Here is an 84174-nt window from a genome sequence, read left to right as displayed (position 1 = left end):
GCAGCCGCAGAGGATACCGCCGGGCTCGGAGCGTGTGTGCCCGACATGGCCGGCAAGCCCGTTGGCGCCGCTTTGCAACCGGCCGTCTATCACCAGGCCGCAGCCGATGCCGGTCGATACAGTGAAAAAGGCGAAATTGCGAAAACCCGTGCCGGCGCCGAGCGTGAACTCGGCCCAGGCGGCCGCTTGCGCGTCGTTAATGACGAGCGGCGGCATGCCGAAGACGCGTTCGATTGCTGAGGCCAGCACATAGCCATCCTCGATCGGCAGCGTTTCGGGATTCAGCGCGGTGAGCGAGCCGTCGCGGACGATACCGGTGGTCGCGACGGCGACGGCGCCGAAACCTGTTTTCGGCGCGAGATCGGCGATGGCCGCGACCAAATCGTCGCCCCGGCCGGCGCGTGGCGTCGGTGCCTGCCGCCGGTTGGCGATCCTGTCGCCGCTCACCTCGGCGATGGCTATCTTGGTGCCGCCGACATCGATGGCGAGCACCGGCAAATCAGAAGCTGCGGTCACTCACGACCTCCGCCGTGCGGCTGAGCTCGACCAGCCGCTTCGGATCCTGCCTCGTCATCTCGGCGACCAATGCGTCGACGATGAGCAATTGACTGATCTTCGACGGGAAGGCGCCGCCGGTGAGCGGCGTCTCCGGCCAGGAGGCTATTAAAGCCAGGTTACAGACGGCGATCAGCGGGCTCTTCGAGCGATTGGAGATACCAATGACGAAGGCGCCTTTGGAGCGGGCAAGCTCTGCCACGCGCACGGCATCGATGGTCGAGCCGGAGCTTGAGATCACCACCTGCACGGTTCCCGGCTGCGCCGTTCCCGCCGCCATCACCGCCAGATGCGCGTCGCCCGACGCGCGGCTTAGCTTGCCGATGCGGGTCATCTTGTAGGCGAGGTACTGCGCCGTGACGGCCGAGGCGGCGATGCCGAAACACTCGACGACGGAGGCGTCAAGGAGCTTTCGCGATGCGGTGGTAACGTCGTCGCGGACGATCAGTTGCTCGGTCTCGCGCAGCGAGGTAATTGCGGTTTCGACCAGCCGCTGGATGTCATCGGATGGCGAGCCGTTGTCGCGCGCCCGCTCGTCGGTCGCCAGTTCCTTGGCCAGTGCCAGCTTGAAATCCTGGAAGCCGGAAAAGCCTTGGTCGCGGCAGAACCGCATGACGCTGGCCTCCGACGATCCGGACGTTTCGGCAAGCTCGGTGATGCTTTGGCGAAGCGTTGCGTCGGGCTGCGCCAGCACCGTCTCGGCGACGCGTGCCAGCGCCGGCGTCATGTCGCCCGCGGCCGCTCTCAGCGAAGCTATCAGCGCGTGTGTCATGCAAGACCCCTCAAAAAGATTTTCGGTGCGAGCATGTTCTTGTCCAAAACCGGTTCCCACTCTTTGGAATCATGCTCAAAAATGCTCCGCCACCCAAGGCGGCGGTCCGGCAAAGAGCTGGTCGCAAAGGCGAATGTCCGCCGAGTCGCCGGAAACGAGGCCATACTGCGCCAGTTTCGATGCGCTGCGAAAGCCCGTGAAGAGCTGGGCGAAGGCTGCCGGCTGCATCGACACCGACGCGTGCGCCGCCTCGCATATTTCGACTGCGCCGGCGCGGATGTCGATCGCGAGCGGCGATGTCTCGCCGATGCGCAACGCGAGCCGCGCGGCGTCGACATGGTAGCCGCGCTGGCGCAGCGCGGCCTCGGGGTCGAGCACGCGTAAGAGCCATTCCTCCTGATGCGCAAGCCGCCAGCCCTTGTCCGGCATGGCCGCCACCAGATCGTCCTGCGGCGCGCCGTGCCATCTCACCGCCGGATAGACCGAGCGGAAGCGGGCTAGGAAGGAGAGCAGGCCTTGTGCAGCTTCAGGTGTCGCGGCGAACCAGTCACGCACCGTCAGGCAGGCCTCGTTGCCCATGTCGAGGATCAGATAGGCGGCCTCGCCGTCAGCGAGGTAGGCCGCGAGAGCGTCAGTCGGCGTGCGTCGCAACTCGTTCCAGTGCGCGGCACCGCGTTCAAGCAGCCCGGATTCGGGAAGCGTCTTTGCGAGATAAGCTATGGCTAGGCGTGGATCGTCGAGCTCGACGCGATCGAACGCAAGCTTGCTTGCCGAAGGCAGTGCCGCCGTCGCTGCCTCATAGATAATCTCGTGGCCGGCAAGCTCGAATCCGGCCTTGCGGTAGACCGGCCGCGTCGAGGCAAAGAGCGTGGCGATCGTCGCCCCATTGCTCTTCGCCTCATCGCACAGAGCATCCACAAAAGGTACAGCGAGTCCCTGTCCGCGCCACTCCGGCGCAATCGCCACATGCACGATGTTTGCCGCGCGCACAGATCTGCGGTGGAAGACATGCGCCGTCTGAAGCAGCCCCGCGCACACCGCTGGACGGCCATCCTCGCCTCGAATGAGCCGCATCGCTTCGAGGCCGATGTTGGCGATGTATTCGTGCGAACGTGCCTTGCTGAACCCGAAAGCCCAGCTTAGCAGGCTGGCGATATCGACCACATCCTGTGTGGTCGCCCGGTCTGTTGTGAAGTTTTTTTTCATATAATTCCCATCTATGATGCTTTTTATCATAGCAAGAAAACAAGGGTGCGCAACGGGGGCTGATCAGCCCGGCAAAATTTGCGTCGGCAACGTCAAGGATGGATTGCTGGGGGAAGTCCCGCGTGATTAGGATGAACTTGGGCCCAAGTTCGCTTTTTGAGCCTTCAAGCTGCGCCGAGCCGGGGCCAGCGAATTAATATTCGGGAACCGAACCAATCCACAGAAATATTTGTTGGTATTTTTGTTGGCTAGAACGGCCAGGGGTCTATGGTCAAGTATCTGGAAACAAAACAAAATTTCCTTGACTTGGATTCCGCCTCTGGCACCATCCTCTCTTGGGGTCCGTTCCGGACACATAGGTTACGGTTTATACCGGAGACATGGGTAACACTTTTGGCCCGAAGGGGTTGTGGAGTGGTTCGAGCCTGAATGTCTCATCATCAAAGTACCCCAAATCATAGTCCATGAAGCTGGCAAGCCAGATATGGTCTTCGATTTGTTTGATGCCGACGGTCTGGCCGGCAAAGACGAGGCTAAGGTTGATCTTCTTGCGATTGTAGCAGATGCGACCGCAGGTGGTGACGGTGACGGCCTTATCGTGAAACGGATAGTCGAGCTCTGGCAAGCCAGTGTAGGGGCGCGTTGAGGGCGTGTAGCGCTCTGCCGGGCAGTCCATGCCGAGCGCCTGATGCGGGCGCTCTGAGTTGAACTCGTCGATGAAGTCATCGAACCTAGCCTGTTGCTGAAGGAAATTGGCGCCAGCCGGTTTGGTGGCTTCCTTCTTCAGGGTGAGGTGCATGCGCTCGTGGCGCCCATTCTGCTGTGGGCAGCCCGGCTGGATGCGCTCGATGTCGATGCCCAGGCGCAGCCACCAGACCGAGAGCTTGCTGAGGTTGAAGAGCGCGTTGGGGCTGGCGAAGGGAACGCCATTGTCGGTCCTGATGGCGCGGGGCAGACCCAACTCCTTGAAAACGCTCTCGAACACGGTGAAGGCATAGGCTTCCTTGGTGGTCGACAGCGCCTCGCAGGCAATGAGATAGCGGCTGGCGAAGTCAGTGATCGTCAGCGGATAGCAATAGCGCCGATCGGTGAGCATGAACTCGCCCTTGTAGTCGGCGCACCACAGATCATTGGGTCGACAGCTGCTTGAAAGTGGCGTCCCCGTCGCCTTGTTGCGCCGTCGCTTGCGGTGCTCGACCATACCGTGCCGGTCGAGCACCGCATGCACCGTCGAGATCGCAGGCCTGTGCACATCCGGATAGAGCCGGGCCAGCCGCTCGCGTATCTTAGGCGCACCCCAAGTCGGCTTGTCCTGCTTCAGGCGCACAATCAGCTTCTCGATTTGAAACGGAAGCTGATTGGCGTGGCGATAGGGTCGGCGTGACCGATCCGTCAGCCCCTCAAGGCCGCTATCATTGTAGCGCGCGAGGATCTTGTAGCCGGTCTTGCGCGAGATATCGAATTCCCGGCAAAGGACCGCCATCTTCTCTCCGTCCAGCAGACGGGCCACGAACTTAAGCCGCTCGTCCATGACGTTACACTCCTTCCAAGGCACCTTGCTCTCCTTGCAAAGGGCCAAAAGTGTAACCCATCTATCCAGAATGAACTGTCACCCATCTCTCGGGAAGGGCACTTCTCCTGATAGTCCCTTTCGCTGAAGCTTCTACGCCGCAGCCTCTGCAAACGGCTGAAATTGTTGGTCTTTTCGGGTCGGTTCGCGAATTTGAGCGCGGTTGGGCCGTTTCGAGCGCATTTGGTCCAACGGCGGGTGGAGATGGTATTCCGTTGCTAATGGACATTCTGATGGTATTGAGACAGCCAAAGGAGATCTGATAAATGGCCCTTTCCGACGTGAAATGCCGGCACGTCGCCCGCTTCCAAACTCGCGAAATTATCTGACGGTGGCGGGCTCCAGCTATGGCCATAAAGTGTATTCGGGAGATCGGCTCGCCAGGGAGACGAATATCCAACGCCCGAAAAACCCACTGACGATCGAACACCACCTGAAATCTTCCCGTTTCGTTCCGTATGGTCTCGCGCCCAGAATGATGTCAGCGATCTGAGCCGTGCCAGGAAGCGCGCCGAACCGCATGAACGTCAGCTAAGCCCGCCTCATTCTCGCCGCGGCGGATGCCGCCGCCCAGCCGGCAAATGCTCATCGCGGCGAGACGTCAAATAGTCCCGAAAAAGCTTACGAACGTGGAGTCCGCCTGCTGGCGAGATCAGAATAAATCTTGGCAGGGTCGCTATCGTCCTTTTCGATCAGAGACAGTGCTCCGATCGATTGAGCTCGCCGATTTTCATAAGAAATTCAAACTCGTGCATCGGCATACCGATTCCAAGCGAACGGTGCGGTCTCGTTTGGTTTCTTTCGTCACGCTTCGGTCGTCGTGAGTGTCCAACAGGGCGGCCAGCAGACGTAGGCGCAGTTCAGAGTGAACATGCGTTGCATGAGAGGCGGTAAGACGGTCTACGCATGACCGATGGTATCGAAGAAGGCCACCGGGGGTGCCGACTCGATCGCATTGCGTCCGCTTGACGAAAGAGTCGGGTGGGACAAGCAGGCCCTCAGGAGCGGGGTCGCTCGCGCCGGTCGGCACATGTCGCGTAAACCGCACGACGAAGCGTAGTTCCACCGCTGGTTCAGGCTCGACCAGCAGCGCGGCCGCCTCGGCCACGAGCCGCTGCCGCTCGAAACCGCCGGCATATAGTGCCTCAGCGCCTCTCTGGAAAGAACGATTACCGGTCGGTACGAATTGAGATCGAATTGCGTTCCACAAGATGGGCCGACAGAACACGGTGCTCCAGGGGTCTCGTGGCCTCCACCAGCCTCTTCAAGAGGAGTTCGGCCGCCGCCGCTCCAATCAAATGCGCTGGCTGCGCTATGGCGGTGATACCTTGGGCCACGAATTGCATCCAGTCGAGATCGTCGAAGCAAAGCAGCGAAACGTCTTCAGGGATTGCGAGCTTCAACGCGGAGGTCGCCTCCAAAACGCCCGTCGACATCACGCCGTCGGCGGTAAACAGTGCGGACGGCGGATTGCGCATTGTCAACAGATCGAGCGCTTCCTTCCGGGCTGCCTCGCTGGAGTAGACCGCCACGCGGCGTATCAACCGTATGTCAGGCTCGACGCCTGCGGCGCGATGGGCCTCCAAGTAGCCCAACAGCCTCTGCCAGCTCGGATGATGATATCGAACATCAGAGCTGGAGAGATCGGTATTTGCCACAAAGGAGCCGACATCGTCGCGCTGGCCGGGTCCGAGTTCGGCCAGTATGGCAATGCGGTTATGACCGGCCTCGATCATCGTCGCGATGCTGCTGCGCGTTGCAGAGACGTTGTCGACCACGACCGAATCGGTTTCCAGGCCGGCAGTGATGCGATCGAACTGCACGACGGGACAGTGGGCTGCGACAGCCTCCCGCAGATGGTCCGGCTCATCAACAAAGGTCGACGAGACGATTAGCCCGTCAACCTGCTTTTCCAACAGCAGCTGAACCGCCTCTCGCTCGAGTTCGGCATTTTCGTCACTGTTCGTAACGATGACGCCGAAGCCTCCGCTACGCGCGACGTCCCCTATTCCGCGCAGCACGCTCGCATAGAATGGGCTTTCGATGTCGCCGACTACAACTCCGATGGTCTGTGTCTTGCCGGTAATCAAACCTTTGGCCAGGCGGTTGGGGCGGTAGCCCAGCGCGGCTGCGGCGGCGCGCACTTTCTCCTGAACTTCGGGGCTGCTGTAGCCGTAGTCACCAAGTACGCGCCCTGCGGTGGCGGAACTCACCCCGGCCCGGCGAGCGACCTCGATGATGGTTGGGTTCTTCGATGATCTCGGAGTCACTCAGCAAGCCTTGCCGCCCGTGGGTGCATCGTGAAGAGACGAGCTAGCGGCAGCAGACCCTGTCCCGCAAGGCCGAAAACCGCATCACCGGAAGTTGCGCACACCATTGCAGTCATAGCACCTCGGACAGAAAGCGCCGAAGGCGTGGGCTCTGCGGATTGTCGAAAATATCCTGCGGCCGCCCTGCTTCGACGATCCGGCCCTCGTCCATGAACACAACCTGGTTCGCGACCTTGCGAGCGAAATTCATCTCGTGCGTAACGACGACCATGGTCATGCCTCGTTGTCCCAAGTCGGCCATCAAATTCAAGACGCCTTTCACAAGTTCTGGATCCAGAGCGCTGGTAACCTCGTCGAAGAGCATGACTTCAGGTTCGAGCGCCAGTGCCCTCGCGATTGCCACCCGCTGCTGTTGTCCACCCGAAAGATTGGCCGGCCGGTGGTCCTTGCGCTCCAGCAACCCGACCTCCTGCAATCTTGCTTTGGCCACGCTGTCGGCCTTTTCACGTGACATGCCTTTGACCTTGCGCAGTGCCAAAGTAATGTTGGCGAGCGCGCTGCGGTCGGGAAACAGGTTGAACTGCTGGAAAACCATGCCAACGCGGCGGCGAAGCTGGTCGGGGGTAGACTGGTGAATGCTTTCGCCATCGAGCAGAATGTCCCCCGCGCGACACTCGACGAGCCGGTTGAGGCATCGAAGCAACGTTGATTTGCCCGACCCGGATGGTCCGATGAGGCAGGTGACAGTCCCTGGCTCTACTTTCAGACTGACGTCATGCAGGACCTGAAGGTTGCCATAGGCCATATCGACGTTTTTGATTTCAATGCTGCCGCCCTTGAAGGGCGTGGACGTTGCAACGGATGGCTTTGCAACGTCCAGCGCGCCCGCGTCGGCAAGCTCGGCGACTTCCTTAAGCCCGCTTTGCACAGCCACGATACGCTTTCCGATGCGCATGCGCGCATCGATATAGTTGACAAGGTGAGTCAAAGGTACGGTGATCACCAGGTAGAACATGCCGGCCAGCAAAAGCGGCGAGAGGTTGCCGGTCAGAACGGCCTGATCCTGCCCAACCCGGAACAGTTCGCGCTCCGAAGCGAGAAGACCGAGAAAGTAGACAAGACTGGAATCTTTGACGTTGCCGATGAACTGGTTGACCAGCGCCGGCAGCACGCGGCGGATACCTTGGGGAATGACGACCAGCCTCATGCCTTGGCCATATGTCATGCCGAGCGTGCGCGTGGCGTCGAGTTGTCCGCGCTCGACGCTCTGAATGCCGGCGCGGAAGATTTCTCCTATGTAGGCACCAGCAATCAGGCTCAGCGCTAGAATGCCCAGCGGATAAGGCGACGGACCGAACAGCTCTCGGCCCAGCCGGGCAAAGCCTTGGCCAATGATCAGAATGGTGACGATGGCGGGAAGCCCGCGGAAAATATCGGTGTAGACGCGCGCCAGGAGTTTGAGGACAGGGTTGTCGGATATCCCCATGATGGCCAGCACGATTCCTATCAGCGTGCCGAAGAATGTCGAGGCAAGGGCCAGGATCAGGGTGTTCTTGAGGCCGACCATGACCATGTTCGGCAGAACTTCCGCCATGGCCTGGAAATCGAGGAAGCTGCGCGAGAAGGTATCGAACCAGCTCATATCAGGCCCTTCTGTAGTTCGACCGGGCTCCGCTGCTCACGGGACCCGGCCGGAATGCGACAATAAATAGGCGCCAATTTACTTCTTGGGCAAATATTGATCCGGCATCGGAGTGCCCGGAAACCATTTCTCGTGCAGCCGCTTCCAGGTGCCGTCGTCCATGGCCTCGTGCAGTGCTTTGTTCAGGGCCTCCCGAAACGCGTCATTGCCTTTCTTGACCACGAATCCGGCCGGCGCATCGAAGGATGGCACGTTCATCGTTATCTTCAGGTTTTTATAGCGCTCGACATACTGCTTGGCCGATTCATAGTCGGTGAAGTGGCCATCGATCGTTCCGTTGTTCAGTGCAGCTACCGCGGTGTTGTTGTCGGGAAATTTGACGATGTCACCCTTCAGGTTCTTCTCGGCATAGATCTCCTGCAGGGTTCCCTGGATCACGCCGATGCGCTTTTCGGCGGTGCTCTCATTGCTGGTCAGTGCCGGATCGGCCGAGATGATCGACAGGTAGCCAGCGAGATAGCCGTCACTGAAATCCACGGTCTTTTTGCGCTCCGCGGTCGTGCCGATGGCGGCAACGGCCACATCGAAACGGCCGCTGGCAACGGAGGGCAGGAGCGCCGAGAATTCCTGGCCGGTAAAAACGACCTGCTCGTCCTTGAAACCGAGCCGGTGGGCCACGTCACGGAACAATTCCGCGTCGAACCCAGTGAAATTGCCATTGGCGTCGGTGAAGACATAAGGTTTTGCATCGCCCATGGTCCCAACACTGATTACCGAAGGATCAATGAGGTTGTAGGGATTGCCGGTCGCCTTTGACTGCGTTGACGCGACCAAAGTTCCAAACCCGGTTACCAGCGCAACGGTCGCGGCCAGACCACATTTGATCAGCCGACGTCTGCTCGAATTCGTTTGCATGTCTTCTCCTCTCATTGATAGCCGTAGTCGGCTTGCAACCCCACTTGAGCTCTCATCCATGGACCGACGCTCTCAGACGGTGCCTAATTCATGATGAGAACGTTCTCACGTTAGCACCGCAAATTCTTTGGGTCAATTCTCCCGGAGAATCCGGCAACTATACCGTTTCGTCTTGTAGGCGCCGTGCTCGGAGGAGGATTTCGGACGTGATCGCGCCTAAATCGATCACCGCCGCATGACCGACCGCCCCAAAATACTGGCACGTAGCGGCCGCTGCCTCCGCGGCTTGGCCGAGGATGTCCTCAGGCGCCTCCCGGCGAAGCAAGCCGAATAGCGTTCTGGCAATGAATGTGTCGCCCGCGCCCAATGTATCGATCGGTTCGACCAGCCGAGCCGGCGTGCGGTAGGAGAAGGAATGGCTGCGAAGCAGCGCACCGGCCCGTCCGCGAGTGACCAAAACCCATTTGGAACCGCACGCAAGCAATTCGGATGCGATTGCGTCCGATTGCTCGTCATCGAGACCGTCACCCGACACTGAGGCCAGATAGCAGTGGCGTCCGATCGCATAGCGATGCTCCGGGTCTCGCCGTGTCGAAAAATCGTAAGACACCAGAGACTTAGTGGAAATCTTCGGCACCCATGCATCGAGCCCGCTAGACTGACCGATGTGGGCGGCCTGAAAGCCCGAGAGAAAATCGAGATCTTGCCGGTTAGGCGTGAACATCGACACACCGAGATCGAAGGTCAGGAAAATCCGATCGGCGTCGCGGTGACCTACGACGCAGTATGCGGTGGGCCCGTCGAGGCGGCGGAGCTGGCTGATGTCCACACGCTCCGATGACAGCGCGGCCTGGATCAGGTCCCCGGCGCGGTCTCTGCCGATCGCTCCGACATATGCCGACTGCCCCCCGAAGCGCCTGACATAGACCGACACATTGAGGCAGTTGCCGCCAGGATACATCTCGCCCCGGGCAAGATAGCAATCGACAACGTTATCACCCATCGCGGCAATCTTGACCATGGCGAAACTTTCGGTTTATGGATATGAGAACGTTCACACAAATGGCTGCTGTTTGTCAATTGTGCACCAGCCTCAAGCTTTCCAACGAGACGAGGATACCGATGATTTCCGCACTGCCCGCCGATGTAGAACGCGCTCTGGCCGCTACAGCGGGCAAGCGGTTTTCGTATCTATTTCTCGTAGCGTGCGGCGGCTCGCTCTCCATCATGATGGCAGGAAAATACTTCGTCGACCGTCACAGCGGCACGATGGCCTGCGACATCTACAATGCGGATGAGTTCGTCTGCCGTGATCCGCGGCGCTTGGGGCCCGATACGCTCGTTGTCCTTTGTTCGCAAACCGGAACCACCAAGGAGACGGTGCGCGCCGCCGATCACGCGCGCGATCGAGGCGCCACGACGATTGGCATGACACTTGACCAAACATCGCCGCTTGCTCGGGCGGTCGATCACTCGATCGCCTACCAGGCTTCCTATACGACGGGCAAAACAATCGATTCCGCCTACAGCAACTACGGAGTGCTTTACATGGTGCTCGCGGGCCTGATCGATGACCGAGAGAATGCTGGATTGACCGCCGACCTGCTGATCAGCCTCCGCCATCTCCAGCCGGCGATCGATCGCGCGCACCAAACCTATGCCGACCGCTTTCAGACCTTTGCACCCCGCTTTGCGCCGCGTGATGCAATCTACACTCTCGCCAGCGGCGCCAGCTATGGCGCGGCTTATTCATACGCCATCTGCGTTTTGATGGAGATGCAGTGGTATGACTCGCAGGCCATACATGCCAACGAGTTCTTCCATGGTCCCTTCGAGGTGGTGGACGAGGATGCCGGCTTCATCGTGATGCTGGGCCTGGACGAGACACGGCGCCTCACTGAGCGCGCGCGCGACTTCCTTTTCAGATACGGCAGCCGTGAGAACATTCTGCTCCTTGACGCAGCGGAGCTCGACCTCACGGGCATGGCAGATCGGATCAAGCCCTATCTCGTGCCCCTGGTCTTCTTCGACACTCTATGGAGGTTTGCCTACAAGCTGGCCGATCTGCGCGACCGGCCGATGCTTGAAGGCCGGCGCTACATGAAGAAGCTGAAGGACTACTAGGTCCGCCGTTCTTCGCCCATCTCGGCATTCCCCATTTCCTCTTCCGCGTAGAAGGAACTCTCCATGACTACATCCCCAAAGCCGCGCAAGGTGATCGTCGTCGGCGCAGGCATCTTTGGTGTCTCCTGCGCCGTGCATCTTGCTCGTCTTGGCCTCGACATGACGATCGTGAACGATGGTGCGCCGGCCAAAGGGGCTTCAGGCCGTTCACTCTCCTGGCTGAACTCGGCGCGGCGCGCCGACACTGCCTATCACCGATTAAGGATGGCCGGCATCGATCGCTATCGCACGCTGGCCGCCACAAAGCCGGAAACGGCATCGTGGCTCCGCTTCGACGGCGGCCTGACTTGGGATGCGGATGAGGATGAAAACCAGATCGTCTCGATCTGCCAGTTGGAGCAGAACATCGGCTATGACGCCCTGTTGCTCAGCCCGGCGGAAGTGGCCGCCGTGACGCCCGGCGTCAATGCCGGCGCGATCAGTCCACAGGGCGCCATCTTCAATCCAGGCGAAGGATGGGTCGACCTGCCCTCTCTGATCGATCTTTTGCTAAACGAATTTCGCGCTCGTGGCGGCAAGCTTGTTCAGGATGCCGGACGTGTGCGGATAGAAACTGCAGGCGGCCGCGCACGTGGCGTGGCCACTTCCGCCGGTGCGCCGATCGAGGCGGATTCGGTGCTGCTTGCCGTTGGACCGGCGACGCCTGCCATGCTCGCCGAGATCGACGTTCATGTCCCCGACGCAACGCCGATTTCATTGCTCCTGAAAACCAAACCGATCAACACGGACCTCCGTGCCGTGCTGAACACGCCGCGGGTGGCGGTGCGGCCAACGCCCGATGGTGCGCTTGTTTTGGATTCGGCATGGTCGGAGGAAGAGGTCGTCGCCAATTCGGATGGCACCTACACCGTGCACGACAAGACCATCCGGGGGCTACTCGATGAAGCCAGTGCAGTGCTCGACGGCAATCCTCGGCTCCAGCTCGCCGCCTGCGCCGTCGGCCCGAAGCCTATCCCCGGCGACGGCGAGCCGGTGCTTGGAGAGATCGAGACCGTCCCAGGTCTCCACGTTGCCTTCAGCCACAGTGGCGCCACGCTTGGACTGATTGTCGGAGAGTTGCTTGCCCGTGAGATTGTCTCAGGCAACCCGCACCCAATGCTCGCGGCCTTCCGCGCCAGCCGTTTCAGTTGAGAGGCAACGTTAATTGTCTAAATGGGCTATGGTAGCTCAACGTTAGACTCCATCTGAATCAGAAGCACGCCGATTTCACCGAATGCGACGCCCCTTCGAAATGCCAAAAGACACTTCGAGCTTCTTCAAACGAGAGGGTTCGAATCCATGAATCGACTCTCAAAAATTCAGCGAGAACAGTAGATGTAGGCATAGTGTGGTAGGCTCGGAGGGCGTGAGAACAAACAGGAAAATCAATACGTTAGCGGCTGGCCCGCCAACCCTTTTCCCTCGTACTCTCTCGTATGGTCTGACGAACCCAATGACCAAGATGGAGAGTGACTTGAAGCTGTTCCATGCGCAATTCAACCCTACGTTAAGACGATCCCTCCCCTCTTTGAACGCCCTCGACACTTCCTCAAGCTTTTCGCTGAACCAGCCGTTCTGAGCCGAATCCGACTCAAGCATTCCATGGGTAAACGGCGGCTCTGCGCCAAGAAGTGGGCTTGGCGATCGCGCGGCCACCGAGCGAGTGGTCAGTGGTAGTAGATGCCGCCGTCGACGTTGAGCGCCTGGCCGGTGACGAAGGCCGAGAGATCCGAGGCGAAGAACAGCACCGGTCCGACGATGTCTTCCGGCGCGCCGAGGCGCTTCAGCGCCGCGACCTCCTCCCAATGGCGGATCGCCGCTTCGCTGCCCAGATTGTTCTTGCCCATCTCGGTCAGGATGATGCCGGGGCAGATGGCGTTGACGGTGACGCCGTCCATGCCGACCTCCTGCGCCAGCACGCGGGTGAGCGTGATCACCACCGCCTTGGTCGCGGCGTAGTGGCCCTGCGTCGGCACGCCCTGCCGGCCGGCGATCGAGGCGATGTTGATCACCCTGCCCGACTTCCTGGCGCGCATATGCGGCAGCACCGCCTGGCACATCATCAGCACGCCCTTGGCATTGACGTCGAAATGCGCATTCCAATTGGCCTCGTCGAGATCCTGCAGTAGACTTGGCTTCAGGATACCGGCATTGTTGACCAGAACGTCGATGCTGCCCGCAGCCTTGAGCAGGGCCTGCGCGGCCGCCTCGATGTCCTTCTTCTTGCTGACGTCCATCGTGTAGACATACGCTTTGCGGCCGGCCGCCTCGATCTCGCCCTTGGTCAAGTCGAGCTCCGCCGCCTGCGACGGCAGATCGGTGATGGCGACATCGAAGCCCGCTTCGGCGAGCCCCTTGGCGAGCGCCCTGCCGATGCCGCGGCTGGCGCCGGTGACGAGAGCCGTCTTGCCCTTGGCCTCAGGAAGAATGGTCATGCTGCTTCCACCTTTGATGTCTTGACTGGGAGCGAATTCATCGCCGCGATCGTGTCGTCGAACGAAACGAGTTTGCCGTCGGAGCCCAGCCCCATCGCCACCTTGGCGGCGACAGCGCTGGCAAAGCGCGCGGACTGCTTCAGGTCCCAGCCTTTGACGATGCCGACGATGATGCCGGCCGTGAAGGAATCACCGCAACCCGTGGTGTCGAATACCTCGACCTCGAAGGCCGGCAGATGGAAATCCTCGCCATGTTCGGGCGAGACATAGACGCCGCCGGGACCGAGCGTCAGGATGCAATTCTTCACGCCCCTTGCCTTGAAGAAAGCGGCGACGCGGGCCGGGTCGCGGTCATGCGCCATCTCACCAGCCTCGTCGATGCTCGGCACGAAATAGTCGATGTAAGGAAGGCACGGCTCGACCAGCTTCCAGGTCTCCGGCGTCGCCTGGATCAGATCGAAAGTAGTGACGCGGCCGAGTTCCTTGGCGCGCTTCAAAAGCCTGACGGTCGGCTCGCCGTCGAAGCGCTTGAGCAGGCCGGTGCCGCCGACATGGACGACGGCGGCGTCGAGCGCCGCGTCGAGATCGGCCTCAACAACGTCGAACAAGGTGGCGGTACCCGGCACATGCAATGCGGGCCGCTCGCCGTTCGGCCGCACCGGCAGGATGGTGGACGAGGTCTGGACGCTGCCGTCGCGGCGGACAAGGCTCGTCTCCAGACCATATTTCTTCAGCTTGGCGAGGAACCAGTCGCCCATATCGTCGGTGCCAAGCGTGGTGACGGCCCGCGTCTTCAGACCGAGGATAGCGCAGTCCATGCCGGTCGCGCCCGCCGTGCCGGCGACGGTCATGCGGATCTCCTCGATATAGTCGGCCCGGCCGCCTTCGGGGATGCGCGAGACCGGCCGCCCGAGAATGTCGAGGACATAGAAGCCGATCGAGCTGACGTCGAATTGTGGCATGGTTGACTTAACCTTTCGAGTTCAATGAGCGGCGCGGCGCAGGCCGAAGCTCGCGGCCAGCACCAGGAAGACGAGCACGCCGATGCCGACCTGCTGCCAGTAGAAATTCCAGCCGACGAGCAGCAGCCCGTTCTTGACGATGGCGAGCAGCAGCACGCCGAGCAGCGTGCCGATGACCGAGGGCTTGCGCTCGCGGCTCAGCGTCGTACCGATGAAGGTGGCGCCGATCGCATCGAGCAGGAACGCGTTGCCGGAGAGCGGCACGTACGACTTCACCGTCGACGACAGAAGGATGCCGGTGACACCGGCGAGCAGCGCGCACAGCACATGCACCATCGACAATTCGCGCGGCACGCGGATGCCGGAATACCAGGCCACGCCCGGCTGCGCGCCCATCGCCTGCACGTAACGGCCGAAGACTGAGCGATGCAGCAGGACATGGACCGCGATGACGAGGACGATCAGAACGAGGACCGGGGTCGGTATCCCGAACAAAGCGGTGCGGGCGATGGCGTTGAACTGGTCTGCTGCATAACCACTTGTGAGATAGATCGGCTGGCCGCCGCTGGTGGCGAGCTGCTGCGTGCTCTGGCCGATGAAGAGCACGCCGAGCGTCGCCAGGAACGGCCTGATGTTGAGCCTGGTGATGAGGATCGCATTCAGCACGCCGACGATCAGCGCGGCGCCGAGCCCGCCCGCTACGCCGACCACGCCGCTGTAACCGGCGGCCAGAAGCATGACGAAGATCATGCTTGCCATGTCGACCGAGACGCCGACCGACAGATCGATGCCACCCGACGAGATGACGATGGTGAGACCCAGCGCGACGATCGCCAGCATGACGACGTTGTTGACCAGCACGTTGAAGAGGTTGGCCGGCGTCAGGAAGGTCGGGCTCGCCACGGCGAATAATATGACGATAACCGCGAAGGCGATGAGCACGCTGTATTTGGCGAGGAAGCCGCGCACACTCACCTTGGCTGAATTGTCGTTGGCTGAGACGCTCATCGCGAACCCTCCGAACCGCGGGCAAAGGATGTGATGGCCACCACCAGCAGGATCAGCGCGCCCTGCACGCCGTTGACCCAGTAGCTGGAGACGTTGAGCAGCTGGAAACCATTCGCGAGCAGGCCGATGAACAGCACACTGAGCAGCGTGCCGCCCATGGTCGGCACGAAGCGGCGCGAAAAGACGGTGCCAAGCAAGGCCGCCGCCAGCACCGACAGAAGCAGCTCACCGGAACCGGGCGTGCTGGCCGACAGGCGCGAGACGGTGAGGATCGCCGCCACCGCCGCGCAGAGGCCGCTTAGAACATAGGTGAAGGAGACATAGAAGGGCACGCTGATGCCGGCCGCGCGCGCCGCCTCGGGATGGCCGCCGACAGCGTAGAGCCTGAGACCGAAAGAAGTACCGTGAACGAGCACGATCATGATCGCGGAGAAGACGATCAGCGCCCAGGCAAGCGCGGAGACGCCGAGGAAGCTGCCCGAAACCAGCACGCCGAGCAGCGGGGAGGATGCGCCGACCACCGTGTTCTGGGTGAGCGTGAGTTCCATGCCGGCTGCGACGTTGAGCACGGCAAGCGTTGCGAGCAACGGCAGGATGCCGAGGCCGACCACGGCAAGGGCGTTCAACGCGCCGACCGCCATGCCGACGGCGATGGCCGCGAGCACGGAAAGGAAATCGCCATAGCCCATCGACAAGAGCGTCGCGTAGACGGCGGCGCAGAGCCCCATATTGGCGGCGATCGACAGATCTATGCCGCCTTCAGTGACATCGGAACCGCCGCCGATGATGACGGCCGTCATGCCATAGGCGAGCACACCCAGAATCGCCGACTGCTCGACGACGTTGATCAGGTTGAAGGTCGAGGTGAAGCCCGGCGCGAAGATGACGAAATAGGCCATGATCGCGGCGAAGGCGGCGATCGCGCCGAGCCGCACGACGAGCGCGCCAAAGCGCCGGCCGGCGCTCTTTGCGGCGGTCTGCTTCTCGTCGGAAACGCCGACTTCGGTGTGGAGAACAGTCGCGCTCATGCGGCCACCCCATCGGTGTTCGAGCGCGCGCCGGACGAAGCCGCCAGCAGCGCGTCGCTGTTCATCGCGGGACCGGAGAAGCTGCCGGCGAGCCGGCCGCGATAGACGACCAGGACACGGTCGCAGACGCCGACCAGCTCGAGCAGGTCGGAGGACAAAAGCAGGATCGCCGCGCCCTCGCCCGCCAGCCGGTTCAGCAGGTTGTAGATCTCGACCTTGGCGCCGACATCGACGGCGACCGTCGGCTCATCCAGCACATAGACGCGCGACTGGCAGCTCAGCCATTTGGCGATCGCCACCTTCTGCTGGTTGCCGCCGGAGAGCTCGCGCACCAGCGCGTCGCGATGCGGTGTCTTGATCGACAGTTCCTTGATCAGGCCGTCCACCGCCTGGTTCTCAGCGCCACGGCTGACCATGCCGCTGCGCGAATAGCGGCGCAGGCTGGCCAAGGAGATGTTCTCGCGCACGGACAGACCAAGCGCCACGCCATGCGCACGGCGATCTTCCGGCAGCATGGCGATGCCATCGCGCACGGCCTTGACCGGCGTGGACAGCGACAGCTCCCTGCCCTCGACCTTGACTTGGCCGCCATCGGCAGTCTTGAGGCCGAACAGGCACTGGACGATCTCCTTGGCGCCGGAGCCGAGCAGCCCGGTGAGGCCGACGATCTCGCCGGCGCGCACATTGAAGCCGATGTTCTCGAAACTGCCGCCTAGGCGGAGGTTGGAAACCTCCAGCACCGGCGCGCCTAAAGTGACCGAGCGCTTCGGGAACATCTCGCCGACATCACGGGCAATCATCATCGCGATGATCTCGTCGATCGGCGTCTGGCGCGGATCGACTGTGCCGACATCGGTGCCGTTGCGCATCACGGTGACGCGGTCGCAGAGTTTTTCGATCTCCTGCATGTAGTGGGAAATGAAGACCACGGCGATGCCGTCGTCGCGCAGCCGGCGCAGCACGTCGAACAGGCTGTCGACCTCGCGCTTTACGAGCGCCGCCGTCGGCTCGTCCAGCACCAGCACCGACGCCTTCTGCGCCAGCGCCCGGGTGATCTGCACCACCTTCTGCTGCGCCGTGGTGAGGTCCTTGACGAGGGTTCCGGCCGGCAGTTCCATGCCGAAGAAGCGCTTCAACAGATCAGCGGCGCGGCGCTCCATGGCACGGCGGCTGACGAATGGACCGAGGCCGATTTCGTGGCCGAGGAAGACGGCTTCGCCGACGGTCGCGGTCGGCACCAGAAGCCTGTCCTGATGGATGAAGTGCACGCCGAGCTTTTCGACCGACGCTGGTGTCAGCGAGGTAATGACCTCGCCATTGATGACGATCGTGCCGCTGTCCGGCTTGATGATGCCGGCCAGCACCTTGATAATGGTCGACTTGCCGGCGCCGTTCTGGCCGACAAGGCCGAGGATCGAGCCGCGCGCGATCTCGAGGTTCGCGTTTTCCAGCGCGCGCACCGGACCGAACCGTTTCGATATGCCCGTCATCGATACAGCAATTTCTCTTGTTGCTGTCTGCATGGCCGTCAATCCTGGTTGGCTGTGACGGGCGGCCGCATAGGCGCGGCTGCCCGTCGTTCCGTTCCGTCCTATTGAACGCCAGCCTTCTCGGCGGCGTCGAGGAACGGCTTTCCTTTTTCGGCGGCGTTTTCCTTGTTGATCAGCACCGAAGGCACGAAAGTGAACGGCGGCACCTTTTGGCCGGCCAGATATTTGGCGGCGTTGTCGACCGAGGTCTTGCCGATCTCATAGGGCTGCTGAGCCGCGACCGCGCCGGCCGACGACTTCGGGTCCATCACCATCTTGATGACTTCCGGGCTGCCGTCGATTCCGTAGGTCTTGACCTCGTTGCGGCCGGCGGCTTCGACCGCCTGCGTGGCGCCGATCTGCGGCACGTCCCAGCACGCCCAAACCGCGCCGATCGACCCCTTCTCGGGCGACTTGGTCAGCATGTCGGTGACATTGGAATAGGCGCTCTGCACCGTGTTCGGGATGACGTCGCGCAGTTCCGGCTCGATGATCTTCACATCCGGGAACGAGGTCAGCACGTATTTCAGCTGGTCGTAGCGGATCTTGCAGACTGGCACGCTGTAGAAGCCGTTGAAGACCAGCACATTGCCCTTGCCGCCCATGTCGGCGACCATCTGCAGCGCGATCTCGGCGCCGATATTGTAGTTGTTCGACGTGGTGTTGTTGATGGCGTGCGGCGTCGCGGTGTCGACCGTGAACAGCGGAATGCCGGCGTCGCGGATCTTCTGCAGCCAGGGGTTCAGCACTTCGAGGTTGCCGAGCTGCTCGACGATGGCGTCGGGCTTCTGGGCGATCAGCGTCTGCAGCTGCGCGATCTGCTGCTGGTCCTTGCGGCCGGCATCGAGCGCGATGACTTCACCGCCGAGTTCCTTGACGCGGTCCTGGATGCCGCGGAACGCCATCAGGTCCCAATAGTGGTCCGTGCCGATGGCGGAGACACCGATGCGCTTGCCCTTGAGCGACAGCTCCTCGGCACTCGCGCCGGAGACGGCGGCAACGCTGCAAGCCGCCGCTAATCCAAAAGCGAGCGCCTTGACGAGGCCTTTCATGGATCTGGTCATTTTCATTCCTCCCTTGTTGATCGCTCCGGGCCTTCCCGGAGGATATGCGAAACTGTGAAATTGCTGCCCCTCAAGCAGCGGCGTCATTGTCGCGCAGGCCGTAGCTCGCCATGCGCTTGATGACGTTTTCGATCTCCTCGTCGGACAGGATCGGCGGCTCGCCGATCTGCAGGGCGCCGTGATACTGGCGCGCCAGCGTCTCGACCTCGACCGCCAGCCACATCGCCTGGGCGAGGCTCGATCCGACGGCGATCATGCCGTGCTGGGCAAGCAGGCAGGCCTTGCGGTCGCGCAGCGCCTCCACCGCATGCGCCGAAAGCTCCGCCGTGCCGAAGGTGGCGTAGGGCGCGCAGCGTATGTCGCTGCCGCCGGCAACCGCGACCATGTAATGGATCGCCGGTATCTTCCGGCCCATGATGGCGATGGTCGTGCAGTAGGTCGGATGCGCGTGAACGACGGCGTTGACCTCGGGCCTGGCCTTCATGATGTCGAGATGGAAGCGCCATTCGCTAGACGGTGGCAGGCGTCCGTCGACCTCGCCGTCCCAGCCCATGAAGACGATGTCTTCCGGCTGCAGCGTGTCATAGGGCGTGCTGGTCGGCGAGATCAGCATGCCCTCGCCATGGCGCCGGCTGATGTTGCCTGACGTGCCCTGGTTGATCCCCAGCGCGTTCATCTCGATGCAGGCATCGATGATGGCCCGGCGCGCCTCAAGGTCCGAAAGGGTCATGCGGTATTCCAATCCTTGCGAGGCCAATTACCAGGCCGTGTAGCCGCCATCGATCGACAGGATCGCGCCCGTGACGTAGCTCGACGCGGGCGACGCCAGGAACAGGATCGCCGAGGCGATCTCCTGCGGCGTGCCCAAGCGCCCCATCGGCGTCATGTCGATCCAGGTGTTGAAGAGTTCGGGACGCTCGCGCATCTTCAGCGTCATCTCGGTGCCGACATAGCCCGGCGCCAGCGCGTTGACGCGCACGCCTGACTTTGCCCATTCGACCGCTAGCGCCTTGGTCATCATATGCACGGCGCCCTTGCTCACCATGTAGGACGGCGCCGTCTGCGGACGGTTGATGATCAGGCCCGACATCGAGCCCAGATTGACGATCGAGCCCTTCTTGCGAGCGACCATCGAGCGGCCGAACGCGCGCGAGGCCCAGTAGACGCCGTTGACGTTGACATCCATCACCAGGCGCCATTCCTCGTCCGGCGTGTCGAGCGCGGCGTTGAGTCGCGCGATGCCGGCGCTGTTGACCAGGACATCGACCTTGCCGAAGTCCGCGACGATCTGAGCGGCCATCGCCTCCACGGCTTGCGGATCCGTGACGTCGAGCACGCGGCCATCGACGCTCGCGACGCCAGCCGCCTTGAGCGCCTCGGCAGCAGCTTTCAGCCCGTCCGCATTCATGTCGAGAAGCACGATACGCGCGCCGCAAGTCCCCAGCGCCCTGGCGGCCTCGAGACCGATCCCGCTGGCGCCGCCGGTGACGACGGCGACCTCGCTCGTCAGGTCGAATTGCGACCGGTAATCCATGCACGTCCTCCATCAGGACGAACTTGAGCGCGGGCAAAACACTGCCCTCGCCGCCGAAGCAGCGCCGCAAGCCAGCCGATCCTGATAATGCCTCCGGGGTCAGGCTCCTCCCGACCCCGTGACAGGGACGTTACAGAAGCTTTTTCCACCCGTCAATCTGGTTATAACCAGAAAACAGATTCTTTTTTGGTGACTGGCAAGTCAGGTGCGATCGACGCCGTTCACCGTCGCTGACGGCTGCTCGACCGCCATATGGATGCGGGCGACGGAGGAATTATAAAAGGCCTCGTAATATTCGAGCGCGGCACCGTCCGCGTCATAGGCGATTGACTCGATCTCGATCAGCGGCGTGTTGGCGGCGACGCCCATTTCGTCGGCCTCTTCCTTGGTGGGGAGCGCGGCGCGCAGCCAGCGGTCGGCGCGCTTCACCGTCAGGCCGAACACGGCGCGGATAGTGCCGAAGATGGACTGGTTTTCCGACAGGATGTTCTCCAGACCCGGCACCCGGTGCCCCGGCAGACTGATGCGCGTCATGGTGATCGGCGTGCCGTCAGTCATATAGACGCGGCTGATGCGGACCACGCTGCCATTGGCGGGAATGCCGAAGACCTTCGACTCCTTGTCGCTCGGCGGGCAGCGGTAGATCTCCAGCGTGCGGGTCGAGACCTTGTGGCCCTTGGCGGTCAAATCGTCGAAGACACCGAGATTGGCGGTCATGAAGTCGACATGCTCGCGGGGTGCCGCGACGAACATGCCCTTGCGCGGCATCTTGATGATGCGGCCTTCGTTGGACAGCGAGCCGATCGCGGCGCGCACCACAGGGCGCGAGACGCCGAAGAAATCGCAAAGCGCCTGTTCCGAGGGAATGCGTGAATTGGCGGCAAGCAGGCCGGTGTTGATCGCTTCCTCGACCTGGTTGCGCAACTGCACCCAGAGCGGTGCGGCCTCGTCGCGGTTGAGCTGCACTTTCGAGCCGATCGAGCGGAAGGCCTCGGCCGCCTCGGCGTCTTCCTGATCGTAACGAGGACGCCCGCGCGTTCTGGTAGCTTGTTCCATCCGATCCTGCCGCAATTCATTTGCCGCGACTCAGATAAGCGGCAGCGCCTCGCTAGCGGAGGCCGCCGGCCATTTTCACGCTCTCCGGCAAGTTTCGCAACCATAGCATGGCGGCCGCCCCCAGAAGCGGTCCGGGAACCAGGAGCAGGAAGGCCCAGCGCCAACCCCCGATGAATTCGGCGAAGCGCGGCGTCAGCCAGATGGCGAGCACCGTCAGCGCGAAGCCCGCGCCCATTTGCACCGACAGAGCGGTTCCGACGAAGCGGCGGTCGGCGAGCTCGGTGACGGCGGTGGAGAACTGCGCCGAATCCCCGATGACCGAGACGCCCCAGACGAGGGCCACCAGCATGAACAGCCAGAGCGGGCCGGTGAACAGAAAGCCCATCAGCAGCGCGCAGCTTCCCGAGACGATCATCATGCCGGCGGTGGTGGCGGTGCGGCCGACGCGGTCCGACAGATAGCCTCCGAGCAAACACCCCAGAATGCCGGACGCGACGACGAGGAAGGTCGAGAGCGAGGCAGCGGCCGCCGTTCCGATCGCCTGTGCTTCGAAGGCGGCGCGCGTGTAGGCGAGCAGCCACGCCCACATGGCGTACAGCTCCCACATATGGCCGAGATAGCCGAGATTGACTAACAGCAGCGGCTTTTCGCGAAAGACCTGGCCGATGCGCGAGGGCTCGAAGATAGCCTTGCCGAAGGGATAGGGTCCTTCCTTCGCGAACAGCAGGAAGAGCAGCGCGCCCGCCGCAGTGGCCAAGCTTGCCCCGGCAACCACCGGACGCCAGTCGAGCGCGGTCGAGACAGCGCGGAAAAGATGCGGCAGCGCCGAGCCGACAGTCAGCGCGCCGATGACGGCGCCGAGCGCCAGTCCCCTGTCGCGCGCGAACCAGGTGGCGACCAGCTTCAGCGCCGGCGGATAGACGCCTGCGAGCGCAACACCGGTGGCGACGCGCGCGGCGATCATGCCGCCAGGCCCGGGATGGAAGAGCAGCGTCGCGTTGGCCAAAGCGGCGACGAGCGCCGCCGCCGCCATCAGGTGACTCAGCCGTACGAGGTCGGGAAGATTGACCAGACTCGCCGCCAGCGCGCCTAGAACGAAGCCAACCTGGACGCCATTGGTCAGCCAGGCCTCGGCGCCCGCGCCCAACGCCAGCTCCTGCCTCAGTTCGGGAAGTATCGCGGTGGCCGAGAACCAGGTGGTCAGCGACAGGACGACTGCGAGGCAAAGCAGCGACAGCACGCGCCAGCGCTCGCTGTCGGTCGCCGTGCCAACCCCGCCGGCCGTGCTCATGCGCCTTGCAGCGGTACGGTGAAGACCGTGGCTGTGCCGGTGAGGCAAAGCTCGCCCTGGCCGTTGCGCACGCTGGTCTCGATCTTGCAGATAGGCTTATCGGGCCGCACTTCCTTGACCTCCACGCGTCCGGTGATCTCCTCGTCAACGCCGACCGCCTTGACGAACTTCCAGGCCACTTCGAGGAACACGGTTCCGGGGCCAGGCAGATCCTCCGCGACCAGCGCGTTTAGGATGCCGGAGGTGACGCCGCCCTGGACAATCAGCTTGCCGAACACCGACTTCTCGGCCAGCATTCGGTCGTAATGCAGCGGGTTACGATCGCCGGTGATGTCGGTGAAGGCCTCGATGTCGCTCATCCTTGTGCGGCGCGTGCGCTCGGCGAAGGCCCCGACCTGCGGGCGACCCTTCACGACACCCACCCAACCGTCTTTCGTCTCGGTGCTCATTGCGGCTTCTCCTCTGCTCCGGGTTCGACTGGTTTGAAGGCCGGCAGGACACGGCCGCCGATGGCGGTCGGAGCAATAAGCAGCATGTCCCCGACCTGTAGCGGCCGTGTGCCGGGCAAGATGAAGCTCAGTATCGTCGGGCCTTCGGCCAGCTCGACCAGGCCGACCACGTAGGGTGCTGCCGGCAGCCAGCCGGGATGGCCGGGCTTGTGCACCTCCGAAAAGGATTTGAGCCGCCCCCTGCCCGATGCGTCTTTCCAGACCAGACGCTTGCTCCAGCAATGCGGGCAGATCGGGCGCGGATAGAAGACGGCCTTGCCGCAATCCTCGCAGTGCTGGATTTTCAGCCGGCCCTCGGCGGCGGCATCCCAGAATGGCTTGGTCAGCGCGGTGATCGTCGGGCCAGGGGTTTTCAGCGTGTCGAGATCGACGGACATCAGGCGGCTCCCAGCACGAGCGCTGTCGCTTCGCTCATCGTCGCGCCATTGCCGGTGACCAGCGCGAGCCGGGCCTTGCCGATCTGGCGTTCGCCCGCCTCGCCGCGCAATTGGCGCACCGCCTCGACGACATGGGTCATACCGCCGGCAAGGTCCGACTGGCCGAAGCCGAGCTGGCCGCCATGCGTATTGAGCGGCTTGTCGCCCTTGTGGGAAAGGTCGTGGTCGTGGAGCCAGGCGCCGAACTCGCCCGGCGCGCAAAGGCCGGCATCCTCGATCGTGGCCGCGACCATGATCGTGTAGCAATCGTAGAGCGACAGAAGGTCCATCTCATCGGCCCGCGTGCCGGACTGTTGGAAGGCCCGCGCCATGGCGCTCTTCAACGGACCGGAGGTAAGACTCGGCGCCTGGCTGACCGCGCGGTGCGTGACTTTCTCGCCGGCGCCGAGCAGATGGACAGGCGGCTTTCGCAACGACCGCGCGCGTTCGACCGAGGTGACGACGACCGCTTCGCCGCCGGCGACCGGCATGACGATTTCGAGGAGGTGCAGCGGCGAAGCGATTATCGGCGAGGCCAGCACCGCCTCCACATCGGCCGGCTTGCCGAAGAAGATGGCGTCGGGATTGAGCTGCGCATTGGCGCGCGCGGCCGCGGCGATCAGGGCGAAGTCCCGCGCGGTCGAGCCGTATGCGGCCATATGCGCCTGCATCAGCAGCGCATAGGAGATGTTGGCGCCCGAGGCGCCGAAAGGCACGTCGAACTCGCGGATCGGATTGCGGTTGGGAGAACGAGGCGGCGTCTCCTCGCGGTTGTTGGCGAGCACGCACAGCACCGTCTCGCACATGCCTGCCTCGATCGCGGCGGCCGCGCGCCAGACCATGCCGGCGCCGGATGCGCCGCCGAGGTCCACGACATTGGCCATGGTCGGCGCGAGACCCAGATATTCGGCAATCGTCGCCGGCACATGCTGCGGCGTCTCGCCGACCTGGGGACCGACCAGCAGCCCGTCAATTGCCGCCGGATCGAGCCCGGCGTCGAGCACCGCCAGGCGCGAGACCTCGGCGATCATCTCCAGCGTCGTCACGCCGCTGGTCAGGCGCTGCGGCTTCAACTCGCCGATGCCGACGATCGCTCCCTTCGGCCGGCTCATGCCGCCTTGCTCCGGTCGAGCGTGCGGTATTCCTCTAGGCATGCCGGATTGGCGAGCGAAGCCATGTTCTTGACCGGCTTGCCCTCGAGCGTGGTGCGGGCGGCGCCCTCGACGCGTTTTCCGTTCAGCGTATAGGGCACGGCCTGTACCGCATGGATCCGATGCGGCACATGGCGCGGCGAGGCCCCTTCGCGAATCGCGCCGCGGATTTGCGCGGCAAGCTCTGGGGTCAACGCATAGCCATCATTGAGCTTGACGCAGAGCACGATCTCCTCGTCGCCTTCGGCCGGCGCGCCAAAGACCAGGCAATCCTCGATCTCGGCAAAGTTTTCGCAGGCGGCATAGATTTCCGCCGTGCCGATGCGCACGCCGCCGGGCTTCAGCGTCGTGTCCGAGCGGCCGTGGATGACGCCGGAGCCGTAAGCGGTCATCTCAGCCACGTCGCCATGCGTCCAGATCTCGTGGCGCATGGCGAAATAGGTGGCGTGATAACGCTCGTCGCCGTCCTTGCCCCAGAAGGCCAGCGGCATCGACGGGAAGGGCTCGGTGCAGACGAGATCGCCCTGGCGGCCGATCACCGGCGCGTTGCGCTCGTCCATGACGGCCACGGCGAGGCCAAGGCCTTTCACCGTCAGCTCGCCGCGCCGCACAGGATGGATCGGCGATCCCAGCAGGAAGCAGCCGATGATCTCGGTGCCGCCGGAAATGGAGGCAAAGATCATGTCGCGCTTCACATGCTCGTAGACCCAGTCGAACTGCGCTGGAGAAACCGGCGCGCCGGCCGACAGCAGCGAGCGCAGCGGCGAAAGGTCGTGCAGACGCCCCGGCGCGTAATTTTCGGCGGCAAGCGTGGCCAGATATTTCGGGCTGGTGCCGAAATGCGTGACGCGGGCACGCTCGGCCATTGTCCATAGCGGACTGGGGTCGAGGCCATCGGCCGATTTCAGGATCGGCGCGCCGTCATAGAGCACCACGCTCGCGCCGCAGGCGAGGCCCGAGATCAGCCAGTGATACATCATCCAGGCGGTGTTGGTGTACCAGCTCATGACGTCGCCGGGGCGAACATCGCCGTGGAGCAGATGCTCCTTCAGGTGCTGGAGCAGCACGCCGCCGGCGCGGTGGACGATCGCCTTCGGCGCGCCTGTCGTGCCGGACGTGTAGAGCACATAGGCCGGATGGTCGAACGGCACGCGCTCGAAGGTGAGCGGGCCGTCGCCGCCGAAATCGTCGAACGAAACGCAATCCGCTGCGCAATCCAGCTTCGCGCTCGGTTCGCCGGTCAGCACCAGCGCCGTCACCGTCGGCATCGCCGCGAGGATCTCGGCCAGCCTGCCGGAGATGTCGTGATCCTTGCCCGCGTAGCGGTAGCGCGGCGCGGCGAACAGCACCTTGACGCCGATCTGGCCGAGGCGATCGACGATCGCGGCGGCGCCGAAATCCGGCGAGCAGGACGACCAGACGGCGCCGACGGAGAGCGTCGCCAGAAGCGCGACGAGGCCCTCGACGCGATTGGCCAGGATGCCGCCGACGCAATCACCCTTGCCGATACCGGCCGCGCGCAGGCCGTCGGCCGTTCGAGCTACAAGCCGGCGCAATTCAGCGAGCGTGATCGCCTGGAAATGGCCGCCCTCGTCGGCCTCGATCACCGCGACCCTCTCGCCGTCGCCACGCAACAGGTTTTCCGCAAGATTAAGCTTTGCTTCCGGCAGGAAGCGGCTCCCGGTCATCGGCGCATTGTCGTCGCGCAGGAAGGAGATCGCGCCTGGATCGCCGACGACCTCGGCGAAATCCCACACCGCCCGCCAGAAGGCCCCGGGATCGCCGATCGACCAGCGATGCAGCGTATCGTAGTCGCGCGGGTCGAAGCCGTTGGCGGTCGAAAAGCGCGCAAGGTTGGATGATTGGAACGCGGCCGGCGCCGGCGTCCAAAGCACGGATGACATGGATTTCCTCCCGCAACGCAGGCCGGGCTCGATGCCGCGACCTTGCCTGCCGATACATTTCATGATTATTGGTTATAACCAGAATGTCAAGCTGCGATCCGCCTCTATGGATCGCCCGGGGCGGAGGATCAGAAATGGATGCGGTCTATATTGTTGCCGCGAAGCGGACGCCCATCGGCAAGCTGAACGGCGCGTTCGCCGGCTTGTCCGCGGCAGAGCTAGGCGGGCAGCTTATCGAGACGATGCTGGCGGAAACGCGACTTGCGCCCGATGCCGTCAGCGAGGTGATCATGGGCCAGGTGCTGACCGGCGGCGCCGGGCAAAACCCGGCGCGGCAGGCCGCGCTCAAGGCCGGGCTGCCGGTTAGCGTGCCCGCCATGACCGTCAACAAAGTGTGCGGCGCCGGCCAGAAGTCGATCCATCTCGCCGCCCAGGCCATTCGCTGCGGCGACGCCGATTGCGTGATCGCCGGCGGACAGGACTCGATGACCTCGGCACCGCACTTCATTTCCGATATGCGCGGCGGCATCCGCATGAGCGACCGTACCCTCAAGGATTCGATGATCACCGACGGGCTGTGGGATGCCTTCCATCAGGTGCATATGGGCGTAACGGCCGAGGCGCTGGCGCAGCGTTACCAGATCACCCGCGAGGAACAGGACAGGTTCGCGCTGCGCTCACAGGAGAAGGCGGACGCCGCCATCCAGACTGGCCGGTTCGACGAAGAGATCGTCCCGATCTCGATAAGGACAAGGCAGGGCGATCTCGTCATCGACCGTGACGAACATCCCAATCCCTCCACCACCATGGAAGTCCTCGGCCGGCTGAGGCCGGTCTTCGATGCGGCTGGCACGATCACGGCCGGCAACTCATCCGGACTTAATGACGGCGCCGCAGCAGTGCTGGTGATGTCGGAGGCGCGGATGAAGAAACTCGGCCTGACGCCCCTCGCCCGCATCGCCTCCTACGCTTCAGCCGGGGTCGAGCCTATGGACATGGGCCTCGGACCGGTGGCGGCCTCGCGCCGCGCGCTCGACAAGACCGGATGGCACGCGTCCGATCTCGACGTGATGGAGGTCAACGAAGCGTTCGCCGCGCAAGCCATCGCGGTCAACCGCGAGATGGGCTGGAACGAGGACATCATCAACATGAGCGGCGGCGCCATCGCGCTTGGCCATCCGCTGGCCGGCTCCGGCTGCCGCATCGTGGTGACGCTGCTCCACGAAATGATCCGCCGCGACGCGCGGAAGGGCCTCGCCTCGCTCTGCATCGGCGGCGGCCAGGGCGTGGCGATCTGCCTGGAGCGGTGAGCCTGAAACTCTGAGCAGTTAGTTGCCTGAGGGAATTGGGCAATGGGGCTTGGCCAGCATCTGGCGAACGACAGCTTTGGGTCAACGAAAGAGCTCAAGACTACGGCCGACATTAGGCGCGAAGCAGACGTTCAAGACTTTGTCAGCAGGAGGTCACTTCGGTCAACTTGCGCCATGCGCTTGACAAAGTCGGACTGCCTTAATGGCGACCGGCAGCAGTCCAGCTGCGTCGAGTTGGGACCTGCGAGTAATATTCGGGAACCAAACCAATCCACAGAAATATTTTGTTGGTATTTTTTGTTGGTTAGCACTGCTTTTGCGCGAGTCTTAACCATTTGAAACGACAGCCAGATTTCTCTGACTTGGATTCCGCCTCTGGCACCATCCTCTCTTCTCCCGACATTCCCCTGCGCCGAAGCTTCTACGCTCAGTCGAAGAAACCCGCATCCTCTTCCCTGAGATATTTCCTGGCCGCCTCGGCATCGATATCGAGCCCCAGTCCCGGCGCTTCCAGCAGGTCCACCATGCTGTCCTTCACGATCTGCGACGGCAGGCCGATGACGATGTCTTCCCACCAGGGATCGGAGGCGCTCGGATATTCGAAGGCGATGTAGTTGGCGGGCAAGGTGGCGCAGACATTGATCAGCGCGCCAAGACCGAGCAGGCCGTTGGCGGTGCCGTGCGGCGCCATCAGGATGGAATGCATGTAGGCGTGCTCGGCCACCCATTTGAGCTCGGCGATGCCGCCTATATCGGCCGGGTCGGGGCCGATGACGCGCACCGCTTGCGTCTCGATCAGCTCCTTGAAATTGTGCCGCAGATAGATCTGCTCGCCGGTATGGATCGGCGTCGAGGTGGAGGCGGTCAGCTCGCGATAGGCCTGCGGATTGACCCACGGCACATAGTCGCCGGTCAGCATGTCCTCCAGCCACATCAAATTGTACTTCTCGACCGCGCGGGCGAATTTGATCGCGTCGGGCAACATCCAGCCCGGGCCGCAGTCGAGCGCCAGGCTCACCTTGTCGCCCAGCACTTCCTTCATCGCGATCACGCAGTCGAGCATATGGTTGAAACCGCGCTCGCTGATAACGCCCTGATCCATGGCGCCGTGATAGCCGGCCTTCTTCTGCGTCACGCCGTAATGGAAGCCCTCGATGGTGTCCTTCATATTGGAGTGGAACGAGATTCCCTGCTTGATCATGAAGAAGTTCTGCGGCTGCTCCATCATCCATTTGACGTCGGCGGCGTAGTCCTCCGGCCGGTCGCCGGTGCGCTTGCGGCGGATCGAGCCGTTGTAGACGCGCACCTTGTCGCGCACCTTGCCGCCAAGCAGCTTATAGACCGGAACGCCGGCGGCCTTGCCGGCAATGTCCCACAGCGCATGTTCGATCGCGCTCACCGCTGCGCCATAGGGCTTGAACGAGCCGCGCTGGCGGATCTTCAGCATCACTCGCTCGACATCGGTCGGGTCCTCGCCGATCAGCGCCTCGCGGAAATGCAGCACAAAGGGCTTGAGGTAGGTCTTGGTGAACTCGACTTCGCCAAGGCCGTGAAGACCTTCGTCGGTCACGATGCGCACGATCGGGTGCTGACCGATGACGGCGCAGCGCAGGTCGGTGATCTTCATGGCGCAGTCCTAGTTCACAGACGAGAAAGCTGTCGGCGTGAGCAGCTGGCTGCTGATATTGGCAATGATCTGCCCGTCGCGCTCAGAGTCGTCCCGGGCCCTGTGCCATGCCGGATCGGTGACGAAAGCCGCCCATTTCGCCTCACGCTCGGCCAGCGATTCCCAGGCGAGGAAATAGGTGAGGCGATTGCTGTTTTCGCCGATCGCCGTGGTGAAAAACCCGGCTTGGCGGATGCCATGCCTCTCCCAGATGGCCAGCGTTTGGTCGGAAAAGCGCTTTAGCAATGCCGGCAGCCTGCCCGGCAGGCAGTCATAGATACGCAGTTCGTAGATCATGGTTTCGTCCGTTTCCTTCTTCACCTCTCCCTTGGGAGAGGTCGACACGAATGGTCGGTCGTTGGCCCTGTGAACCTGGGGGAATGAGGGCGGGCGATCTGGCTAACTCCAGGTCCGGTCCCAGCTATATTCATTGTCCCAATGCTCGGTGGATTGCCATATCCCCGTGACACCGGGCTGCAGATGCTGCGCGATCACTTCGTCGACGACATCGTCGATCCCCAGGCCCGGTCTGTCCGGAACAGTGATGAAGCCGTCCTTCACCAACGGTTTGGGCAGGCCGGTGACGATATCGTCCCACCAGTCGACATCGGCGGAATGGTATTCGAGCGCCATGAAGTTTTCGGTCGCAGTCGCGACATGCGCCGCGGCCATCGCGGCGATCGGGCTTTCGGCCATGTGGATCGCCATGGCGACGCCGTGGTCCTGCGCCATGTCGCCGACCTTCTTGGTCTCGAGGATACCGCCACTGGTGAGCAGGTCCGGATGGACGACGGAGAGACCGCCGCTTCTCAGCAGAGGGTCGAAGGCCTCCTTGAGGTAGATGTCCTCGCCGGTGCAGATCGGCACCGAGGTCGCTTGCTGCAGCTGTCGGTATTGCTCGGTGTACTGCCAGGGAATGACGTCCTCGAGCCAGGCCGGGACGTACTTCTCGATGCGGCGCGACAGGCGGATGCCGTCTTGCAGAGAGATGTGGCCGACATGGTCGATGGCCAAAGGGATCTCGTAGCCGATGACCTCGCGAACCTCGTGGATGTACCGCTCGAGAAGATCGATGCCCTTCTCGGTGAAATGCAGACCGGTGAACGGGTGCCGCACGTTCTGCGCGTCATAGGCGAGATTGCGGGCCTTGCGCTCCTCGATCGTGCCGCCGCGGCCGCGCGGATTGGCGTGAAACCCTTCGAGCGCGCCGGCGGGCGATGTCACAGCACCCGGAATGTGGGCGATCTGCATCAAGCCGAGATCCATCTTGAGGAAGGTGAACCCGCGGTCCATGCGTTCCTTGAGGCGTTTACCGGTCTCGGTGCCGCTCGGTTTCTCGGCGTCGGTATCGCAATAGACGCGCACGTGATCGCGGAACTTGCCGCCCAGCATCTGGTAGATCGGCACGCCATAGGCCTTGCCGGCGAGATCCCAGAGCGCGATCTCGACCGCCGACACGCCGCCACCCTGCCGCCCGTGCCCGCCGAACTGCTTGATGCGGCGGAATAGCCGGTCGACATCGCAGGGATTCTCGCCGAGCAGCCGGCTCTTCAGCATCAGCGCATAAGTGGCGCTGGCGCCGTCGCGCACCTCGCCAAGCCCGACGATGCCCTGGTTGGTATAGATCTTGAGCAGCGCCGAGGTGAACGGCGCGCCGACGATTTCGGCCACCCGCATGTCGGTGATGCGAAGCTCGGACGGCCTGGAATTGGTGTTGATCCGATTGAGAGCTTCGTCGGCTCCACTCGTCTTTGGCATGGCTTGTCCTCGTTTTGGTCGGCGGAACTGGTCGCCCGTCGCGCGGCCGGCAGTAGCGCTAGCCCAACTCGATCTCGTGGGCCTGCAGGTAGTCGCGATTCATCTCAACACCGAGACCCGGCTTCGAGGTCAGCCTGAGGCTGCCGTTCGAAACGTCGAGCGGCCTGTCTATGAGGTGGTCGTATTTGGAGAGGTCCCACTCCGAGGTTTCGAGCTTGTAGAAGTTGGGAACCGTCATCATCACCTGCGCTCCCGCGACCACGTTGATCGGTCCGGCGGCGTCATGCGGCGAGACGGGCACGTAATAGGCTTCGCACAGGGCGGAAATCTTCTTGAGCTCGGTGACGCCGCCGGTCCAGGTGACGTCCGGCATGATGTAGTCGGCGAGCTTGCCCTCGAGCACCGGCACGAAATCCCACTTCGTGTGGCCGCGCTCGCCCCACGAGACGGCGGCGCTGACCTTGTCGCGCACCTGTTTGAGGGCATTGAGGCTCTCGGGCGGACAGGGCTCCTCGAACCAGTCGATCTGGCCCGCCTCTTCGAGGCTGCGGCAGAGGCGAATGGCGGTCGGAACATCGAAGCGGCCATGCGCATCGATGAGGATGTCCACATCGGGGCCTGCCGTTTCGCGGATCAGGGCCGTCAGTTCGGCGGCCTCGCGCTCGTCCTTGCGGGTCATGCTGCCGTCGAGATAACCGTCCCGCCTTTCGCGGGCTACGCCATCGACGCTGGGGCCCTGATGGGGAAAAGGATCGAATTTGAGGCCGGTGTGACCGGACTCGACGATGTCGCGAATTTCGCGGATCACGGCTTCCTTGCTGGTGAATTTGGCCTGGTTGGGATGGGTATAAAGCGCGATTTCGTCGCGCACCGGTCCGCCCAGCAGTTCGTAGATCGGCTTGCCGAGGACTTTGCCACGGATATCCCAGAGGGCGATGTCGATGGCGCTGACGCATTCGACGGCGGCGCCGCGGCTGCCCATATAGGTGAAGCTGCGGAAAATCTTGTGCCAGAGATACTCGATACGCGCCGGATCCTCGCCTGTCATGGCGGCGCCGATCTGCCGCAGGATCGTGCAGAGCGCGCGGTTGGCGAGCTTTGTCGTCGTGGTGATCTCCCCCCAGCCACTCACCCCCTCGTCGGTCGTCACTTCGACGAACAGGAACTCTCCCCAGTAAGAAGCATCGGACTTGATCAGCCATGGCCGAATGCTGGTGATTTTCATCTGGACTATCCTCTCTGAAACGGCCAGGCTGACGGTGTTGCGGATCGGCTACCCTGCCCGGGCGGCGCTTCGCGCGCGCATGTGTTCGAGGACATGCCGGCCGGAGCCCTCGACATGGCGGGCAATGAGTTCGGCCGCCTTCTCGGCCTCTCCCGATTTTACCAGCGCGATGAGCTCGCGGTGCTCGCGGATGATCGCGGCGCGCCTGGCAAGCGTGAAATTGAACCGCCGGCTGACCGCCCTCAGCACCTCGCGATGCTTCCACCAGAGCTCGGCCGCATGGCGGTTATAATGCCGCTGGTACATCACGGTGTGGAAGGCGGTATCGAGCTCGCTGTGCCTGAACGTGTCGGCAAAATTGTTCTCCTCGATCAGGTTCTGGAGACGTTCGAGCTCGGCGATGTCCTCGTCGGTGGCCATGTTCACGAACCATCGCGTCAGGGCGGGTTCGATCAGGACGCCGATCTCGTAGATATCCCGGACAAAGTCCTGATCTATGGGTCGCACGCGTGCCCCGCGATTGGGACTGAAGATGACAAAGCCCTCTCCGCGCAACAATTGCAGGGCCTCGCGCACCGGGTTGGTCGAGGTGCCGTGACGCCGGGCGAGATCGGCGACCACAAGCCGTTCGTTGGCGGCCAGCCGTCCTTCGATGATGTCATCCCTGATCAGTTCATAAAGCGAGGCGCCCTCGCTGGAAGCCCCGATGGGGTCAATTCCCGCAGGTGGCTCCGCTTTGAAATCGCTTGTCTCGGCCAAGGCCCATCTCCCCCAAGTGAATACACCCTCCGCCCTATATCACGCTCGGTTTCGATAAAACAATGTACGATTCTTCGCGTTGACAGATAATCTGTGATCTGAAAACGTACAAAGTCGTCGAAGGGATACATTAGAACTGGCAAATATCCCGCGATCGAACGAGCAACGACCGCTTGCCTCGACGCAGAGCGGCACGGGAGAGAAACCTGGAGGATACCTATGACGAGGATTACGCTCGGCGGTGCCGTCCTGCGCGGCACTGTCTCCACTGCGTTAATGGCATCGTTGATGGCCGCGCCGGCGCTGGGCGCGCCGCCGGTCGACCTGAGCAAGTGGTCGCCGGAATATGTGCGCTCCATTGCGGGCACGCAGGATTTTGACACTGCGGGCGATTGCGCCAAGGTCACCCCGCTCGACTACAAGGGCCGACTGACCTTCTGGTACCAGGGCGTGTTCGAGGGCGACCCGGACCTTTTGCGCCAGTACTATAAGGATTTCTTCGCAACCTTCCGCAAGACCTATCCGAACATCCAGCTCGAGGAACAAGCCCTCACCTACAACGACCTTCTCGACAAGTTCCGCACGGCGCTGCTCGGCAACGCGGCGCCAATGGCGGTCCGCCTGCAAATCCTGGGCGGCACCGAGTTCGCCTCGAAGGGCTATCTGCAGCCGCTCAAGCCCGAGGATGTGGGGTATTCGACCGAGGACTTCTGGCCCGGCGCCATGAAGGCCGTCACCTGGGACGGCGTGACCTACGGAATTCCGACCAACAACGAGACGATGGCTTTCATCTGGAACGCCGACATCTTCAAGCGCGCGGGCCTCGATCCGAACAAGCCCCCGGCCACCTGGGACGACGTCGTCAAATATTCCAAGCAGATCCACGACAAGCTCGGCATTGCCGGCTACGGCCTGGTGGCGCGCAAGAATGCCGGCAACACGCCTTATCGCTTCATGCCGCAGTTGTGGGCCTATGGCGGCGGCGTCTTCGACGAGGCTACCCCCAACCCAACGTACAAGCAGATCGAGCTCGACAGCCCGCAGAGCAAGGCGGCGCTGCAGGCCTCCTACGACATGTATGTCCGCGACAAATCGGTTCCGGTCTCGGCGCTCACCAACCAGCAGGCCGACAACCAGCCCCTGTTTCTCGCCGGCCAGCTCGGCATGATGATCTCGCATCCGTCCGACTACAACGTCATGCTCGATCTGCAGAAGAAGGCGACGGGCACCGACAAGGACAAGGCACAGACCGTCATCGACAACATGCGCTATGGCCTCATTCCGACCGGCCCCGACGGCAAGCGCGCCGTCGTGTTCGGCGGCTCGAACATCCACATCCTGAAGCCCGAATATGTCGAGGGGGGCAAGGTGGACGAGCCGGCCGCAAAGGCCATCATCTGCATGTGGACGAGCCCGGAATGGTCGCTGAAGATGGCCTATGCCGGCTCGAACCCGGGCAACCTCAACGGCTTCAAGACCAAATGGATGAAGGAACGTCTGGACAACATCAAGTTCCTCGACGTCACGACCTCGATGCTGCCATACGGCATCCCGTTCCCGGCGCTGCCGCAGTCGCCCGAAATCATGAACATCATCATCCCGGACATGCTGCAGAATGCCCTGACCGGAGCGATGACCGTCGATCAGGCGGCGGAGGACGCGGCCAAGAAGGTGAAAGACCTGATGGGAGGCGGGCTCTAATCCGGGCCTGACCGACTATCGGATCGGCTGCGCCGTGAGCGCAGCCGATCCTTCCCCAAGAACAAGGGCGCGCTACAGTGACGATCGCGACCGGCAAGGCCGAGGCTCGCCGCAGATTGCAACCCGCCGGGTCCGGCGTGCTCCGCAGTATCTGGGAGCATCGCGCCGACTACGCGTATGTGCTTCCCGCGATCGCCGTAATGCTCATCGTCATCGCCTATCCGATCTACTACACAGTCGAGCTGTCCTTCTTCAACACCCCGCCCGGCCTGCAGCTCCGCGACAAGATCTTCGTCGGCATCAACAACTACACGGCCATCCTCACAAGCGAGGTGTTCTGGAAGGTCACCTGGAACACGCTTATCTGGACAGCGGCCTCCACTTTCATTTCCTTCGTCCTTGGCTTTTGCGCCGCGCTGGCGCTCCACCGCGACTTTGTCGGCCGCGGTATCCTGCGCGCCATCCTGATCATTCCCTGGGTCATCAGCGCGGTCGCCGCTTCCTATATCTGGAAGTGGATCTACCATTCGGATTTCGGGGTCATCGGCGCGGTTCTGGTTGGCCTCGGATTGGCCGGAGGGCCGCCGAATTTTATCGACAATGTCAGCACGGTGCTGCCCTCCCTGATCGTCGTCAATATCTGGCGCGAGTTTCCGTTTGCCATGATCATGATGATGGCCGGCCTGCAGACGGTTCCCGACCAGTTGCTGCGCGCGGCGACGGTCGACGGGGCCAATGCATGGCAGCGCTTCTGGCACGTCACCTTCCCGCATTTGAGAAACGTCTCGACGGTGACGATCCTGCTGCTCGCGGTAGCCAACTTCAACTCCTTCATCATCCCATGGATCATGACCGGCGGCGGGCCGTCCAACGCGTCGCATATCTGGATCACCCACATCTATGAGCTTGCCTTCGGCCGGCAGCGCTGGGGCGTGGCGTCGGCCTATTCGGTGCTGCTGTTCTTCATCCTGATGACACTCGGCTATTTCTATGTCCGTGCGCTGAGCGGCAACGAGCGGAAGGACGGGAGCGCATGAGCACGATTGCCGAGACAGCCCCTCGAAACCAGGCCCGTCGCCGCATGCGAATCGACGGATGGCGGTGGGGCGGCCGCATATTCCTGGTGTTCATGCTGCTTTACACCGCCTTGCCGATGATCTGGATGCTGCTGACCTCGATCAAGTCCGGCTTCGCGGCGATGCAATTTCCGCCGCAATGGTGGCCGGATCAGCCTACCCTTGCCAGCTACCAGAAGCTGCTCGATCCGCAGAACAGCGTCGGTCAGGATTTCCTGCGCTTCTTCTGGAACAGCCTTTACGTTTCCACTGCCACGACCATCCTTTCGGTGATCGTGGCGGTTCCCGCGGCTTACGCGTTTTCGCGCTTTACCTTCCCGGGCCGAAACTTCCTGTTCTTCGCCGTGCTGCTCCGAAACATGTTCCCGGCGGTGATCTTTCTCGTGCCGCTGTTCATCCTGATGCGTGCGCTCGGGCTGGTGAACACGCATGGTTCGCTCATCCTCACCTATCTGACCTTCGGCCTGCCGCTGGCGATCTGGCTGCTCAAGGGCTTTTACGACAATATCCCGGTGCAGCTCGAGCAGGCGGCACGCATCGACGGCGCCACACGGTTCCAGGCCTTCATCCTGATCGTGATGCCGCTCTCGACGCCGGGGATCATCGCCACCGCGATCTATTCCTTCATCGGCGCCTGGAACGAGTACATCTACGCCTACACCTTCCTCTCCAAGAACGAGCAGTTGACCCTGCCGGTCGGCATCCAGCGCTTCTTCTCGGAAAATACGACGGATTTCCCGGGCCTGATGGCGGCAAGCTTCATGATGAGCGTGCCCGTCGTCGTGCTGTTTCTTGTCCTGCAACGATACTTCGTACGCGCCCTGACGGAAGGCGCGGTCAAGCACTAGGAGTCGCTGCCGATGGCCCACGTGGTCCTCAAAGATCTCGTCAAGACCTATGGCGGCTTCAAAGCTGTCAACGACGTCTCGCTGACGGTCAATGACGGCGAGTTCGTCGCTCTCGTCGGCCCTTCAGGCTGCGGCAAGACAACCACGCTCAATCTCGTGGCGGGTCTGACCTCGGCAACATCGGGCGACATCGTCATCGGGGACCGCGTGGTCAACCACCTAGATCCCAAGGACCGGGACATCGCGATGGTGTTCCAGAACTATGCGCTCTACCCGCAGAAATCGGTCTACAAGAACCTGGCCTTCCCGCTGCAGATGCGCAGGCTGCCCAAGGACGAGATCGACAGGAAGGTCAGGGAAGCGGCGCGCGTGCTCGATATGACGCAGTTGCTCGAGCGCAAGCCGCGCGAACTTTCAGGTGGTCAGCAGCAGCGCGTGGCCCTGGGCCGCGCCCTCGTTCGAGATCCGGCGGTGTTCCTGATGGACGAGCCGCTCTCCAATCTCGATGCGAAGCTGCGCGTGCAGATGCGGTCCGAGATAAAGCGGTTCCACCAGGACCTGAAGGCGACGATCATCTATGTGACGCACGACCAGCTCGAGGCCGTGACTATGGCGGATAGGATGGCGGTGATGAACGGCGGCTATCTGCAGCAATATGATTTGCCGGCGCAGGTTTTCGCCCATCCCGTGAACATGTTCGTCGCGAGCTTCGTGGGCAGCCCGGCGATGAGCCTTATTCCGCTCGAGGCATCGACGGCGAACGGCGGCACGGTGTTGACCAGCGCGGAGGGCTGGAGCCTTGAGCTGTCGCCGCCCAATGCGCGGAAGGTCGCGACAGCAACGACCCGGAAAGTCGTGCTCGGCGCGCGACACTCGACGATCAAGCTGCACAAGAGTGCGGTGCCGGGCAGCGTTCCGGCCAAGGCCTACACGGTGGAGCCGACCGGAGACGTGACATTCGTTCAGGCCTTCCTGTCCGGCGCCATCGTCAATGTCAGCGTGCCGCCGAGCATTGCCGTCGCGCCCGACGAGCGGATCTGGCTCGAGTTCGACCAGGAGCGGATGCATCTGTTCGACAGCGAAACCGAAATGGCCCTCAGGGCCGATTGACGCGGTGGATGCGTGCGGACGTGGCGCGAATGACGACGAAACTTAAGATCACCGCGATCAAGCCCTACCCAGTGTGGGTGGGAACGCGCAACCAGATGCTTGTCAAGGTCGAGACCGACCAGGGCATCTTCGGCTGGGGCGAGAGCGGCTTGAGCGGCCGCGAGAAGGCCGTGGCCGGCGCCATCGAGCATTATCGCGAGTTCCTCGTCGGCCGCGACGCCATGCAGATCGGCCGGATCTGGCAGGAGCTTTATCGTAGCCAGTATTTCGAGGGCGGGCGGGTTCTGCAGGCGGCGATTTCCGCCATCGACATCGCCCTTCACGACATCAAGGGCAAGGCGCTGGGAGTGCCGGTCTACGACCTGCTCGGCGGCAAGCAGCGCGACCGCATTCCCACCTTCGCGTCGACCGGAGACGAGGCCGAGGGCGATGCTGCCATCGAACGCGCCCATGAGTTGCGCGCGCAGGGATGGCAGGCCATCCGCTTCTTTCCCGCCGGCCAAAACAGCAAGGACATCTTCGAGCCGCGCGAGTCAATCGGCGCTACGGCGAGCATGCTGAACAAGGCGCGTGAGGCGCTGGGCGAGGATGTGGTGCTCGGCATCGACTATCATCATCGGCTGTCGGTGGCGGAGGCCGCGAGCTTCTGCAGCAAGCTCGGCCGCGGCGTGCTCGATTTCCTCGAGGAGCCGATACGCGACGAGACGCCGGAGGCCTACGAGTCCCTGCGCAGGATGACCGACATTCCCTTTGCCATCGGCGAGGAATTTGCCAGCAAGTGGCAGTTCCTGCCCTACATCGAGCGCGGCATTCATCAGTTCAACCGGCTCGATGTCTGCAATGTCGGCGGGCTCACCGAGGCGATGAAGGTCGCCGGCTGGAGCGAGGCGCATTATGTGGACCTGATGCCGCACAATCCGCTCGGTCCGGTGTGCACCGCCGCGACCGTGCATCTGGCCGCCGCCGTGCCCAACTTCGCCTGGCTCGAAACCAGGGCGCCCGAAAGGAAGCTGGGCTTCGACAATTCCGACTTCTTCCCCGTGCAGCCGCGGTTGGACGGCCCAGATTACCCGGTGAGCGATCTGCCGGGGCTCGGCGTCGAGGTCAACGAGGAGGCGATCAAGGCGCAGAGTTTCCGCTTCTGGGAAGCGCCGCATCTCAAACGCCGCGACGGTTCTGTCACCAACTGGTAGTTCCAACTCATCCGGAGTTCGACAATGACGCATATTTCCGACATTACGCGTCCGCCCAAGGACCTGATCGATGCGCTGAAAGAGATCGGCGCCGCGACCGTTGCCGGCACGCTCGGCCACATGGGCTTCCGCAGTCCGCACATGGTCGGCCCGGTGGCGCAGAACCATGGGAAGTCGATCGTCGGGCCGGCGCTGACGCTGCAATTCCTGCCGCAACGGCCGGACCTATTCGACGAAGGAGAATATACCGATCCGGAAACGCAACTGCACCGGCATGTGCTCTATCATGCGCAGGAGGGCGACGTGGTCGTGGTCGACGCCCGCGGCGACATGAGCTCGGGCGTCTTCGGCGATATGATGTCCACCTATTTCAAGGGCCGAGGCGGCGCCGGCATCGTCATCGACGGATGCATGCGCGACCGGCCCAATGTCGAAAAGCTCGATCTGCCGCTATGGCTGCGCGGCTGGACGCCAAACTATCATGTGCAGACCAGGATCTATCCCAATGCGGTCAACGTCCCGATTGCTTGCGGCGGCGTGACGGTGATACCCGGCGACATCATCGTCGCCGACGATGACGGCGCGGTGGTGGTTCCCGTCGCAATGGCCGCCAAGGTCATCGAGGAGGCTCAGAAACACCACGATTGGGAAGAGTTTTCACGCGAGAAGCTGATGCAGGGCGCTCCGTTGCAACGCTACTATCCGCTGCACGACGATGCCCGCGCAGAGTATGAGGAGTGGCGCAAGACAAGACGCCTTTGAGTTGGCAAGCAGGCTCCCAGCCCGGCGGCGCGAGGCATCGACCATCCGGTCGCGCAAAGGCGGCTTCCCCTTGCTATGAAGGCCTATTCGAACGCGTAGGTAAATCCTTCCGGCGACGCGCCGACGATGACTTTCGCCATCTTCTTGCCCTCGAGCGAGCGGTTGAGGACGCCGCGGCTGAGCTCCGGCAGCAGCGTGTTGGTGAGGATGGCGTCGATCATGCGGCCGCCGGATTCGATCTCCGTGCAGCGCGCCTTGACCAGGTCCATGACGCCGTCGCCGATCACCAGCTCGGCATCGTTGGTATCCTTGAGGCGCTTGGCGATCTTGCCGAACTGGTGACGGGCGATCGCCTCGATCATGGAATCCGACAACGGATAATAGGGTATCGTGACGACGCGGCCTAGGAAGGCGGCCGGGAAGACCTTCAGCAGCGGGGCGCGCAGCGCGTTATCGAGATGGTCGATGCCGGTCCGCACCGTGCCGTTCTTCGTGCGATCCATGATAACGTCGGATCCGACATTCGAGGTGAGCAGGATCAGCGTGTTCTTGAAGTCGATGCGGCGGCCTTCGCTGTCGTCCATCATGCCCTTGTCGAAGACCTGGAAGAAGATCTCGTGCACGTCGGGATGCGCCTTCTCGACCTCGTCGAGCAGGATCACCGAATAGGGTTTCCTGCGCACCGCCTCGGTCAGGATGCCGCCTTTGCCATAGCCGACATAGCCGGGCGGCGCGCCCTTGAGCGTAGAGACCGTATGCGCTTCCTGGAACTCCGACATGTTGATCGAGATCAGGTTCTGCTCGCCGCCATAGAGCGTCTCGGCAAGCGCCAGCGCGGTCTCGGTCTTGCCGACGCCGGAGGGGCCGCAAAGCAGGAAGACGCCGACCGGTTTTTCCGGCGCGCCGAGGCCGGCGCGGCTGGTCTGCACGCGCCTGGCGATCATCTCCATCGCGTGATCCTGGCCGACGACGCGCTCGGACAGGGTCGCGGCGAGCCTGAGCGCCTTTTCGGTCTGGCTGGACAGCATGCGTCCGGTCGGGATGCCGGTCCAGTCCTGCACCACGGCGGCGACCGCATTGCGGTCGACCGATGGCAGGATGAGCGGTGTCTCCCCCTGCGCCGCGGCAAGCTCGGCCATCAGTTCGCGCAGCCGCGCCAGGTTGGCAGCGGCTTCGTCTGCCGGCTCGGCGGACACTGCTTCGGCCTTCGCAGCCTTGGCGTTCGTGGCCTCGGCCTTCTTGGTCTCGGCAGCCTTGCCGTCGCCAGTCTTGCTCTCGCGAGCCCTTTGCTCTGGCGCCTTCGCCGCGCCCTCCGCGCTCTCTGCCTCCGCAGCGGCCCCTTCGTCCGGCGCCGCATCGAGCGGCACGCCCTCGCCGCGCAATTTTGCGCGCAGGTCGAGTATCTCGGCCACCAAGGCCTTTTCCCGGTCCCAGCGCGCCTGGGCGGCGGCCAAAGCGGTCTCGGTTTCCGCCAGCCCGGCGTCGACACGGGCCTGCCGGTCGGCGACGTCGATGCCGATTGCGGCTTCGCGGCCAATGATGCCGCTCTCGACCTCGAGTGCCTGGCGGCGGCGCAGGATGTCCTCGACCTCGGCCGGCGTCGCATGCTGCGAGACCGCGACGCGGGCGCAGGCGGTGTCGAGCAGGCTGACCGCCTTGTCCGGCAATTGCCTGGCCGGGATGTAGCGGTGCGAGAGCGAGACCGCGGCCTCGATCGCCTCGTCCAGGATCTGCACCTTGTGGTGCTGCTCCAGCACGCCGGCAACGCCGCGCAACATCAGCACGGCCACCGCTTCCGAGGGCTCATCGATCTTGACCACCTGGAAACGGCGGGTGAGCGCCGGGTCCTTCTCGATATGCTGCTTGTACTCAGCCCAGGTCGTGGCCGCGAGGGTGCGAAGCTCGCCGCGCGCCAATGCCGGTTTCAGGAGATTGGCGGCATCGCCGGTCCCGGCCGCGCCGCCGGCGCCGATCAGCGTATGCGCCTCGTCGATGAACAGGATGATCGGCACCTCTGAGGCTTGGACCTCGTCGATGACCGCCTTCAGCCGCTTCTCGAACTCGCCCTTGACGCTGGCGCCGGCCTGCATCAGCCCGACATCGAGCATGCGCACGCTGACATTCTGCAGCGTCGGCGGCACGTCGCCTTGGGCGATGCGGAGCGCAAAACCTTCGACCACCGCGGTCTTGCCGACGCCGGCCTCGCCAGTCAGGATCGGGTTGTTTTGCCGACGGCGCATGAGGATATCGACGATCTGCCTTATTTCCGGGTCGCGGCCGACGACAGGGTCGATCTTGCCGTCGCGGGCGCGCTGTGTAAGGTCGGTGGCGTATTTCGCCAGCGCCGAATCCCCGCCCGGACCGCGCTTCATCGGCGTCTCGGCAGCGTGCTCGGCGGGCGGTGAGCCGGCCTCGAGCGAGCCGTCGGTGACATCGGCGAAGCGGGAGATGACCCCATCGGCGTCGATCTTGTCGAATTCGGCGCTGATCTTGGAGACCAGGCCTTCCAGCACCGGCGTCTTCAGGCAGGCAAGCAGGATATGGGCGCTGCGCACTTCCTCGACGCCGAACTCCAGCGTCGCAAGGTTCCATCCTTCCTGGATGGCGTGGAAGATGTGGTCGGAGAATTCCTCCACCGAGGTGGCGCCGTAGGGCAGCTTATCGATGGCTCGGGTCATGTCGGCCGTCAGCCGGCTGGCATCCAGTCCGGCGTCGGCGATGATCATCTGCACATCCGAGCGTTCTGACAGCACCAACTGCTGGATGAAATGGACAAGCTCGACATAAGGATTGCCGCGCAGCTTGGCCGTGTCGGCCGCGGCCTTGAAGGCGCGCACCCCGGTGGCGTTCAGCTTGGCAACCAGTTCCTTACGCTTGAAGCTCTGCGATGACCGGCGCTGTTCCATCGAACCTGCTCCCGCAACCTGCCGACCGTACCCTGCCATATAAGCGGCTGCTTGACAAAGCCGCATGGCGGATAAGGTTTTTGAATCTATCCGGGCGGCCGCCCGGATACACAAGCCTTGCAAACTCGTGGCCAACAAACACGATTGCTGCCCGGGCTATGCGAGCCATTTCACATACCGGGTCCGGCAATCGCGCAATGGGTTTCGCCGAAGAGAACGGTCGCGTTTAGCTTCCGTTAGTTTTTGCGCAGGTGCTCAATTGTCGTCGCGCGAAGCCGGTGATAACGTTACGTTACATAGGGGTCTCAGGGCCGCTGGCTGGGGGTTGGTGTGATTGATCTCGCACTCTGGCTGAATCCTCTGAACGGTGAGAATCCGTCGGGAGAGGACTTGCGCAACGACCCGGCCTTTCATGAGCTGGAGCGCCTGGCCGAGCCTCAGCTCAAAGTTGTCCATGACGGTAACAGCAAGCCCACCTCGCAACCCAGTCCTGTCGACTGGGCGGCGGTGCTCGAAAAGGCCGAAGAGTTGCGCGCCCGCGGCCGGGACCTGCGCCTGCTGGTCATCGTCGCGCGGGCCTTGGCCAACGAGGAAGGGCTGGCCGGCCTCGCCCAAGGCCTGACGCTGATCGCGCGAACCTTTGAGCAGTATTGGGACACCATGCACCCGTCGCTGCGGACAGGCGCGCCGCGCGATGCTGCCTTGCGGCGCATCAACGCGCTGCTCGATCTGCAGAACGGCCAGGAAGGCTTGCTGGCGAACCTCAGGCAGATGGCCTTCTTCTCCCCGCGCGCGATCGGACCGATCAGCGGCCGGGACCTCGAACAGGCTGCGCTCGACGAACGCGTCATGCTCCAGGAAGCGGCCTCTGGCCTTGGGGCCGCCGAAAAGGCGGCGCTGACGAGCGCCCACAATCAGCTGTTGAACCGCGTTCGCACCGGATGCGCGGCGCAAATCGATCAAGCAGCGGATGTGATGACCTCGCTGCTCGCCGACGCGCGGGCCGCGATCGCTGCCCTCGATGCGGTGGACGCCGCGCTCAACGCCCGCATCGACGGCCATGGCGCCACTATCCCGGAATTGAAGAAGTTCCTGCAGCGTTTGCTGACGACGCTGGAGCGGAATTCCGGTGCCGGCGCCACGGCGAATGGTGCCGCGAAGGCCGCTCCGCAGGCGGCGGCGGAACCAGCAATGCCCGCCCGCAACGGTCATGGAGCCGAGACGATGGCAAGTGTGACAAGCGCCGTGGAAGCGAGCACCGGTCTGCCGGACCGCATCAACTCGCGCGACGAGGTCGTCAAATGCCTCGACCTCGTGGTCGCCTTCTACGACCGCACCGAGCCGTCCAGCCCCATCCCGCATCTCGCCCGGCGCGTGCGCCGGATGGTGCACATGGATTTCGTGGAACTGATGGAAGATCTCGCCCCGTCGGGGCTGAAGGAGTTCCGGCTGCTTGCCGGCGTTCCCGATCCCAAGAAGCCGGCCCAGAAGGATGAAAGGTAGAAAAGCATGCCAGCAGAGAGCAAAGCGAAGGTCATCGAAAGAAACCGCGCGCCGCGCGTGCAGATCGCCTACGACGTCGAAACCTACGGCAGCCCGACGACGATCGAACTGCCGTTCGTCATGGCCGTGATGGCCGATCTTGCGGGCGCTTCGCAGACCAAGGAAGCGTCGAAGTCGGTGCTTGACCGCAACTTCGTCGAAACCGACGCCAACCGCTTCCCGAAATTCATGGAGGCGATGGGGCCGCGCGTGAAGGCGCGGGTGAAGAACACCCTGCCGCAGGCCGAGGGCCAAGAGCGTGAGGAAGAGCTCATGGTCGATCTCACCTTCTCGAAGATGGGTGACTTCGCGCCGGACAAGATCGCCGAGCAGGTCCCGCAACTGGCCGAGATCCTGAAGATGCGCCGTCAGCTCGAGGAGCTGCTGGGCTTCATGGACGGCCGCGTCGACGCCGAAAAGCGCATCGCGCAGCTTTTGAACAACGAGCCGCTGCTGAGCAAGATCGCCAGCCAGGCGATGGATGACGGCAAGGGCGAGGAGTAAGTCATGGCCGAACAGCAAAAGACCGCAGCCGCCACCGCCGAGGCGGAAGCCATCGATCTCGGCGAATTCAGCGGACTCCTTGAAAAGGATTTCAAGGTCAAGAAGGACGACAGCGAGAAGCTGCAGCAACTGGTGCGCAACCTGGCTTTGGCCGCACAGTCGCGCTCCGAGAGCACAACCATCTCGTCCAACGCGATCAAGTCGATCAAGTCGCTGATCGCCGGCATCGACAAGATGCTGACGACGCAGGTCAACGAGATCCTGCATGCGCCGGAAGTGCGCGAGATGGAGGGCACGTGGCGCGGCCTCTGGTACCTGATCAACAACACCGAGACAGATACCAAGCTGAAGATCCGGGTGATGAACATCTCCAAGGAGCAGCTGGCCGACACGCTCGAAGACTATGAAGGCCAGATGTGGGACCAGAGCCCGATCTTCAAGAAGGTCTACACGGACGAGTATTCGATGCTGGGCGGCGAGCCGATCGGCTGCATCATCGGCGCCTATGAATTCTCCAACCACCCGCGCGACGTCGGCCTGCTGCGCAACGTTTCCGGCGTCTGCGCCTCGGCGCACACGCCGTTCATCGCCGCCGCCTCGCCGCGGCTGTTCCGCATGGACAGTTGGCAGGAACTGCCCAACCCGCAGGACCTGCAGATGATCGTCAACAACCCGGCCTATGCCTCATGGCAGTCGCTGCGCGAGAGCGAGGACGCCCGCTATATCGGGCTCACCATGCCGCGCGTGCTGGCACGCCTGCCCTACGGCTCGGAGACCGTTCCGGTTAAGGGCTTCACCTTCGAGGAGGAGGTGGGCGGCGACCATAACAAATATGTCTGGATGAACGCCGCCTTTCCCATGGGCGTCAATATCAACCGCAGCCACAAGCTCTATGGCTGGGGCACCCAGATCCGCGGCGTCGAGAATGGCGGCACGGTGCTCAACCTGCCGGTGCACGCCTTCCCGACCGACGACGGATCGATCGCGATGAAATGCCCGACCGAGGTTGCCATCGACGACCGGCGCGAGGCGGAACTGGCGAAACTCGGCCTGATGCCGATCCTGCACCGCAAGAATACCGACCTCGCGGCCTTCATCGGCGCGCATTCGCTGCAGGACGACGAGACGCGCGCCGGGCGCCTGGTCGATCCGGACGCGCAGGCGAACGAGAGGCTCTCCGCCAACCTGCCCTACCTCTTCCCGGTCTCGCGCTTCGCGCACTACCTCAAGGCGATTGCGCGCGACAAGATCGGCTCGTTCAAGGAACGCACCGACATGGAGATCTGGTTGACCGAATGGATCAACCGGTATGTGCTGGCCAATCCAGCCTTTGCCGATGACAAGGCGCGCGCCAAGCGCCCGCTCGCCGCGGCCGAGGTCCAGGTCGACAGCGTCGAGGGCCGGCCCGGTTACTACAATGCCCGTTTCTACCTGCGTCCGCACTACCAGCTGGAAGGCATCAACGCCTCGCTCCGGCTGGTATCGGAACTGCCGTCGGTGAAGGGCTGAAAATCGTTAAGCAAAGTCATCTTGTTTGTAGCGGTGGAGAAAGACAATGCCAGAGAGAACCGATGCGCCTTCGACGAAGATCGACGGCTTCCTGAAAGTCCCGGACATCAAAGGCCCGAGCAAGCGCGACGGCCATGAAGACGAAATCGAGATCCATGGCGTCGACTATAAGATGATCGCGCCCTACGACCCGAATTCGCTCTCGCGGCGCGGCCGCGTGTCGATGGGTATGATCAAATTCATCAAGCATTACGACAAGTCGTCGCCCTATCTGAAGAAGGCACTGTTCGAGAACAAGGCGCTCGACGAGGTGGTGTTCTCGGCACGCCGCACCATCGACGGCGAGACCAGCGACTATCTGGTGGTGACGCTCACCGACGCCTCGATCATGGAATACGACATGCGGCAGGCGCACGACGAACCAGACCTGATCGAGGAAGAGGTCAGCTTCGCCTACAAGAAAATCAAGTTCGTCTACGACAAGGACGACGAGATCGAAATGGACGTCTATGTCGGCAAGTGAGGCCAAGCGGCCGGCCGCGAAGGCGCAGCTCGCCGGCAGCTCTCGGGCAAAACGCGAGGCGGTCCAGCCCTCCCTCTGGGACCGCCTTGTCAACGATTTGCCCGGGCTGACGTCGGAGATCGATGGGCTGCGCCGCCTGCTGGATGAAGAACTCGGCGCCGAGCGCGTCGAGGCCCTTCTTGCCGGCAGCGCCCGCGTCATCGATGCCGATGCGGAATTGACGCCCGAGCAGAAACGGCGACTGCACAGGCTGGTCTTCCAGACCGAGCACCGCACCGAGATCGAAAGCCGCGGCGTGGTGGTGTCGGCGCGCGTGCTCAGGGAAGCGGTCCGGCGCGATATCGAGGCCCTGTTCAACACAGAGCGTTTCGAGTCCGTCCCGATGCTTTCCGACGCCGAGCATGAACAGCCCTTGGACGAATTGCCGCCGCTTGCCGACTTTCCGGAGGTGCGGCGCAGCGTCGTCAATTACGGCGTGCCGTCCTTTTCGGGCCGTTCGTCGCGGGATTTCGACCGCGATACTTTAGCGCGCGAAATCCGTGCGGTGCTCGCCACTTTTGAGCCGCGCCTCAAGGAAAGCGCTACGACCGTCAACGTCACGCTTGGCGACAAGACCGTCGGTCTCAAGATCGAGATCGACGCCGTGCTGATCATGACGCCGACGCCGGAACGCATGCGGCTGCGCACCACGATCAATCTCGACAACGGCCTGGCGCGAACCGAATTCCGGGAGACCTGAGATGGATCGGGTCTTCGTGGAGTATTACGAAGAGGAACTGACCCATATCCGCGCGCTGGCCGCGGAATTCGCCGACATGCATCCGGCGGTGGCCCGCAACCTTTCCCTCGATACCGTCCCCTGCCCCGATCCCTATGTCGAACGGCTGCTCGACGGCGTGGCCTTTCTTGCCGCGCGCACGCGGCTGAAGGTCGACGCCGAGCGCTCGCGCTTCTCGCGCGCCGTGCTCGACGTGCTCTATCCCGACCTTGTGACGCCGGCGCCGGCGACGGCGATGGCCGTGCTGAAACCTGGACAGCAGGTGCAATCGATGATCGCCGGCCATGCCGTGGCGCGCGGCACGCGGCTGGTTTCCGGCCTTCATCCTGGGCTCTCGACGCGCTCAACCTTCACCACCGCGCAAGAGGTGACGCTTTGGCCGATCGCGATCAATTCGGTCAGCTATTTCCAGGACCGCAGCGCACTCGCCGCCGCCGGCATCGCGCCTGTCGGCGGCGTTCGCGGCGAAGCGGCGTTCCGCATCGCGCTTACCCGGACCGGAAAGGGCAAGCTCAGCGAATTGTCGCTCGACCGCCTCGATCTCTATTTCGCCGGGCGCGCCAAGGCGCCGCTCATCTTCGATGCGATCTTCGGCGCCTGTTCGGCCGTCGGCGCGCGGGCGGAAGGCAAGACCAATCCGCTCACCGCGCTGCCCGAGCCAGAAATGGTCGGGATCCACGACGATGAAGCGCTGATGCCGCGCACGCGGCCGACCTTTGAGGGATACCGGCTGCTGCGCGAATATTTCATGATCCCCGAACGCTTCCACTATGTGCGCGTTGCCGGCCTGCAGCCGGTGGTGCGCAAGTGCGATGGGGGAATAGAGATCATCTTCCTATTCCGGCGTCCGGTGCCGGAACTCGCCGATGTGACGGTGGCCGATTTCGAGCTGTTCGCGACGCCGATCATCAATCTCTTCGAACGCGAGTGCAACGTCATCGAGATCGATCCGCGCCGGACGCGCCAGGTGCTGCACGCCGACCGCACCCGGGCGCGCGATTTCGAGATCTTCCGGGTCACTCGGGTGGAAGACGCCGATGCCGAAGGCAGCGAGGCGACCATCCCCGAACTATTCAGCCTGGGACAGAACCGCGGCAGCGGCTGGGTCTATTCGACGGAGCGGCGCCCGCGCCGGGCCACTGAGGACGAGCGGCGCGACGGCCTGACCCGCACCTCCTACACCGGCGACGATGTCTTTATCGCAGTCTCGCGGCCGGCCGGCAGCCAGCCGAACCGGCCGCTCAAGCGGCTCGACGTGATGGCGCTCTGCACCAACCGCGACCTGCCGATCCTGGACGATACGCCGTCGCTGACGCTGGAGACCGCCGACCCGGTGGAAGCGGTACGCCTGCTCGGCGCGCTGCGGCCGCCGCAGCCGGCGATCCCGGCGGCGCTGCCGGCCGGCGCCGAAGGCGAATCCCGCGCCGACAATCTCGCCTGGCGGCTGGTGGCGCAGCTCTCGCTCAATTTCCTGAGCCTCGCCAAAGAAGGCCGCGGCGTCGATCCGCTGCACGCCTTGCTCGACCTCTACGCCGATCGCGGTGATCCGAGCCTTGCCCGCAACGTGCATTCGATCACCCGCATCGACTCGCGGCCGGTGATCGAGCGGCTCAAGATCGACGGGCCGATGTGTTTCGGACGCGGCACCGAAGTCACGCTACATGTCGACCAGTCGGTGCTGGCGGGGCAAAGCACGCTGCTGCTTTCGGCCCTGCTGGCGCGGCTGTTTGCCCGCCATGCCGGGATAAACGGTTTCGTGCGGACGCGTACGCGGCTGCTGCAGAAGCAGGAGGATGTGCCATGGCCGATGACGCCCGGCAATCGCTACCTGATCTAGCGCAGCCCGCCCCAGCCGAGGCCGAGGCGCTGTCGGAGAGCTTCGACTTCTTCGAGCTGTTGCGCCGCCTGGAGCAGCGGCGCGGACTGTTCGGGCATTCCGGAACCGCGGACCGTGAGCCGGCAAGGCTCGGCCAACATGTGCGCCTGAGCTTCTCGGCCAGGGACGTGATCAAATTCCAGGACGCCAGGGACAACGCTCCGGCGCGGGTGACGATCGCCAATCTCGGCCTGCTCGGGCCGGAAGGGCCGATGCCGCTGCATCTGACGCGCTGGGTGCTCGACCGGCTGTCGCAGCGCTGGTTCACCGGCGCCGGCGCCGAGCAGACCAGCGACACGACCTTCGTCGACTTCGTCAACATCCTGCAGCATCGCATGATCGCGCTCTACTACCGCGCATGGGCCGATGCGCATCCGGCGGTGCAGGTCGAACGTTCGGTCGGCGGGCGCGTGCGCGCCATGCTGGAGGCCATGGCTGGCATCGGCCTTCCCGGCACGCAGGACCCCGAGCTCGACACGGTGCGGCTGCGCCAGGCCGGGTCGCTGGCCAACCAGGTCGACGGCGCGGAGCGGCTGACGCTTTTTCTCGCCACGGCCTTCAAGGTGCCGGTTGAAATCAAGGAATTCGTCGCCGCCTGGATCACCATTCCCACGGCGCTGCAGAGCCGCGTCGGCAAGGCCTATGCGGCGCTCGGCGGCGGGGCAACGATCGGCCCGCGCGTCTTCAGCCGGCAGAGCCGGATCGAATTGCGCGTCGGCCCGCTGAGCCTCGACGACTTCAAATCGTTCCTGCCCGGAGAACGGCGCCTTGCCCTGTTCAAGAAGGCGGTGCGCGACATGATCGGCGAAGCGCTCGACGTCGATCTGCGCATCGTGCTCGCGCGCGACGCCGTGCCTTCGCCGAAGATGGGAACCATCCAGCTCGGCCGTACCTCCTGGCTTTCGCGCCCTGTCGAAAAGGGCGACGCCGACGATCTCAGGCTGCGCACCATCGTCGGTTGGCGGCCGGACATGGCGGAGGCAGCCTGATGAGCCTGCTGCTGACCCTGGAACAAGGCCCGCGCTCGCAAGTGGTCAGGCAGGCCCGGCTGGACGAGGGCGAGCTGGTGATCGGCCGCAGCGCCGATGCCGGCTGGCAGATCGACGATCCGGACATGTTCGTCTCACGCGCGCACTGCAAGATCAGCGGCGGCCGCGACGGCTATTACGTCACCGATACGTCGAGCAGCGGGCTGTTCATCGACGATTCCGACAGCCCGCTCGGTACCGGCAGGTCGACGCGCCTGCAAAGCGGCATGCGGCTGCGCATGGGCGACTATGTGCTCCATGTCGAGGTGCAGCCCAGCGCCGGCCACACCTCGATCAGCCAGGCGCCGATCGCCAACGCCGAGCCGGCATGGTCGCCGCAATCGCGGACACCGGCCAGCATCGGCGGCGACGACTTTTTCTCGGCCAAGGTCGAGGAAGAGCCGCTGCGGCCGCGCCCGGCCGGGCTGCCCGATCCGTTCGAGCAGCCTGTGCCCGGAGCTTACGATCGCAGTTCCAACCAGCGCAGCTCGCCCGCCTTCGACGACCCGTTTAGCCTCGATCCGGTGGCGACGCCGACATCGAACAACGAGCCCGCCGTCGGCCGGTCGGATCCGTTCGGCTTCGGCGACATGCCGTTGCGCAGCGACACGCCCGAACCCGCGGCGAAACCGTCCGGCTTCGACGATTTCGGCTTCGGGCCAGCCGCGACGCCCGCTTCCGGCAACAGTGCCGATCCAGCTCGCCGCGTCGAAAAGGCCGCCGAGAAGCCGCAGGCCGCCCGCCCATGGGAGATGCCGGTGCGGGCCGAACCCGCCGCGCCGCCGCGTCCCGCTCCCAAACCGTCACGTCCGATGCAACCGGCGCCCAGCGACATGGCGTTGCGCGCGGCGTTCCTGCGCGGCATGGGCGTCGAGGAGGCCGATTTCCCCGGACGCGACCCGGTCGCCGAAATGGAGAAGTTCGGGCGCGAATACAGGCTGATGCTCGATGGGCTGATGCAGCTCCTGCGCAAGCGCGCCGAGGAGAAGGGCAGCGCGCGCGTCGCCCAGACCATGGTCGGCGCCTCCGAGGTCAACCCGCTCAAATTCCTGCCGACGGTCGAGGATGTCATCGTCACCATCATCGCGGAACGCAGTCCCGGCTTTCTCTCCGGCGAGGCGGCGATCGGCGACGCGGTGAAGGACCTCGCGCAGCATCACGTGCGCGCCTGGCGCGGCGTACAGGCGGCGCTGCGGCGCATGATCGACCGCTTCGATCCGGCCGCGATCGAGGAAGAGCTCAAGTCCAATTCGGCGATCGGCAATCTGCTTGCCGGCGGGCGCAATGCCAAGCTGTGGGAGCTTTACCAGAAACGCCATCGCGACATCGCCCAGAGCGCGGAATCGAGCTTCCTGGGCGAGATCGGCGCAGATTTCAGGGACGCATATGAAGAGGAGTAGGGACATGATCGACAGACGTGAATTCATCGTCGCCATCGGCGCGACGGGGCTGCTTGCGGCTTGCCAGAGCGGCCCGCCGAAACCATCGGTCATCTCGGTCAACGTGACCGGTGGCGCCGGCATGAATCCGGGACCGGGCGGCGGCGACAGGCCGGTGACCGTGCTGGTGATGCGGCTTGCCAGCACAGGCAAGTTCAACTCGGCCGATTATTTCGCGCTGCAGGGCGATGCCGGCTCGGCGCTGGGCGCCGACCTCATCGGATCGGACGCGATCTCGGTCGCTCCGGGCAAGACGGCGGCCAAGACCATCACGGTCGAACCGAACGCGACGGCGCTCGGCTTCGTCGCGCTGATCCGCGAGCCCGGCGGACGCAACTGGCGCACGACCAAGTCGGTATCGCCGGGGTCGAAATTCACCATCAACGTCAGCCTCGGCAAGGGCGGCATTTCCGCCTGACGGCGAGACAAGCACGGCAGTGCAGAGAGCAGTGGCATGAGCGACGCAAACAGGGTGCTGTGGTCCGAGGGACTCTTCTTGAGGACCCAGCACTTCCAGCAGCAGGACCGGTTCTTCGAGGGGATGGTGCGCGGCGCCTTGCAGGCCGGCCAGCTCCATACGTTCGGCTTCCAGCAGCTGACGCTCGACCAGTCGCTGCTCGACGCGGGCCAGGTGTCGATCGTGTCCGCCCGGGGCATCTTCCCGGACGGTACGCCCTTCTCCATCCCGGAACTGATGGACGCGCCGAAGCCGCTGCCGGTCACGGCCGACACCGGCGCCGGGCCGGTGCTGGTGGCGTTGCCGCTCGAGCCGCCCGGCGGCGTCGGCTTCGATCCGGCGCATTCCGCGTCGACGGGCGCGCGCTACCACGGCAAGATCGTTGCGGTGCGCGATTCCGTGCAGGGCGGCGCCGATCCGGAAGAGATCGAGATCGCGCGGCCGCAATCGGTGCTGCTGGCGCCCGGCAAATCGGTCGGCGGCTATACGGCGCTGCCGGTCGCCGACATCAAAGGTGTGCGGGCCGATGGCGGCGTCTCGCTCGACCAGGCCTTCCTGCCGCCGACGCTGATCACCGGCGCCGTCCACTGGTACCGGCAATTGCTGCAGGAGGTCGTCACCGGCCTTGACCAGATCGCCGAGGCGCATGGCAAGATGGTGATGGGCGGCGCCGGCCGCAGCGTCGAAGACCTTTTGATGCTGCATCTCGCCAATGCTGCGCGGCCGCGCCTTGCGCATATGCTGGCGCAGGATGTCTTCCATCCGGCCGAGCTCTATCTCGAGCTTGCCGGCCTCGCCGGCGAGATGGCCACCTACGGCTCGAGCTCGCGGCGGCTCGGAGAGCTGCCGGCCTACGACCACATGGCGCCGGGTCCCGCCTATATGGCGCTGGCCGACGCCTTGCGTTCGCTCATCCTCAGCCTGCGCTATATCGAGCCGAAGTCGCGCGCGCTGCCGGTCATGCGGCACGCGACCAATGTGTGGAAGGTGCGGATCGACAATCCGAAACTGCTGGTCGCCAGCCGCATCGTCATCCGCGTCGGCTCCGAGCTTTCGGAGGATGCGCTGCGCAAGATCTTCGTCAACCAGGCGACGGTCGGGTCAGCCGACCAGTTCGAAGGGCTGTGGAAGTCGCGCCTGCCGGGCATTCCGCTGAAACCGCTGCATTCGCAGCCGCGCGAGATCCCTTATGACGGCGACAGGCTGTGCCTGGAGCTCGACCAGAAGAGCGAGCATTGGGCTTCGCTGCTCGACGCCCCCGGCTTCGTCATCGGTGTTTCCGGTGTGCTGCCGAGCGAGCCGCAGGTCGACTGCTATTCGGTGAACAGGTGAGGCCATGAGCCGGGATGATCCTTTCGGACTGTCGGAGGATCGCGAGCGAACCCGCATCCGGCTGACGGGTGCCGCGCCCCGGCCGATGGCGCCGCTGGCGCCGGGCGCGCCGGTCAAACGGGCACGCGCGCATCCCAACACACTGATCAACATTTTCGCGCCGCTGCTCGAATTCGCGCCGGAGCTCGAAAGCGCGCTGGCGCCGGAGAACCCGGAAGTCATGCGCACGCGCCTGCTCGACGAGTTGGTGCGGGCCCGAGACGCGGCGGTGGCAGCGGGCTCATCGCTGGAGCGCGCCGACCAGGCCGCATGGGCGGTGGCGGCGCTGCTCGACGATCTGGCGCTCAACACGCCGTGGGGCGGCGCCAGCGCCTGGCCGCGCCAGCCGCTGGTGGTCATGCTGCGCGGCGATGTCGACGCTGGCACCCAGTTCTTCACGCGCCTCGACGAGCTGGAGCGGCACCCCAACCGCGACCGTGAGATGCTGGAGCTGCAATATTACTGCCTGGCACTCGGCTTCCGCGGCAAGTACCGCGTGCCCGGCCGCGCCGGCGACCGTTCGCTCAACGCCGTGCGCGTGGCCGCCGCACGCTTCCTGCGCAACGCGGACGCCGAGGACGCACCGCTGTCGCCGAACTGGAAGGGCGTAATCGCCTCCGACGAGCCGCAGCGCTTCATCGTTCCGATCTGGGTGATGGCGCTTGCCGCGATCGTCGTCGCCGCGGCAGCCTATATCGGCCTGTCGATGGGCCTGAGCAGCCAGGCGGTCGAGCTTTCCGCGCTGGTGCGCACGCTGCCGCCGGCCTCGCGCGGCGACATCACCCGCGCCGCGCCCAAGCAGGATGCACCCGCGCCCGAGCCGCAGCCGGTCGATTTCGCGCTGCTGCCGGAATTCAAGGCCGAGGCGCCGGACAACCTCAAGGGGGCGCTCAGCGGCACCGAGAGCGTCTCGCTGGCCAAGCTGATCATCCAGTCCTCCAATCCCGAGCTGTTCCAGTCCTCCCGGCCGACGCTGACGGAAGGATACGAACCGCTGATCGCAGCGATCGCCAAGGTGATCCTGGACAATAAGGAGCTGATCGGAAAAATCACTGTCGTCGGCCATACCGACAATGTGCGCCTGCAAAAGTCCAATCCGCTGGCCAGCAACCAGCGTCTGTCGGAAGCGCGCGCCGAAACCATAGCCAAGCTTCTGGTGCAAGCCGGCGTGCCGCCGGAGAGTATTTCTTCCGAGGGCCGCGCCGAAACCGATCCGGTGGCCGACAACTCGACGCGCGAGGGCCGCGCGCTCAACCGGCGCGTCGAGGTTCTGGTCGAGAAGAGGCTCTGAGATGTTCATCCTGCGCTTCCTCTGGGCCGTCATCACCTCGCGTTTTCTCTGGACGCTGATCGGCATCGCGCTGCTTTCGCTGCTGATCTGGGTGTTCGGCCCGATCGTGCAGGTCGGCCCCTACGCGCCGTTCGAATCCGACAATGTGCGCATCGCCATCATCGCCGGGCTGATCATCCTGTGGCTGATCTGGCTGATCATCGCGCAACGCCGCGCAATCCGCGCCAACCGCATGTTCGTCGCCGAGATCGCGGCGCCGGTCGCCGAAAAGCAGCTCACGCCCGGCGAGGAAAGCGTTGCGGCCGTCGGCGCCAAGTTCGGCGAGGTGATGGCGGAGCTGAAGCGCCGCAAGCTCGGCGGCAGAAAATTCCTGCGCGAGATGCCCTGGTATGTGATCGTCGGTCCGCCGGCCACCGGCAAGACCACGGCATTGCGCCAGTCGGGCCTCAATTTTCCGATCGACCTCACGGACGACCTGCAGGGCGTCGGCGGCACGCGCAATTGCGACTGGTTCTTCTCCGAGAACGCGGTGCTGATCGACACGGCGGGCCGCTACGTCCAGCAGGAAAGCCAGCCGGATGTCGACGCGGCGGAGTGGCTGGGCTTCCTCGACCTTCTAAAGAAGCACCGAGGCCGGCGCGCGCTCAACGGGGTGATCGTGGCGTTGTCGATCGATGCGCTGTCGGAGGGCGACGACGCGATCAAGGCGCATGGCAGAAAGATCCGCCGCCGGCTGGCGGAGCTGAACGACCGGCTGGAGATCCGCCTTCCTGTCTACCTGATGCTGACCAAGGCCGATCTGATCAAAGGGTTCGAAGCGTTCTTCGGCGGCTTGTCGACCACGGCGCGCGAGCAGGTGTGGGGAACCACTTTCCCGCTCGACGCCCGCGTCAGTGCCGGCATGATCCAGACCGAACTCGCCAGGCTTGCCAGCGAATTGGAGCGGCGGCTGGTGCCGCGGCTGGAGGATGAAGACAAGCTCGGCCAGCGCGCCGAGATCTTCCGTTTCCCGGCGCAGCTTGCCAGCCTGTCCGAGCCGATCCAGGTGCTGGTCGAGGCGATGTTCGGCGAGAGCCGCTATGAGGAAGCCGCTTGGCTGCGCGGCCTCTATCTGACCTCGGCGACGCAGGAAGGCGCGCCGATCGACCGGCTGACTGCCGCCCTTTCCTCATCGTTCGGGCTGCCGCCGCGTCGCGCCATGCCGGCGGCGCGCGTCGAGAAACGCAGCTTCTTCCTCAGGAATCTGCTCACCGAAGTGATCTTCAAGGAAGCCGGCCTCGGCACATTCGATCCGCTGGCGCAGCGCCGCCGCGCCTGGATCTGGCGCGGAGCCGCCGCCGCCTGTACGCTCGCCGCCCTGCTCGCCGGCGGACTGTTCACCTGGTCCTATCTCGACAACCGCAATGCGATCGCCGAACAGGCCGGCCAATTCGAGGCGCTGCAGGCGCCGCTCACGGACGTCGCGGCGATGCCGGCCGCGGTCGAGCAGCCGACCATGGACGGCGCGCTGGCGGCGATGGACGCGGTGGCCACGGCCCGCACGGCACCGCCGGATGCGATCCACAACCTGCTCGGCCCGACCGCCTCGGCCGAGCTCATACGCGCACAGACCGATACCTACGACCATGCGCTGCGCAACGTGCTGGAGCCGCATATGGTCGCGCTGCTGGAGGCGACGATGTGGCGGCAGATCCGCGATCCGGATTTCATGCTCGGCGCGCTGAAGACTTACCGCATGATGACTGGCCTGTCGCAGATGGACACCGATTTCGTGCAGAACTGGTGGGTGAACAGCCTGCCACAATTCGCGCCGGCCGCACCCTTCCCGACCGCGGACGCCGAAGAGCACCAGCTTGCCGCGATCCGCCGCATGGCGGTCGACGACAGCTACATCGCGCCGGACAAGGAGCTGGTCGCCGAGGCGCTGAAGACGGTCTGCACGATCTCGCTGCCAGAACGCGCCTACAAGCAGCTTCTGGCCGACCCGGAAGTGGCGGCGGTCAAGGAATGGGTGCCGGCGAATTTCGCCGGACCGAACGGCGCCAAGGTGTTCGCGCGCCGCTCGGACAAGACGCTGCGTGTCGGCGTACCAGGCCCTTACACCTATGCCGGCTTCCACGACGCAATCCTCGACCGGGTCGAGGATGTCGCCGGGCAGGCAGCGCTCGACCGCGCGGTGTTTGCCGGCGGCTGCTCCGAGAATTCGGAGACGTCGGTTTCGGCGCTGTCGGAAGACATCCTCAAGCTCTATTACGACGACTATATCGCGCAGTGGGATAGTTTCCTGCGCGACATGCGGCTGGCGCCGCTGACGGACCTCAACGTCGCGAGCGAGAACCTCAAGGACCTGTCCAGCGCCGACTCGGCGCTGAAGCGGCTGCTGACCGCGGTGGTGCAGGAGACGGACCTGACCCGTTCCGACGACGCGGCGGCCGACGACAAGAGCGGCGCTGCCAAGACCGGCTCGAAGCTGCTCAGCAAGCTCGGCAAATTGGGCAAGGTGGTGAAGACGGGAGCGAAGCTCCTGCCCCGCGCGGGCTCGGCCGACCAGGTCGACATGACCGGCAGCCTGGTGGCCGAGCATTTCAAGCCGCTCAAGGGCACGATCGCCCAGGTCGACGGCCAGCCGCCGGCGCTCGACGCCGCCGTCGTGGCGCTGACGGCGCTGTCTAATGTGCTGCAGACGGTCACCGCCAACCCTGATCCGCAGGACGCCATCAAGAAGCAGGGCGGGCTTGCCGAACTGACAGGCGCAGTCGCAAGGCAGGCGCAGATCCTGCCCTCGCCGATCAACGACTGGCTGGGCGGAATTGCCGGCGACACAAGCGGCCTGTCGCAGAAGGCCGTCACCAATGAGCTCAACGCCATCTGGCGGGCGGACATCCTGCCCTTCTGCCAGGCCGCGCTCAACAACCGCTATCCGTTCAGCCCGGACAGCGCGGTCGACGTCAATGTGCGCGACTTCCAGCGCCTGTTCGGGCCGACCGGGCTCATCGATGCCTTCACCAACGACCATCTGATCAACTATGTCGACACCGCCAGCGAGCCGTGGAAATGGCGCGCCGATTTCGGCCTCGACCCGGCGGCACTCGCTGCGTTCGAGCAGGCGCGCCACATTCGCGACGATCTGTTCCCCGGCGGCACCGGACCGGTGATGAATTTCACGCTGGAACCCAAGGATCTGTCGCCCAACGTGGCGCGGGTGACGCTCAACCTCGATGGCCAGAACCTCGTCTATTACAACAACGCGACGAGGCCGCAGCCGATGACATGGCCGGGCAAGGACGGCACCGGCGTGATCTCGCTCGCCTTCCAGCCGGTCGACGGCTCGCCCGAGGTGATGCTCAACGAGACCGGCAGCTGGGCGTGGCTGAGAATGCTGCGCGGCGGCCGCTTCAACGCGACCAAGCTCACCGACGTCTACAGCCTGCGGCTCGGCACCAAGGGGATGTGGGCCGATTTCGAGCTCAAGGCGGCCAGCGTCGAGAACCCTTACACGCTAGAAATGTTCAAGAAGTTCACATGTCCGCCGCAGATCTGATCCTGCCCGGCTTCTATGGCAAGATGCCTGCCGCCGGCGATTTCGTCACGCGCCGGCTGCCAGGCGATTTCGTGCGCAGGTGGGACCGCTGGCTGGCGCAGCACATCGTGCCGCTGTTCGGGGTAGAGACCTGGCCGGCGGACACGGCGCTGCGGTTCCTTAGCGGCCCTGCTTCGTTCGGTGCTGCGGCCGGCGTCGTGCTGCAAAGCGCCGACCGGGTCGGCCGGCGGTTCCCGCTGAGCGTGGTCGCCCGGCTTTCTGAGGCGCCGCTGAAGCTGGCCTATTCCGATGGCTGGTTCGATGGCATCGAGAGCGCAGCCTTCACTGCGCAGCGGGCGGAGCTGACGCCCGACGAACTCGACACGGCGCTGGTGAACCTGCCCGTTCCATTTGTCGATGGCGAAAACGATGTCATCGGCGACCTCGTCATGTGGACGGCGCATACGGATATTTTCGACGTCGATCCGCAGGCGCCGCAGCCGACGCTGGAGCAGATCTTCGCCGCGAGCTGGGAGACCAGCTGATGCAGATCTGGAACCAGATGGGCTATCCGCATCAGTTCACCATGGGCATGGACAAGGCCGGCCATGAGTGGCTGGTCGTGGTGGTAAAGGGCACTTTCGATTTTCCCGCGACACCCGCCGGGCTGGTGCGGAAATCGGCAGAACAGGTTCCGCTGGTCATGGCGGACACGCACACCGGCGTGCCGGGCTATTCGGCGACGCTGTGGGAAACCGATTTCGCCTTCCGCAAGCCGCGCTGCGACGTGATTGCAAATGGCTTTGCGTATGCGCCGGGAGGGCGTCCAGCCGAACGCGTGCCGGTAGGCATCAAGATTGGCAATTGGTCAAAGCTGTTCGAAGTCGTCGGCCACCGCGAATGGCGGGCCATCGGACCGGTGTTCACCGCAACCGCGCCGCAGCCCTTCCTGAAGTTGCCCATTTCGTACGATGTCGCCTGGGGTGGCGTCGACCGGCTCGACCCCGAGGACCAGCTTCCCGCTAGCTATAGACATAATCCGGTCGGCACTGGCTGGTCGCGGACAAGGAATCAACGCCTTATTCCAGGCCTTCGATTACCGAACACGCAGGCTCCCGGCGAGGAGATCCGCTCGCCCTTCGGCGACTACAGGCCAATGGCGTTCGGGCCGATGGGACGTGGCTGGCCCGGCCGCATCGAATATGGCGGCACCTACGACCAGAACTGGATCGACAACATCTTCCCGTTTTTGCCGCCCGATTTCGACGAGCGATATTTCCAAATGGCGCCGTCCGACCAGCAGATTGACCATCCGCGAGGCGGCGAGGACGTGGTGCTGGTCAATCTGACGCCAGAGGGACGAACCGCGTTCCGGCTGCCTCCGACGGCGCTCCCGATGCGGCTCTTCAAGAGCAGGTTCACCGCTTTCGAAAGCGACGTGTACCCGGATACAATCCTATTCGATCCGGAGGCAAAACGATTCTCGTTGGTCTGGCGTATTTCGTGCCGGATCGAGCGCACTGTGCTTGATTTTACAGAATGCTGGATCGGCGCGCCTACAGAGTCGATGATCCACGCGCACAGGACGGGGCGCATCTTCATACGAGCCAACGGTACCGCCCCGGACGAGGAGGAGGACGCCGCTTGAACGGGACGATCGATATCGCCTCGGTTGGGATGGTCACCTCCGTGGGACTGGACGCTCCCGCGTCCTGCGCTGCTATGCGCGCGAGGCTCGACGGATTTCGCGAGACACGTTTCACGGGCGCGCGGGGAGAGCCCCTGATCGGCGCTCCCGTGTCCCTTCCACGCGACTGGGTCGGAGAGCGCAGGATCGCGCATCTGGCCGCCGGTGCGATATCGGAAACACTGAGTGGAGCGCGCATTGCCGGAGAGCAGACGGCGCTCATCCTTTGCCTAGCCGAGGAAGGCCGGTCGGGAAGGCCGGTCCGCGACGCCTCCAGGCTACTGAGAAAGATCGCCGAGATCCTGGAAATGGCTCCGCATACGAAATCGCGGATCATCAGCTACGGCAGGCCGTCGGGCCACGCCGCGCTCGAGCAGGCGCGCCGTCTAATCTCCTCGGGTCAGGTGGCCAATGTCGTGATCGCGGGCGTCGACAGCTACCTCACGCCTCGCACGGTCCGATATTATCTCGACCAGAGCCGCTTGATGACCAAATTCAATCCGAACGGCTTCATCCCCGGAGAGGCCGCCGCCGCCGTGCTTTGCACGAAGCCCGGGCAAGGCTCCTTGACCCTGCTCGGTGTCGGATTGGCGCGCGAGCCGGCCGCCATCTACAACAAGCAGGACCTCCCACTTCGCGGCGAGGGTATGGCCGCAGCATACGGCGTTGCGCTCAGGGAATCGCGCTTCGCCATGGTCGGGATAGGCTACCGAATATCGGACCTGATCGGCGAGCAGTACTGGTTCAAGCAAACAGCTCTTGCATTTCTGCGCCAGATGCGCGGCCACGTGGACTTCCAAGACCTTTGGTCTCCGGGCGAGTCGATTGGAAATATCGGGGCCGCTGTCGTACCGACAATGATCGGCATGGCGTTCACGGCTGCAAGGAAAGGTTATGCGGCCGGAAATCCGGTGCTGATCGAAGCATCGAATGACGAGGGCGCATGCGGCGCCGCCGTCGTGGCGTCGAGGCTGAGCTAAATGTCCAACGTCTTCGCCAACGGATTGGAAATCTCCGGCAAGGCTGTCGACGCCAAGACGATCGCCGCTTTCCCCGACACCTGTTTCACGCCACCCGAAAACCCGGCGACACCGCCTGGCGTTCCTGTCCCCTATCCGAGTTTCGGCTTCGCCTCCGACACCGAGGACGGCACCGGGACGGTCAAGATCGGCGGCAAGACGATAAACATCAAGAACAAGTCCGACCTGACGAAGACGTCCGGAACGGAAGCCGGCTGCGCCGCGAAGAAAGGCATCATCACTTCCAACAACACAGGAAAAGAGTATTTCAATTCCTGGTCGCCGAACGTGAAGGCCGATGGCGAGCCGGTGATAAGGTTCACCGACCTGGCGACAAACAATCACGGCTCAGCGGCGAACACGCCGCCATGGCTGCATGTGTGCAAGGCCAACCCCGGCTGGACCCCGACCTGTCAGAAACTCTATGAAGACTACCTCTTCATGTACAAGCCAAACAAATGCGCCAAGGGATATGAGCCGCATCATATCATCGACAACTGCGCCTTCGTGCGGGCCGGTGCTCGCGCCTCGACCAAGAAGTCCTTCAAGTCGGCGAAAAAGATAGCGGCGCGCGTCTGGAAGAAGCTCAAGAATATCTTCCAGTCGGGCAGCCCGCATCCGGGACGGAACTACAATGAGGACGACGCGCCCTGCATCTGCCTGAAGGACAACATGGACCATGGCGAGCAGCATAAGGTCGCTCATGACGTTACCCGGGCGGAGGCCAAGAAGGCCAATGTCAAGGCCAAGGGCGGAAAATGGAAATACAGTCAGGCACGGGCCGCTGGCGTCAAATCGGTCAAGAAAGCCGCCAACCTGACGGACGCCCAGGCTGAGTGCATCAAGATCGTGCTTGATTCCTATTATAAGGACCAGATGGGCTGCACCGACAGCACCGAAGTCGGTGGGCCCGAGACCAGCGCTCCCACCGCGACATCCTTCGCCACGGGCCATGGCGGCAATGCCAATGTGAGCGCCGTACCGTCTTGACGCGGATATGTCCGCGAGGAGGTAAGCTATGAAGTACCAGACACCTGGCGGTTTGTATCCGACCTGCATCGCGCTGCATGAGACCGGCGCCTACGTCATCGCGCACCCGATCGGCGACGGACCGGTCGACGCGGATCGAACGCTGCTGTTTTCGGTGCAAAACGATGTCGCCACCCTGATCCGTGACTTCGGCATCGAAATCACCGGGATTGCGTGGCTCGACGGCTCGCTGTTCGCGGTGGACGGCTATTCCGGTCTCTACCGGCTGCGCGACGGCGAATGGAGGGACCTGCCGGATGTCGGCGATCCGGTGCCACGAATAAACGCCCTGCGCGTCGTCGGCGGCCGACTTCACGGCCTGACGTCGGAAGGTGTCATCTGTCTTTGGCAGGACCCGGCCTGGGTAGAGATCACGCCCAATGACGACGACACCTATCTGTTCGATCTGGCGCTCGAGGGCGAAGGCAAGATGATGGCGACGGGCGACAACGGTTTTCTGGCCTATGTCGCCAATGGCGCGTTTCAAACAATCGACGTGCCGACAAATGCAAGCCTGACATCGGTGTTCGCGCTGTCCAGGGACACGATACTGGTGACTGGATGGAACGCCACGGCCTTGATGGGCAATGCTGACCAGCTCAGGCAACTCGACGTCGAAGGCCGAACGGAAACACTGATGAACACGGTCCGCTGGGACAACAGGATCCTGATCGCGGCAAACGAGGAGATCCTCGAATTGAAGGGGACGACGTTGTCGGTTTTCGAGACCACGTCGGCGATCAGGCTGACATGCGACGGGAGCCAATTGTGGAAGCAGTACGGGCGCGGAGTCGACAGATACGAGAACGGCCAGTGGATCAACGTGCCGCTTGTGGCGAATATCTGATCGGCTCTGTTCCGGTTGGCGGCTGCAGTCGCGGTCACGCGCCCGGCCCCGAGCGAAGGTAAGTCCGCACCCTGTCGAGGTCCAGATCGAGGATGCGCGGCGGCTCGGCCACGGATAGCATCCTCAGCACGAAGAGCTCCCCCTGTTCAGGGAACTCGTCATAGCGCTCCCTGGCAATCCTCAGGCCCGCCTCGCCGGCGACGCGCAGCCCGTCGAGATGCGCCTCGAGGCGTTCAATCAGCCGGGCAATCCTGACCGCGTCAAGTTCAGGGTTCTCCTCCGGATGCAGCAGGTGGCGGTCATAGACGGACCAAAGGAACGCCGCCATCTCCGCATGCTGGCGAACGATCTTTTCCAGGACGAACTTGCTCAATTGAGATTCACCGAGCCCCCGCGGATGTTATTCGTAACACTGGCGTGACTTGTGACGTAGGTGCCGCGGATGGTGATATGGCCATCCTTCTCCATCACGATGGCCGCCTTGCCGCAGCGCAGCTCGACGCGCTCCTTACCAACGATCCTGACGGTCTCTCCATCGCGCACGATCAGTGCGGCGCTGTCGGGCCGGCTGGGCTCGACGATGCGGCCGACGATCAATGGACGGGCGGGGTCCCCGTCTTGGAACAGCAAAGCGACCTCGGTCCCGATCATACCAGCCGACAGGTCGGTCAACGTGCGTGCCGCGATTGCGGTTTCCTCGGGATTTCCAGGGAACACGACGAGCGGGGAATCGTCTCCGAAGCCCAGGAAGACACCGATCACCACGCCGTCGATACGATCAATGACCTTCGTCATGCTGGGTCTCAATTCTGCTTGATCTCGGAGCCTTTCATCGTGATGTCGCTGGAGGCCTTCACATTCACGCTGCCCGATGCTTTCACGATGATGTCCTTGCCACTAATGGTGATCTCGCCGTCTTTCTTCAGGGTGATGGACGACGACCCGCAATTGAAGATGATCTGCTCGCCGGCGGTGATGGTCATGCCTTTGGCGACCTTTATGAGACCGTCTTCGCCGATATCGAGCATATCCTTCTTGGCGACCTTTGTGCTGCGCGCGCCGCCGATATCGGTCGAATCGTCTGTTCCGACTTTTGCGCCGCGCTCCTTGGCAATCTCGGTGCTGTGGGCTCCGCCAATCTTGAAGACCTGGTCGGCGCCGGTCTGAACAGTCTGGTCAACCGAGATCTCCCAGGTGTCGCTGGCGCCGATGGTATGGCTCTGGCCCGCTCCGACAGTCACCGACCGCGTGGCACCGATATCGTTCATCTGTGGGCCGCCGACGCTGCGCTGCTCAGCCGCGCCGACCGTGTCGACACGAGCCGCCCCAACGGTGATGGTCTGCACGAGGCTGACGGTTTGCGAATGGTTCTGACCGATCGTCTCGGTCGAATTGGCGCCGATGCTGATCGTCTCGTTGGCGCCGACGGTCAGCGACCGGTTCTTGCCCACTGTCTCGGTGTCGTTCGACCCGATGTTGGTCGTCTGGTCGACGCCGATCTTGACCGTCTTGTTGTTGCCGACGTCCTCGTCGAGGTTGTGGCCGACGGAGTGCTTGGCGTCATGGTCGATGCGGTCGGACTGGTCGTGCTGGACCGTTTTGTTGCGGTCGTGCTTGATCAGCAGGTGATGATCCTTCTGGGCCTGGAAATTGACCAGCTCGGAGCCCGCCTTGTCCTCGAACATCAGCTCGTTGTAACCGCCGCCGCCTTTCGAGGAATTCGACTTCCAGCCGGATTGCGTGGCGTTGCCGGGCAGCCCGTAGGGCGGCATCTGCGAGGCGTTGTAGACGCGGCCGGTGATGATCGGCAGGTCCGGATCGCCTTCGATGAAATCGACGATGACCTCCTGGCCGATGCGCGGGATCTGGATGAAGCCCCAGTTGCTGCCCGCCCAGGTCTGCGAGACGCGCACGAAACAGGAAGAGTTCTGGTCCTTCTTGCCGAGCCGGTCCCAATGGAACTGCACTTTCACCCGCGCATATTTGTCGGTGAAGATCTCCTCGCCCGAAGGGCCGACGACGGTCGCCGTCTGCGGGCCGCGCATGATCGGCCGCGGCGTGATGCGCGCCGGCCGGTAGGGCAGTTTGGTGGGCGCAACGCCGAGCACCACCTTGAAATTCTCGCTGTGGGCCTCGTTCTGGGTGCGGTAACCCGGGTCGAACAGCCGGTATTCGGCGCTGACCACCAGATAGTCCTGGTTCTGGTCGTCGCGCGGAAAGCTCTCCAGCGTGAACTTGCAGCCGGAAAAAAGGCCGCGCACCGTGCCAACCGCCGTGCTGTGCTGATGCACCGCCTGGAGCTCCTCGCGGCGGATCCCGGCGATCTTGTCGCCGCGCCCGACATCGAGATGCGCGCCGGGCTGGCGATAGTTCTCGCCCGAAGCCTCCTTGTGGGCGAAAGGCTGGGCGGATTTCGCCATCAGATCGGCGCCGGGCTTCTCGAAGTCGTAATCCGTATGGGCATAGGCGCCCGGGCGCACCGCGCTGCCAGGGATCCATTCGGTGATGTATTCGACATCGCGCCGTGAGGCCTGGCCCTCGAAGTTGTAAAGCACCTTCTCGTAACCGGGCGCCGGCTTCAGCTTGCTCATCGCATCGCAGAGGATGAGCGTGTGCTTGCCCTCGTCATGCTCGAAGAAATAGAAGATGCCTTCGTGCTCGAGCAGCCGCTGCACGAAATCGAGATCGCTCTCGTCGTACTGAACGCAATATTCGCGCTGGGGATAGGACCCCTGCAGCCGCTTCTCGAATTTGGCGATGCCGTATTTCGAGAATATCTTCTCGACGATCTCCACCGCCGTCATGTTCTGGAAAATACGGCAGTCGGTGGTGTTGCCGAGAAACCAGGGCCATGGCCTGACGGTCGCCTCGTAGAAGGCCAGCCGGTCCTCGATGCGGGTCAGCTTGAAATCCGACACGAGGCCGCTGAACCAGCGCTTCGGATCGGATTCGCCCTCGACCGAAACGACGCCGCCCAGCATCTTCAACGGGTCGATATCGCGGTTCTTCGAGACGAAGCCGACCGTATAGGCAAAACAGCGGCTGATCTCATCGCGGCCGATGAGTTGGGTGAAGGTCAGGTCGGCGCCAGCCGGCGTCTGCACAACCGTGGCGCGTTCGTTCGGCATGGTCGTGCCCCTCCTGGACGCGGCCGCCAGTATGATGGATTGAAGCCCCCGCTATGTTAACCGCATCACGTTCGGGAACTTTTCACGCCCACCGCACCGGACCGCTTTCAGCCTAGCACATGTTTGGCGGCCGCCAAATAACAGCTGTGGCTAAACCGCCCCGTGCGCCGGTGTGAAACGCAGCTCTCCCGCCGCGCTCGCAAGCTGCTAGAATGCCAAGGCAATTCCAGGAAAGCTGCGTTGGCGTTTCCGCCTGGAATTGCGCGGAAAATAAGCATTTGTTGACCAAGTTGGGCGACGCTTCCGGATGTTCATCTCGCTCCAGATCAGCAATGTCGACAGGCTGCCGGCCGGCACCGCCGCCAGCTATGCCGCCCGCGACCGCAGCTTCGAGATCGGCCGCGAGAATTGCGACTGGACGTTGTCCGATCCGGACAAGTTCATTTCGGGCCGGCACTGCGAGGTCCGCTACCAGGCGGGTTCGTTCTGGCTCTACGATGTCTCGCGCAACGGCACTTTCATCAACGGGTCCAGCCAGCGCATGAGCGGACCGCATCGGCTGGCCCAGGGCGACCGGCTGCTGATCGGCCGCTATGTCGTCGGCGTTTCAATCGAAGACGAACGGGCCGCGACCGGACATCCGCAGACCAGGACGGGATCGACGCAGCGCGAGCTGCCGCCCTCGCTCGGCGGCCCGTCGGTTCCCAGCCATGAGCCGTTCTTCACTCCGGCGGAACCGCGCTCGACCGGGACGGCGCCCATCTCCAGATCCTCGGCCCCGCAGCCCGGTCCGGCGGCCTCGGCCAATCGGCCGGCCGAAGCGGACGCGATGCTGCGGGAGATCGCCAGGGCGGCGGGCATTGCGCCTGAATTGCTGCAGTCGCGGGACCCGCACGATGTCGCGGCCGAGATCGGCGCGGTGCTGAGGACCACGGTCGAGCAACTATCCCTGCTGCTCAAGGCGCGCGCGGCGGCAAAGGTGCTCGCCAAGAGCGCGCACCGCACGATGATCGGCGCCGAGGACAACAACCCGCTGAAATTCGTGCCGGGCACCGAAGATATATTGGAGATCATGTTCGCCAGGCGCAGAGCCGGCTATCTCGATGCCAGGCGCAGCGTCGAAGATGCGTTCCGCGATCTGAAGACGCATGAGATCGCGACCTACGCCGCCATGCAGGCCGCGCTGTCCAGGCTGCTTGACGACCTGTCGCCGGAAGCGATCGCCAAAAAGATCCCGCCGGCGTCCTTCTCGTCCAGAAAGAGCCAGGCTTGGGATGCGCTTGTCGCGACCTGGCGGACGATGGAAGACAAGCACGAGAACGGCATGCTGGATGTCTTCCTCGCCTATTTCGCCGAAGCCTACGCCAAGGCCGACAAGCAGAAATAGCTGCGCGGCACGGACCGCGCCGGCCGTATGTGACGGGTCTCATAGAAGAAGCCGCCTCTTCGAGCATCTTGCTCTCTGATTTCAATCGGCAGGCCGTTTCAATTGGGTATCCGGGCGACTAGAATGCCCAGGGACGCTTGCCCGGCGGGCAAAGCGGCGTGGCTTGGGGCGTGTGCAGCAATGTCATGTTTCGGCAAGATGAGCCTGTCCATGCGGCCCGCCGCTGAGGCTCAGGCTGGAACGCGTTTCCCCGGGCCAAAACCTGCTCATTGCAATTCGAAGGCGGGTCGTCGCCGATGAGTTCCAAGGACGATCCTTCCAGGTCGGCGGATAGAACCGTCATCCGCGCGCCGCGGCCGAAGCAGAAGCCGCTTGCGGCTCCCGAGAGATCCGGTCCGGAAGGCGCACGTCCTGCTCCATCGCCTGCCCGCGAGGCGACAGTGTTCGACCCCGGCGGCGGCCGACAGATGCCAACTGGTTGGTCGTCCGGAACCGTGCTGTTTCAGGGGCCCGCCCCGGGAGCGGTGGACAATGCGACGCCGGGGCTGCCGCAGGATGCCCTGCTCGCCGCCGCCGAGGGCGTGAGATATGCCGCGACAAATCCGATCCTTGCCGCGGCGGCGCCGCTGCTGATGCTCTTCGGCCAATTGCGGCTGATACCGGTCGAACGGCAAGCCGCACCCTTGGCGGAGCGTATCGCCGATGCGATCGAGACCTTCGCCCGCGCGATCGCCAAAGCCGGCGTAGCCGAGGAAGACGCACGCATCGCCAAATTCGCCCTTTGCGAAACCGCCGACGACCTCGTCGGCAATCTACCTTGGCCGGACAAGGACAGCTGGCTTCAGCACAGCCTGGCGGCGCGGTTCTTCCACACCCGACCGACGGGCACGGGCTTCTACGAAGCGTTGAACAACATTCTCGCCAAGCCGGAAGCGCATTACGACCTGCTCGAACTGATGCATGCCTGCCTGTCGCTCGGCTTCGAAGGCCAGTATCGGGGGCTGACAAGCGAACGAAACATGCTCGAACGCGTCCGGCGCGACGTCTACGACACGCTGCGCTACCTCAAGCCGCGCGCCAACGACGACGTCTCGCCACGCTGGCAAGGCATGGCGGCGGCGTTGCCGAAGCCAGGGGCGCGGCTGCCGCTCTGGGCGGTCTCGGCCGCCGCGGCGACGCTGGTGACGGCGGCCTTCTTCGGGCTGCGGGTGCTGATCACCGACGAAGGCGACGCGACCGCCGGCGAATTGCTGGCGCTCAACCTGTCGACGCCCGTCACCATCGAGCGCGCCAGCGTGGCGGCGCCCACTGAGCCGGTGCTAGCCAGCCCGCCGCCGCCCGCGGTTCCGGACACCACCCAGATCGACCGCATCCGCGCCGCACTTGCCAAGGAGATCGCCGGCGCCGGACTGAGCGTCGGCGAGAAGGGCGAGTTCATCGTCGTCGAGATCAACAACCAGCTTTTGTTTGCGCCCGGCCAGGCGGAGCTGAAGCCGCAGTTCCAGCCTGTCGCCGCCGACATCGCCACGGCGCTCGATGCTGAACCGGGGCCCATCAATATCATCGGCCACACCGACAATGTGAAGCCGAAGAAATCGAGCACGTTCAAATCGAATTTCGATCTTTCCGTTGCCCGGGCGAAGGCCGTCCAGGCGATGATGGCCAAGCAGTTGAAGGACCCGTCGCGGCTGAGCGCCGACGGCAGGGGCGAGGATGAACCGATCGCCGACAACGGCACGGCGGACGGCCGCGCCAGGAACCGCCGCGTCGACGTGATGATCCCGAAACAGGAGACCCTGCAGGCGAGCGCGGCGGCGGAGAACGGCAACTGATGCGCTGGATGCTGCGGATCTTCAGCCTGGCTGCGCTTGCCGGTTTCTCGGCGGCGGTCTGGTATGCCGGGCCGCTGATCCGCTTCGCGGATACGCGCCCGCTTGGACCTGTGTGGCTCAGGGCCACCATCATCGGCGTCACCATCGTGGCACTCGCACTGTTCTACGGGATCCGCTTCTGGCAGCGGCGCAAGGCGCAAAAGGCGCTCGAAACGGCGATCTTGCGCAGCGACGAACGCAACGACGATTCACAGGTGCTCGAAGCGCGCATGAGCGAAGCGATCGCGACGCTGAAGCGGACGAGCGGCAAGCGCAATTTCCTGTATGACATTCCCTGGTACATCATCATCGGTCCGCCAGGCGCCGGCAAGACAACGGCGCTGGTCAATTCCGGGCTGAAGTTCCCGCTTGCCGGCTCCGGCAGCGCGCAGCCGCTGGCCGGCGTCGGCGGCACGCGGTCCTGCGACTGGTGGTTCACCGACGAGGCGGTGCTGATCGACACGGCCGGCCGCTATACGACGCAGGAATCGGACCGCGAGCGCGACAAGGCAAGCTGGCTCGCCTTCCTGGGACTGCTCAAGAAGCACCGCACCACGCAACCGATCAACGGCGTGATCCTCGCCATCAGCCTTGCCGACCTGATCGGCTTCGACGACCGGCAACTCGACGCGCATGTCACCGAGATCAGGAGCCGCCTGCGCGAGCTGCACGAGACGCTGAAGGTCCAGTTCCCGGTCTATCTGCTCTTCACCAAGGCCGATCTCATCTGCGGCTTCATGGATTATTTCGGCGATTTCGATGAGGCGCGCAGGCGCAAGGTATGGGGGGCGACGTTCCAGACCGCCGACCGCACCAAAAACATGGCCGGCGAGGCGCCCGCAGCCTTTGACGAGCTGGCGAAGCGGCTCGCCGAAGAAGTCGCCGATCGCTTGCAAGAAGAGCCCGACCCGGTGGCGCGGATCGCGCTGTTCGGCTTCCCGGCCCAGTTCGGCGCGCTGAAGAACCGGATAACGCAGTTTGTCGGCAGCCTGTTCGACACATCGAGGTCACAGGTCAATGTCAGCCTGCGCGGGCTCTATTTCTCGTCGGGCACCCAGGAAGGCACACCCTTCGACCAGGTGCTGGGCGCGATCGGCCGCAGTTTCGGCAGTGCCTCGCAGGCGCATCTTTCCGGCGCCGGCAAGAGCTTCTTCCTGCACGACCTGCTGGCCAATGTGATCTTCCCGGAATCGGGCTGGGTGTCCTTCGACCGGGCGGCCGAGCGGCGCGCGAAGCTCGCCAGGTTCGGCGGCCTGGCCGCAATCGCGCTGGCGGCGTTCGCGGCGCTCGGCATGCTTGGCCTCAGCTTCTTCGCCAACAAGGCGCTGATCGCTTCCACACGCCAAGCCATGGCGCATTATCGCGACAGCGCCGATAGCCTGCTCAAGAGCACCACGGTGAGCGACGTCGACCTCGAAAACGTCATCGGTCCGCTCGACCAGCTGCGCGACCTGCCGGCCGGGTTCGAAAATAGCGACCAGGGAAAGCCGATCGAGGAGACGTTCGGGCTCAGCCAGCGCGAGCGGCTGCTGTCGGCTTCCAAGGCGGCCTACCGGCAGGCGCTGGAGCGGACCTTCCGCTCGCGGCTGCTGGTTCAGGCGGAACGGACGATCCAGGCCAGGATGGCCGATCCGATCGCGCTTTACGAGCCGCTCAAGATCTACCTGATGCTGGGCGGCAAGGCGCCGAAGGTCGACGACGAGCTGATCGTTTCCTGGATGAGGCAGGACTGGGAAGAGAACCGCTACCCCGGCGAGAACAACCGCGAAGGCCGCGCGCAGCTCGAAAAGCATCTGCGCGCCATGCTTGCGCTTGACGACGCCTACGATCCAACCTTTGCGCTCAACCAGCCGCTGGTCGAGGCCGCACAGCGCTCGCTCGGACGCATGAGCCTCGCCGACCGCGCCTCGGCGCAGATCAAGTCAGCGGTCTACGCGGCAAAGCTGCAGGATTTCTCCATCGCCGGGAAAGCCGGTCCGGAAGCGCAGCTGGTGTTCGAGCGCACGGATGGCAGCGAGCTCGCCGATCTTCAGGTCCCCGGCCTTTACACGCGCGCCGGGTTCAATGGCTTCTTCCTGCCGCAGCTCTCGCGCATCGCGCAGATGCTCGTCGACGACCAGTGGGTGCTCGGCGGCGGCGGCGAACAGGGCGGCATCGACCAGGACCTGCCCAGGCTCGGTCCCGAGCTTATCGACCGCTACGGCAAGGAATTCGCCGCAGCCTGGAACGGCGTGCTCGACCAGCTGAAGCTCAAGGCGATGCTGAAGGACAAGCCGCAATATCTGGCGCTCTCCGCCCTCGCGGCGCCGGAGTCGCCCCTCGACCAGCTCTTCACCGCGATTGCCGATGAAACCGCATTGACGAAGGACAGCGGCGCCGAGGGCGATATCGGCACGGCGCAGCCGGACCCCGCCAGCATGGCCAAGGGACTGGCCCGCATCGGCCTGCAGATCGCCGGCGGCAAGTCGCAGAGCCGCGCCGGCGCTAGCTCGGCCGTGGTGCAGAATGCCGGCGCGAGCGTCGAGGCGCAGTTCCGCTCGTTCCAGGCGCTCGTCGGCGGGGCCGCCGGGCGCCGGCCGCTCGATGCGTTGACACAGAACTTCCACGACATCTTCCAGAGCCTGAAGCTCGCGGCCGATGTCCCCACGCAGACCGAGCGCGTCAACGCCAATTTGCAGCTGCAGATCTCGACGCTAAGGGCCAATGTCTCGCGCCTGCCCAAGCCGCTGGCGCGCATGGTCAACGCGGCGGCGGACGAGCTCGAAGGCAATGTCGCCGAGGCCTCCGTCGCCAACCTCAACCAGAGCCTCGACCAGACGGTGACGCGCGTCTGCGAGGAGGCAGTCAACGGCCGCTATCCCTTCACACGCGACGGCTCCGACGAGATCTCGATGGCGGATTTCACCAAGCTGTTCGCGCCTGGCGGCCTGATGGATCGATTCTTCGCGCAGAACCTCGCGCCGCTGATCGACATGACCGGCCAGGAGTGGACTTGGAAGCAGGACGCCCGTTCCAGCCGCGACCTGGCCAAGTCGACCTTGAAGGCGTTCCAGTCGGCGGCGGAAATCCGCAGTGCCTTTTTCCCTTCCGGTGGCTCGGTGCCCTCGGTGTCGATCACCATAACGCCCACCTCATTGAACAGCGAAGTCGACAGCGCTTTGCTCGACGTCGACGGGCAGACGGTCCAGAGCGCCCAGGCCGGCAACGCGCCGAGCATCGTGACATGGCCGAGCGGCGCCGCTTCGGGATCGGCGAGCCTCAGCCTCGTGCCGGAAATGCCCGGCCGCGAGTCCGCGCTCAAATTCGAAGGACCATGGGCATTGAAGCGGCTTTTCGACAGGGCGACCATCACCGGCGACGGCGCCAACACCGAAGCGCGCTTCGTGATCGGCGGACGCGATGTCGCCTACACCATCCAGGCCGGCTCGGGCGCCAATCCGTTGCTGCTGCCGGCCTTGTCCGGCTTCAGCTGTCCGAAGGCGTTCTGAGATGGTCGGTCCCAGCCTTCATTTCGGTACTCTAATACATACGCTTGTGGCAGAGTGGCCTGGGCACGCGGCCCATGGCTGGTCACAGAGGACGCCTGCTGAGCGCTTGGTGGCAAATTGAGCACTGTCGCCCTCCCCATCGACAGCTTCGGCGTGAGCCACAAGGGCTGCGTGCGCGACCAAAACGAAGACAATTACCTCATCGAGCCGCAGACCGGGTTGTGGGTGGTGGCCGACGGGATGGGGGGGCATGAGGCCGGCGAAGTCGCCTCGGCCAGCATCGTCGACCATCTGGCGACGATCGGAATTGCGAGCTCGGCGCCGGATCTTCGTGCCCGCTTCGAGGACAGGCTCAGCCGCGCCAATGCCGAGATCCGCAACATATCGCGCTCGCGCGGCATCACCATCGGCTCCACTTTCGCGGCCCTGCTTGCCATGGATGGGCGCTTCGCCTGCCTGTGGGCCGGCGACAGCCGCATCTATCTCGTCCGCAACGGCTCGATCTTCCAGGTTTCGAAGGATCACACCGAGGTGCAGGAATTGCTCGACCGCGGCATGATCAGCGCCGAGGAAGCGCGCGTCTGGCCGCGCCGCAACGTGATCACGCATGCGATCGGCGTCAGCGACGAGCTCGAGATCGATTTCCAGCAGGGCGAGCTGATGGCGGGCGATGTCTTCGTTCTGGGCACCGACGGATTGACCGCGCATGTCAGCGACGCCGAGATCGAGGCCGCGGTCAGATCCGCCACGCCGCGGACGGCATGCGAGAACCTCTTGAAAACCGTGCTGGCGCGCGGCGGAACCGACAATGTGACTATCGTGCTCGTGAAGATCGGCGACGGGCAGAGCGGCACGCACCATTCGGATCGGTCCGCAGCGGAGGGGCTGGCCGGATGAGCGACGACGACAAGACACGGTTGTCGACGAACGTCACCTACACGGGTGTCGGCACGCAGCTCAGCGGCATCTACGAACTCGACGAGAGGATCGCCTCCGGCGGCATGGGCGAAGTCTATCGCGGCCACAACATCCAGACCGGCGACCATGTGGCGATCAAGATCGTGCTGCCCGAATTCGCCCGCGACCAGACGATCCTGTCGCTGTTCCGCAAGGAAGCGTCGATCCTCAACCATCTGTCGCATGACGCGGTGGTGCGCTACCACGTCTTCACCATCGATCCGGGGATCGGCCGTCCCTATCTTGCGATGGAGTTCGTGGACGGCCAGTCGCTGTTCGACGTCATGCGCCGCGGGCCGATGCCGGGGGATGATGTGCGCCGGCTTTGCCATCGCCTCGCCTCGGGGCTCGCCGCGGTGCACCAGGCAGGCGCGGTGCACCGCGACCTCTCGCCGGACAACATCATCCTGCCCGGCGGTCGGGTGGAGCGCGCCAAGATCATCGATTTCGGCATCGCCCGGTCGGCCACCGTCGGCGGAGAAACGCTGATCGGAGGCAAGTTCGCCGGCAAATACAATTACGTCTCGCCCGAACAGCTCGGCCTCTATGGAGGCGAGGTCAGCGAGCAGTCCGACATCTACAGCCTCGGCCTGGTGCTGGCGGCGGCGCTGCGCGGAAAGCCGCTCGACATGAGCGGGTCGCAATATGAGGTCATCGAAAAGCGCCGGGCGGTGCCGGACCTGTCGGATATCGATCCCGATTTCCGCGAGCTGATCGAAGCCATGCTGCAGCCGGATCCGCGCGACCGGCCGGCCAGCATGGCCGAGATTGCCAGGGCCTCGCGCGGCGAGGATCTCGAGGCGACACTGCCGCCGCCGGTGTCGTTTGGGGCACGCGAACGCTCCGGCCTGCCGCGCGCCGGTTGGACGGCGCTGCCGGATTCCAAACTGCAGCCGCCGGCGTCTCCCGGCGAGCCTCGCTTCGTTGAGCATGTGCGTCCCGCATATCTGTCGGAGCCACGGCCCGCGCCGGCAGCCGCCCCGGCCAGAGCGCCCGCACCGGCCGCGCCCAAAAAGACTTCGCGCCTGCCCGCCATCGTCGGCGGGGTCGCGGCTCTCGCTGTGCTGGTTGGGGGCGGCGTTTATTTCAGCGGTGTCCTGGCGCCCCCGCCGGCAACGGTAACACCCAAGCCACTGACGCCGAAGCCGGTCGCCGAAGCCGCCAAGCCGGTGGCCGAGGCGCAGCCACCGGAGGCGCCGAAACCTCAGACGCAGGCACCGGCCGCGGCTCAGCCGCAGGCGCCGAAGCCTGACGGCGCCGCCACCATCGAGACGGCGAAGCCGCCTGTCCAACCCGATGCGGAGGCCAAGGCGCCTGCCGAGAAGCCGGCCCCGCCTGCCATTCAGCCGGAGAGCGAGGCCAACAGCCAACCGCATCTCCCACAGGTCGAGACCAAACCGGCGCAACCGCCGGCGGCGCAATCGCCGAAGCCTGCGCCAGCTCCCGCGCCAGCGGCCGCCGAAAGCCACAAGCCGGCGCAGCCTGCAGGCAAGCCGGCAGCCAAGACGCCGGAACCGAACCAGGCGGCTGAGAACAAGCCGGCGCAGGAGGCAAGTCCGCCGGCGGCCAAGCCGAGCGTAAAAGAGCTCGTGGAGATGCTTTCCAAGTTGCCCAAGCCGGCGGCTTCCCCACCTCCAGCTTCGCAAAGCCAGGCATCGACGCAGCCGACGCCTCCGCCGGCCGAGCCGAAGGCGCAGACCCCAACACCTAGTCAGCCGGAAACGCCGATCGCGCCGGCACAACCAGCGCAGCAAGCGCAGACACCGGCGGCCAAGCAGCCCGACAACACCGACGTTGCCATCAATGTGCCGAAGCCGGCGCTTCCTTCAGCGGAAGACGACATGATCAAGTGGAACGACCAGCGCTCCTGGGTGCGTGATTTCAGCGGCGGCAGCTGTTTTTACGCGAACGTCACTTCCGGACCTGGCGCCACTCCGACGATCGAGGGATACGCAACGGCGGTGCAGCCCTTCGAACAATTGCTCAACGATTTCCAGACGAGGTTCCATGTCGAGCCGGACATCAGCGTGCGCCTGATCACCCCGCCGCAGTGCGGCGTGCCCACCTTCCTTCGCTTCCTCGACCGAAGCTCGGCTGCAAAGCCACAGCTTGTCCTCGACCGGACATCGGTCCCCGACGGATCGCCGGTCAGCGGCGCGCTGTATACGGGCGGCGGGCTTGTCTCGAACATCATGCTGATCGACCACAAGGGCATCGCCTTCAATCTCGACGACCGCATGGTGCCGCAGACCGACAAGGTGACCTTCAACATCCCGATCGGTCTCGCTGCCGCGGACAAAGCAGCCGGCAAGGCGGTGCCGCAGATCATGCTGGTGATCACCGGCCCCAAGGACATCCAGGCTGCCATGTTCTCCAGACCGACGCCGGCCTCGGAGCTTTTGCCGAGGATCCTCGAGGAGATCGAGGCCGATGGATCGCAGTTCTCCGCCACGGCCACCTATTTCCGGCTTGGCGGATAGCATGAACGCCGATGGACCTTCGCCGCCTGCGTTATTTGCACCAGCCCTCGCCACGCAAGCAGCGTAACCGGCTCCGATTGCCGGGCCGCATGACGCTTGTGGCGCTGCTCGGCGCGGCGCTGTTCTCGATCCTTTCGCCCGGCAAGGCGCATGCCGAATTCACCATCTGCAACCAGACGCTCGACGTCGTCAATCTCGCGGTCGGACAGAAAGTCGACAATGCCGACCAGACTGACGGCTGGTGGACCATCGGCGCCAACCAGTGCGTCAACGTCATCCGCGAGGAGCTGGCCAATCGCTACATCTACCTCTACGCGACGGACGTCTTCGGCCACGCGATCCTCAACGGATCGACCGAGATGTGCATCGACCGGCGGCGCTTTTCGATCCGTGGCATCGAAGAGTGCTGGCAGCGCGGCCATATCGCGGCGCGCTTCGTCGAGGTCGATACGCAGGAGCAGGTGCGCTGGACCTACTTCCTGACCGGAAGCAGCCCGTGACGCACTCGATCGACACGAGCTTCAAACAGAAGAAGCTGGCGCGCTTGGCCGAGCGCCGGCGCAAGCTCTGGCGCGGAATCCTTGCAGGGGCCGCAACGATCGCCGTCGTCGCTTTGGCCACCGGCTTCTACCTGACCAAGGACTATTGGTCGTTCGGCGACGAGGACGAGGAGCTGCATCCCGTCGAGGGCATGGAAGACGTGCCGCCCGATGCCTCGGTCTATGTGCCGGCGATTATCGATCTCGCCGGCGATCCGATGTGGATCACGCTGGCGCCCGATGCCGACACCGCGACTAAGGGCAAGACCGTCGCGCGTCCGGCTGAGCTCGACAGTTCCGGGGCTTCGCCGCAAATCGAGATCCTGTCCGACGTGATGCTGAGCGCCAGCGAGAAGTTCATGACGACGATCCCGTCGACGCAGGAGGATTTCGCCTTCTTCCAGGCGCAGCGGCAGGCCGCTTCCAAGCCTTCGGCGGCGACGCCCGACGACGCGCAACCGGCACCGCCCGCTCCGGCCGCGGCGCCAGGCGATCAACAGAGCGATCCGCAGGGCGACCTCGAGAACGACCTCCAGGCGGCGCCTGACGAGAGCGACGCCGGCCCGGCGCCCAAGGCCGACGCCGACGATCCCGAGGCCGGCTGGGGCGAGACCATCGACCAGGGGGAAGCCGCGCTCCCGGCTTTCAAGAAGACCGCGGTCGAGAACAACACGACCGTGGCGACCGTCGCCAGCGAATACCAGCGCTTCGAGGCGACCGAGGATACCTTCGTGAAGATCCTCAACGACCGCAGCCTGGACAGCGTGGCACTCGACGCGCATTTCTCCGCCGACGACGCGAAGCTTGCGGGCGAGGCGCTGAAGACGCTGTTCAACCGCGACGGGCTGGAGCCCGGCTTTGTGGTGGCCATGCGCGGGTTCCGGCCGAACCGCGAGACGACGATGATGTCGCTGATGCAGGTCTCGATCTACGCCAAGAATGTCTATGTCGGCACGCTGACGCGCAATGCGGCCGGCGCCTTCGTGTCGGGCGTCGACCCCTGGGTCCGCGAGGATTTGTTCAACTATTCCGGCGCCTCCGACCAGGGCGGGCCCAAGCGGCAGTACCGCCTGCTCGACGCGATCTATTCGACGGCAGCACGCAACAAGGTGCCAACCAGCGTCATCGGCGAGGCGATCATGTATCTGTCGCGGGGGCAGGACCTCGACGCCTTTGCCAGCGAGGACCAGCGCCTGGTGCTGATCTATTCGCAGACGCCGCGCGGCCAGGGCGAAATCTCCGGACGGGTGCTCTATGTCGGTGTCCAGGGCGCGCAAAAGAGCCTCGACTGTTTCGTCTTCCAGCAAAGCGACGGCCAGTATGCCTGCGTGACGGGCGACGATCAGGTGCGATCGCTGACCGTCACCAACGGCATGGTCACACCGGTCGCCGGAGTGATGACCTCGACCTTCGGCCCGCGCAAGCATCCGATCCTCGGCACGGTTCGAATCCACAAGGGCGTCGACTGGGCGGCGCCGGTCGGCACGCCGATCGTGGCCGCCTTCGACGGCGCGATCTCCTTTCAGGGCGATGGCGGCGGCTACGGCAATCTGGTGAAGATCACGCATGCCAACGGCCGCGAGACGCGTTATGCGCATATGCAGAAATTCGCCATCGCCAGCGGGGTCGGCACCAAGGTGAAGGCCGGCGACGTCATCGGCTATGTCGGCACAACAGGGCTTTCGACCGGCCCGCATCTGCATTTCGAGCTCTATCAGAATGGCGAGGCGATCGACCCGCTGGGCACGGTCACTTCGGTCGCCACCGCCGTTTCCGTCAGCTCCGGCGGCTCAGGTGATTCCGCCGTCGAGACGCTGACCGACCGGATCGTGCACGTCGAAAGCGGCGGCAGCGCCCGTGCCAAGAACCCGCTTTCGTCGGCAACCGGCGCCGGCCAGTTCATCTCCAAGACCTGGATCCGCATGATGAACACCTATCGTCCCGATCTCGCCCGCTCGCTTTCGACCGCCGACCTTTTGGCACTCCGCTACGACGCGACGCTGTCGCGCGAGATGGTGCGCAACCTGGCGCGCGAGGGAGAAGCCTATCTGCGCGCCCGCGGCCACCAGATCACCGCCGGTCGCCTCTATCTTTGCCATTTCCTCGGCATGGAAGGGGCACATCAGGTGCTGGCGGCGCCGGGCTCGTCGCAATTGACCGCGGTTCTGGGATCAGCCGTCATCCAGGCCAACCCGTTCCTTACCGGCAAGACCGCCAGTTATGTCGTGGACTGGGCCGAGCGGAAAATGGGGCAGAAAGCGCCGCGCGTGGTGACCGACCAAGGCCAGCCGGCGACGACAACGACCGAAATCCGGCAGACGTCTCCGGAATTCGAAAAATACAAGCAGGCGATCACCGCGCTGATAAGTTCGATCCAGGATACGCTGGAGCCCGGCTAACGGCGCTGCACAGGGATTTTGACCGGTCGGCTCTGTTTGTGTTGGCAGGTGGCATGCGTTGGAGATTGGCCGAAACGCCCATCGCGATCGTCATTCCAGGGCGGAGCAGGAGCGAAGCTCCGTCGCGGAGACCCTGAAATCCATGCCTTTACCTTCGCCACGGATCGCAACGGAGCAAAATTCTGCACCGTGGCGGCGCTTCCAAGGCACGGAATGGATTCTATGGTCTGCGCCGCGTCGCTTCGCTCCTTGCTCCGCCATAGAATGACGAGTCCCCTGCGTTTGCGCTGATTTCACGCAAATGACCAGGGCGCTGATCTTCGGCACCGCCATCGCGTTGGGCGGCGCGCGCTCACCGGCCGCCTATTGCGTCCTGATCCGCATTTCCACCCGGCGGTTGACCGGATCGTAGGGATTGGCGACGCGCGGATGCGACTTGCCTAAGCCGATCGGCTCGAGGCGGGTCGATTGAACGCCGTTCGCTGTCAGGAAGGCCGCCACCGATTGCGCCCTTCGCTGCGACAGGTCCTGGTTGTAGCGATCCGTACCGGTCGCGTCGGTGTGGCCTTCGACGACGAAGCTGAACGTGCTCAGCCTATTGTCCTTCAGCGCCTTGGCGAACTCGTCCAGCTCCGTGCGGGCGGTCTGGTCGAGCTGGGCCGAATCCAGGGCGAAATTGATCATCATGTCGAGGCTGCCCTTTTGGGGCGCCTCGTTCTTGTCGGCTTTGCTCTTGCACTCTTCTTCGGTGCCGACGCAGATACCGCGCGACGCGCCAAGATTACCCTGGCCGGCGAAGAACTTCACGATGTCTTCCGATTTCTGTAGCGGATCGGCATAAACGTGCGTTGAAAAAAGCACGGTCGCCAATGCCAAGGCTGAGCTGCCCCACCGCATGACCGTCACTCCTGTTTGAGCGGGTTTCGCTGGCGCGCACCATATCAAATCTTGAAGCGATTGTCTGTGAACAAGCGCACGTTGCCGATGGCCGCCACCTGCTAAAAGCTAGAGCATGATGCCGAAAAATATGAAGCGGTTTCGGGCGGCATCATGCTCTAGTTCTTTGATTTAGAGACGGGTTCATCCGGCTCTAAGGCTTGACCGGCTCTCGGCTAAAGGCTTGAGTGGTTATCAGCTGGCTCTCGGGGTTTGGCAGCCATGGCCAACGAACTCGGATACAGAACCGCAAGGGATCTCTTTCTTGCCTGTCCCGCGATCGCCCGGGACATGAAATCGCCGGCCGCCAATCAATCCCCGCTCGAGTTCTGCCGCGCCCTGCTCGCCGGGCGCGTGCCGGAGGAGGCTGTCACGTTCTGTGCCTATCTCCTGCCGGAACGCGCCGCGGTCTGGTGGGGGCATGAATGCCTGAGCCATCTCTCAGAACTCCTTGCCGATAGGGACCTCGAATTGCTGGCGCTCGTCAATGACTGGGTCGGCGAGCCTGGCAATCCCCGCAATCGAACGGCGCTGGGCGACGCCGTCGATCCGTCGCCGACGACGCCGGCTGCTTGGCTCGCTCTTTCCGCGGCGTGGCGCGACCCGGCCTTCGATATGCTGTCGACTGGATTTCCCGCCGCCCACGCCGTCAATGCCGGGATCCTGGCGGGGCTGGCGCGCGTCTCGACCGCGGACCGCTTTGGCGTGCTTTCGGCCTTCGTCGATATGGGCATCCAGATGGTGGAGATGGAGACGCAGCGGCAATCGGTCGACGCGTACTAGGGTAACTCCAGGAAAATCATTTACAGCCGCCTTGCGCCCACCTGGCCAAAGCGACCTTGAAGCGGGTGCCGAGCGGATGCTCCAGGCGCAGCACTGAGACGTCGTTGGCTGCGAAATTCTTCGCCTGCTCGCAGAGGCGGGTCTCGTTCCACTCGTGGCAGCCGTCGCAGTGCTTGCCTTGCCAGACCGACTTGTCGAGGCCTTCGACCGGACTGAAAAGCGGTTGTCCCTTGATCAGTTGGGCTATGCTCTTGCCGTCGATCGCCGGGTCGCCAAACTTGACCGGGCGATCGAAAAAGATCGGCCCGTCCGTTCCCAACTTCGGGATTCTTTCACGCAGCGCATTGAGCGCAAGCTGTTCGTCGGTCTGGCCGGACGCCGCGCCGGTGTTGCGCGTCCCGGAGCCCGCTTCGGCCTGCGGCGGGCCTGCCTCGCCGACGATCAGCGGCGCATTGAGATCGATCCTGTGCAGGACGACCTTGGTGGTCAGCGAGACGTTGATCCAGGGGCGCTGCTTGCCGGCAGTGGCCTTGAAGACATCGCTGGTCACCCTGTTCATCGCTTCGGTGATGGAGACGTTGGCTTCGCCGATATGCTGGAGCAGCGCCGTGGTGAACGGCGAGTGGTCGCCCGAACCGTCATAGGCGAGCTGGTTCGGACTTGCGGCGAAGGCGACCAGCGTGCCGGCGCCGCCATTCTCGATCGGGATTTCAGCAAGGCCGCTGCTTGCGCCCTTGATGCCGGCGGTCTTCGCCAGCACGTCGGCGAGCGGATTGTCGCGGCAAGCGTCCAGGAAAACCAGTCTTATGCTGGTCTCGCGCGACATCTGGCGCAGGACGAAATCGACAGAGACGGCCTCGAAATCGAGCGAGGTCTCGTCCTCGAGCGCGGCGTCGACCGGAAGCAGATAATTCTTGCCGGAGACCTGCAGGCCATGGCCGGCATAGAAGAAAAGCGCGATGTCGGCGCCCCGCACCTGCTTGGCAAACTGCGCGACCGTAGTCTGTGTCTGCTGCTTGGTGAGGTCGAAGCCGGAGACCACCTCGAAGTCGAGGTCCTTGAGCCGATCGGCCATGGCCTGCGCATCCCGCGCCGGATTGGCGAGCGGCGCCGCGTGCTGATATTGCGAGTTGCCGAGCACGAGCGCGACGCGCCGCTCGGCATTTGCGGCGGCCATCGTCAGAATCAGGGCAAGCGCCACAACTCCCGCGGCGCGAAGCAGGCCACCGCAAAAGGCGATCGGACCAGAACCCACCGTCACCTCAGTTGGTGAGCTTGCTGGCGGAGAATTCGATCCGCCGGTTGAGCGCCTTGTTCTTGGGCGTGTCGTTGGCGGCGACCGGCTTGTCCTCGCCATAACCGGCCGAGCTTATCTGGTTGCGCGGCACGCCGTCGGCGATAAGCGCATCGGCGACCGCCTGGGCGCGCCGCTCGGAGAGCGCCTTGTTCGCCTCGGGCGATCCGTCGGAATCGGTATAGCCGGACACTTCGACCTTGAGGGCCGGGCATTTGCCGACGACGCCCTCGACCTCCGCCAGCAGCGGGCGGCTCTTGGCGTCGAGCCTCGCGCTCGCCTGGCGGAAATAGATGGCGCCGGTGCGCGAGAGCACGGCAAACCGGTTGAGGCATTCCTCGTCGCTGAAATTGGCTTTCGCGGCATCGGTGGCGACGGGGCCGACCTCGGCGGTCGAGGCCGCAACGGTCTGCACGGCGGCCGGCTTGGCGCCTTCGGCGGTGAAGACGAAATCGAAGGACACCGACGCCGTGGGCACGATGTTGGTCACGTTCGCCGCCTGCTGCAATTTGTCGATGTTGGGCAGGAGGCCGAAATCCTCGACATGGACCGCGACGGGCGCTTCCGAAGCGACGGAAACCTGGGTGTCGCTGATCATGGTGACGACGACGCTTGCCTCGAGATCCTTGTCGACGCCATGCAGGCTGAGGCGGAACGGCAGTGTCGTCTTCACGCGGCGCTTGGTAGGCAAATCGGCGAACGCCGCCGGATCCACCTTCGCCGTCACTTCGGCCGTCGGATAGGTGAATGTCTCGAAAAACAGGAAACGCATGCGAACGTTGCGCAAGTCGACGCCCGTATCGACGGAATTGAGGTCGAAGCTGATCCTGGCGTCGCCGGCGGAACTCAGCGTGCCGGTGATGTTCCTGATCTTGTTGGTCTCGACGATCGTGTTCTTCTTGACCGACTGGTAGGTGAGCACCGAAGCGGACGGATCGAGCGTCCAGTTCGGCGCGGCGCTCGCAGCCTGCGATCCGAAGACCAGCAGCGCGGCAACGACCAAGCCAAATGCCGCGGCCCTGACTCGCATTTTTCGCCAGAATGCGACGACTTCGAACATGGAACGCCCCCGCCAGGACAACCCGATCTCGATACCGGCATGTGACCGGAGCATAGAGCACTTGCCCTTGCTTGGCGAGCGGTTACGGCGGACTTGATAAACGACTCGGCCGCAGCTACCGAGTCCTCATCCCCAACC

Annotated in this window: 68 protein-coding genes; 34 read left to right on the top strand and 34 right to left on the bottom strand. The window is 63.9% G+C overall.

Annotated features, from left to right (window positions below):
• The 8 genes from LB529_RS25970 to LB529_RS25930 form a co-directional block, all read right to left on the bottom strand.
• A partial coding sequence (locus LB529_RS25970; RefSeq protein WP_224712718.1) for an ROK family protein occupies positions 1 to 516 on the bottom strand: 516 nt, incomplete at its 3' end.
• Positions 500 to 1327: a MurR/RpiR family transcriptional regulator gene (locus LB529_RS25965; protein ID WP_140846235.1), complete on the bottom strand. Its 828-nt coding sequence runs from the start codon at positions 1325 to 1327 to the stop codon at positions 500 to 502. The genes LB529_RS25970 and LB529_RS25965, both read right to left, overlap by 17 nt.
• 75 nt (positions 1328 to 1402) lie before the next feature.
• Positions 1403 to 2533, bottom strand: a complete 1131-nt coding sequence (gene eis, locus LB529_RS25960; RefSeq protein WP_224712717.1) for an enhanced intracellular survival protein Eis — start codon at positions 2531 to 2533, stop codon at positions 1403 to 1405.
• A 367-nt stretch (positions 2534 to 2900) separates the two neighbouring features.
• Positions 2901 to 4088 (bottom strand): IS481 family transposase, encoded by a 1188-nt coding sequence (locus LB529_RS25955; RefSeq protein WP_411962583.1) that lies wholly within the window; start codon positions 4086 to 4088, stop codon positions 2901 to 2903.
• A gap of 1184 nt (positions 4089 to 5272) precedes the next feature.
• Entirely contained in the window at positions 5273 to 6373 is a 1101-nt protein-coding gene (locus tag LB529_RS25950) for a LacI family DNA-binding transcriptional regulator (RefSeq protein ID WP_095765777.1), read from the bottom strand.
• 112 nt (positions 6374 to 6485) lie between these two features.
• A complete protein-coding gene (locus tag LB529_RS29155) occupies positions 6486 to 8015 on the bottom strand; it encodes an amino acid ABC transporter permease/ATP-binding protein (RefSeq protein ID WP_095765778.1) in 1530 nt (509 codons plus the stop codon).
• Between the two features lie 78 nt (positions 8016 to 8093).
• Positions 8094 to 8930, bottom strand: coding sequence for an ABC transporter substrate-binding protein (locus LB529_RS25935; protein ID WP_224712715.1), 837 nt, complete (start codon positions 8928 to 8930; stop codon positions 8094 to 8096).
• Positions 8931 to 9087: 157 nt separating this feature from the next.
• Positions 9088 to 9951, bottom strand: coding sequence for a PfkB family carbohydrate kinase (locus LB529_RS25930; RefSeq protein ID WP_224712714.1), 864 nt, complete (start codon positions 9949 to 9951; stop codon positions 9088 to 9090).
• Positions 9952 to 10052: 101 nt separating this feature from the next.
• Between LB529_RS25930 and LB529_RS25925 the strand changes: the two genes are divergently transcribed.
• Positions 10053 to 11054 carry an SIS domain-containing protein gene (locus LB529_RS25925; protein WP_224712713.1) on the top strand — a complete coding sequence of 334 codons (1002 nt, stop codon included), beginning with the start codon at positions 10053 to 10055 and terminating at the stop codon, positions 11052 to 11054.
• A gap of 63 nt (positions 11055 to 11117) precedes the next feature.
• Positions 11118 to 12245 (top strand): NAD(P)/FAD-dependent oxidoreductase, encoded by a 1128-nt coding sequence (locus LB529_RS25920; protein ID WP_224712712.1) that lies wholly within the window; start codon positions 11118 to 11120, stop codon positions 12243 to 12245.
• Positions 12246 to 12760: 515 nt separating this feature from the next.
• On the opposite strand, the gene LB529_RS25915 is transcribed toward LB529_RS25920, so the two are convergent.
• From LB529_RS25915 to LB529_RS25850, 14 genes are all read right to left on the bottom strand, one after another.
• On the bottom strand, positions 12761 to 13528 hold the full coding sequence (locus tag LB529_RS25915) for an SDR family NAD(P)-dependent oxidoreductase (RefSeq protein WP_140844173.1): 768 nt from the start codon (positions 13526 to 13528) through the stop codon (positions 12761 to 12763).
• The gene (locus LB529_RS25910; RefSeq protein WP_224712711.1) at positions 13525 to 14490 is read right to left on the bottom strand and encodes a carbohydrate kinase family protein; all 966 of its coding nucleotides are present in this window, start codon (positions 14488 to 14490) and stop codon (positions 13525 to 13527) included. The genes LB529_RS25915 and LB529_RS25910 overlap by 4 nt, the downstream gene beginning before the upstream one ends.
• A 21-nt stretch (positions 14491 to 14511) precedes the next feature.
• Positions 14512 to 15498 (bottom strand): ABC transporter permease, encoded by a 987-nt coding sequence (locus LB529_RS25905; RefSeq protein WP_224712710.1) that lies wholly within the window; start codon positions 15496 to 15498, stop codon positions 14512 to 14514.
• A complete protein-coding gene (locus LB529_RS25900; protein WP_095765786.1) occupies positions 15495 to 16526 on the bottom strand; it encodes an ABC transporter permease in 1032 nt (343 codons plus the stop codon). The genes LB529_RS25905 and LB529_RS25900 overlap by 4 nt, the downstream gene beginning before the upstream one ends.
• Positions 16523 to 18016: a sugar ABC transporter ATP-binding protein gene (locus LB529_RS25895; RefSeq protein ID WP_224712709.1), complete on the bottom strand. Its 1494-nt coding sequence runs from the start codon at positions 18014 to 18016 to the stop codon at positions 16523 to 16525. Before LB529_RS25895 ends, LB529_RS25900 begins: the two co-directional genes overlap by 4 nt.
• A 101-nt stretch (positions 18017 to 18117) precedes the next feature.
• Entirely contained in the window at positions 18118 to 19119 is a 1002-nt protein-coding gene (locus tag LB529_RS25890; protein WP_224523630.1) for a sugar ABC transporter substrate-binding protein, read from the bottom strand.
• Between the two features lie 70 nt (positions 19120 to 19189).
• Entirely contained in the window at positions 19190 to 19849 is a 660-nt protein-coding gene (locus LB529_RS25885) for an L-fuculose-phosphate aldolase (RefSeq protein WP_095765789.1), read from the bottom strand.
• Positions 19850 to 19876: 27 nt separating this feature from the next.
• Positions 19877 to 20653: an SDR family NAD(P)-dependent oxidoreductase gene (locus tag LB529_RS25880; RefSeq protein WP_140844165.1), complete on the bottom strand. Its 777-nt coding sequence runs from the start codon at positions 20651 to 20653 to the stop codon at positions 19877 to 19879.
• A 201-nt stretch (positions 20654 to 20854) separates the two neighbouring features.
• Positions 20855 to 21709 (bottom strand): GntR family transcriptional regulator, encoded by an 855-nt coding sequence (locus tag LB529_RS25875; RefSeq protein ID WP_095765791.1) that lies wholly within the window; start codon positions 21707 to 21709, stop codon positions 20855 to 20857.
• A gap of 52 nt (positions 21710 to 21761) precedes the next feature.
• A complete protein-coding gene (locus LB529_RS25870; RefSeq protein WP_224712708.1) occupies positions 21762 to 23000 on the bottom strand; it encodes an MFS transporter in 1239 nt (412 codons plus the stop codon).
• Positions 22997 to 23449, bottom strand: coding sequence for a MaoC family dehydratase (locus LB529_RS25865; protein ID WP_224640009.1), 453 nt, complete (start codon positions 23447 to 23449; stop codon positions 22997 to 22999). The genes LB529_RS25870 and LB529_RS25865 overlap by 4 nt, the downstream gene beginning before the upstream one ends.
• Positions 23446 to 23886 carry a Zn-ribbon domain-containing OB-fold protein gene (locus tag LB529_RS25860; RefSeq protein ID WP_224712707.1) on the bottom strand — a complete coding sequence of 147 codons (441 nt, stop codon included), beginning with the start codon at positions 23884 to 23886 and terminating at the stop codon, positions 23446 to 23448. The genes LB529_RS25865 and LB529_RS25860 overlap by 4 nt, the downstream gene beginning before the upstream one ends.
• Positions 23886 to 25037 (bottom strand): thiolase family protein, encoded by a 1152-nt coding sequence (locus tag LB529_RS25855; protein WP_224712706.1) that lies wholly within the window; start codon positions 25035 to 25037, stop codon positions 23886 to 23888. The genes LB529_RS25860 and LB529_RS25855 overlap by 1 nt, the downstream gene beginning before the upstream one ends.
• Entirely contained in the window at positions 25034 to 26980 is a 1947-nt protein-coding gene (locus LB529_RS25850; RefSeq protein ID WP_224712705.1) for an acetoacetate--CoA ligase, read from the bottom strand. Before LB529_RS25850 ends, LB529_RS25855 begins: the two co-directional genes overlap by 4 nt.
• Positions 26981 to 27114: 134 nt before the next feature.
• Here LB529_RS25850 and LB529_RS25845 point away from each other — a divergent pair, with 134 nt between their 5' ends.
• The gene (locus LB529_RS25845; RefSeq protein ID WP_224712704.1) at positions 27115 to 28290 is read left to right on the top strand and encodes an acetyl-CoA C-acetyltransferase; all 1176 of its coding nucleotides are present in this window, start codon (positions 27115 to 27117) and stop codon (positions 28288 to 28290) included.
• 427 nt (positions 28291 to 28717) lie between these two features.
• Here the strand turns inward: LB529_RS25845 and LB529_RS25840 are convergent, their stop codons facing one another.
• The 5 genes from LB529_RS25840 to LB529_RS25820 form a co-directional block, all read right to left on the bottom strand.
• Positions 28718 to 29917 (bottom strand): mandelate racemase/muconate lactonizing enzyme family protein, encoded by a 1200-nt coding sequence (locus tag LB529_RS25840; RefSeq protein WP_224712703.1) that lies wholly within the window; start codon positions 29915 to 29917, stop codon positions 28718 to 28720.
• Positions 29918 to 29926: 9 nt separating this feature from the next.
• Positions 29927 to 30253 carry an NIPSNAP family protein gene (locus tag LB529_RS25835; RefSeq protein ID WP_224712702.1) on the bottom strand — a complete coding sequence of 109 codons (327 nt, stop codon included), beginning with the start codon at positions 30251 to 30253 and terminating at the stop codon, positions 29927 to 29929.
• 102 nt (positions 30254 to 30355) lie between these two features.
• On the bottom strand, positions 30356 to 31714 hold the full coding sequence (locus LB529_RS25830; protein WP_224712701.1) for a mandelate racemase/muconate lactonizing enzyme family protein: 1359 nt from the start codon (positions 31712 to 31714) through the stop codon (positions 30356 to 30358).
• A gap of 58 nt (positions 31715 to 31772) precedes the next feature.
• Positions 31773 to 32939: a mandelate racemase/muconate lactonizing enzyme family protein gene (locus tag LB529_RS25825; protein WP_224707964.1), complete on the bottom strand. Its 1167-nt coding sequence runs from the start codon at positions 32937 to 32939 to the stop codon at positions 31773 to 31775.
• Positions 32940 to 32987: 48 nt separating this feature from the next.
• On the bottom strand, positions 32988 to 33698 hold the full coding sequence (locus tag LB529_RS25820; protein ID WP_140844146.1) for a GntR family transcriptional regulator: 711 nt from the start codon (positions 33696 to 33698) through the stop codon (positions 32988 to 32990).
• A gap of 219 nt (positions 33699 to 33917) precedes the next feature.
• Between LB529_RS25820 and LB529_RS25815 the strand changes: the two genes are divergently transcribed.
• The 6 genes from LB529_RS25815 (at position 33918) to LB529_RS25790 (ending at position 40388) form a co-directional block, all read left to right on the top strand.
• Complete coding sequence (locus tag LB529_RS25815) at positions 33918 to 35399, top strand: ABC transporter substrate-binding protein (RefSeq protein ID WP_140844144.1); 1482 nt, start codon at positions 33918 to 33920, stop codon at positions 35397 to 35399.
• 77 nt (positions 35400 to 35476) lie between these two features.
• Positions 35477 to 36436, top strand: a complete 960-nt coding sequence (locus LB529_RS25810; RefSeq protein ID WP_224712700.1) for a carbohydrate ABC transporter permease — start codon at positions 35477 to 35479, stop codon at positions 36434 to 36436.
• Positions 36433 to 37323 (top strand): carbohydrate ABC transporter permease, encoded by an 891-nt coding sequence (locus LB529_RS25805; RefSeq protein ID WP_224627407.1) that lies wholly within the window; start codon positions 36433 to 36435, stop codon positions 37321 to 37323. The genes LB529_RS25810 and LB529_RS25805 overlap by 4 nt, the downstream gene beginning before the upstream one ends.
• 12 nt (positions 37324 to 37335) lie before the next feature.
• Positions 37336 to 38433 carry an ABC transporter ATP-binding protein gene (locus tag LB529_RS25800; RefSeq protein WP_224712699.1) on the top strand — a complete coding sequence of 366 codons (1098 nt, stop codon included), beginning with the start codon at positions 37336 to 37338 and terminating at the stop codon, positions 38431 to 38433.
• Between the two features lie 29 nt (positions 38434 to 38462).
• Entirely contained in the window at positions 38463 to 39626 is a 1164-nt protein-coding gene (locus tag LB529_RS25795; protein ID WP_224712698.1) for a mandelate racemase/muconate lactonizing enzyme family protein, read from the top strand.
• A 24-nt stretch (positions 39627 to 39650) separates the two neighbouring features.
• Positions 39651 to 40388, top strand: a complete 738-nt coding sequence (locus tag LB529_RS25790) for a ribonuclease activity regulator RraA (protein WP_224712697.1) — start codon at positions 39651 to 39653, stop codon at positions 40386 to 40388.
• An 83-nt stretch (positions 40389 to 40471) separates the two neighbouring features.
• Here LB529_RS25790 and tssH read toward each other — a convergent pair whose 3' ends face one another.
• Positions 40472 to 43294: a type VI secretion system ATPase TssH gene (gene tssH / locus LB529_RS25785; RefSeq protein ID WP_224712696.1), complete on the bottom strand. Its 2823-nt coding sequence runs from the start codon at positions 43292 to 43294 to the stop codon at positions 40472 to 40474.
• A 330-nt stretch (positions 43295 to 43624) separates the two neighbouring features.
• On the opposite strand from tssH, the gene tssA reads away from it, so the two are divergent.
• From tssA to LB529_RS25700, 17 genes are read left to right on the top strand one after another with little or no spacing between them, the layout of a single operon-like run.
• Entirely contained in the window at positions 43625 to 44797 is a 1173-nt protein-coding gene (gene tssA / locus LB529_RS25780) for a type VI secretion system protein TssA (protein ID WP_224603289.1), read from the top strand.
• A 6-nt stretch (positions 44798 to 44803) separates the two neighbouring features.
• Positions 44804 to 45340 carry a type VI secretion system contractile sheath small subunit gene (gene tssB, locus LB529_RS25775; RefSeq protein ID WP_095765809.1) on the top strand — a complete coding sequence of 179 codons (537 nt, stop codon included), beginning with the start codon at positions 44804 to 44806 and terminating at the stop codon, positions 45338 to 45340.
• 3 nt (positions 45341 to 45343) lie between these two features.
• The gene (gene tssC, locus LB529_RS25770) at positions 45344 to 46849 is read left to right on the top strand and encodes a type VI secretion system contractile sheath large subunit (protein ID WP_224712695.1); all 1506 of its coding nucleotides are present in this window, start codon (positions 45344 to 45346) and stop codon (positions 46847 to 46849) included.
• A gap of 46 nt (positions 46850 to 46895) precedes the next feature.
• Positions 46896 to 47372 carry an Hcp family type VI secretion system effector gene (locus LB529_RS25765; protein ID WP_095765810.1) on the top strand — a complete coding sequence of 159 codons (477 nt, stop codon included), beginning with the start codon at positions 46896 to 46898 and terminating at the stop codon, positions 47370 to 47372.
• Complete coding sequence (gene tssE, locus LB529_RS25760; protein WP_095765811.1) at positions 47359 to 48111, top strand: type VI secretion system baseplate subunit TssE; 753 nt, start codon at positions 47359 to 47361, stop codon at positions 48109 to 48111. Before LB529_RS25765 ends, tssE begins: the two co-directional genes overlap by 14 nt.
• 1 nt (position 48112) lies before the next feature.
• Positions 48113 to 49987 (top strand): type VI secretion system baseplate subunit TssF, encoded by a 1875-nt coding sequence (tssF, locus tag LB529_RS25755; protein ID WP_224712694.1) that lies wholly within the window; start codon positions 48113 to 48115, stop codon positions 49985 to 49987.
• Positions 49951 to 51015: a type VI secretion system baseplate subunit TssG gene (gene tssG, locus LB529_RS25750; protein ID WP_224712693.1), complete on the top strand. Its 1065-nt coding sequence runs from the start codon at positions 49951 to 49953 to the stop codon at positions 51013 to 51015. Before tssF ends, tssG begins: the two co-directional genes overlap by 37 nt.
• Positions 51015 to 52454 carry a type VI secretion system-associated FHA domain protein TagH gene (gene tagH / locus LB529_RS25745; RefSeq protein WP_224712692.1) on the top strand — a complete coding sequence of 480 codons (1440 nt, stop codon included), beginning with the start codon at positions 51015 to 51017 and terminating at the stop codon, positions 52452 to 52454. The genes tssG and tagH (LB529_RS25745) overlap by 1 nt, the downstream gene beginning before the upstream one ends.
• A gap of 4 nt (positions 52455 to 52458) precedes the next feature.
• Entirely contained in the window at positions 52459 to 52911 is a 453-nt protein-coding gene (tssJ, locus tag LB529_RS25740; protein WP_095765815.1) for a type VI secretion system lipoprotein TssJ, read from the top strand.
• A 36-nt stretch (positions 52912 to 52947) separates the two neighbouring features.
• Positions 52948 to 54282: a type VI secretion system baseplate subunit TssK gene (gene tssK, locus LB529_RS25735; protein WP_224712691.1), complete on the top strand. Its 1335-nt coding sequence runs from the start codon at positions 52948 to 52950 to the stop codon at positions 54280 to 54282.
• Between the two features lie 4 nt (positions 54283 to 54286).
• Positions 54287 to 55612 carry a type IVB secretion system protein IcmH/DotU gene (gene icmH, locus LB529_RS25730; RefSeq protein WP_224712690.1) on the top strand — a complete coding sequence of 442 codons (1326 nt, stop codon included), beginning with the start codon at positions 54287 to 54289 and terminating at the stop codon, positions 55610 to 55612.
• A 1-nt stretch (position 55613) separates the two neighbouring features.
• Complete coding sequence (tssM, locus tag LB529_RS25725) at positions 55614 to 59153, top strand: type VI secretion system membrane subunit TssM (RefSeq protein ID WP_224712689.1); 3540 nt, start codon at positions 55614 to 55616, stop codon at positions 59151 to 59153.
• A complete protein-coding gene (tagF, locus tag LB529_RS25720; RefSeq protein WP_224712688.1) occupies positions 59135 to 59677 on the top strand; it encodes a type VI secretion system-associated protein TagF in 543 nt (180 codons plus the stop codon). The genes tssM (LB529_RS25725) and tagF overlap by 19 nt, the downstream gene beginning before the upstream one ends.
• On the top strand, positions 59677 to 60780 hold the full coding sequence (locus tag LB529_RS25715) for a DUF2169 domain-containing protein (protein WP_224639992.1): 1104 nt from the start codon (positions 59677 to 59679) through the stop codon (positions 60778 to 60780). The genes tagF and LB529_RS25715 overlap by 1 nt, the downstream gene beginning before the upstream one ends.
• Positions 60777 to 61799 carry a 3-oxoacyl-ACP synthase gene (locus tag LB529_RS25710; RefSeq protein ID WP_224712687.1) on the top strand — a complete coding sequence of 341 codons (1023 nt, stop codon included), beginning with the start codon at positions 60777 to 60779 and terminating at the stop codon, positions 61797 to 61799. The genes LB529_RS25715 and LB529_RS25710 overlap by 4 nt, the downstream gene beginning before the upstream one ends.
• Positions 61800 to 62828 carry a PAAR-like domain-containing protein gene (locus LB529_RS25705; protein WP_224712686.1) on the top strand — a complete coding sequence of 343 codons (1029 nt, stop codon included), beginning with the start codon at positions 61800 to 61802 and terminating at the stop codon, positions 62826 to 62828. It abuts the gene before it with no gap.
• A 28-nt stretch (positions 62829 to 62856) separates the two neighbouring features.
• Entirely contained in the window at positions 62857 to 63714 is an 858-nt protein-coding gene (locus LB529_RS25700) for a hypothetical protein (protein WP_224712685.1), read from the top strand.
• A gap of 34 nt (positions 63715 to 63748) precedes the next feature.
• On the opposite strand, the gene LB529_RS25695 is transcribed toward LB529_RS25700, so the two are convergent.
• Genes LB529_RS25695 through tssI form a run of 3 tightly spaced genes read right to left on the bottom strand, consistent with a single transcriptional unit; the run spans position 63749 to position 66842 of the window.
• The gene (locus LB529_RS25695; RefSeq protein WP_224640023.1) at positions 63749 to 64042 is read right to left on the bottom strand and encodes a hypothetical protein; all 294 of its coding nucleotides are present in this window, start codon (positions 64040 to 64042) and stop codon (positions 63749 to 63751) included.
• 41 nt (positions 64043 to 64083) lie between these two features.
• Positions 64084 to 64509 (bottom strand): DUF6484 domain-containing protein, encoded by a 426-nt coding sequence (locus LB529_RS25690; RefSeq protein ID WP_224712684.1) that lies wholly within the window; start codon positions 64507 to 64509, stop codon positions 64084 to 64086.
• A gap of 8 nt (positions 64510 to 64517) precedes the next feature.
• The gene (gene tssI / locus LB529_RS25685; protein ID WP_224712683.1) at positions 64518 to 66842 is read right to left on the bottom strand and encodes a type VI secretion system tip protein VgrG; all 2325 of its coding nucleotides are present in this window, start codon (positions 66840 to 66842) and stop codon (positions 64518 to 64520) included.
• Positions 66843 to 67149: 307 nt separating this feature from the next.
• On the opposite strand from tssI, the gene tagH (LB529_RS25680) reads away from it, so the two are divergent.
• The 7 genes from tagH (LB529_RS25680) to LB529_RS25650 all read left to right on the top strand — a co-directional run bounded on the left by tagH (LB529_RS25680) (position 67150) and on the right by LB529_RS25650 (position 79963).
• Positions 67150 to 68229 (top strand): type VI secretion system-associated FHA domain protein TagH, encoded by a 1080-nt coding sequence (tagH, locus tag LB529_RS25680; protein WP_224712682.1) that lies wholly within the window; start codon positions 67150 to 67152, stop codon positions 68227 to 68229.
• A 296-nt stretch (positions 68230 to 68525) separates the two neighbouring features.
• Complete coding sequence (gene tssL / locus LB529_RS25675; protein WP_224712681.1) at positions 68526 to 70061, top strand: type VI secretion system protein TssL, long form; 1536 nt, start codon at positions 68526 to 68528, stop codon at positions 70059 to 70061.
• Entirely contained in the window at positions 70061 to 73588 is a 3528-nt protein-coding gene (gene tssM, locus LB529_RS25670) for a type VI secretion system membrane subunit TssM (protein ID WP_224712680.1), read from the top strand. The genes tssL and tssM (LB529_RS25670) overlap by 1 nt, the downstream gene beginning before the upstream one ends.
• 117 nt (positions 73589 to 73705) lie before the next feature.
• A complete protein-coding gene (locus tag LB529_RS25665) occupies positions 73706 to 74485 on the top strand; it encodes a PP2C family protein-serine/threonine phosphatase (protein WP_224712679.1) in 780 nt (259 codons plus the stop codon).
• Positions 74482 to 77025 carry a protein kinase domain-containing protein gene (locus tag LB529_RS25660; RefSeq protein WP_224712678.1) on the top strand — a complete coding sequence of 848 codons (2544 nt, stop codon included), beginning with the start codon at positions 74482 to 74484 and terminating at the stop codon, positions 77023 to 77025. The genes LB529_RS25665 and LB529_RS25660 overlap by 4 nt, the downstream gene beginning before the upstream one ends.
• A gap of 11 nt (positions 77026 to 77036) precedes the next feature.
• Entirely contained in the window at positions 77037 to 77525 is a 489-nt protein-coding gene (locus LB529_RS25655) for a DUF1036 domain-containing protein (protein ID WP_411962582.1), read from the top strand.
• On the top strand, positions 77522 to 79963 hold the full coding sequence (locus LB529_RS25650) for a M23 family metallopeptidase (protein ID WP_224712677.1): 2442 nt from the start codon (positions 77522 to 77524) through the stop codon (positions 79961 to 79963). Before LB529_RS25655 ends, LB529_RS25650 begins: the two co-directional genes overlap by 4 nt.
• Before the next feature lie 363 nt (positions 79964 to 80326).
• On the opposite strand, the gene LB529_RS25645 is transcribed toward LB529_RS25650, so the two are convergent.
• Positions 80327 to 80860 (bottom strand): OmpA family protein, encoded by a 534-nt coding sequence (locus tag LB529_RS25645; RefSeq protein ID WP_224523530.1) that lies wholly within the window; start codon positions 80858 to 80860, stop codon positions 80327 to 80329.
• Between the two features lie 261 nt (positions 80861 to 81121).
• Here LB529_RS25645 and LB529_RS25640 point away from each other — a divergent pair, with 261 nt between their 5' ends.
• On the top strand, positions 81122 to 81682 hold the full coding sequence (locus LB529_RS25640) for a DUF6931 family protein (RefSeq protein WP_224712676.1): 561 nt from the start codon (positions 81122 to 81124) through the stop codon (positions 81680 to 81682).
• Between the two features lie 16 nt (positions 81683 to 81698).
• Here the strand turns inward: LB529_RS25640 and LB529_RS25635 are convergent, their stop codons facing one another.
• Together LB529_RS25635 and LB529_RS25630 are read right to left on the bottom strand one after the other, a co-directional pair.
• Positions 81699 to 82859: a caspase domain-containing protein gene (locus tag LB529_RS25635; protein ID WP_224712675.1), complete on the bottom strand. Its 1161-nt coding sequence runs from the start codon at positions 82857 to 82859 to the stop codon at positions 81699 to 81701.
• 85 nt (positions 82860 to 82944) lie between these two features.
• Entirely contained in the window at positions 82945 to 84036 is a 1092-nt protein-coding gene (locus LB529_RS25630) for an OmpA family protein (protein ID WP_224712674.1), read from the bottom strand.
• Between the last annotated feature and the right edge of the window lie 138 nt (positions 84037 to 84174).

This window comes from Mesorhizobium sp. CA5 (assembly GCF_020165105.1).
Taxonomy (GTDB): domain Bacteria; phylum Pseudomonadota; class Alphaproteobacteria; order Rhizobiales; family Rhizobiaceae; genus Mesorhizobium.
The sequence above is the reverse complement of the archived record's forward strand: the minus strand, read 5'-3'. Positions and strand labels throughout refer to the sequence as shown.

What these genes read in the sequence shown, in the direction of transcription:
- LB529_RS25965 (WP_140846235.1), bottom strand. Translation starts at nt 1,327, where the DNA reads ATGACACACGCGCTGATAGCTTCGCTGAGAGCGGCCGCGGGCGACATG.
- eis (WP_224712717.1), bottom strand. Translation starts at nt 2,533, where the DNA reads ATGAAAAAAAACTTCACAACAGACCGGGCGACCACACAGGATGTGGTC.
- LB529_RS29155 (WP_095765778.1), bottom strand. Translation starts at nt 8,015, where the DNA reads ATGAGCTGGTTCGATACCTTCTCGCGCAGCTTCCTCGATTTCCAGGCC.
- LB529_RS25935 (WP_224712715.1), bottom strand. Translation starts at nt 8,930, where the DNA reads ATGCAAACGAATTCGAGCAGACGTCGGCTGATCAAATGTGGTCTGGCC.
- LB529_RS25930 (WP_224712714.1), bottom strand. Translation starts at nt 9,951, where the DNA reads ATGGTCAAGATTGCCGCGATGGGTGATAACGTTGTCGATTGCTATCTT.
- LB529_RS25925 (WP_224712713.1), top strand. Translation starts at nt 10,053, where the DNA reads ATGATTTCCGCACTGCCCGCCGATGTAGAACGCGCTCTGGCCGCTACA.
- LB529_RS25920 (WP_224712712.1), top strand. Translation starts at nt 11,118, where the DNA reads ATGACTACATCCCCAAAGCCGCGCAAGGTGATCGTCGTCGGCGCAGGC.
- LB529_RS25915 (WP_140844173.1), bottom strand. Translation starts at nt 13,528, where the DNA reads ATGACCATTCTTCCTGAGGCCAAGGGCAAGACGGCTCTCGTCACCGGC.
- LB529_RS25910 (WP_224712711.1), bottom strand. Translation starts at nt 14,490, where the DNA reads ATGCCACAATTCGACGTCAGCTCGATCGGCTTCTATGTCCTCGACATT.
- LB529_RS25905 (WP_224712710.1), bottom strand. Translation starts at nt 15,498, where the DNA reads ATGAGCGTCTCAGCCAACGACAATTCAGCCAAGGTGAGTGTGCGCGGC.
- LB529_RS25900 (WP_095765786.1), bottom strand. Translation starts at nt 16,526, where the DNA reads ATGAGCGCGACTGTTCTCCACACCGAAGTCGGCGTTTCCGACGAGAAG.
- LB529_RS25895 (WP_224712709.1), bottom strand. Translation starts at nt 18,016, where the DNA reads ATGACGGGCATATCGAAACGGTTCGGTCCGGTGCGCGCGCTGGAAAAC.
- LB529_RS25890 (WP_224523630.1), bottom strand. Translation starts at nt 19,119, where the DNA reads ATGACCAGATCCATGAAAGGCCTCGTCAAGGCGCTCGCTTTTGGATTA.
- LB529_RS25885 (WP_095765789.1), bottom strand. Translation starts at nt 19,849, where the DNA reads ATGACCCTTTCGGACCTTGAGGCGCGCCGGGCCATCATCGATGCCTGC.
- LB529_RS25880 (WP_140844165.1), bottom strand. Translation starts at nt 20,653, where the DNA reads ATGGATTACCGGTCGCAATTCGACCTGACGAGCGAGGTCGCCGTCGTC.
- LB529_RS25875 (WP_095765791.1), bottom strand. Translation starts at nt 21,709, where the DNA reads ATGGAACAAGCTACCAGAACGCGCGGGCGTCCTCGTTACGATCAGGAA.
- LB529_RS25870 (WP_224712708.1), bottom strand. Translation starts at nt 23,000, where the DNA reads ATGAGCACGGCCGGCGGGGTTGGCACGGCGACCGACAGCGAGCGCTGG.
- LB529_RS25865 (WP_224640009.1), bottom strand. Translation starts at nt 23,449, where the DNA reads ATGAGCACCGAGACGAAAGACGGTTGGGTGGGTGTCGTGAAGGGTCGC.
- LB529_RS25860 (WP_224712707.1), bottom strand. Translation starts at nt 23,886, where the DNA reads ATGTCCGTCGATCTCGACACGCTGAAAACCCCTGGCCCGACGATCACC.
- LB529_RS25855 (WP_224712706.1), bottom strand. Translation starts at nt 25,037, where the DNA reads ATGAGCCGGCCGAAGGGAGCGATCGTCGGCATCGGCGAGTTGAAGCCG.
- LB529_RS25850 (WP_224712705.1), bottom strand. Translation starts at nt 26,980, where the DNA reads ATGTCATCCGTGCTTTGGACGCCGGCGCCGGCCGCGTTCCAATCATCC.
- LB529_RS25845 (WP_224712704.1), top strand. Translation starts at nt 27,115, where the DNA reads ATGGATGCGGTCTATATTGTTGCCGCGAAGCGGACGCCCATCGGCAAG.
- LB529_RS25840 (WP_224712703.1), bottom strand. Translation starts at nt 29,917, where the DNA reads ATGAAGATCACCGACCTGCGCTGCGCCGTCATCGGTCAGCACCCGATC.
- LB529_RS25835 (WP_224712702.1), bottom strand. Translation starts at nt 30,253, where the DNA reads ATGATCTACGAACTGCGTATCTATGACTGCCTGCCGGGCAGGCTGCCG.
- LB529_RS25830 (WP_224712701.1), bottom strand. Translation starts at nt 31,714, where the DNA reads ATGCCAAAGACGAGTGGAGCCGACGAAGCTCTCAATCGGATCAACACC.
- LB529_RS25825 (WP_224707964.1), bottom strand. Translation starts at nt 32,939, where the DNA reads ATGAAAATCACCAGCATTCGGCCATGGCTGATCAAGTCCGATGCTTCT.
- LB529_RS25815 (WP_140844144.1), top strand. Translation starts at nt 33,918, where the DNA reads ATGACGAGGATTACGCTCGGCGGTGCCGTCCTGCGCGGCACTGTCTCC.
- LB529_RS25805 (WP_224627407.1), top strand. Translation starts at nt 36,433, where the DNA reads ATGAGCACGATTGCCGAGACAGCCCCTCGAAACCAGGCCCGTCGCCGC.
- LB529_RS25800 (WP_224712699.1), top strand. Translation starts at nt 37,336, where the DNA reads ATGGCCCACGTGGTCCTCAAAGATCTCGTCAAGACCTATGGCGGCTTC.
- LB529_RS25795 (WP_224712698.1), top strand. Translation starts at nt 38,463, where the DNA reads ATGACGACGAAACTTAAGATCACCGCGATCAAGCCCTACCCAGTGTGG.
- LB529_RS25790 (WP_224712697.1), top strand. Translation starts at nt 39,651, where the DNA reads ATGACGCATATTTCCGACATTACGCGTCCGCCCAAGGACCTGATCGAT.
- tssH (WP_224712696.1), bottom strand. Translation starts at nt 43,294, where the DNA reads ATGGAACAGCGCCGGTCATCGCAGAGCTTCAAGCGTAAGGAACTGGTT.
- tssB (WP_095765809.1), top strand. Translation starts at nt 44,804, where the DNA reads ATGCCAGCAGAGAGCAAAGCGAAGGTCATCGAAAGAAACCGCGCGCCG.
- tssC (WP_224712695.1), top strand. Translation starts at nt 45,344, where the DNA reads ATGGCCGAACAGCAAAAGACCGCAGCCGCCACCGCCGAGGCGGAAGCC.
- LB529_RS25765 (WP_095765810.1), top strand. Translation starts at nt 46,896, where the DNA reads ATGCCAGAGAGAACCGATGCGCCTTCGACGAAGATCGACGGCTTCCTG.
- tssE (WP_095765811.1), top strand. Translation starts at nt 47,359, where the DNA reads ATGTCGGCAAGTGAGGCCAAGCGGCCGGCCGCGAAGGCGCAGCTCGCC.
- tssF (WP_224712694.1), top strand. Translation starts at nt 48,113, where the DNA reads ATGGATCGGGTCTTCGTGGAGTATTACGAAGAGGAACTGACCCATATC.
- tssG (WP_224712693.1), top strand. Translation starts at nt 49,951, where the DNA reads ATGGCCGATGACGCCCGGCAATCGCTACCTGATCTAGCGCAGCCCGCC.
- tagH (WP_224712692.1), top strand. Translation starts at nt 51,015, where the DNA reads ATGAGCCTGCTGCTGACCCTGGAACAAGGCCCGCGCTCGCAAGTGGTC.
- tssJ (WP_095765815.1), top strand. Translation starts at nt 52,459, where the DNA reads ATGATCGACAGACGTGAATTCATCGTCGCCATCGGCGCGACGGGGCTG.
- tssK (WP_224712691.1), top strand. Translation starts at nt 52,948, where the DNA reads ATGAGCGACGCAAACAGGGTGCTGTGGTCCGAGGGACTCTTCTTGAGG.
- icmH (WP_224712690.1), top strand. Translation starts at nt 54,287, where the DNA reads ATGAGCCGGGATGATCCTTTCGGACTGTCGGAGGATCGCGAGCGAACC.
- tssM (WP_224712689.1), top strand. Translation starts at nt 55,614, where the DNA reads ATGTTCATCCTGCGCTTCCTCTGGGCCGTCATCACCTCGCGTTTTCTC.
- tagF (WP_224712688.1), top strand. Translation starts at nt 59,135, where the DNA reads ATGTCCGCCGCAGATCTGATCCTGCCCGGCTTCTATGGCAAGATGCCT.
- LB529_RS25715 (WP_224639992.1), top strand. Translation starts at nt 59,677, where the DNA reads ATGCAGATCTGGAACCAGATGGGCTATCCGCATCAGTTCACCATGGGC.
- LB529_RS25705 (WP_224712686.1), top strand. Translation starts at nt 61,800, where the DNA reads ATGTCCAACGTCTTCGCCAACGGATTGGAAATCTCCGGCAAGGCTGTC.
- LB529_RS25700 (WP_224712685.1), top strand. Translation starts at nt 62,857, where the DNA reads ATGAAGTACCAGACACCTGGCGGTTTGTATCCGACCTGCATCGCGCTG.
- LB529_RS25695 (WP_224640023.1), bottom strand. Translation starts at nt 64,042, where the DNA reads ATGGCGGCGTTCCTTTGGTCCGTCTATGACCGCCACCTGCTGCATCCG.
- LB529_RS25690 (WP_224712684.1), bottom strand. Translation starts at nt 64,509, where the DNA reads ATGACGAAGGTCATTGATCGTATCGACGGCGTGGTGATCGGTGTCTTC.
- tssI (WP_224712683.1), bottom strand. Translation starts at nt 66,842, where the DNA reads ATGCCGAACGAACGCGCCACGGTTGTGCAGACGCCGGCTGGCGCCGAC.
- tagH (WP_224712682.1), top strand. Translation starts at nt 67,150, where the DNA reads ATGTTCATCTCGCTCCAGATCAGCAATGTCGACAGGCTGCCGGCCGGC.
- tssL (WP_224712681.1), top strand. Translation starts at nt 68,526, where the DNA reads ATGAGTTCCAAGGACGATCCTTCCAGGTCGGCGGATAGAACCGTCATC.
- tssM (WP_224712680.1), top strand. Translation starts at nt 70,061, where the DNA reads ATGCGCTGGATGCTGCGGATCTTCAGCCTGGCTGCGCTTGCCGGTTTC.
- LB529_RS25660 (WP_224712678.1), top strand. Translation starts at nt 74,482, where the DNA reads ATGAGCGACGACGACAAGACACGGTTGTCGACGAACGTCACCTACACG.
- LB529_RS25655 (WP_411962582.1), top strand. Translation starts at nt 77,037, where the DNA reads ATGGACCTTCGCCGCCTGCGTTATTTGCACCAGCCCTCGCCACGCAAG.
- LB529_RS25645 (WP_224523530.1), bottom strand. Translation starts at nt 80,860, where the DNA reads ATGCGGTGGGGCAGCTCAGCCTTGGCATTGGCGACCGTGCTTTTTTCA.
- LB529_RS25640 (WP_224712676.1), top strand. Translation starts at nt 81,122, where the DNA reads ATGGCCAACGAACTCGGATACAGAACCGCAAGGGATCTCTTTCTTGCC.
- LB529_RS25635 (WP_224712675.1), bottom strand. Translation starts at nt 82,859, where the DNA reads ATGGCCGCCGCAAATGCCGAGCGGCGCGTCGCGCTCGTGCTCGGCAAC.
- LB529_RS25630 (WP_224712674.1), bottom strand. Translation starts at nt 84,036, where the DNA reads ATGTTCGAAGTCGTCGCATTCTGGCGAAAAATGCGAGTCAGGGCCGCG.